The following is an 81,368-nucleotide window of genomic DNA, read 5'->3' on the forward strand; positions in this document are numbered from 1 at the left end:
CGTCACCATCGCCACCATTCAGTGTGTCGCGCCCGTCACCGCCATAGATCGTGTCGTTGCCAGCCAGACCGGCAAGGCGGTCATCATTATTATCACCTTGAAGAAGGTCATCGTCGTCGGTGCCGTTCTGGTCGATAGCGGGGTTTGAGGCGAGCTGACGCAACTCATCAAAGGAGTATTCCACGATCTGGCTGCCCCAGAGATCAAGTTCTTCAAACTGGATCGTCTCGACATTCTCAATCGTGACCGCGGTCCAGCGGCCGCGGGCTATCGTAATGGCTCCGCCGTCTTCCAGCGTAAGCGTATAGTCGCTCAGTTCGCGCATGTCTCTAAACAGCAGCGTGTCATGACCTTCACCGCCATCATATCGAACGATATCCCCGTAGTAGATCATCGTGTCATCGCCAATGCCGGTCTCATAGTCGCCGCCATTGTGTGATGCGACAAAGACATCATCTTCAGTTGAGGCGCTACGGTTGGGAATGCTGGACAGAAGGATATCTTCGCCGGGTCCGAACCCGCTGTTTTCACTGGCAGCGCCCCCCGCCGTTACAACCCGGTTGAAGAAATTGGCTTGCGTGATCGTGGTGAGTTGGGGAAGTGGATCGCCGCCCAGTTCAAAATACCAGATCTTGTCCACGTTATAGTTTGTGATCCGGAAGACATAGCTGGTGTTGCCCTGCCAGCGTATCCAGCCGATGTTGAAATCGTTGAACACGCCCGGTGAACGGCCAAGTCGTCCGAGGTCGGTGACTTCGAAAGAGGCGATATCAGAAAGGCCAAGATAGATCAGCGGCAGGTTCTGCGGGATCGCATCCCCGATCGAGTAGGTCAGCGCGCTTTCCGTTCCATCGAAGAAAACGACTGTGGCTTCGGCCTGTTCTACGGCCGTAATCCGGTCGTTGTCTCCGAAAGACACCATAGTGCCGGCAAAGGTATAAGTGGTCATAAAGGGATACTCGTTATTCTTAGAATTGAAGGCGCAATTCAGAGTTTGTTTAGCAGCTCGGTGGTTGGCCACGCATCCGCCGGTAGTCCAAGACGCTTTTGTTCGGCCTGAACGGCGGCACGGGTATTTTTGCCGAGAATACCGTCGATTTTACCGACATTGTGCCCACGGTTTTGCAGTTTACGTTGCAGGGATTTCATTTGGTTGCCGCTGAGGCCGGGGTCCGGATTGCCTGCGATATAGGGCTTTGCCCCTTCCAGCCGCGTTGCGAAATAGGCCGCCGTTGTTACGTAGACAAAGCTCTGGTTCCATTCGAAGTAGACGCGAAAATTGGGATAGGCCAAAAAGGCCGGACCCTTGCGCCCCTGCGGCAGAATCAGCGATGCGGGCAGGTTGGCAAGCGATCCTTGCCGCGGTTTGATCCCAAGTCGCGCCCAGTCACGTGTGGATTTGATCGTCTCGAGACCCGACAGAGACCAGTCCATGTTTTGCGGGACCACCACCTCTTGCAGCCACGGCTGCCCGGCTTTCCAGCCGAGGTGTTGCAGCATCTTGCCACCCGAGGTCAGGGCATCTTGCGCCGAGGTCTTGAGGCGGACCTTTCCGTCGCCATCCGCATCGACGCCATTTTCGATGATGTCGGCGGGCAGCATTTGCACCATTCCGATCTCACCCGCCCAAGCCCCGGTGGTCTTGGTCGGGCTGAAATCGCCGCGCGAATACAGTTCAAGGGCAGCGAACACCTGAGGGCGGAACAGATGCGGACGCCGGCAATCATGCGCCAGCGTCACGAGCGAGTTCAGCGTGTTATAATCCCCCTGAAAGGCCCCATAGTCGGTTTCAAACGCCCAGAACGCCAGAAGAACCCCGCGCGATACGCCGTATTTCCGCTCGATCGCGTCAAAGGTGCTGGCATATTGCTGGGCCTTGCGACGGCCCATATCGATGCGGTTTTGGCTTATCAAACGCCGGGAAAAGTCGACAAATGGCATTTGGAACACACCCTGCGCGCGGTCCGCTTTCAGGGTTCTGGGATCCTGGCGTACACTGGCAAAGAAATTGTCGACCGTTTTCTTGGTATAACCTTGGGATATGGCTTCTTTCTTGAGGTCAGTTACAAACCCCGAAAAAGATCCGCCGCACGGGGTTTGGGCCAAAGCGGGTCCTGCCGACAGGACAAGCGCGGCAAGAAGAAGAGAAAATCGCATGAAAACCTCTGAAAAATGCATTTACGGCCATCCATACCATTTGGATAAGTTCCGGAAAATTAGAAAATCGACACGATAAAGCAAGTCAGGAAAAAGGCACCCCAGACGCGCCAAAGGACCCCGCAGGCCGCGTCGATGTCGTCAGGACCCAATTCTTTGCGGCCCAGCGGGTTTACAAACGGGAACTCGCGCATCTGACCATGATAGGCACGGGGCCCGGCAATCGCGACGCTCAAGGCCCGAGCCATGGCTGCCTCGGGCCAGCCTGCATTGGGTGAAAGATGCTTTTGTGCGTCCGTCCGAATCTCGCGCCACGCCGCCAGACCGTGGTGTGTGAGCGCAATCAACAGGGCGGTCAATCGGGCAGGAATCCAGTTTAATATATCGTCCAACCGAGCCGCCGCCCAGCCGAAGTCTTTGTAGCGCGGGGTGCGGTAGCCGATCATGCTGTCTGCCGTGTTGACGATCTTGTAAACCAAGATCCCCGGCAACCCTGCGACGAGGAACCAGAAAGCAGGGGCGATCACGCCATCCGAGAGGTTCTCGGCGGCAGACTCAATCGCCGAGCGCGAGACAGCCGACCTGTCCATGAGGCCAGTGTCGCGACTCACGATCATGGCCACCGCGCGTCGTCCATCCCCAAGTGAAACCCTTAGGGCATCTGCGACCGCCTTCACATGGTCGACCAGCGACCGTTGTGCCAAAAGTACGGAACAGATCAACACTTGCGGCAGTCCCCCGAACAAGGACAGCAGCCAACCCAGCCACAGCATCAACAAAACAAGCCCGGCGATGGCAGCGATCCCGGCGAGTTTCTGGAATTGACCTTTGTTCAGGCGTAAATCCGCCGCCCCTACAAGCCGCCCCATCAGAACCGCAGGATGCGGCGCGCGTTTCCAGAGCCAATCAGGCTCTCCGAAAACTGCGTCTAGCAGTAGGGCAAGGCAGAGAATTTCAACCGTACTCATAGTGCCGCCTCAAGCTGTGCCCATCGCGCGGCAGGGGGCAGGCCAAGGCGCAGGTAGCTGTCGGAATAAGGGAAGATGCGTGTCCAGATGTGGTACTGCGCAAGGCGTTCTTGCCATGCTTGCGCGTTGTCCACGTCATAAAGGCGAAACAGCGGGGTGCCACCTACGAGATTTGCACCTTTAGCCTGAACCAGCGCGTCGAGCCTTTGAGCGTCGCGTTCAAGGCGCGCGCGCGTCGCTTGGGCCCACGCCATGTCTTTCAGTGCGGTGGCGCCAATCCGCAAAGCCGGCCCCGAGACGGCCCAAGGCCCCGTGAGGTCGCGCAAACGTGCGATCAGGCCCGGATCTCCGATTGCAAACCCGAGGCGAAGTCCGGCGAGTCCCCAGAACTTGCCAAAGCTTTTCAGAACGATGCGCCCTTGCCTATTGCTTTGGCAGATAAGACTTCTTGAAGGGGACACGTCACAAAAACTCTCGTCGATGATAGTCAGGGGTGCGGTTAGGTCGCTCTTGTCCCAGTAGTCGCCCGTCGGATTGTTCGGATGCACAAGAACACGCGCTGCTGGTTGTGCCTCGCCGCGGTGCCATCCTTGCGCCAGAAAGGCGGCGGCATGTTCGTTATAGGTGGGTTCCGGAATATCCACCGCGCCAACTGGTGCTAATGCGGGAATGCAGGCAATCAGGGCAGACGCCCCCGGTGCAGCCAGAATGTCGGCGTCTTCCGGAACGTTCCAGAATTGCCGTGCCGCGTCGGTCAAGGCATCCTGTGCAGCTTGGTCCGGCAACGCCGCCCAGTCCTGCATCGGCAGGTCTTGGATCGGATAGGGATCGGGATTGATGCCGGTCGACAGGTCGATCCAGTCCGTGCGCGTCCCGCCCCATCGGGCCATGGCCGCATCCAGCCCGCCACCGTGATCTCGGGGTGTCATTTTTCCGGCCGGGGTCATCGGGATCTCCGTTTGGTTGCGCGCGATAAGAAGCGGAAATCCGCCGGTTTGACAAGCCAGCTTGGCGCACCTCAAATCATTAACTGCGAATTAACCAATTCTTAGGACCTTACAAACAATAAGCGTGAATTGTGTGTAAAATTGTAACGAGTGCGGAGACCGAGAGGGGTGGTCATGCGTGTTTTGATTGTAGAGAGCGACCCGGACCTGGGTCGTATCTGGCAACGACATATGGAAAGACTGGGGGCCAGTGTGATCCTGGCCCTGGATCAACGCAGCGCAATACACGCGCTACGCATGAACGAGTTCGAGATCATCGTGCTGGATCTTGTGTTGGCGGAAGGTGCGGCGCTGGCGATTGCCGATTTTGCAAGCTATCGCCGCCCGAAGGCGCGGGTTATTTTCGTAACCAACACCTCTTTTTTTTCGGACGGATCCATCTTCAGCTATAGCGCAAACGCATGTGCCTTCGTTCAATCGAACACGCCGCCGCAGGATTTGGCGGCGATGGTCGAACACTATGCGGATGCACCCTGAGGGAAGGGCGCGCGCCGTCACCTTTGTTCACCGGTCATGCGGCTCCCAATAATCCAGAACCGGATTGATCGGGATGATGCGATGCGGATTAATGCTGTCGTGGCTGTAATGATAGTGCCGCACGATGTGGTCAAAATTGACAGTCTCGGCAATGCCCGGCATTTGGTACAACGCCCGCAGATAGGCCCAGATGTTGGGATAGTCCACGATCCGTTTGCGGTTGCATTTGAAATGCAGGTGATAGACCGGGTCGAACCGGATCAGCGTGGTGAACAAGCGCCAGTCCGCCTCGGTCAAACGCTCGCCAAGCAAAAACCGGTGCGTGCCCAACAGGTCTTCAAGCCAGTCCAGTGTGTCAAACAAGGGCTCCACGGCCGCGTCATATGCTGCCTGAGAGGTTGCAAACCCGCATTTATAGACTCCGTTGTTCAGAGTATCATAGATGCGGTCGTTGATGTCGGAGATCGGTTCTCGAAGGTCTTCGGGCCAGTAATCGTTTTCGTTTTTCGTAATCCCGTCAAAGGCCGAATTGAACATGCGGATGATCTCGGCGCTTTCATTGGAGACGATTGTGCCTTGGTGTTTGTCCCATAGGATAGGAACGGTCACGCGACCAGAATAGCTGGGGTCGGCGCGGGTATAGATTTGGTGGGCATACTCGCTCTGAAACAGATCGTCGCCGTTTGCACCATACGCATCCGTCTGGAAAGTCCAACCCTCAGACAGCATGTCCGGATGCACCGCCGACACAGAAACGTGGTCAGCAAGGCCCTTGAGTTGCCGAAAGATCAGCGTGCGGTGTGCCCACGGGCAGGCGTAAGAGACATACAGGTGATAGCGCCCGGTTTCGGCCTTGAAACCAGATTTCCCGGAAGGGCCCGCCGCGCCATCCACTGTAATCCAGTTGCGGAACTGAGACTCGGAGCGCACGAATTTTCCACCATTCGATCCCGTATCGTACCATTGATCTTTCCACTGACCTTCGACCAGCAAACCCATGCCTTGCTCCTTTTGTAAAACTCAATGGGCAACCTAGTGCGGTCGGTGTGAGGACAAAACGCAACAGGGCGCAAATCACTTGCGCGCAAATGCACAATGACGCGGCTGTCATGAAAACGTGGCTTGACCAGAATCGGGGGCCTTGGGCACGATAAAACCAACAAGGGAGACGACCGATGACAACTTTTCTGCCCAAAGATGTTCAGGCGGGGCTGGATGAGGCCCGTAAGAAGAGCCTCAAAAAGAGCAGCCGCCTGCGGGTCGAGGCGGACGGTCAGTCCTTCCGCGTTCTCAAGTTTCGGGGTGACGGTTTTTCGCTGGACATCGAAGATGCGCCGCATTTGCGCGGGCTGGTCGACCTTTATGATGGGGGGCGACATCTCTCACAATGCCTGATCGTGGCATCCGAAGCCGAGGGCGACCTGATGCATTACGAATTCAAGCGTGCGACTGCAGCTGCGGACAATGCTCCGGTTGATTTTTTCCGCGGTGAGAACGCGCCGGTTGCCCTGATCACGCGTGATGCGTGATCGCCGAATACAGAAATTCCCTGATCGCAAAACAGCTTAGAGACCGAATCGCTTTCCACACCGCTGGGTGAGCGCGACGGCAAAAATCGGGAAATCGGGCGTGGCAGGTGGTAGGACTCGCTCGCCTTTCTTGGCTTAGGGCTTATTGCAAATCCGAAAACGCTTCGCTCAGGCGCTCACAGGCCTGTTGTACAAGGCTGCGCGGGGTGGCGATGTTGAACCGCAGATAGGTTTCGCCGCCCTTGCCAAAGGTCACACCGTGGTTCGGCGCGACGCGCGCGGTCTTTTGGACGCGTTCGATAAATTCGTCCGGTGCCATGCCCGTATCGGCAAAATCGACCCAGCTGAGATAGGTTGCTTCCAATGGCATGGAACGCAGGCCCGGAATGGCGTTCACCGCGGAGTCGAAAAGTTTGCGGTTGCCATCCAGATACTGCACCAGATCATCCACCCAGGCCGCCCCTTCCGGGGAGTAGGCCGCTTCTGCCATGAACAAACCGAACGAGTTGGGCGACAATCCCAAAGCGGCCATTCGGGCAGCAAAGAGTGCGCGCAGCTTGTCGTCGGGAATGATGACATTGCCCGAATGAGACCCAGCAATGTTAAAGGTCTTGGTGGTCGCGGTCATCATCACAAGGCGGTCGGTGATGCTGTCGTCTACCAGTGTCATCGGGATATGCGTATTGCCGGGATAGACCAGATCATGGTGAATTTCATCTGACACCAAAACAAGGTCATGGCGCTTGGCAAAATCGGCCACACCTTGCAGTTCCTCACGGGTCCACACACGGCCGCCCGGGTTATGAGGCGAACACAGGATGACCATCTTTTCGGTGCCGGTCATCATCGCATCATAGGCGTCGAAATCCATTTCATAGAGCCCGTCATTGTTGACGAGTTCGAATTCCACCACCTTGCGACCTGCCGCCGATATCACACGGGCGAAGGCGTGATACACCGGCGTGAACAGGACCACGCCGTCGCCGGGGGCGGTATAGGCATCCACGCACATGGCCGTGCCATTCACGAGGCCATGGGTTGTGAAGATATGCGACGGGTCGACCTTCCAACCGTGGCGGGTTTCCATCCACCAGCATATGGCCGCCCGATACGCGGTTTCGTCGCCGTAATAGCCATAGATGCCGTGGTCGATCATGCGGGCCAGTGCATTGGTGATGCATTGCGGTGGGCGGAAATCCATATCCGCCACCCACATCGCAAGGCCATCCTTGGCAGGAACTCCATAGAGTTTTTCCATCATGTCCCACTTCACGGAATGGGTGCCATATCTGTTGATGACCTCGTCAAAGCTCATATCGGGTATCCTCTCGCCATAGGTTTGCCCGACGCTAGCGGATTGAACGGCGGGCGCAAGAGCCGTTGCAACCATGGGCGCCTTGGCCTAGATGAAACCCATGATCAAGCCAATCCTCATTCACCCCGACCCCCGCCTGAAAAAGGTATGCGCCCCTGTCGACGATCTGTCGGACGGTCTGCGCGATTTGGCCAAGGATATGCTGGCCACCATGTACGATGCCCCGGGGATCGGTCTTGCCGCGCCTCAGATCGGCGTTCTGGAGCGGTTGATCGTGATGGATTGTGTCAAAGATGGCGACCCCGAGCCCACAGTCATGTTCAACCCCGAGATACTGTCTTCGTCGGATGATCTAAACACCTATGAAGAGGGCTGCCTGTCGATCCCCGAACAATTCGCGGATGTCACACGCCCTGCCGAGGTGCGGGTCGGCTGGATCGACGAACAGGGCAATCCCCGCGAAAAGGATTTCGACGGGCTCTGGGCGACCTGCGTGCAGCATGAGATCGATCATCTGAACGGCAAGCTTTTCATTGACTACCTCGGGCCTATGAAGCGGCAGATGATGACGCGCAAATCGCAGAAACTGAAACGAGAACGCGCCCGCGTTTGACGCGATGGGAAAGGGCCCCTATGACCGTTCGTAAGTGCATTCCCTGGCCTGATAAGCGCTTGCGCGCATCGGCTGAACCTGTGTCCGAAATCACCGACGAGATCCATCAGATCTGGAACGACCTGATCGATACGATGGAGGCCATGCCAGGGGTGGGCATGGGGGCAAACCAGATCGGGGTGTTAAAGCGGCTTGCCGTCGTGGATGCCAGTGAAGAGCGTGGACAGGTCGTGCGCATGGCAAACCCCGAAATCCTGCACGCTTCGGTGCAGCTACGCGAACATGACGAGGCCAGCCCGAACTTGCCGGGGGTCTGGGCGACCATCAAACGTCCGCGTGCGGTGACCGTGCGCTATATGGATGAACACGGCTCAACCGTGGAGAAAGACTTTGTCGGGTTGTGGGCCACAAGCGTCCAGCACCAGATCGACCATCTGAACGGCAAGATGTATTTTGACCATCTCAGCAAAACCAAGCGCGACATGCTGATCAAGAAGGCGAGAAAGCAACGATGAAAATCGTATTCATGGGCACCCCTGAATTTTCCGTGCCGGTGCTGGATGCGCTGGTTGACGCGGGTCACGACATCGTTGCCGTCTATTGTCAGCCGCCACGTCCGGCAGGGCGCGGCAAGAAAGAACGCCCGACGCCGGTTCATGCGCGAGCCCTCGAACTGGGGCTTGAGGTTCGGCATCCGGTTTCGCTCAAATCGCAGCAAGAGCAGGACGCGATCCGTCAGCTGGAGGCCGATGTGGGTGTGGTCGTGGCCTATGGTTTGATCTTGCCGCAGGCGGTTCTTGATGCGCCAAAGCAGGGTTGTCTCAACATCCACGCGAGCCTTCTGCCGCGCTGGCGCGGGGCGGCGCCTATTCATCGCGCCATCATGGCAGGCGATCAGGAAACCGGCGTGTGCATCATGCAGATGGAGGCCGGACTCGACACGGGGCCTGTTCTTTTGCGCCGCGAGATCGCGATTGGCCCCGAAGAGACAACTGCACAGTTGCATGACCGCTTGTCTGAACTTGGCGCGGCGGCGATTGTCGAGGCCTTGTCGAAACTGGTTGATCTGACGCCAACCCCACAGCCCGAACGGGGCGTGACCTATGCCCACAAAATCGACAAATCCGAGAGCAAGGTCGATTGGTCCGTCCCTTCGCAAGAGGTGGACCGTTTGATCCGTGGCCTTTCGCCGTTTCCCGGGGCCTGGTGTGATATGAACGGACAACGGGTCAAACTGCTGGCTTCAAAGCTGGCCGAAGGGCATGGCCCTGCGGGCGCTGTGCTGGATGATTCACTGACCGTGGCCTGTGGGAAGGGGGCGGTAAAACTGCTGCGCTTGCAACGGGCGGGCAAGGGCGCACAGGATGCCGAGGTTTTTCAACGCGGTTTCCCGATCCCCGAGGGCACGCAACTCTGACCGGAGACTTCCATGTTTTTCACCTTCTTCGGAACTGTCATCATTGCGGGCATCATCGGGTATGCGTCTGAACGCAGTAAGTTCACCCATAACGGAATTATCCCCTCAATCATCATCTGTGTCGGTGGGGCCTTCCTGTTTTTCTTAGTGGGGCGCATGTTCGGGATCAGTTTCGGCAGTGCCGGGCTGGATGCCATCATCTCGTCCATCGGGGCCCTTTTAATCGTACCAACCCATTTCCGGCGTTAGGTGTTTGGGGCCAAAGCCCTAAAACTGTTTACGATTTGTCTAAAACACGATAGGCTATTCTCATAACAAGCGGCCGCGCTGAATGAGCCGCACCATATGAGGCAAAGAGAGAAAGTGGCTTATTCTGGCTTGAGGGGTGCGTCCGACGCACCCAAGGTTACCGTTGTTACCACGATGAAAGACGAAGGTGCTTATATCCCTGACTGGGTTGCGCATTACAAGACGCTGGGGGCAACCGACATTGTCGTTTTTACCAATGATGTGAACGACCAGACGGACCACATCCTGCGGCGGCTGACCGCGATGGGCGAAGTGCACCACCGCTTTAACCGCGTCATGCGGCGCGGCCCTCACAAAAGCGCCCTGATGTGGGCCGAATATGAACCGGCCGTGCGCGATGCCGACTGGTTGCTGGTGGTGGATGTGGACGAGTATCTCCAGATCAAAACCGGTGACGGCACATTTCAGGCGCTGATCGAGGCCAACGCCACGGCTGACGCGATTTCCTTTCCGTGGCGGATCTTCGGAAATGCCGGAATTCAGGGCATCGCGCGTGATCCAGTGCCAAAACTGTTCACACGGGCGCAGCCTGCAGTCGGCGCACCGGGCGAACACCGTTTCTTTAAGACGTTGCATCGCAATGACCGTACAAAATTTGCGCGCATGGGGGTCCACCGCCCGTTCCTTGCCGAAGATCATCCCCCGATCAACTGGGTTCTGCCCGACGGTACGCCGATCTTGCAAGACGACATGCCCGGCGCCTTGTTCGTACGTGACCATTACGGGTACGAGGCTGCGCAGTTGAACCATTATGCGCTGCGTTCGGTCGATGCCTTCCTCAACAAGAAAGCGCGCGGTCGTGCCAATCACCAGAACGGTACGATCGAGCTGGGCTATTGGCAGAAATTCAACAAGAACCACGAGGAAGATACTTCACTCGCCGAGAATTTCTTTGCAGCCGACGCCTATCGCGAGCGCATGTTCGCAGACGATCCGTTATTGCGGCGCGGGTTTGAAAAATCCGTGGTCTGGGCGCGCAGGTCTGCCCGCGCGGCAAGGCGGGATCCGGAAATCCAGAAATTCCTTGCGACCCTGACCGAGGATACAGGACAGGAACAAGCCAACACCAAAGTGGCCTGAACAGGCTAGGGTTTGAAGGGGGCCATGCCCGCGCGGGCCAGTTCGTCCGCGCGTTCGTTTTCCGGGTGTCCAGCGTGGCCCTTGACCCATTCCCATGTCACATCATGGCGGGCTTGGGCCGCGTCAAGCCGTTGCCATAGCTCGACATTCTTGACGGGCTTCTTGCTTGCGGTTTTCCAGCCGTTCCGCTTCCAGCCAAAAATCCAGCCGGTGACGCCATTTTTGACATAGGCGCTGTCTGTGACGACGGTGATCTTGCTGGGCTTTGCCAGGGTTTCCAACGCCATGATGGCCGCCATCAACTCCATCTTGTTATTGGTTGTCTCTGCCGCGCCACCTGAAAGCTCGCGTTCCTTGAGGATGTCGTCCCCGTTCATGGCGCGCATCAAAACCCCCCAGCCACCGGGACCGGGATTTCCAGAGCACGCACCGTCGGTATAAGCAAATAGATCAGGCATGGGACGCCACTGTTATCCAATCACTCACACTGCCTTCAAGCCCCTTTCCACGCCCCCGATTGATTTTAAGGATTGTGAAACCCGCACCTTGCAGCAAGCCCAGCAGTTCGTCTTCTTGATAATAGGTGTAGAAACGGCCTAGACGGTCGCGGGCGCATCCTGTGCCGCACTTCAAACCGATGTGAAAAGTACCGTTGTCCCTGAGCGCGCGGAAGATGGCGGCCAGATGGCGCGGCATGTCTGCACGCGGGGCGTGTAGCAAGCTGAAGTTAGCCCAAATGCCGTCATACAGATTTTCTTCGGTCAGGTCGTCAAAGCTGCCTTGTCGGGCGATAACGCCGGGTCGTGATGTCGCCCGCCGGACCATCTCGGGCGAGGGGTCCATCGCATGGGCGGTTAACCCATGACGGGCCATTTCCTCGGCGCTGTGTCCCGGACCACATCCCAGATCAAGAACGGCGCCTTTGGGCGGGACACGGGCGATGAAGGCGACCAATTGTTTGTCCCGCGCTTCGCTTTGGGTCATGGCCGCGTAATCTGCGGCGTGGGCGTTGTAGACTTCTATGGTTTCGCGATCGGTCATGCCCGCTCCAGCGCGAGTCGCCCGGCGAGGGCTACGAAGATCGCGGCAAAGCCACGGTTTAGCCAGCGCATGACGGCGGCACTTCCCAAAAGTAGATCCCGCGCCTTTGCGGCGAACACCCCGTAGAGCACGAACACCAAAAATGTGAGTAACATGAACACCGCACCGAGCAGCGCCATTTCCAGCGAAGCCGTGGCAGGGTTGCCCGATAGGAAGGGCGGCAACAGTGCCAGGAAAAACACCGAGAGTTTTGGGTTCAGGATGTTGATCAACGCTCCGCGTCGGGCAATGGCAATCCCATTCTGTTTCCTGTGGTCCGCGGTCACAGACAGCGCACCACCAGAGCGCAGAGCCTGCCACGCGAGGTAAAGAAGATAGGCGACACCTGCGAATTTTACGACGTTAAACAAAAGTGCAGAAGTATGCAGCACCGCAGCCAGCCCCAGTGTTGCAGCCGCCAGATGCGGGACGATGCCGAACGTGCCTCCGACCGCAGCCCAGATCGCCGCCTGTCGGCCTTGGCCCAACCCCATGGCAAGCGTGTAAATGACACCGGTGCCCGGCGCGATGACCACGACAAGGGCGGTCAAAAGAAACTGTGTGGAAATCATGAAAAATCCTTTGATGAACAGGTTAGAAAAATACTGTCACGGCGAGACAAATCTCGACCACGCAGGTCAGCAAAAGGCGCAGGCGCATCCACCATGATGGCGTCAGGCGCCATTGAGAAAAGGTATAGTCCAGCAACAGTAGGCCGGCAAAACCGAACATGAGGTTTGTTGCGGCGCCCACAGGTCCGCCACCAGTCATGAAAAACGCCCAGAGGGCAGGCAAGGTCGAAAGTGCATATCCGATTGCCGCGCGCGATCCTTCAATGCGTGTCGCAAAGCCCCACAAGACGCCAGACATGAAGGATAGGATCACCGACCCATAGAACAGTTGAACATAAGGGCCGACGAACCGGGGCCCCAAGGTGGCTGCGCCCCAATCCTGCAAACCGGGGGCCAGAACCGTAAACGCCCCCCAGATAAACGGGATCAGGCCAGCAAGGCCCAGAAGAAGCGGCGCGCGGGGAATCGAGGTCATGCGTGCATGTCCCGCAACACGCGCGGTACCTTGAAGTTGACCCGCTCGACGGCGGTTTCGACGATCTCGACCGTCACGTCATACTTTTTGCGGCAAGCATCAATGACCTCGTTGACCAGGACCTCGGGCGCCGAGGCGCCGGCAGTAATCCCAAGGTGTCGGATGCCTTCCAGAGCGCGCCAGTCAATTTCTTCTGCGCGTTGGACAAGCTGCGAATAGGCACAGCCGTTTTTGGCGCCGACCTCGACAAGGCGTCGCGAGTTCGAAGAGTTGGGCGCGCCGACGACAAGGATGGCGTCCACTTTTGGGGCAATGGCCTTCACGGCCTCTTGCCGGTTTGTGGTCGCATAACAGATGTCTTCCTTGTGCGGTCCCACGATTTGTGGAAACCGTGCCTGGAGGGCCGCGACAATCCCGATCGTGTCATCCACCGAGAGGGTTGTCTGTGTCACAAAGGCGAGCTTTTCCGGGTCGCGTACCTTAATTGTGGCCACGTCTTCTTCTGTCTCGACCAGCAGGACTTCTCCGTCGGGCAATTGGCCCATCGTGCCAATGGTTTCGGGGTGTCCCGCATGGCCGATCATGATAATTTGCAAGCCATGTTCGAAATGGCGTTCAGCCTCGATATGCACCTTGGACACAAGTGGGCAGGTGGCGTCGACATAGACCATCTCCCGGCGCTGCGCTTCGGCGGGCACTGATTTTGCCACCCCATGTGCCGAGAAAATCACTGGTCTGTCATCGGGGCAATCGTCAAGCTCTTCCACGAAGACGGCGCCTTTCTCGCGCAGCCCGTCAACCACGAACTTGTTATGCACGATCTCGTGGCGGACATAGACCGGTGCCCCCCATTTTTCGAGAGCCATTTCAACGATCTTGATGGCGCGGTCGACCCCCGCGCAGAATCCACGCGGTGCGGCAAGATGGATGGTCAGGGGCGGATTTGGCATGTGCGATCCCTTTTCGTACTTGATCCAGAGGTAAGGCCTTGGGCGCGGCGCGTCCACCCCGAGGCGCGCGCGAAAATGTGATTGGCGTTTCCGTGGCTGGAAGGTTTTAGGCCCATGCTGCAAAGCGAAAGGGAACCCATGACTGCACGATTGAAAACGATAACTGCCGCGATGGCGCTCGTCGCCTGTTGCGGCACCTTAGCAATGGCCGAGGAAGGAGGGGGCTTTTTTCCATATTCAGACCCTAGCGCCGTGGCGCGGGGGCAGGTGACCTATCAGGAAAACTGCGCTAGCTGCCACGGAGAAAACCTCGAAGGAGAGCCTGATTGGCGTACACCCGACGAGGACGGTTTAATGAAGGCGCCCCCGCATGATCAAACCGGGCACACCTGGCACCACCCCGACATGCAACTGTTTCTGATTACGAAATACGGAACGGCGGCTTTGGTCGGGAACGGCTATGAAAGCCGGATGCCCGGGTTCGAAGGCGTGTTGACGGATGCCGAGATTGTCGAGGTGCTCGCCTATATCAAAAGCACATGGCCAAACAGAATCAAAGACCTGCATAACGACCGGAACGGATAAACAAAAAAACCGGGGCGAATGACCCCGGTTTTTCCTCACTTAGCGCTGTATTCGACTTCGCGGTCCGTCGGGGCCGGGTCACGCGGCGGACGGCCGATCACATCGCGCAATCCGTCAAGTTCAATGAAGTTGTCGGCCTGACGGCGTAATTCATCGGAAATCATCGGCGGTTGGCTGCGGATGGTGGACACGACAGAGACACGCACGCCCTGACGCTGCAGACTCTCAACGAGCGGCCGGAAGTCCCCATCTCCCGAAAACAGCACGATGTGATCCACGTGCGGCGCAAGCTCCATGGCGTTGACCGCGAGTTCGATATCCATGTTCCCCTTGACCTTACGGCGGCCTTGAGAGTCCGTGTACTCTTTGGCCGGCTTGGTCACCATGGTAAAGCCGTTGTAGTGAAGCCAGTCCACCAGCGGTCTGATCGGAGAATATTCGTCATTCTCGAGCAGTGCGGTGTAGTAAAACGCGCGCAGCAGTTTGCCACGGCGCATAAACTCTTGGCGCAACAGTTTGTAATCGATATCAAACCCGAGCGACTTGGCCGCTGCGTATAGATTCGAACCGTCGATGAACAGCGCAAGCCGTTCGTCCTTGTAAAACATTTTATTCCTCTCTGATTTGATGCGCCCGATAAAGTCCCGTGAGTGTAAAATGGTGGGCACACCGCATCCCTAAAGTTAGTGAAAAACTCCACACCTGCAAGCAAATCTGCGCCAAATTGCCGCCACCGTGAACGAAAGGGCTTAAAAAGTGAATAATATCTGGTTGTTGGCCCTTGGGGGGAATCTGCCGTCCGCGATTGGCGGTCCAGAAGTGACGCTAAAGAGCGCCTGCGCGTCGTTACGTCAGTTCAATCTTAAGCTGTGCAAAGTGAGTCGTTTTTATGAAACACCTTGCTTCCCTCCGGGCGCCGGGCCGGACTATATCAATGCGGCGGCGATGGTCGAAACACCGCTGGATGCGCATGATATGCTGGCGGTTCTGCATGAAGTCGAAGCCGAGTTTGGGCGGGAACGGGATCAGCGCTGGGGCATGAGAACCCTCGACATTGACTTGATCGGGGGGCAGGACTTGGTGTTGCCTGATCCGGAAACGCACCGAAAGTGGACGTCGCTGCCGCCACAGGAACAGGTGCGCGCCACCCCGGACCAGTTGATTTTGCCGCATCCGCGATTGCAGGATCGGGCCTTTGTGTTGGTCCCGCTCAATGACATTGCGCCCGACTGGGTACATCCGGCGACCGGGCGCTCGGTTTCCGAGATGTTGGCAGCCTTGCCCGAAAGCGACAGAAAAGCCGTCATTCCCCTGTGATTCAGTGCTTGTATTCACCGGGAAATCCTCATAGATACACGGTTTCTGAATCGCTGCAGACAAATTGGAGTAGTCCATGGCCCGCGTGACCGTTGAAGATTGCGTCGACAAAGTACCGAACCGCTTTGAGCTGGTGATGCTCGCCGCGCACCGCGCACGTGAGATCTCTGCCGGCGCACCGATCACGGTTGACCGCGACAACGACAAGAACCCTGTTGTCAGCCTGCGCGAAATTGCCGACGAAACCCAGACTGCCGACGAACTGCGCGAGCGTCTGATCGAAAGCAACCAGACCCAGATCGAAGTCGACGAGCCAGAAGAAGATCGTATGGCTCTGTTGATGGGCGCAGAAAACGACGCCCCTGCCGAAGACGATATGTCCGAGGAAATGTTGCTTCGCCAGCTTATGGAAGCCCAGGGTCAAGGCTAAGCTGGGTGGGCTCGCGTTGATGATCTCTGCTGACGAACTCGTCGATCACGTTCGCGCCTACAACCCGAAAACAAATGAAAAACTCATTCGTGAGGCCTATGATTTCGGCCTTGCGATGCATGAAGGGCAGTATCGTCACTCGGGCGAGCCCTATTTCACCCACCCCATCGAAGTCGCCTATATCCTCGCGGAGCAGCAACTGGACGATGCCACCGTCGTCACGGCGCTTCTTCACGACACAATTGAAGACACCAAAGCATCGTACTCCGAGGTGTCAAAGCGATTCGGAGACGAGGTGGCGATGCTGGTCGATGGCGTGACCAAGCTGACCAACCTGCAACTGTCGTCTACAGAAACCAAGCAGGCTGAAAACTTCCGCAAACTGTTCATGGCCATGTCCAAGGACCTCAGAGTCATCCTGGTCAAGTTGGCCGACCGTTTGCACAATATGCGCACCATCAAGGCGATGCGGCCTGAAAAACAGGTGATCAAGGCGCGCGAGACTATGGATATCTATGCTCCGCTGGCCGGGCGTATGGGTATGCAATGGATGCGCGAAGAACTTGAGGATCTTGCCTTCAAGGTTTTGAATCCCGAAGGTCGCGCCAGCATCATGCGCCGCTTCATCACGTTGCAGAAGGAAACGGGCGACGTGATTGAGCGGATCACCAAGGATATGCGCACGGAACTAACCAAGGCGGGCATCAAGGCCAAGGTCGTGGGCCGCGCCAAGAAACCCTATTCAATCTGGCGCAAGATGCAGGCCAAGGATCAGGGCTTTAGTCGCTTGTCCGACATTTATGGGTTCCGCATCATCACCGAGAGCGAGACCGATTGCTATGCCGTGCTCGGCGCGATCCACCAACGCTGGCGCGCAGTTCCTGGTCGTTTCAAGGACTATATCAGCCAGCCGAAGTCAAACGGCTATCGATCGATTCACACCACGGTGTCTGGTCGCAACGGGCGCAGGGTCGAGGTGCAAATCCGCACCCAGCAGATGCATGATGTGGCGGAGTCCGGCGTGGCGGCGCATTGGTCCTACAAAGACGGGGTGCGCGGTGAAAACCCGTTTGCCGTCGATCCGGTCAGCTGGGTCAGTTCGCTGACCGAACAGTTTGACGACGAAGACCACGATTCGTTTCTCGAGGCTGTCAAACTCGAGATGTACGCCGACAAGGTGTTCTGCTTCACGCCCAAGGGCGAGGTGGTCAAGCTTCCGCGCGGGGCGACTCCGCTGGATTTTGCCTATGCCATTCACACGCGGATCGGCAACGCCTGCGTTGGGGCCAAGATCGACCATATGCGCGTGCCGCTCTGGACCCGGATCAAGAACGGCCAGTCGGTCGAGATCATCACCGCGGCAGGGCAAATCCCGCAGGCGACGTGGTTGGATATCGCCACGACGGGCAAAGCGAAAACCGCCATTCGGCGTGCCCTGCGCGAGGTCGATCGCGAAAGGTTCATGAAACTTGGTCGTGAACTTGCCCGTGCTGCGTTCGAGCATGTCGGCAAGACCGTCACTGATCGCATTCTGGATACGGCAGCCAAACAACTGCGCATTGATGATCGCGACGAACTTCTGGCGCGTCTTGGCAGCGCAGAGATCGTGGCGGATGCAGTGGTCAAGGCCGTGTATCCCGAACTGGTCAAGGACGAACGCGAAGCCGTCGCTTCGGATCGGGCTGTGATTGGTCTTTCGGACGGGCAGAGTTTCCATCGTGCTCAATGCTGTCAGCCTTTGCCCGGTGAGCGTATCGTCGGCATCACCTATCGCGGCGAAGGCGTGGTGGTACACGCCATCGACTGTGAATCACTCAGCAATTACGAAGAACAACCCGAGCGTTGGCTTGATCTGCATTGGCATTCCGGCCAGCATCAGGCGATTTATGACGTCACTTTGGAAATGACGATCGGAAATGACGCTGGGGTACTGGGACGTATTTGCACATTGATTGGCGAGCACAAGGCCAATATCTCGGATCTTGAGTTCATGGATAGGAAGCCCGATTTCTTCCGGTTGCACATCCACGTAGAGCTGCGGGACGCTGAACATCTGCATTCGTTGATGCTGGCGCTCGAAGCGGAAAGTGACGTGGCCGAGATTGCAAGACACCGGGATCCTGCCAAAGCACGCAAGCCGGCCTAGCGCCCCATCGAGGAACCGCCCTGTGGTATTCAAACGCCGGGACAGACGAAGCGTTTTGAAGGTCATCTCGGATGGAGTCTATCCAAAGGGCGGTTGGACGCGGGCTTTCCACTATGTCAAACACCGGCTGCGGCGCCTGCCCGGCACGCCCGAATTCATCGCGCGGGGTATTTGGGCTGGTGTGTTCACGACCTTCACCCCTTTTTACGGGTTGCATTTCGTGGTTGCGGCCCTGATCGCAAGGGTCATAAACGGCAATCTTCTGGCGGCCTTGCTGGCAACCTTTTTCGGCAACCCACTGACCTATCTGCCCATCGGGGTTGTTTCGTTGAAAACGGGCCACTTCCTGTTGGGGACAGAATTCCAGGAAGGCGAAAAACAGTCCTTGGCCAGCAAGTTTGCCAATGCCGGCGCTGATCTCTGGCACAACTTTGTCGCCATGTTCACCGATCACGAGATGGACTGGACGGGGCTGTCGATCTTTTTTGATGAAGTGTTTTTTCCCTATATGGTCGGCGGCATCATTCCCGGTATCATCACGGGCACAATTGCCTATTACCTGAGCGTGCCCGTGATCCGTGCCTACCAGAAACGGCGGGCCGCTAAGTTCCGCAGGAAAGTCGCCGCCGCGCAGGCCAAGGCACAGCAAGCCAGCGCCAAACACAAGGCCATGCCGCCAAAGAACTAAGATTCCGGTTTTCTCCACACGCGAGGCGCACTAGGTTCGCGGCAAGGACTTTCTAGGAGCGGAAAAGCAATGCTGCGACTTGGTGTGAATATCGATCATGTGGCTACGGTTCGGAACGCGCGGGGCGGGGCCTATCCCGATCCGGTGCGCGCCGCTAAGCTGGCGGAAGAGGCCGGAGCAGACGGGATCACGGCGCATTTGCGCGAAGACCGGCGTCATATTCAGGATGATGACATCGATGGCCTGATGAAGGCGCTGACGGTCCCGCTTAATTTCGAGATGGCCGCCACGGACGAGATGCAAGCGATTGCTCTGCGCCACAAGCCTCACGCCGTGTGCATCGTGCCAGAAAAGCGCGAAGAACGGACCACCGAAGGCGGTCTGGAGGTCTCACGCGAGGAAAACAGACTGGCCCATTTCATTGCGCCATTGCGCGAGGCCGGGTGCCGGGTGTCCATTTTTATCGCAGCAGATCAGGCCCAGATTGAGGCCGCCAACCGCATCGGGGCCGAGGTGATCGAATTACACACCGGTGCCTATTGCGACTTTCACGCCGAGGGCCGGTTTGATGAACGCGACGCGGAACTGGCGCGCCTGCGTGAGATGGCGACCTTCGCCCATTCGCTTGGCCTTGAGGTGCACGCGGGTCACGGCCTGTCCTATGACACGGTTCAACCGATTGCGGCGATGCCCGAAGTCATGGAATTGAACATCGGACACTTCCTGATCGGCGAAGCGATCTTTGCCGGTCTCGACCCCGCTATCCGCGAAATGCGCCGCCTGATGGATGCTGCCAGAGGCAGTCAGTGAAACGCGTGTTCGAGGCACTCCAATTCAAGGAACGGGGTTGCCAAAAAGGGGGCTTTTTATGATCCTCGGCATTGGCACCGACCTCGCGAATATCGACCGCGTTGCCCGCACGCTTGACCGATTCGGGGACCGGTTTCGCAACCGTGTCTTCACCGATATTGAACAGGCCAAAGCGGCACGGCGCCGGGATGAGGCGGGCACCTATGCCAAACGCTGGGCTGCGAAAGAGGCCTGTTCCAAGGCGTTGGGCACCGGATTGGCGATGGGCATCGCATGGAAAGACATGTCCGTTTCCAACATGCGTACCGGTCAGCCCGTGATGCATGTGACAGGCTGGGCCGCTGAACGTCTCAAGGAAATGACCCCCGTAGGCCATGAGGCGATCATCCATGTCACGCTGACGGATGACCACCCCTGGGCACAGGCCTTTGTCGTAATCGAGGCGCGTCCGATTGGTCGGGTTGACTCCTGACCTGCCGCGCCGCATGTAACGCTGAAATTCCTATCGGAGAGAACAAATGGCAGCCGAGGCAAAGAAATCGGGCGGGTTCATGGAAACGGTCAAGACCATCTTCTGGGCTCTTGTCATCGCCGGTGTGTTCCGGTCCCTGTTTTTCCAGCCCTTCTGGATCCCGTCCGGTTCGATGAAGGATACCCTGTTGATCGGGGATTTCGTCTTTGTAAACAAAATGTCTTATGGCTATTCCTATGCCTCTTGCCCCTCTATCCGCATTCCGGCCATTGGCGTGAATATCGACGCCAAGAACATCTGCGGTGTCTTTGACGGGGACAACACCCGGCTTTTCGGCTCGGAACCTGAACGGGGGGATGTCGTAGTCTTCCGCCATCCCTTGACTGGCTTTGACTACATCAAGCGTCTCGTGGGCCTGCCCGGTGAAACCATTCAGGTTAAGGCGGGCGTGCTGCATATCAATGGCGAACCGGTCAAGCTGGAAGATGGTGGCGTGTTCGAAGAAGTTGCGGGACCGCAGGGGCCGCAGGGCCTGCGCCCGCGCTGTGAAAACGGCCCGGTGGGCGACGGGGGCGTGTGCCTCAAATCGCGCCAGTATGAAACCTTGCCGGGTGGACGCACACATTCAATTCTGAATATCGCGAACCAGCCGACAGACAACACAGGCGTCTATACGGTGCCGGAAGGGCACTATTTCTTTATGGGCGACAACCGTGATAATTCGACCGACAGCCGCACCCCTCGCGTCGCGCGTGGGGTCGGGTTCGTGCCCTATGAGAATCTGATCGGCCGCGCAGACCGCGTGATGTTCTCGTCCGCAGGGCGATCCATGTTCTTTTTCTGGACTTGGCGCAGCGACAGGTTCTTCAAGGCGGTCGAATGAAGTTATCTGCCGATCTGAAAGCACTTCAGAAACGCATCGGGCACGAGTTTTCAAGGCCTGAACTCTTGGTGCGGGCTGTGACACATTCCTCCATGTCCTCGCCGACCCGTGACGACAACCAGAGACTGGAATTTCTGGGTGACCGCGTTCTGGGGCTGGTCATGGCCGAGGCGCTTTTGTCGCAAGATCGCGCTGCGACCGAGGGCCAGCTGGCCCCACGATTCAATGCTTTGGTGCGCAAAGAAGCCTGTGCCGATGTGGCCCGCGAAATTGCCTTAGGGGACGCAATGAAGCTTGGCAGGTCCGAAATGATGTCGGGTGGCCGCCGCAAACAGGCCCTGCTTGGCGACGCGATGGAGGCCCTCATCGCTGCCGTCTATCTGGATGCGGGGTTCGAGACCGCAAAACAGATGGTCGTCCGCCTATGGGGGGATCGCGTGACCAAGGTCGAGGCCGACGCCCGCGATCCCAAAACCTCGCTTCAGGAATGGGCGCAGGCCCGCGGGCTGAAGCCACCAACCTACGAAACGGTGGCACGGACGGGTCCCGATCATGCCCCCGTTTTCCGGATTTCCGTTACGCTTGAAACCGGGCAAAGCACCGAGGCGGCGGACAATTCCAAACGCAAAGCCGAGCAGGCCGCGGCCAAGGCACTGCTTGCCCAGCTTCAGAGCTGACTGGCATGTCCGACAATTTACGCGGCAGCCTTGCCATGGTGCTGTCCATGGCGGCCTTTGCGGTTGAGGACGCCTTACTCAAATTCGCGATGCAAACCGTCCCGACCAGCTTTGTCCTGCTGATCTTTGGCGCGGTTGGCCTAAATCTGTTCGCGGCCCTGTCCAGGCGCGCGCAAGAGCCGGTCTTTCATCCGGCCATCCTGTCACCTGCGATGATCATACGGTCCGGTTGTGAATTGGCAGGGCGGTTGTTTTTCTTCCTCGCACTGGCCTTTTCGCCGCTGTCCAGCACCACAGCGATCCTTCAATCCGCGCCACTTGTCGTGACTTTGGGCGCTGTTCTGTTCTTAGGTGCCCATGTAGGTCCGCGACGGTGGGTCGCGATGGCGGTCGGCTTTGTTGGGGTCCTTCTAATCGTCCGTCCGGCCCCCGCCAGTTTCGAAATCGCATCCATCTTTGCCGTGCTCGCAACACTGGGGTTTTCTGGCCGTGACCTTGCCACGAGCATCAGCCCCAAAACCATGTCCAGCAACCAGTTGGGGACGCTGGGATTTGCGGTTCTGATCCTTGCGGGGATCATCCTGTTTCCGTTCCAAGGCCTGCCCGAAAGCCCGATCAACCCTGTGCATGTTTTGGTTGTTGCGGGCACAACGCTGGTGGGTGTGTTGGCCTATACGACCCTGACCGTGGCCATGCGCACCGGTGATATCGCGGTGGTGACGCCATTTCGGTATTCACGCATGTTGTTCGCGCTGGTGTTCGCGATCTTCTGGTTTGGCGAACGCCCCGATCCCCTGATGATCGTTGGCACCACCCTGATCGTGGCAAGCGGGCTGTACACATTGATGCGCAGCGGGGGCAAAATCCCATCTGGCCCCAGGCCCTGAAACCCTGTAAACCCAAGGCTTGCAATGTCTGAGGAATGCCCATGACCACCCGCGCCGGATTCGTCGCCCTGATAGGAGAGCCCAATGCAGGGAAATCCACCCTGACCAACCGCATGGTAGGGGCCAAGGTGTCGATCGTCACTCACAAGGTTCAAACCACCCGTGCGCGCATTCGAGGTGTTGCGCTGGAAGGGGACAGCCAGATCGTGTTTGTGGACACGCCCGGCCTGTTCCGGCCGCGCCGTCGTCTGGACCGCGCCATGGTGGCCGCCGCTTGGGGCGGGGCCGCCGATGCTGATGTGATTGTGCTAATGGTCGAGGCGCATCGCGGCGTGACCGAAGGCGTCGAGCGCATTCTCGAAGGGCTTTCGGAACTGCCCAAGGGGCGCACCATCGCGCTGGCCATCAACAAGATCGACAAGGTCGAGTCCGAAAGGCTCTTGGGCCTAGCCAAAGACTTGAACGATCGTTTCGAATTTGCCGAAACCTTCATGATTTCCGCAGAAAAGGGGCATGGCGCGGATCACCTGAAAACATGGCTGGCTGAACAGCTTCCCGAAGGGCCGTGGCTTTATCCCGAGGACCAGATCGCAGACCTGCCGATGCGGATGATCGCGGCCGAGATCACGCGCGAAAAGCTGACCCTGCGTTTGCATCAGGAACTGCCCTACCAATTGACCGTCGAGACCGAAAACTGGGAAGAGCGCAAAGACGGGTCGGCCAAGATTGACCAGTTGATTTACGTTATGCGCGACGGTCACAAGGGCATCGTGCTTGGCAACCGCGGCGAAACGATCAAGGCTGTCTCGAAAGCCGCGCGAGAGGAACTGGAAGAGTTTCTGGGCCGTCGCGTCCACCTGTTCCTTCAGGTCAAGGTACGCCCGAACTGGCTTGAGGAAAAGGAACGCTATTCCGAGATGGGGCTCGATTTCCGTGACGGGAACAAATGACACGACTGACCGCGAAATTCTGGGTGCAGGCCTATATGGCGCGTTTGGAGTTTGCGGGCATTCCTGCATATGTCGTGGCCCATGGAGATGACACGGCGGGGGCCGTTCTCGTTAAACTGGCAACGCTGGACGGGCAGGCACAGGCGTTTCAGAGATCATTCGACCTTATGACAGGTGACCGCAAGTGGATGGTGCTGGCTGAAGGTGAAGAACCTACGGTGGATGCGGCGCTGCGCCGTCAGCGGGATTTTGATCCGGACCTCTGGGTCGTGGAAGTCGAGGACCGGCAGGGGCGTCACCTGTTAGACGAACCGGGACTGGTGGACTAGGCGATGGAATGGCGGGATCAGGGCATCGTTCTGGGAAGCCGAAAGCACGGAGAAACCTCTGTTATTGTTGAGGTTTTCACACCGGACCATGGCCGTCACGCCGGTGTGGTGCGTGGCGGGACCAGTCGTAAGATGACCCCGATTCTACAACCCGGGGCACAGGTCGATCTGACCTGGCGTGCGCGGCTTGAGGACCATATCGGTAGCTTTCTGGTCGAGCCGCTGCGCAGCCGTGCGGCGGTGCTTTCCGACCGGCTGGCACTGGCGGGCATGAACGCGGTGACGTCCCTGTTGTTGTTCTGCCTGCCCGAGCGGGAACCCCATTTCACCCTTTATGTGCGCACAGAGCAATTGCTTGATTTGCTTGGTCAAAATGACATCTGGGCCCTGGCTTACCTGCACTGGGAACTGCAATTGCTAGAGGATTTGGGGTTCGGTCTGGATCTCTTGCAATGCGCCGTGACCGGTGCGACCGAGGGGCTGGTTTACGTCTCGCCCAAGTCCGGACGCGCGGTGTCACGCGCGGGCGCGGGTGATTGGGCCGATCGCCTTTTGCCCCTGCCGCCCTGCCTTGTCGGCCAAGGAGAGGCTACGGATGCAGAGATCCTTCAAGCACTTGAAGTCACCGGGTATTTTCTTGAACAAAAGGTCGCAAACACGCTTGGGAACAGGACCTTGCCTACTGCCAGAGGGCGGTTCATGGACGCATTGGCGCGACAGGCGTTCAGGACGTAACGTGCGGTTTTTGGTCAGGCGTAGAGGGCCAGAACGAGATCGACCAAAGTGCCGAGCGCCTCTTCGTTGGTCTGCCCGTCACGTTCGGAAAGTTCGACCATGCCAAGGTTCGCAGCATATATGATGCGCGACAATTCCGGATTGGAAAGGCCAACGTCAGATAGGGCTTTGTCCAACGATTTCATACGCTTGGCGTCAACGCGGGCCACGGTTTCTGCTGCTTTTTCGCTACCATGGGCCCAGGCGCGGATGGCGGGTTCAACGTTGCTGTCGCTTTCCCCGTTCTGGGCTAAGCTACGCAGGCGCTGCACGGCGTTTACGGTCTCGGCGGGTGAATGGAACCCGTTGAGGCTTTGTTCTTCCCAGCGGGCAAGCAAAGCGTCGTGAAAGGCCGGTACGTCTTTGAAATGCCAGTAAAAACTGCCCTTGGTTGTCTTGAGGTTTCGCGCCAGAGCCTCGGCCTTGAGGGCAGAAGGGCCTTGCGCAAGAAGCGCTTCAAAGCCGGCCTGAATCCAGCTGTCGGGAGAAAGACGAGTCGCAGACATGACTCTGGCGTACGCCCGCGGCCGATTCTATGCAAGCGCCGCGATGCCGCAGCGCAGCATTTTTTGTGAAAAGAGATGGAGTGACCAATTTGTACAACATTTTTCGGGGAGCTGCCCGATTTGTACAAAAGTATGAAGGTATCGAGATACCGTAGGTGCGTCAGGTGGGGGTCATCGTTCCCAAGGCAAGCATCAGCATGGCAACCGCGCCAATCCATGCAGCGACGACTCGCACCACGATTCCGAGCCATGCTGCCTGCGCACGCTTGCGGATGTAATACAGTATGCCGAACAGGTAGAGCAGCCCGAGACTAGCGCCGACGATAGACCCCGACGTCGTAAACAGGCGGTCCCGGGTGGGGCCGTCATCGGGGATTGAGGCCGATCCAATCAACAACCCTGCACCCCCCACTAGGACGAGCGCCGCAGGCAGCAGGCGCCCCGGCAGAAGGGCTGTGAAAGAACAGATCAGAACGGTCGCACCAAACAGGGTTGGATCAAGAGTGCTGTCGGCGGATCCGAAGATAACCCCCAGCAGGGAACATGCGAGAAATCCCGCCAGAAGCCAGCGCACACTGTCCTCGGCATAGCCCGCAACCAGAAGCCCCGTGCCTAGCATCACGAGGGCCTGTGCGGGGGTCGAGAACGGGTGGAGTAACCCGACATAGAAACCCTTGATGCCCGGAATTGGAGCATGGGCATAGGCCGGCCCCGCCATCATGACCAGACCGATAACGGCGAGCAGGCGGGCTTGGGGCAGAGTCATGCCATGCCGGTCAGGAAAGCGATGCCTGCCAGCGAGATCAGCGCACCTGCGCCGCGTACGGCCATGCGCCCCGCGGGCCACCGCACGAGAAGGCCAAAGGCGATGCCGATGAGATGCAGAAGCCCCGTCGAAATGACAAACCCGACCGCATAGGCAAAGGCGTTTACCGTGGCGGGCAATTCGGTGCCGTGGGCGTAGCCGTGGAAAATCGCAAATGCCGCTACGATCACACCGGCGATCCAGAGCGGTGGCCGCAGCGCAAGCACGATCATGAACCCGAGCACGACCGCAGACAGCGCGATGCCGGTTTCAACCGCCGGCACGGGCAGACCGATGATCCCCGCAACGGCCCCCAAGGCCATCACAAGCGGGAACACCACGGGCAGGATCCAGATTGCAGGCGACCCGAGAAATGCCCCCCAAAGGCCGACCGCCACCATGGCCGCTACGTGATCCCAGCCGAGGATCGGGTGGGTGAACCCCGCCACAAAGCCGCCGCCATAACCGTCACCGCTGTGGGCCAATGCAGGAAAGGCGATCATCACAAGGCAGACGGCGCCTAGCAAAGCATGGGTTGGGGGGCGGGTCATCTTCAGTTCCTTTTTGGGCGAATGATTCTTGCGAACCTTCTGATTGGAACATGGATGCCCTTGTCATAAAAGAATGATTTCGTCAGGCGTTCAGCGCTTGCTGGTTCTAAAAGACAAAACCCCGGCCCGCATTGCGGACCGGGGTTTAGAGTTCGTGTATTGAAAGCGACTTAGCCGAGCAGACGGCGGGCAATCACCTGCGCCTGGATTTCCGCGGCACCCTCAAAGATATTCAGGATGCGGGCGTCGCACAGAACGCGGCTGATCTGGTATTCCAGCGCAAAGCCGTTGCCGCCGTGAATTTGCAGTGCGTTGTCGGCTGCTGCCCATGCCACACGGGCGCCCAGCAGCTTGGCCATGCCTGCCTCAAGGTCGCAGCGTTGGTCGTGGTCTTTTTCCCATGCCGAGAAATAGGTCAGCTGACGCGCGACCATGATCTCGACCGCCATCATTGCCAGCTTGCCGGCGACGCGGGGGAAGTTGATCAGCGATTTGCCGAACTGCTTGCGGTCCTCGGCGTATTGCATGCCGATTTCCAGCGCGTTTTGCGCCACGCCGACGGCGCGGGCGGCGGTCTGGATGCGGGCCGCTTCGAAGGTTTTCATCAGTTGCTTGAAGCCTTGGCCTTCGACGCCCCCCAGAAGGTTTTCGCCCTTGACCTTGAACCCGTCAAAGCCAAGCTCGAATTCCTTCATGCCGCGATAGCCCAGAACCTCGATTTCGCCGCCGGTCATGCCTTCGGTCGGGAACGGGTTTTCGTCGTCGCCGGGGGTTTTCTCGGCCAGGAACATCGACAGACCGCGGTGGTCGGTCGAATCCGGATCAGTGCGCGCCAGCAGGGTCATCACATGAGTGCGGGCCGCGTGGGTGATCCATGTCTTGTTGCCGGTGATCTCATAATCGCCATCGGCGTTTTTCACGGCACGTGTGCGCAAGCTGCCAAGGTCAGAGCCGGTGTTCGGTTCGGTGAATACGGCGGTCGGCAGGATTTCGGCCGAAGCCAGTTTCGGCAGCCAGTGTTGTTTCTGTTCCTCGGTGCCGCCGGCCTCGACCAGTTCAGCCGCGATTTCCGAGCGGGTGCCGAGCGAACCAACACCGATATAGCCGCGCGACAGTTCTTCGGAGACCACCACCATCGACGCCTTAGACAGGCCAAGCCCGCCATATTCCTCGGGGATTGTCAGGCCAAAGACGCCCATTTCGGCCAGTTCCTCGATGATTTCCATCGGGATATAGTCGTCCTTGAGGTGCCATTCATGGGCGTTGGGGACCACGCGTTCATCCGCGTAGCGGCGGAACTGTTCGCGGATCATCTCGAGCTCTTCATCCAGGCCCGACGCGCCAAAGGTGGCGTGGCCGTGGTTGTCCTGCATCAGTTCGACAAGGCGCATACGGGCCGCCTGCGTATTGCCCGATGTGCAGAGCATGTCGATTTCCGGCGCGTTCAGACCGGCTAGCGCATCGGCGCCAAGGCCAAGGTCGCCAATACGGACGATTTCGCCCTGGCTCATCGGGATGCCGCCCTTGATCTGGTTCAGGTATTCCCCGAAAGCGATCTGGTGGATGAGTTGTTCCATCTCGCCGAACTTGCCGTCGGCCTGCAGGCGTTCGGCCCAGGCCTGCATTTGGGTCAGGGATTGTTCGTAGGTAGCCAGCCAGGCAAGGCCATGTGCGGCGGCCTGGTTGTCTTCGAGCAGCGCGCCCGAGACGCGGCCTTCGGCAGACACGGTTTCACGCACGGTGCTGGTCGCGTTTTCAAGCAGGGCTTTGACCGGGGCAACAGCCGCGCCGGTCAGCGTCAGAAGGTCGGGAAGAAGAGTGGCGTTCGTCATCGTCAGGTCCTGTCCGTCATGGGCCATGAATCATATCCTTTGCTTTGCTGCAGTGTGACATAATTCGTTTGCAGGTGCAGCGCAACAATAATACTTGTTGCTTAACGTAATTGTTCGTTTGTTGCGCATGGACTTTTTGCAGGGGCGGACTAAAAGCCCTAAGAGTAGGCCATGAATAGCCTTTTCACTCTTGTGACCCCGGATTTGTTTGGCGCAGCCCTGTTGATCGCAGGTCTTGCCGGAATCATCAAGGGCATGGTGGGTTTCGCCATGCCGATGGTGATGATCTCGGGGCTGAGCACCTTCCTGCCGCCCGATCTGGCGCTGGCAGGTCTGATCGTGCCGACCCTCGTGACAAACGGGATGCAGGCGTTGCGACAGGGGGTGGGGGCGGCCCTGATTTCGGTGCGCAAGTTCCGCGTATTCCTGCTGGCCGGTGTGGTCAGCCTTTTGATCTCGGCCCAGTTCGTGCGGATCATCCCGCCCGAAACCATGCTCTTGTTGATCGGGGGGCCGGTGGCACTGTTTGCGGTGATCCAACTGATGGGCGTGCGGGTGTCCCTGCCGGAACGGTCGGCCCGGATCGAGGCAGGTGTGGGCGGCTTTGCCGGGTTGATTGGCGGTTTCTCGGGGGTCTGGGGGCCGCCGACGGTTTTGTACCTGACCGCGCTGAACACTGAAAAAACCGAGCAGATGCGTGTACAGGGCGTGATCTATGGGCTTGGGGCTGTGGCTCTGTTCTTTGCTCATATCGGGTCCGGGGTGGTGCGCGCCGAAACCCTGCCGTTTTCGCTGGCGATGGTGCCGCCTGCCGTGTTGGGTATGTGGCTGGGGGGTAAGGTGCAGGACCGGATCGACCAGACCATGTTCAAAAAGGCCACGCTGGTTGTTCTGACGCTGGCCGCGCTAAACCTTGTCCGCCGTGCCCTTGTGGGCTGAGGCTTTTCGTCAGAGGCCCCTGCACGCGCTTGACCCTATGCGCGCGGGCGGGCTTGATGGGGGCGAGGCAAACCGAGGATGACATGACACGCGACGGCTATGCAAAGATGACAGGCATCAGCACGGCCATTCTGGCCACGGTGGCGGTCGGGTGGGTGCTTAACACCGCGCACGCAATCCTTGTGCCGATTGTATGGGGGGCTTTGCTGGCCTTCCTTATGGACGGCATTTCGCGCGAGATGGAGCGGTTGCCCGTCTACACGCGTATCGTGCCGCCGTGGATGCGCATGACGATGACGGCGATTGTCCTGTTCCTGTTCCTGTTCCTTGGCGTGGGGTTCTTTGCCCGCAACATGGAGCCCGTTGTGCGCGCCATTCCGACCTATGTCGATTCCCTGTCGGTGATCGTGTCAGAACAGGCGGGGCGTTTCGACTATGAGGTGGAACTGACCTGGCAATCCATTGACAAGTTGCTGGATGACAACATCGACCTTCAGGTCGCGCTGCGCTATGCGCTGAATTCCCTGTCTTATTCGGCGGGTTATGTCGCGCTGGTTTGTCTGTACGCAATCCTGTTCCTGTTCGAACGCAACGCCATAAAGACGAAAATTTCGGCGATTGTACCCGATGACGAAGCGCGGGCGCAGGTCTGGCAAACCATCGACATGCTGATTTCGCAAATCGGCACCTATTTCACCATGAAAACCCTTATCAACGTGGTGTTGGGGGTTATCTGCTATTTGATCTTCCTTGTCTTCGGGGTTGAGTTTGCCGCGTTCTTTGCCGTGCTGACGGCGATCTTCAATTACATTCCCTATGTTGGGTCATGGATCGCCATGGCCTTGCCGATGCTGTTTGCAGTGGGGCAGTTCGGCCTGTCCTCGGAATTATTGTTGCTGTTTGCCAGCCTGAGCGCAGCCCAGTTCGGGATCGGCTATTTCTGGGAACCACGCCTGATGGGGCGCAGCATGAATATCAGTCCGGTTGTGGTCATGGTTTCGCTCGCGGCGTGGACCGCGATCTGGGGCGGGGCGGGGGCGATCCTGTCGGTGATCCTGACTTCGGCCGTCGTCACGATCATGGCCCTGTTTCCCGGATCACGGCCGCTGGCCATCCTGTTGACGAATGACGGCAACCTGCCCGAACCTTATCCGGCCTCAAAGGTGGAAGAGACCGGTTAATCCGGATCCGGGTCGTACCATGCCATGAGCGCGCCTGGCTCGGGTGGGACATAGGTTGCGATGCCGCCCGAGAAATCCTCGAAGTTCTGGCGGTTCATGCCGTTCACCCCGGCAATGACATGGGCGCCCTCGGCCAAAGCATGTGCGACGAGGTCGCGAAAGCCGCGTCCGTCTGATTCCTGTTTGCCGAATTTGTTCAGGATGAAGATATCAAAGGGATCCTGCATGGATTTGCCGACCTCGACCACGGCCTGTTCAAGGGCCTCGGGGTTGAGGCGGCAGCCCTTCGACTCCTTTCCGAGGAATTGGGAGATGCGAATTCGGTCCCCGTCCGGCAGGATTTGTACGTCCATGTCGCAGCGATGCGAGGGTTCGCAGTCGGAGTTGATCTGGACAATGCCGCGCGTGCGCACACCTTTTGCAGCAAGCTCGGCCGCGAAATCGGCCAGAAGGCGGTCAAGTTCGCCTTTGCCTTCGGTCATGGTGTAGGCGATTTTCATGGGTCAAATGCTCCGCACATCAACTTTTGGACGGGGGCAGCCCCCCGGGGTCGGTTTGTGGCAGAAGCCGCCCGAGCAGTGCAACCAGAAAGGCAGTGCTGACTCCGAGGGTCAGAACGCCGCTGACCCCGGCCATGGTGCCGAAAATCCGTGTGCCCGGCCCCAGAACATAGTCGCCGTAGCCCACGGTGGAATAGGTGACGAGCGCGAAGTAAAGCGCACTGTTGAGATCGTCAATGACCCCCATCAGTAGGAACGCATTCGACCAGATCCAGACCTGGATCGTGTGTGACAGCGTGATCCACAGGAAGGCGGCGCCGACAATCACGATCAGGCGCTTGAGCGGGCCGTGAAGCGACATGCGCCCGGCCATGCGTCCGGCAATCCCGGTCAGCACTGCAATCGCCACTACGTGGATCACGGCGCAGAGGGCAAGGAAAAGCGAGCCCCAGAGAATCTGCATGGTGAGTGTCACGGGAGTATCCTTTTGCGGCCGGATGCGGAGCCGAGTATTCTCTGTCTGGTCTGTATTGGCAACCAAGCAGGGGCATTTTTTGAAAAGGCGGGCAGGGGCGTTGCCCCTCTTGCGCCGGACGCGGTCCGGCGCAATTCACCCCAAGGTATTTGTCCCAAGAAAAAGCCGGGACGTGGTCAGGTCTTGATCGTGCCGTTTTCGACCCAGCGGTCAAACACCTCAAGCACTTTGGCACTGAAACCGGGGTCGTTGATGTGGCAGTCCAGCGCGATGTAGTCCACGTTTTCCGGCAGCGTCTTTTCAAGTTCGTCCGTGAAGGCGGCAAGCCCGGCGGCATCGTGCAGATCGGCGCCCGGGCGGTCCCATTCATTGCAGCCGCCTTTTGGCATGAGGAACGTGGTTGGGCCCTTGGCCGTGGCCAGTTTTTCGGCATGTACCCGGGCGACCTCGCGCCTTTCGTCGCTGTTTAGTACTACGGATTTCAAAAGCCGGTTGTGATCATGCGCAGGCTTGTCGGCCATGCGGCCCGGCAGTGGTTTCCAGCCGACAAAATCCACGAGGTCATAGCAGGCGGGGGCCACGATCTGTGGCGTTGCGCTCTGGCCGGCATTGGTCAGACGGTCTGCGCCAGCCGACAGCCCGCCCATCAGGTGATTGCCGACCTCTTGCGTGGCAAAGTCCATAACGCAGGCAAAGGCCCCTTCCGCGGCAAGGGATTCAAAGGCGCGCCCGCCCATACCGGTGGCGTGGAACACCGCGACCTCGAAACCGCGCTCCTCAAGCGCGGGTTTCAGCGTGACCATGTAGTGCAGGATGGTCTTGCCAAACGAGGTCATCCCGATCAGTGGCTTGTCTCGGGCAGGCGGCTCGACCGCGCGGGCGGCGCCGAGGACAGCGCCGGCGGCCTGCGACAGAGATGATTTGCAGACCGAATTCAGACCGTAAAGCCCACCGGCCCAGAGAATCATCTGGATGTCTGCCGCCAGACGCTCGGGTGGGAGAAGATGCGAGAATGAGACCGTGGAGACCACATATTTCGGCACGCCAAGGGGCAGCGCCTGACAGATGTCGAGCGCTACGTCTGTCCCCATGGTGCCGCCGAGGACGACCACGCCGTGGATCTTGCCTTCGCGGTAGAGGCGCAGGGCCAGGGCCGCTCCGCCGCGGGCCATCACCTGCATTGCGGTGTTTTCGTCACCGCTGTTGATGGCTTCGTCGATCGAGGATCCTCCTTCCCCTGCCACGTCGTGTTTGGAATAATCGGTGGGGTCGGAGGGGTCGCCAAGCACCGAGATGTCCATCGACAAGGCATGGCCGCCCTGACCCCGGATGCAGTCGCAGAGGTAGGTCAGTTCATCGTCTTTGGTGTCATAGGTACCGACAACGAGGATGGTCTTGTCCTGGCTCATGGGGGTGTTCCTTCCAGATAGGTCTTGGCCAGGCGTGTGGCCCTGGCGATCATACGTTTCGAGCGGATTTCGCCGCCGGGTTCGTGCAGGCGCGGAATGATCCAGCCGACGTAGGTCAGGGCGCGCAGGAGAAGCGCGAGATCAAGTTCCTGAGTGGGGATCGTGCGGCGGAGTCTGTAGCCGTCCATGACTGCGGCGCGCAGAGCGTTGAAATCCGGGCGTTCTAGATAGCGCAACAGGAACGTGGCCAATTCAAAAGCGCGATACCCGATGGCGCAGTCGTCAAAGTCAAGGATGCCAAGGCCGCCCTCGTGCAGAACGATGTTTTCGGTCAGGAGGTCGGCATGGATCAACCCGATGTCGGTGAGGGTTGTGCTGTCTTTATGAGCCTGCCTGCGGGCCTTTTGCAGCAGGTCTTTCTGGTCAGGCGTGAGGTCGGGATGGTCCCAGAAACGCCCCCAAAGAGGATTGGAACCAAGGATGGCATCGGCGGTCCAGTCAGGACGGGTGAAGGCTGAGGGGCGGTGCCAGCGGTCGGTGAGGTCATGCAACCTAGCCATTTCCGCGCCCACCAGATGAGCGATATCACAGGGATTGCCTTGGGTGATCTCGGTGCCCGCGCCGATGGGTGGGCCGTCGAGCCATGACAGAAGGCTGATATGGGCCTCATCTATTTGTAACAGTGTTGCACCATTGCGGGCGGGGATCGGAACGGGAACGTGCAGCCCTTGATCCGCCAGATAGGTCATCCAGTCGAGTTCGGAGGCCAGCTCTGCCGTTGTGCGATAGCCAGGACGATGCAGACGCAGGGCGTAGCGCGTGTTGTCCTGTTGCACCGCGTAGACATGATTTTCGCGCTGGGCGAGCAGGTGGGTCTGCGCGCCGTCCAGTCCCCAGAGGGGCAGGGCCTGTTGCACCGTGGGATCGGTCATGGTTCCAATGGTGTCTCGGTCAGGGCCTCGTCCAGCCGTTCCAGCATCAAGTCCGCATGTTCATGGCTGAAAGGCAGGGGCGGGCGGATTTTGAGGGCGTTATAGTGAATGCCGAGGAAGTTCAGGAGCACACCCTTTTGGCGCATGGCGTTGGCGATCTTCTTGGTGAAGGCTGTAGCGGGTGTTTTGGTTTCGCGGTTCAGAACCAGTTCGGCCCCGAAAAACAGACCCGATCCGCGCACGTCACCGATACAGCTGTGGGTTTCAGACAGCTTTTGCAGACCCTCGCGCGCATAGACGCCTACGGCACGGGCGTTTTCCATCAGGCCTTCATCCTGAACAACGCGCAAGGTGGCCAGTGCCGCAGCAGCCGAGACGGGGTTGCCGCCGAAGGTGTTGAAATAGCGAAAGCTCTTACGGAAGGCGGACATGATGTCCATGCTGGTTACGACGCCGCCCACGGGGTGACCATTGGCCATGGGTTTGCCCATGGTGACCACATCCGGCACGAAGCCCGCCTTTTGATGCCCCCAGAAGTCGGTGCCGAGGCGACCAAATCCGGGCTGGACCTCGTCTGCAATGATGATGCCGCCCGCCTTGCGAACGGCGTCAATGGCGGGTTGAAGAAACCCCTTCTCCAGCGTCGGGAAGCCTTCATTCGCGAAATAGGGGCAGATGATGAGGGCGGAAAGAGCGTGCCCGCGCTCTTTCAATTCGGCGATGGCGCGCTCGACCTCGGCGGCGAAGGCCAGCGCATGGGCCTGTCCGCTTTCTCCCCCCAAGGGGCGATAGCTGTCGGGGGCGGGGACAAAGGCCACATTATCCCAGCGATCGGGTGGCGGGTTGGTGCAGGACAGCTGCGACACCGCCATCGTGTTCCCGTGATAGGTGTGGTCAGTGGCGATGATGCCAGTGTTTCCGGTGATGCCCCGCGCCATGCGCAAGGCGATATCGTTCGCCTCGGAGCCCGTACAGGTCATGATCGCGGTATTAAGCGGGGCGGCAAAGGTCTCGGTCAGCGCCTCGACATAGTTCAGGATACCCTCGTGCAGATAGCGCGTGTGGGTGTTGAGCGTGCTGGCCTGCCTGCAAATCGCCTCGACCACCTTCGGGTGGCAATGGCCGACATGCGGGACGTTGTTGTAGCAATCAAGATACTGCCGCCCATCTGCATCCCAGACCCAGACACCTTCGCCCCGCACCATATGCACGGGCTCCTCATAGAAGGTGCTGACATTGGGGCCAAGCAGCTGGGCGCGGCGGTCGATCAGTGTCTGAGACAATGCAGTCATAGCTTGATCCATGCGGTTTTCAGATCGACGTATTTTTCGAGCGCGTGCAGGGATTTGTCGTGGCCGTTGCCGGATTGCTTGACGCCGCCAAGGGGAACAGTGTTGTCCGGTCCGCCATAGGTGTTCACATGAATGACGCCTGACCTGATGCCGCGCACCATCTTGTGGGCGCGGGACAGATTCGAGGTCCAGACACCCCCGGCGAGGCCGTAGACAGAGTTGTTCGCCAGCGCGATGGCTTCGTCGTCGGAGTTGAAGGTCAGAACACCAAGGACAGGACCAAAGACCTCTTCCTGCGCAAGACGGTCGTCGGGTTTCACATCGGTGACGATGGTGGGTTCCATGTAGAAGCCGCCGGTATCCTGAAGAATACGGTTGCCCCCAAGGTAGATGGTGTTGCCCTGTTCGCGGGCCGAGTCGACGAAGCCGAGGTTGCCCTGCAGCTGGGTGAGGGAGTTCACCGCGCCGACATCAGTTCCGAGGTCCAGCGGGTCGCCGACCTTGAGGGCGGCGGCGTATTTGGCGACCTGCGCGACGAAATCGTCATGGATGCTGTCTTCGACCAAGAGGCGCGACCCCGAGACACAGACCTGCCCCGAATTGCGGAAGATGCCCATGGCCGAAACCTTGGCGGCCTCGTCCAGATCAGGCGCGTCGGCAAAAACGAGGTTGGGGGATTTGCCGCCGAGTTCGAGATAGCAGCGTTTCATGTTTGAACGTGCCGAATACTCCAGCAGTCTCCGGCCCACGCCGCCAGACCCGGTAAAGACCAGAACGTCCACATCCATGGAGAGTGCAATGGCCTCTCCCACGACCGAGCCTTGGCCGGTGACCACGTTGAGCACGCCATCGGGTAAGCCCGCTTCGGAGGCAAGTTCGGCCAGTTTCAGCAGGGATAGCGAGGCGGTTTCGGCAGGTTTCAGCACCACGGAATTGCCCATCGCCAGCGCAGGCGCGAGTTTCCACGACCCGATCATCAGCGGAAAGTTCCACGGTACAATCGCGCCCACGACGCCGACCGGTTCCTTGTGGATCAGGCCCATGAACCCCGGATCGGTCGGGGCGATCTCGCCATAGACCTTGTCCAGGGCCTCGGCGTAATAGCGGAAGGTGCCCGCCGCCGAGCCGCTCTCGGCCTTTAGCGCCATGTTCAGTTCGGTGCCGTTGTCGCGCACACCAAGAACCGCGAGCTCCAGCGCGTGTTTCTCGATCAGGTCGGCCAGCTTGTGTAGCACCTTTTTACGGCCAGCGGGGGCCATGCGGCTCCAGCGGCCATCTTCGAACGCGACCCGGGCTGACGCGATGGCGCGATCCGCATCTGCAGGCGTCGCGCGTGCGATGGTGGTCAGCGTTTGTCCGTCGATCGGGGATTGTACTTCAAGTGTTTCTCCCGAACCTTGCGTCCACGCTCCCTCAATAAATAGTCCTTGCGGCGCGACAGGTGCATGCCGAAGTTCGTTGATGCGTGTTTGGTCGACCATTGGGCCTCCTTGAGTTTCTTGCGTTCCAGCCAGACGTGGCGGAAATGGATGAACAGAACGCCCAGGATCATCAGGAACAGGATCATGGCGATCGGGCGGTCGATAAAGTCAAACGGGGTTTTCACGCGGGCCATACCGGCGCGCAGTTTCACCTCCATGATGCCGCCGAGCACCATGCCGAGGATGATCGGCACCGCAGGCAGCGAGAGGCGTTTCAGGACAAAGCCGAAAATGCCGAAACAGGCGGCGATTATGCAGTCAGTGACCGAGTTGCGCAGCGAATAGACGCCCACGAAGCTAAGCACGAGGATACACACCCCGAGGAACCGGTTGGGGATTTTCACAACCTTGATCAGGTGCCCTGTGGCGAACAGAAGGAACACCAGCACCAGCACATTGAGAAGCAGCAGCGCCAGATAAAGCGCGACGACAAAATCCATCTGGTTCTGGAACAGCTGCGGACCGGGCACCACGTTATGCACGTAAAACACCGACAGCATCATCGCGGTCAGCGCCTCGCCCGGGATACCAAGTGCGAGGAGCGGCACCATAGCGGCGGCGGGCACGGCGTTGTTGGCGGTTTCGGCGGCGATAAGGCCCTCGGACGATCCATGTCCAAAATCCTGCGGGCGTTTCGAGGTGCGCTGGGCATAGGTGTAGCTGAGGAACTGGGCTGTGAATTCTCCGACGCCGGGGATCATGCCCATGAGCACGCCAAAGGTGCCGGAGACCCCCGCCACGCGCGGATGGCGGGCCAGTTCACGCAAGCCCTGAAACAGGCCGCCGCGCAGCTTGGTCATGCGGATTTTCTCGTCATCTCCCTGCAACAGGAAAAACGCTTGTGACAGGGCGAAGAGGCCGAGCACTACCACGATCAAGTCGACGCCACCTGACAGAAAGGACTGGTCAAAGGTATAGCGTTTGGAGAACTTCACCGGCTCAAGGCCGACAGTGTTCAGAAAAATGCCGAAGCAGGCCAGCGCCGCGGCAATCAGCGCCTGACCGCGATGGGCGACCACGACGAGGATCAAGCCGAGAAGGGCCGCGAGAAAGATCTCGCGGCTGCCGAACATAGGGGCGATCTTGGCCAGAACAGGGGCAAACAGGATCAGGCAGATCACCGAGAAGATGCCGCCGAAAAAGGACGAGGAATAGGCAAGCGACAGGGCGCGCCGCGCCTCGCCCCGCGAGGTCATTGGAAAGCCATCATAGGTGGTAAGAGCGTTCACCGCCGTGCCGGGCGTGTTGATCAGGATCGCCGGGATCGAGCCGCCATACATGGATGATCCGTAGATGCCCAGAAGGACGGTCAGGCCAACAATCGGGTCCATCGAAAAGGTTGCGGGCAGCAGGATGGCGATGGCGACGGCAGGGCCAACACCCGGAATGGCGCCGATCAGCACTCCGCCAATGGATCCGGCCAGCAGAGCGATGATGACATCCCAGCGGGCCAGAATGTCGATCGAGGAAAGGATCAGGTCCATGACGCGCCTTTAGAAGTTCAGAATAAAGAAGCTGCGTAGGAATCCGGGCAGGTATTCATAGACCATGGCCCCGGGGATTTTTACATCCAGCAGCGATTTGAAGAGGATCACGACGCAGGCTCCGAAACCGGCGGAAATCCACAGCATGTGTTTTTCGCGATAGCCCATCCGCCATGACATCAGCGGCATGAACACCAGCGTGACCGGCAGGTAGCCGAGGATCGGCACCAGAAGGACATAAGCGAGAAACCAGAGCACCCATTCGATTGCAAAGAACCAGGTTTTCCACTCGGTGAAATCCGCGGTCACGAATTTGCGCCGGGGCAGCTTCCACAGATGCAGACCGCCGAACAGAACCATGCCGCCCACGGCCACGGCGGGCCAGAAACGGGGTTGGGCAAAGAACTTGGTGCGTTTGGCCCATTTGGTTTCTTCCGGCAATTGCGACAGTAGCAGCAGCGCCGCCACCAGAAAGACTATGGCGAACAGCAACTGGCCGCGCAGGGGGCCTTTGAAGGCGCTGAGTTTGGGGTCACTCATGTGTCCGACCTCTGGATACAAAACGGGCCAGAGGTTCGTGTATCTCTGGCCCGGTCTTCATAGGTTTACTCAAGCAGTTTGCCGATATGAGCCACGGTCGCCTTGTCCTTGGCGATGATATCTGCCGAGGCGGCCGCATCGGCCCAATAGACCTGCGCGCCGGTTTCTTTTGCAATCGCCTGAGCGCGGTCGCTCATCACGGTTTTCGCGGCGACAGCTGCGATTTTCTCGCGGACGTCGGCGGGCGTGTCCTTGTGTACGAACAGGCCATTCCAAAGCGCGATGTCGAGCGAGCCATCCAGCTCGCCAATCGCCGGTGCATCGGGCACCAGCGGAATACGCTCGCCCGTGATCGAGGTGAGCACCTTCACCTGATCAAGGCAGGGCAGGATCAATTGCAGCGTGGTGTTGATAACGTCCGCATCACCCGAGGCCAGCGTGTTGCAATCCAGTGCGTCAAAGGCCGCATCCGAGCCCCACTCGAATCCGGCATTCACGGCATACGCCATGGTCACTTGGGTCGGGGTAAGAACCTGTCCGAAATGGCCAAGGGCCACTTCGTTCGATTTGGCATATTCGGCCAGTTCCGCCATCGTGGAATAGGGCGCGTCGCCCGAGGTGGCGATGACGAAGGGATAGGTCAGGAAGATGCCGACCGGTTCAAATACCTCGTCGGCCAGTTCGTCGATGCCGATTTCGTGGCCAATGACCGGAACGGCAGGCACGAACGATCCGATTGTATAGCCGTCAGCCGGGGCCGTTGCGACTTCGATGGCACCGGGGAAGGGGCCGCCACCGCCGCCGGGTTTGTTCACGACTGCTGCCGAGACGCCATAGGCCTCTTGAAAGTCTTCCGCGATCATGCGGGTCAGCACATCTTCGAGGTCACCCGGAGGCCAGGGCACGACAAAGCTGACAGGTTTTTCGGGATATTCCGCCAGAGCGGCGCCACCGATCGTGGCCATGGAAAGGGCAAGCGCAGTGCCCATGAGCGTTTTGGTGTTCATCGTAGTCTCCCTGATTGATCCGAAATTCGCAAACGGTTCATTATTTAAACCAAAGGTTCGAAAATAGATTGACAGGTTAAGGATATTTCTGTCAACAGTTTTAGTAACGCAGCGGAAATTCCTTTTCCGAAATGATGAATAATTCGACAGGGAGCTTTGTGTCCGATAATGGGAACCGTATCTAAGGCATTGTCATTGCTTGGATATTTTTCGCGCCAATCGCCTGAGATTGGATTAAGCGAAATGACTCGTCTGTCGGGTATGAACAAGGCCACGGTCTATCGATTGTTGAGCGAATTGGCGGATCAGGGATTCGTAGAACAGACAGGAAGCGGTCGGGAGTATCGGCTTGGTCCTGTGTTTCCGCGCCTTGCGGCCTTGCGCGAGGCGTCGGTGCCCACACGTGAAGTGGCGCAAAAGATTCTGACCGCGCTGAGCGAGCAGACCGGCGAAACCGCCCACATGTCGATCCGCCAGGGGGATCTGCTGACAGTTGTCAGCTATAGCTACAGCCCCCTGCACGGAACGCGCGTCACGATGGAAGACGCGGAACAGATCGCGTTTCATTCGACGAGTTCAGGGAACGCAGTCCTGGCCTACAGCCCGCCCGCATTTGTGGACGCGATCCTGCAAGGTCCGCTTGAGAAAAAGACCGACCAGACGGAAACCGACCCCGATATCATACGCCAACGCCTGCGCGAGGCACGGCGCGATGGGATCGCCGAGTCGGTCAGCGGCCACGAAAAAGACGTCCATTCCCACGCCTGCCCGATCTTTGACGCGCAGCAAGACTGTTATGGTGCCGTAGCCGTCGCCGCACCGGTCGCCAGAATGACACCGGACCTGCGCCGGACTATCCGCCGCGAGGTGTTGCGCTCGTCCCTGCAAATGACCCGCTTGTTGGGCGGTTTTGTCCCCGATGACTTCAAATCCAAGGCTTCCGAAATTCTTGGCGAGCCTGCCTGATCCTCTTGTCCGAAAGGTCTGAACGATGAAAGACAGTAATTTCCTTAAAGAAAAAAACGCAAAGTCGCTGTGGCACCCCATGGCGCATCCCGCCGATTGCCTGAACAACCCGCCGACCATTGTGACGGGTGCGCAAGGGGTCAAGATCACGGATGTAGATGGTCATGAGGTTGTCGATGGTGTCGGTGGTCTATGGAACGTGAACCTCGGGTTCTCGTGCAAGCCGATCAAAGAGGCGATTGCGCGCCAGCTAGACGTGCTGCCCTATTACTCGACCTTCCGGGGGACGACGAATGACGCGATCATCGAGCTTTCTGAAATTCTGCGCGACTTCTATGCGCCCGACGGTCTGAGCCGTGCATTCTATACCTCGGGCGGGTCGGATTCAGTGGAAACGGCGCTGCGTCTGGCGCGCCAGTATCACAAGGTGCGCGGAGAAGAGGGGCGGACCAAGTTCCTGAGCCTCAAGAAAGGGTACCACGGAACCCATATGGGCGGCGCATCGGTCAACGGGAATGCCAATTTCCGGACCCAGTACGAACCTCTGCTTCCGGGGTGCTATCACATTCCCGCGCCCTATACCTATCGTAACCCGTTCAACGAAACCGATCCGGCGAAGCTGTCGGCGCTGTGTCTACAGGCGCTGGAGGACGAGATCGCGTTTCAGGGGGCGGGAACCATTGCCGCGCTGATCATGGAGCCGATCCTCGGGGCCGGTGGGGTGATCGTACCGCATGAAAGTTTTATGCCGGGCGTGCGTGAGATCTGTACCAAACATGGCATCCTGCTAATCGCGGACGAGGTCATCACCGCCTTTGGCCGTACCGGCAGTTGGACCGGATCGCGCCATTGGGGGGTGCAACCTGATCTGATGTCGACCGCTAAGGCGATCACCAACGGGTACTTCCCCTTTGGCGCGGTAATGATTGCAGAACACGTCGCGCAAGTGTTTGAACAGGACACCACCGGCAAGGCCGCGATCGGGCATGGCTATACCTATTCCGGGCATCCCGTAGGTGCTGCGGCGGCCATCGCCTGTGTAGAAGAAACCCTGCGTCTGAACGTCAAAGACAACGCTGCTGCCCGAGGGACGGAACTGTTCGCCGGGTTGCAGGCGTTAGGCGCGAAATATGAACAGGTTGGTGACGTGCGGGGGGGGCATGGCCTGATGTGCGCCATGGAACTGGTTGCAGGTCAGGACAGCAAAGCCGCGATTGACAAAGCCACCATCGGCAAGCTGCAAGAGGTCGCCTATCAGGAAGGGGCAATGGTGCGGGTGTCGGGCAACAATGTTATCATGTCCCCGCCGCTTGTGCTGACCTCGGGGGATGTGCAAACCATCCTGTCCGCGCTTGAGGCCGGTTTCGATGCGATCAACGCATAAAGGAAAGGGGGCCGCTCGGCCCCCTTTTTTCTGCTGTCGCTGATCGAATCTGCGTCACGGTTGCGGAACGATCAGCACCAACCCGTCCAAACCATCGTTGGCTTCGATCTGGCAGCTAAGGCGGCTTTGGTCGGTGCGTTCGGCTTCTGCGACGTCCAGCATGGCATCCTCAAAGTCATCCGCACTGCCAGTTTTGTCGAGCCAAGCGGGATCGACATAGACGTGGCAGGTGGCGCAGCTCAGGCATCCGCCACATTCCCCGATCACGCCTGGGATATTGTTGTCCACTGCGGCCTGCATCATGTTGGTGCCATTGGCGATGTCAGCGGTGATTTCTGAGCCGTCAGGCAGTTTCCAGGTGGCTTGCATGTGTGCTTCCTTGTTTTGTGCAGGGTGTATCAGACGAAATAGACATAGAAGTCACGCAGGGCGTCGCCCTCAAGGTCGCGGGTTTTCTTGACTTCTTTCTCTTTCATGAAAGCATGGTTGTCGACGAGCATCCGGCCCACCGCGTCCGCCAGCACAGTATCTTTCTTGAGGTCGGCCACTGCGCCCTTGAGGTCCAGCGCGCAGCTTTCCTTGGCGTCGTTCTTTTCAAAACCGTCGCCGGTCTCGATCGGTTGCAGCGGATAATTGTTTTCCACTCCGAGTAAGGACGCCTGCAAGACCGCTGCGACCGCCGTATAGGGATTGGCGGTGCCATCTGCCATGCGGTGTTCCAGCCGGGATTTGGGCCCGCCCTCGGAACTGATCCGGGTGGTTACATTACGGTGATCGCCGCCCCAGTTTTTCCAGAATCCTGACAATGAGCCGGGTTGCAGTCGTTGGTAGCTGTTGGTGGTTGGCGCAATCAAACCGGCCAGCGCCTTGTGGTGGTGCAACAGGCCCGCGAGGCACTGTTTGGACAGGTCGTTCAGCGTTTCAGGCAGGTTGCGTTCGCCTGACGACAGGGCGTTGCCGCCCGAGACATCACTGAACGAGAAGTTGATGTGCATCCCTGACCCGCCGGCCTCGGCAATGGGTTTGGGCATGAACGACAGGACGATCCCGTGTTCCAGCGCGATTTCCTTGGCCATCAGGCGGAACAGGACGATGTCATCGACCGCCTGTACCGCATTGTCGAAGGTCAGGGTGTATTCGAACTGGGGTGCGTCGAATTCCGCCGTGATCATGTCGAGCCGGAACCCCAACTCATCGGCCTTTTCCCAGATTGCATCATTGAACCGCATGGGGTCGGTCATAGGGCCGGTGCCGTAGACCACTGCGCCCGGCGTGTCGTAAGGGCGCAGGTTTCCGTCCTGATCGGCCTGCAGGGCAAAGGCCTCGAGCTCGATCCCGACTTTGGGCGTCAGGCCCTTGGCCTCCCACGCGGCGACTGCGCGCTTCAGTGCCCCACGCGGGCAGAGGGGAAGCGGATTGCCTTCGTCGTCATAGAGATCCCCCAGCACGATCTTGGTGTGCGGATCCCAGCTATCGCGGATGTCGTCGTGCTTCCAGCGCAGCTCCATATCGGGCAGGCCGTCCATCATCATGGCGCCAGGGGCTGGGAGGAGATCTTTGTCGTAATGCACGCCGAAAGTCGATCGGCAAAAGCGGGTTTCGGAGTCGGCCAGTTTTGACGCGGGCAGGTATTTGCCCCGCATGATCGACAGATGGTCACAGAATACGGCGCGCAGACGGTCTCTCATTCTCGCCTCCCTTAGTTCAGTTTCACGCGGACGGGCAATTCCTTGATCCCGCCGACAAAGTTCGAGCGCAGGAATTTGTGCGCGCCATTAGCTTCTATGGATTTGAGCCGTTTGCATAGCTCCTGGAACAGGACACGCACCTCAAGCCGGGCGAGCCACATGCCGAGGCAGACATGCGGGCCGGATTGGCCAAAGGACATGTGCTTGTTCGGGGAGCGCAGAAGGTTGACGCGGAACGGGTCATCAAACACAGCGTCGTCGCGGTTGGCAGAAGACCACCAGAACAGCACCTTGTCACCCTCTTTCATCTTTTTGCCATGGGCTTCGAAGTCCTGCGTCAGGGTGCGTCGGAAATAGAGCGCGGGGGTGGCCCACCGGATGATCTCGTCCGGGGCCAGCTCCCATAGGTTGTCGCCGCCTTGCTGCATTTGTCCCAGAAGTTCGGGCTGGTGACACATCGCCTGAATGCCGGCTGCGATGGAATAGCGCGTGGTGTCGTTGCCCGCCGCCACGAGCAGGCAGAAGAAGTTGCGGAATTCTTCTTCTGAAATCACGTTGCCGTCCTTGTCGGGTTGCAGGATCAGGTGCAGAACGCCCTCGGTATCTCCTGTGGCATTTTTATGCGCCATCAGATCCTTGGCATATTGATAGAGTTCCGCTCCGGCCGGTGAGTTGAACGGCATCATGCGGAATTCGTCGGTGGTCATCTTGTCGAGAACGTGATCCGTGAAATCGGGGTCGGTGTTGGCGATCAGCGCGTCGCCCTTTTCTACCAGCCATGGCAGGTCTTTTTCCGGCGTGCCGATAATCCGGCCCAGCATGAGCATCGGCAATTGGCGCGCGATAGCCTTGGTCGCGTCGAACTCTTCTTGGGCAAGGGCCTCGTCCAGGATCTGGTTGGACAGGTCGCGCAGGTCTTGTTCGAAATTCGCCACCACCGGTTTTGAAAAGGCCTTGGCAACCTTGATCCGCGTTTTCATATGCTCGGGGGGATCGGTTTCCTGAAACGTGCGGCGCGCAAGGTATTCTTCGTAGGTCTGGTCCTCCATGCGGATGCCGCGCGCCGAGGAGAACACTGCGAAGTTTCGGTTCATCTCGGTGATGTCCTGATGCCGGGTGATCGACCAGAACCCTTCGCCATCGGCATAATCGGTCCAGCTGACCGGATCTTCGTCGCGCAGTCGCTTGAAGGTGTTATGTGGCGCGCCCTGAGAAAAGGTGTCGTGGCTGGTCAGATCGGCGTGGCCGTCATCGGTGGGTGTCCAGACAGTCATACAAGCTGCCTCCCTTGCTGCTTGTTTACTTGCTTTGTTATGTATATATATGGAAGTCATAAATATGCAAAATGAAAAATGCGCGGAGATCGAAATGCGACTGGCGATCCTGATGACCAACACGGATGTGAGCGATTTCGCGCAGGCGCGCCCGAAGGATGGTGAGAAATTCACAACCCTCGTACAAGAGCAGCGCCCGGATTGGGAATGCGAGGTGTTTTCGGTCAAGGATGGGAAATTTCCCAAGGATATTCAGATATTTGATGGGGTGATGATTACCGGCAGCCCGGCGTCGGTGCATGATACTGATCCTTGGGTTGGGCAACTGTTTGACCTGATCCGCGAGATGGATGCGAAAGAGGTGCCTGTTTTTGGGGCATGTTTCGGCCATCAGGCGATTGCCCTCGCTTTGGGTGGGAAGGTTGGGCGCAATCCCGAGGGTTGGGTGCATGGGTTTGCCATGACCGATTCGGTTGGGGAGTTGCCGTTTTCGGAGCGACCGGCGCAAGTGGGGCTTTATGCGAGCCATATTGAGCAGGTGGTGGATGTCCCCGAGGGTGCAGAGATCGTGGCCTCGGGGCCGGGGTGCAAGGTGGGTGGTTACCTGAAGGGGCGGCACATTTTTACGACGCAGTATCACCCCGAGATGACAGACGGTTTTATTGCCGATCTGGTCGAGTTCACGGCAGACTACGTCGGTGAAGCGGTGACAGAGGCGGCCCGGAAATCATTGGCGAACAAAGCTGATCGCGACGTCTTTGCGCGGCAGATCGTTGGTTTCTTTGAATGGGCGACCCGGCAGTAAATTCTTTAAAGAGTTTACCGGGACAAACCTATCTGGAAAGTTGCTCAGTTCAGCTCAGCACGGCCAGCAAATCCATCGCCGTGACCTGATCGAATTGCACGTGGCGGACCATGCGCTTTTCGGCAGCCTCGGCATCGCGGCTGGTAATCAGCGTGGCGATTTCGCGGTGCTCCTTTGCGGAATCTGCAATGGCCCCTACATACTGATATCGCGCGCGGTAATACGCCATCAGCTTGCGGGCATTTGTCTTGATCATTTCCAGCAAGAACGGGTTTCCGGCGGCAATCGCGATAATCTCGTGAAAGCGCATGTTGAGCTGATAATAGGCGTCTGGATCGCTGTCGCCCTTGTCCGACGCGTGTTTTTCGCAGGCCCGCACGATGTCTTCCAAACGTTTCGCGTGATCGGCGGACAGGCGGCGGGCGGCGAGGCCGGCGGCCTGGCCTTCCAGCTTGGCATGGACTTCTAGGATGGCAAGAAACTCTTCCAGCGTGGGCTTGAAGACCACGGCGCCTTTGCGCGGCTGACGGGTGATGAGGCCCGCGGTTTCGAGTTGGATCATGGCTTCGCGTAGGGGGGTGCGCGAGACCCTCAATCGGGTGGCCAGTGCGGTTTCGTCGATCCCATCGCCGGGGTTCAGAACGCCAGATTCGATATCGCCCAGAATGGCGTTGATGATAGTGTCGGTCTGTCCTGCCATGGCGCCTTTATCGGCCTTGTGGCGGGGTCTTGTCCAGCCTCACAGCAGCGCCTTTGTTTCGCGGCAAAGCTGGCGAGTTGCTTTGGCATAGATCACCATGTCGATGCCGACCGCGACGAAGGTAGCCCCAAGGGCGAGATAGGTCTTTGCACCTTCCAGCGTCTGGGTGAGGATGCCTGCCGCCTTGCCCGAGACAACGATCCTGCGGATGGCATCTTCAATGGCCTCTTGCACCTCGGGGGCGCCTGCGTTGCCGGGATAGCCCATGTCGGCGGACAGGTCGGCCGGACCGATAAAGACACCGTGCACGCCGTCAACGGCTAGGATTTCGTCAAGGTTTTCCAGAGCGGTTCGGCTTTCGGCCTGAACGAGCAGACAGACTTCGTCATTTGCCGTGGCGACATAGTCCGCGATCTCTCCAAACCGCGAAGCGCGCGCACCCGACGCCCCCATGCCGCGCACGCCAAGCGGCGGATACAGCATGGCAGCGGCCATCTCGCGGGCCTGTTCGGCCGTGTCGACCATCGGCACCAGGACCGTTTGGGCCCCCGCGTCCAGCACCTGTTTGACCATCCATGTCTCGCCAATCGGTATACGGACCACAGGATGGCTGCCCGACCCATTCAGCGCGGTCATGGCGTCCTTGAGGCTGCGGATGTCATTTGGGGCGTGTTCCCCATCCAGTACCAGCCAGTCAAATCCGGCCGTGCCGATCATCTCGGTCAGAGAGGGTTCAGCGGTGACGACCCAAAGGCCGATCTGTGGTGTGCCTTGGGCAAGGGCGGCTTTGAACGTATTTTTGGGGGCGGGCATTCTGGCTCCTTCATGCGAAATGGCAATCGACCGAGCCAAACGACCCGAAATCGGCGTGGATATGCGTGCCCGGCGGGCATTCGACAGGGCGAATGAAAGACCCCGAGAGGATAACTTGTCCAGCCTCGATCTGTTGTCCATAGGTCTGAATCCGGCGTGCCAGCCAGACCACGCTTTCCACCGGGTCGTTCAGAACCCCCGCGCCAAGGCCGGTTTCTTCGACCTCGCCATTCCGGCTGGTGATCGCGCCGACCCAGCGCAGGTCATGGGCGTCAATGCAATGTGTCTCCGACCCCAGAACAATCCCGGCATTGGCGGCGTTGTCGCTGATGGTGTCATAGACATTGCGCGTCTGTCCGGTTTCGGGATCGGCCCGCAGGATACGCGTGTCTAGGATTTCAAGGCTGGGGGCCACATAATCAGTGGCTGCGATGACCTCTTCGCGCGTGACAGTTTTGCCGGACAGGGGGGCCTTCATGACAAAGGCAATTTCGGCCTCAATCCTGGGCTGGATGAACCGGCCCGCTGGCACGTAGCCCCCGTTTTCAAACACCATGTCGTCAAACAGCACGCCGCTGTCGGGAATGTCGATGTTCAGCGCATATTGCATGGCCTTCGAGGTCAGGCCGATCTTCCAGCCAATAACCCTGCGCCCATCGGCCTGTTTCTGCGCGGCCAGCGCCGATTGGATGGCGTAGGCATCGTCCATGTCCATATCGGGGTGTTGCCGGGACAAGAGCCCGATTTGTTGACCGGATTTCTCGGCTCGCAACAAGGCGGCGGCGGCCTTGGCGTGTTGGTCGGGGGTCATTTTTCGTCCTCCACGCCGTTTCGCAATGTGCCAATGCCTTCGACCTTGATCTCGACCACGTCGCCGGGCTTAAGGTAGCGCGGGGGATCAAATCGCGCTCCTGCGCCGGTGGGGGTGCCTGTCACGATGATATCGCCGGGCTGCAGGGTCATGAAGGTCGAGATATAGGCGATTTCCTCGCGGATCGGGAACATCATACGGTTCAGCGTATCGTCCTGCCGCACCTCACCATTCACCCGCGTAATGATCCGTGCATCGTCCAGTTGTGCGGCGTCAGTGAACGGAACCAGCCATGGGCCAATGGCACCGGACTTGTCCCAGTTCTTGCCTTGGGTGACGTTGAACTTGGCATGGCGCACCCAGTCACGAATTGTACCTTCGTTACACAGGGTGAGCGCACAAATGTGGTTGTAGGCATTTTCCGCTTTGATCCGGCGTCCGGCTTTGCCGATCACAATCGCAACTTCGCCCTCGTAATCCAGCGTGTGATTTTCGGGCGGCCGCACCAGATTGCGGCCATGCCCCGTGAAGCCGCTGGCAAAGCGTGGAAACAGAGACATGTATTTTGGCTGGGCACTGCCGTCCTTGTATTCGGCATTACGGTCGGGGAAGTTTACCCCGACGCAGAGGATCCGGCACGCATCCGGCATGACCATTTCATAGTCAAACTCTGTGTGCGTCACGGCGCGCCCATCGGCGGCTGAAAGCAGCGCCTCCATACCCCCGGCGGCGATCGCCTCGTACAGGCTTTTCCACTTGGGAAACTCGGGCGACAGGGCCACAAAGCCACCGTCCACAATGGCGCCGTATAGCACCTTTCCATCGGCGTTCACGGTTGCAAGTTTCATGCGCCCCCCTAGTTCATCTTGCCAGAAATACTCACACCACCAACCTTACGGTGCAATGATCGGCTGCGCCTTGAGCGCCGCCTCTTTGGGTTCCGCCCCTTCAAACACGGACCCGTGTTCAAACCAGGACCGTGGCGCAGGGGCACCCCAGAGCGTCTGGCGCTGCGGGTCTTTCAGATCCCACTTGATCGGTTCCAGATCCGGATCAACCGTTTGGTAGTCCGAACAGTAGATCTCGATCCTGTGTCCGTCCGGGTCCAGAACATAGAGGAAGAAAGCGTTGGAAATGCCGTGGCGCCCCGGTCCACGTTCGATATTGCCGACCCAGCCCGTGGTGGACATCAGGTCGAGCAAATCTATGATGTTGAGCGGTGTTGGCACCCAGAATGCGGTGTGGTGCAGGCGTGGCCCGAGCCCATTGGTGAAAGCCACGTCATGCACACCGCCCTTTCGGTGCATCCAGGCTGCCCAGACTTTGCCGGTTTCTGCATCCTCGGTGTATTCGGTCGTGCGGAATCCCATTTCGTTGTAGAAGGCAACGCTGGCGTCCACATCGGCCGAGAACATGTTGAAATGGTCAATGCGCAGGGGTTTCACGCCGTTGTACAGCTTGTATTGCTGGTGGATCGGCGCGAGGCGGTCCATTTTGACATAGAATTCCAGCGGAATGCCCCATGGGTCGCGGGTCCGAAGGGTGCGGCCCATATGAGAACGTTCAACCCAATCTACGGGCAAACCTTTAGCGGCAAACCAGTCGGCGGCCTTTTCGAGGTCGGGTTCGTCGTAGAGTTTGAACCCCAGAACGCCCACGTCCGACGTGTCGGCCTGTACCAGAACGATGCAGTGGTGGCCGCGTTCTTCCATGGCGCGCAGGTAGATGCGTTCATTGTCTTCGTAGGTGACCTGCAATCCCAGCATGTCGACGTAAAACGCACGGGATTTGGCAAGGTCTTTGACGCGGTATTCCACGTGGCTCAGACGGACGATATTGAAGTCGGGATAAAGGTTCGGAGTGGGAACAGGCATGGGGGCCTCCTGAGAAGCTTATTGGACAGGGAAGATCACGTTGCTCTGGCCAGTGCCGGATGACGGGAAGTATTCTGTGACAACCTCGCATTTGGCGTCATAGGTGTCCCACCCCAGCGCACCATAGAGCATGGCCGTGTCATGCATCGACCCTTCGCCGCAGCAGAAGTTGGCATAGTCGCCCAGCATCTTCAGGAAGGTGGCATGATCGCCGTTCTTCCACATCTCGAGCACGTGCAGGTCTATCTGCCGGTTGAACTCCGAACTGATCGTGAAAGTGCCGTTGTTAGGTGCGTACTCCTTGTTCGACCAGATCTTGTGCGAGAGCGAGCCCGAGGCGACCAGCAGCACCTTGCTGTCACTGGCCTCGACCGCTTCACGGATGGCTTCGCCGATCACGCGGCTTTCATCGTGGTCGTGCACAGTGCACCACGCGGCAATCGAGATGACTTTCATCTCGTGTTCCCGGCTCATAAAGCGCATCGGCACAAGCGAGCCATATTCCAGCTCCAGACTGTCGAGGTGATGGGCCAGCGTGTACACGCCCTTGTCCGAGGAAATTTTGGCAATGGCGTCGCCGAGGGCGGGGTTGCCTTCATAGGCATAGGGCATGTCCCGAATGAACTGCGGAAACTCGTTCGAGGTGAACAACCCTTCAAAACGGTCATTTGCGTTGATGTGGAACCCCGCGTTGATCACCCAATGTGTGTCACAGATGATGACCGTGTCCGCCCCAAGCGCCTTGGCGCGGCGGGCAATTTCATAGTGACCGTCGATGGCGGCTTGCCGCTTGCCTTTCACCGGTCCGTCTTGTTCGGACATGAGCATGGTGGGCACGTGGGTGCATTTGGCCGCGAGTACGATTTCTCCCATGGGGTCTCCTCCCTCTGGATGAGTCAGGCGCCAAGGCGCATGATTTTGTGTTGGCCGGTGGCAAAGCCGATATGTTTTTGTTCCATGTAAAACTCGAAGGACCAGTCGCCGCCATCGCGTCCTATGCCCGAGGCCTTGACCCCACCAAAAGGCGTGGGCAGGTGGCGGACGTTTTCCGAGTTCACCCAGATCATGCCGGCCTCTAGCCGCTCGGTGAAACGCAGGGCGCGGGTCAGATCGTTTGTCCAGAGATATCCGGTCAGACCATAGTCGGTGTCGTTGGCCATCTGCAGGGCTTCATCTTCGTGCGAGAACGGGATGGAGGTCAGGACCGGTCCGAAGATTTCTTCCTGCGCGATACGCATGTCATTGGTCGCGTTCGTGAATAGGGTGGGGCGCACGAAATACCCCTCATCCCCGATTTTCTCGCCCCCAGCGGCAACGGTTGCGCCATCGGTCTTGGCAATTTCGAAGTATGAAGTGACCTTGTTGAAATGCTCTTCCGTGACAAGCGGGCCAATTTCGGTGGCCGGGTCAAGCGGGTGGCCCACTTTGATGTTGTTGACCCGTTCAATCAGCTTGGCCTCGAATTCTTCTTTGATCGTATCGTGAATCAGCAGTCGCGAAGACGAGGTGCAGCGTTCGCCATTGATAGAATAGATCATGAAGATCACGGCATCCAATGCCCGGTCCAGATCGGCATCGTCAAAGACGATCACGGGGTTTTTGCCGCCCAGTTCGAGGTGGTTCCGTTTGTGCGTGTCAGCCCCCTGTTTCACGATCAGGCTGCCGGTCCGGCTTTCTCCGACAAAGGCGATGGCTTTGAGTTTCGGATGTTCGCACAGCGCCTTGCCCGCGTCTTCGCCGAACCCGTTGACGGTATTGAGAACACCGGGGGGCAGGCCGGCCTCTTCCGCGATTTCGACCAACAACCGGGCGGTCAAAGGAGAAGCCTCGGCCGGTTTGTGCACCACGGTGCAGCCGGCTGCGAGGGCGGGTGCGATTTTCCACGTGGACAGCATGAACGGCGTATTCCAAGGGGTGATCACGCCCACCGGGCCGATCGGGACACGGGTCGTGACATTCATCAACGTTGGGGATTTCAGATGCTGGCCGTCGCGTGCCTGCACCACCTGATCCGCGAAATAGCGAAAGTTTTCGGCGCCGCGCAGGGCTGCCTTGGACATAAAGCGCAGGGTCTGGCCGGTGTCCCAACATTCGCAAAGGGCGATTTCTTCGGCGCGGGCTTCGATAGCTTCGGCCACGTTGATCAGGATTTTTTTGCGCTCGAGCGCGGGCATGTCGCGCCAGGCCGGAAAGGCATCAGAGGCGGCTTGTGCGGCGGCATCAACATCGGCAGCGGTGCCATGGGCGACGTTGCAAATCACGGATTTGTCGACAGGCGACGTTGTCTGGAACGCGCCACCCGATCCGGCAGCGTCTACGCCGTTGATCCGGTTCGGGATTCCTGAGTCCCTGAAGCGGTCGAGATAGCCGTTTAGTTTTTCGATATTCTGTGCAAGCGCGCTCATGTCAGCTCTCCAGGTGGTCTCGGATGGTGCCGATTTTCGGGGATAGGGCGGGGTCGATGTCGCGCATCTCAAGAGAAAGCGCGATGGAATGGGTTTGCATCGCCGCGGAAAGATAGGATTGCGCCGCTTCGAAGATAAGGCGGGTGGCGTCCCGTTTCACATCGTCAGGACGCCCGCCGCGAAGTCGGACCGAGATGTCTATGAACCCGTGTTTGGGGTTCCCGTCGGCAATCGCATAGTGATCGACACGCACCGCGCGCACGCGGATGCCGGCCATGGGGAAAGTGTCGATACCGGCGGCCACATTGCGGATGTGTTCGCACAGGCCGCCCATATCCACCACCTTTTCAAGGTTGCCGGAGTAGTCGATCTGAAAATGTGGCATGTGCCTCTCTCCCTTATAGTTGTCATGTTAAGTAAAGTTTGTGAGTCGAGTCAATACGCTTGTTTCAGGGTGCGGGAAAAGAAAAAGGCGGCCCGAAGACCGCCTTTTGTTTCAATATGTTACCGGAACTAGCCCAGCAACTCCGCCTCGTGACGCTTGAGCGTCAAGCGTGCGGCGCTGTAGTTTTCCAGGCCTTTCTGAGACCGCAGTTCGGGGAAGATTTCGTAAATTTCCTGTTGCTGCTCAAGGCCGATGCCACCCATCGAATACTCGCCCGGCTGGAAGCTCTCGCTCCATGCGCCGTTGGCCAACACGACCTCGTGATTGTCACAGAGGAAGTGGACATACTCGACACCACCGGTTTCGACCTGATGCACCCCGTTGAAGTGGGTCAGGTGTTTGGCCGCCGCAAGAACTTCGCGTTCCTCGAACATCAGCTGGGGCTGCGCGCCGACCAGCAACATGCGGTGGTTTGGTGACACCATCATATCCCGTTCAGGCAGGTCCGGCCCAAGCGCGCCGGCACGGATCATAACCGGACGCAGGTTCGGACGGTCAATCAGGCTGCGGCCCGACAAACGTTTTTTGCCGATCCAGCGAATGGTTTGCAGACCGTTGTCCCGGGTGACGACCTTGTCGCCCACTTTCAAATCCTGCACCGGAACTTCGCCCGCAGGGGTCAGGATCGCAGTGCCCGGCGTGAAGCAGATCACGTTTTCGATTTCCGAGAACGCCATGGTGCCGATCTCGGTGCCACCTGCATCGAAGTAGGTAACGATACCGCTTTCGCTGCGACCGGTGGCCGGATCAAAGGTCGGGTCTGCCGGGTTGTAGGTGATGGTAAAGCTGCCACCGGGCACACCGGTTCCGCGCAGATCAAGCGTATCGTTGTCAACGCCGCCTTCCCCACCGAAGACCAGCGAGCCGGGTCCACCTCCGAGGAAGGTGTCTTCGTCGTCGCCACCTGCCGCGAGGTTGCCGCCTACCGTATCAAAGCCGAGGTTGATGGTGTCGTTGCCGGCACCACCAGCCAACAGGTCATTTCCGGGGCCGCCGTCGAGCGAGTCGTCGCCTGCACCGCCGTAAAGGCCGTCGTTACCTTCGCCACCTTCTAGTGTGTCGTTTCCGTCGCCACCTTCGAGGATGTCATCACCCTCGCCGCCGATGATCGAGTCATCGCCAGCATCGCCCGACAACTGGTCAAAGCCCGCACCGCCAGAAACGGTGTCGTCTCCGTCATCGCCGCGCATGATGTCATCGCCATCATTGCCGAAGAGTTCGTCGGCGCCGTCGCCGCCCAGCACCTCGTCATCGCCGAGGCCGGCATCAACGGTATCGTCGCCGCCATAGGCAACAATAGTATCGTCGTTCGTCGTGGCTCCAGGCACGCCACTCGCCAGCGCATCGACGGTTTCACCACCGGCGTCGCTGTATCCAGGGACAATCAGATCTGGCCCATCGGTGCCATCCACTTGGCCCGGTGTGCTGGTGGTATAGTCGGGCGGGTATCCGGTATCGCCAGAGGTTGCCGTGACCGTCGTGCTCGTGCTGCTGGCTGCGGAAGGAGCGGCTGCGAGGAAGTCCTCCGGGTTTGGCAAATCCTCGACGTAAATGACATTTTCGATATTCTCGAAAGTGGCCGTCCCAATCGGCGCGAGTGTCGTCAGATCATAGTAAGTGATCGTGCCGGCCTCGGGATCGAGCGGGTCGTATTCGATCAGTGCGTTGCCGCTGATGACGAGCGTGTCGAAATCATCGCCAAGTTCACCGCCGTCGATGTGATCGCCTACACCGACCTCGACGAATACGTCGCGGTCTGCACCGCCAGACAGTTCGTCGGCGCCTTCGCCACCATCAATAACATCTGCGCCGGTGCCGCCATAGACGGTATCTGCGCCAGCCCCGCCAACGATGAGGTCCGCTGCGCCATCGGCGGTGTTGCCATCGTTTGCAACACCGTCCCCGTAGACAAGGTCGCCATCGGCGCCGCCGACAATCAGGTCGCTGTCGGAGCCACCGATCAGCGTGTCCTCGCCCGCACCACCAAAGACGAGGTCGACGCCTTCATCGCCGGTGACATAGTCGTCACCTTCTCCGCCCGCGACGATGTCGCTGCCTTCGCCGCCGGTGACAGAGTCGTCGCCTTCGCCGCCAAGAACAAGGTCAGTGTCTTCGTTGCCCTGCACCAAGTCGTCGCCCTGGCCGCCTGAGATTATGTCAATCCCAGCGCCCCCTGAAACAACGTCGTCATCAATGCCGGCATCAATCACGTCTTCGCCGTCGCCACCTTCAATGGTGTCGTCATCGTCTTGGCCGAAGATGGTGTCGTCGCCAGCGCCGCCGATCAGAAGGTCGCGGCCATTGTCGGTCACTGGGTCGGGATCGCCGACCGAACCATCGTCAGGGATGTTCAGCGTGTCGGGGAAGCCGTCGCCAAGGCCACCATAGATCAGATCGTTGCCTTCGCCCCCGTCGACCGTGTCAGACCCTTCACCGCCAATGATCGTGTCGTCACCTTCGCCACCGGCCACAATATCGGCATCCAGACCGGCGTTGATGTCATCGTTGCCGGTCCCGCCGTCGATCGTATCGCTGTCATCACCGGTGAAAATCACATCATTGCCGGCGCCGCCCTCGACATAATCGCGGTCGTTGTCCGGATCATCATCAACTTCGATCTCGGGCAGACCCATGTAAGAGGGGAAGCCAAGATCGGGGGCGCCAGCAAACTCACCAGAGGAGGAGTCGATCGTGTCGTCGCCATCGTTGCCATAGATCACATCCTGGCCATCGCCGCCGGTGATATCATCATCGCCGCCGATAATCGGGTCGCCTTCGGTCAGTGTGGCGTAGGTCAGATCATCAATCGCACCGGACCCGGGCAGATCAACGATCATCTTGGAAACACGATACACTTCGTCAAATTCATAAACCAGTTGACCGTTGTCATCGGTCGGATCAATCGCGACTTCGCCAATCAATTCGCCGGCATCATCGAAGAAGCGCACGGTTGCCCCTTCCTCTATATCGAGGAAGGTCAGGCTTTCGATGGAAACGGGTTCGTCGAAACGGAAGCCGATCGAGCCACCATCGGCGTTGTCGTCAGGATCCGAACTGTCGCCGTCCTCGGACATGATCAGCACGCCACCAAGGTTGTCGGTGGCCAGATCATCGTCATCGCCCGTCGGGTTTGACGTATCGAAGATCATTGTAGGGGTGTTGCCGTCGAACGAGAATATTTGAACACCAGGGTACTGGTCTTCGACCAGCGTACCTGCCGCAAGGTCGTTGAAGTCAATTACGTGTCTTTCCACAACGGTGTCGCAATTCCCGTCACCGATGATCGTGTCATTGCCTTCCAGCGCATCAATCGTGTCAGAGCCAGAGCCGCCGACGACAATATCGTCGCCGCTGGTGACGGAGTCGCCGTCAGCGTCCGTGTAGGTGGCGTCAATCAGATCGTCGTTTTCAGTACCGTCTACGACGCCGGGTCCTTTAGGATCAGACATGTCAACCTCTTCCCATTTCTCACTCTTTGCTCGACTACGATCCACCCGCTGCGTGGAAATCCAGCGGCTGAACATGCCTTCTGGGTTCCGGCACACGCAATACGCCGGTCGCATCTTGCAAGATGCTCATAAGTTATCGGTTGGCCGCCCCTAGCCACATAACGCCCCCCAGTCGGACGTGGTTTAAATATGGGGCAAGCGGGTCGTTAACGAAACCCAAACATTCGATTTTTGGTAAAAATATACCGAAAACGGTTCGGCATCTCCTGTGTTTTAGGCGGAATCCTTGTGTCGGGACTGTGGCGATTGTTTCATGAATATGGCCGAATTGTGGCAAGGATTGGGCATCGTTGGGCCGCGAATCGTGGGTAATTTGCTCGAATCGGCGGGATTTTTCGCCTTTTGGAAACCATGCTTTGGGTAGGTGTTTCCTGTTTGGAACCAATTTCACCACATTCACGCCATCGCGCAGCGTGTCCGTTTTGGCACAGGCACTCTAGCCTGTAAGCCCATGAGACGGGAACAATCGCGCAACACTTGGCGCATTGTTTCTTAATACGAAACGAATAGCGAATCGCCATGTGGATAAGAGCGCCCCTTGAGGCGAATCTGAGCACGTTATTTTCGAAGCACTTCTTTCGGGGGCGGTTGGTTCCTTAGGGCAGTTGCCGGAGGAGAAACAGCAACTCTTGCTGGCCGGGATTGGCCTCAAGCGCCCGAGACAGTGTATCCTTGGCGTTTTCCGTGCGGTTCATCGCGGCTTCGATACGCGCGATCATGACCCAAGCCTGAACCATCTGCGGGTCCATCTCGACGGCCTCTTTGAACGAAGCAAGCGCGCCTTCGAAGTTGCGTGTGCGCAATCCGATACCTGCCATCACCAACTGTGTTTCAGGGAAGTCGAATTTCGTGACTAGGCTGTTTTGCCATTCGCCATTCGCGGCTTGCAAGCTTTTGGACTGCCTGTCCGGAAGATGTGCGATCGGTGCCGCGAGAAGCTCTCGTGCGGCGGCAATGCGCACCGAGCGCACAGGATCTTCGGTCATGGGCAGCACCCGCGACACCATGTCGACAGGTCCGGCGCCCCGTTGCAGGGCGATGGCATTGGCCCGCACGAAGGCATCTGGGTCTTTCAACAACCCGGCCGTGCGATCGGCAACCTGTTTGGATTCAAACGGCAGCAGCAGGTCAAGCGCAGTAGCCCGCACAATGCCCGGAAGCGCATTATAAGTTGCGAGGTCGATCAGATCCCTCACCTGTGTGGCATCGCCCTGCCGCGCGGCGTGAAATGTCTGTGAAAAATGCGGCCCGCGATAGGTGGATTGCGGGAACCAAGCCTTCACTTGTCGCGCCGCCCAGTTCGGGCTGCGATCAGAATGGCAGTCATTACAGGCATTCGGTGACCCGGTTTCGATGCTCAGGTCAGGGCGCGGCACGCGGAACGAATGGTCGCGACGGCCATCGACCCCCATGTAGACCCGTTCGATCATATGACAGCTCTTGCACTGCGCGCCTTCGGTGTCGGGTTCGTGGAAGTGGTGTTCAACTGTGTCGTACTCTTCAAGGGGCAGGCTGGGAAAGCGGTCATTGCCGCCTTCGTTGTGGCATTGCGTGCAGACGGCATTGTCGTCGGCGATCCGGTTACCAGAGTGCACGTCATGGCAATCGGAACAGACCACGCCTTTCTGGTACATCTTGGATTGCAAGAAGGATCCGTAAACATACACCTCGTCCAGGATTTGTCCGTCAGGATGATACAACCCTTCTCGCAGAGGCAGCAGGCGATAGGCATCGTGAAAGGGCGTTCCCGGCACGGGTGTCCCGCCCAGAAGAGGTTCGCGTCGGGAATGACAACTGGCGCATTGCTGGATCTGGGTTTCACCGTCCCCGGAGGCATAATCCACCAACAACCCGTTAGTCCCTAGCCCGGCCTGGTTTCTGACCGGTTTGTTATCGGCCCAGTCAACATGGGCCGAGCCAGGGCCGTGACAGGCCTCACAGCCCACGCCGATTTCCGAAAAGGTGCTGTTGTAGCGTCGTGCCTCGGCGTCGAAATTTCGCTGATAGTCCGTAGCATGACATTCCGCACAGCGGCTGTTCCAGGTCTTGTAAGAGCCCGTCCAGTGCAGGCCATCCGCCGCCGTCAGGTTGAGGTTTGGGTAAAGATGAAACCATTCCTTTTCATGAACATCCCAAGTCACATCGAAGCTTTGCAACCGCCCCGGTTCCGTTTCAAGCGCATATTGCTGCAAAGGCGTGATCCCGATGACGGCTTCGACGGGAAACTTAGTAATTTTCCCGTCCGGTCCGTCAGTCTCGATAAAGTAGGTGTCCCCTTCCTGTGTGAAGCGCGACGTGATGCCATCCAGCGTAAACTCGGTGTTGGCAAAGTCGGCCACGATCGTCTCAGGCGAAGGGGGCGTCCAAGCCAGATCGTGGTGAGAGCCTTTCCAAGCCTCGGTCTCGCCTATATGGCAATCTGCACAGGCCTCGCTGCCGACATAGGTCGGGTCTGCCTCAACGGAAAATGCGACCACCGCTAACAAGAGTGCAAGTGAGGTACGAACAAGCGTTTGCGCAATCATGGGATATCCGGCTGCCAATGGTTGTGCTACGTTAGCTGTTCCTGAGTGTTTGCCAACCCAAACCGTTATGCCGCCAGATCAACTTTGCGCAGATTAGGCCGCGGTCGATCTGAAGTGTTGCGGCGTCAACCCGTTCCAGCGTTTGAAGGCACGTGAAAAATGTGCCGGATCACTATAGCCGGACTGCAACGCGATCTCGGTGATGGTCAGGTCTGTTTCCAGCAAAAGGCTGTTGGCCTTCTTCTGACGCACCCGATCGAGAAGCTGGCGGTAGGTCATGCCTTCGCGCTCGAGAGCGCGTTGTAACGTGCGCCTGCTACAGCCAATGGTTTCGGCCATCCCGTCGATATCGGTTAGCCCGTCCAGCAAGCGCATACTTGCCACGCCTTCAAAGCAGACGAGGCCAGCGTGTTTTTCTTTCGCGTCTGCCTCGGCAAAGACGTCGGATGAGGTCAACGGACGGACCGCCGTTTTCTCATGCCGTCTGTCTAGCAGGGCGTTGGGGATGGCCAGAGAGATACCCGGCCCCGATGGTAGGCAAAGGCATCCCAAGCTGCTTTGCAGTGCCTCGTTTCTCTGGGAATAGAACATTTGAACCCATTCGGGCATCCAGTCGTCGCCGAGGTAAATGCGCGCGATCTTGAGCATGACGGGCAGGATATGGTCTGCATGGGCGCGGCCATGAGTCCTTTGCATGATTGCGTGCGAGTAGACCCAAACGGACACCGGCCCCTGTGTTACAAGGTGCATTTCGCCCATGTTCTGGTGTACGCTGCGAGTTCGCCCAAGGCGCAGGATCGCCTCACGTAATGTCGGCGCCTGGGTCGCGTATTGCGTCCACATGCCAAAATCACCGGGATCCATCGCCTGACCCACGCGCAGACCGAACAGGGGGTCCCCCAATTCACGGCTTGCCACGGAAAACAGCTCCACCATTTGAGCCATAGGAATTTGCTGGTCGCGATGTTCGATCAGCGCCATCGGCAATCCGGCGTTCTGAAATACCCGACCCAGCGGATTGTTACCGCCCAGCTGTTCGACAAGCTTGGGCAGGGGGCCCATGCCCCGGGCATTCGTCATTGGTAAAACTGTTTTTGACACAGGACAATCTTCATCAATATGGCACAAAATGGCAAGCGCGAGACCAGTTACTCGCGCATATTGATGACACATGCGCGAGATTGGTGCAGATTGATTTTGTGAACAACCACACCACCACTTACGACTTAAATCCAAGCTACAACAGAGAGGAGAATACGATTTGACCTATTTCTACAATAGGGCAGGGCTCAGGCTTGGCGCGTTGACCAGTGCGCTGATCGCGGGCGTCATGATGTCGCTTCCGGCCTTTGCCGATACAGAGAAACCCAACATCCTCGTGATCTGGGGCGATGATGTGGGGCAGTCTAACATTTCCGCCTATACACGCGGTTTGATGGGATATCAGACACCAAATATCGACCGCATTGCCGAGGAAGGTATGATGTTCACCGATTACTACGGCGAACAATCCTGCACGGCGGGCCGCTCATCCTTTATCACGGGTCAGTCCGTGTTCCGCACCGGCCTGTCCAAAGTGGGTCTGCCCGGTGCCAAGGAAGGGATGCAGGTCGAAGATCCGACCATCGCGGGCCTGCTCAAGGCGCAAGGCTATGCCACTGGTCAGTTCGGCAAGAACCACCTTGGCGACCGGGATGAACACCTGCCGACGAACCACGGTTTTGACGAGTTCTTCGGCAACCTCTATCACCTCAACGCCGAGGAAGAGCCCGAGAACATCGACTATCCCAATGACGCGGTTCTGCCTGATGGCTCGACCTTCCGCGAACGGTTTGGACCGCGTGGTGTGATCAAGTCGTCGGCCGACGGTGCGATTGAAGATACCGGCCCACTGACCAAGAAGCGCATGGAAACCGTGGATGACGAAACCGTCGCTGCGGCCATCGACTTTATCCGCCGAAATGAGGAACAGGGCAAACCTTGGTTTGTCTGGTGGTCGGGCACACGGATGCATTTCCGCACCCATGTTGCCGAAGACAAATGGGCTAAGGCCAATGAAATCGTCGGCAAGCAGGTGGATGAATACACCGCGGGCATGATCGAACATGACATGCATATCGGTGAGTTCCTTGCCCTGCTCGACGAGCTCGGCATCGCCGATGACACCATCGTGTTTTACTCGACTGACAACGGCCCGCATATGAACACCTGGCCGGATGCGGGGATGACTCCGTTCTGGGGCGAAAAGAACACCCAGTGGGAAGGCGCATGGCGCGTTCCGGCGATGGTGCGCTGGCCCGGCAAGATTGCCGCGGACACCGTGTCCAACGAGATCGTGCACCACATGGACTGGCTGCCGACCTTCCTTGCCGCTGCTGGCAATGACACCGTCAAGACAGACCTTCTGGACGGGATCACCGTGGCCGAAGTGGGCGGCGGGCGTGACTACCGCGTGCATCTGGATGGCTACAACATCCTGCCGATGCTGACCGGGGAAACCGACAAGAGCGAACGCCGCGAAATCTTCTATTTCACGGATGATGGCGACCTTGCGGCGCTGCGGTTTGGCGATTGGAAGCTGACCTTCCTTGAGCAAAAGGAATGGGCAACGCTGCGCGCATGGATGGAGCCACTGACTCCGCTGCGCGTGCCGATCATCGCCAACCTGCGGCGTGATCCCTATGAGCGCGGATACCGGACATCCAACACCTATTACGACTGGATGATTGACCGGGTCTACATGCTGGTTCCGGCGCAGGCCTATGTTGCGCAGTTCCTTGAGACCTTCAAAGAATACCCGCCGCGCCAGAAAGCGGCGAGCTTCAGTCTCGATCAGGTCATGGAGAAGCTGACCGCACCTCCGGGCGCGCCGTAAGCTTCGCTTGAAGTTGAATTGACAGAACTAGGAAGGCGGGCGAGACTGATCTTGCCCGCCTTATCTCTCACCATAGTAATTTTTGGATTAGTTGTCATGAAACCGCTGTTCTTCGCTCTTGCCCTTGTCGGGGCGCCGGTATTTGCCGATCCGTTGCCGTCATGGAATGACACCGATGCGAAATCCCGTATTATCTCCTTTGTCGAAACGGTGACAAACCCCGAAAGCGCCGACTATGTGACACCTGCCGCGCGGGTCGCCACTTTTGATAATGATGGTACGCTCTGGGCCGAACAACCTGTCTATTTCCAACTGATTTATGCGGTGGATCAGGTTGCCAAGATGGGCGCGGCGGATCCGTCGATCCTGATATCCGATGCGTTGAAAGCGGCGGCAGCCAAAGACTACAAGGCATTGCTTGAAACCGGTGAGGCCGGGTTGATCGAGGTCTTGCGTGCCTCGCATGCCGACATGTCGCTGGACCAGTTTCAGGCAGAGGTCGCGGCGTGGCTTGACGACGCCCGTCATCCGACGACAGGCATGCGCTATGACGACATGATCTATCAACCCATGCTGGAATTGCTGCGCTATCTGCGGGATGAAGGGTTTGCCACCTATATCGTCTCGGGCGGCGGGATCGATTTTATCCGTGTCTTTGCAGAAGAGGCCTATGGCATTCCGCCCGAACAAGTGATCGGATCGTCGATCGTGTCCAGCTATGAGGTGGTGGATGGCGTGCCGCAGATCATCAAGGGTGCCGACCTGTTCTTTGTTGACGATAAGGCAGGCAAGCCGGTCGGGATCATGCACCATATTGGGCGACGTCCGATCCTTGCGGGCGGCAACTCGGATGGGGATTTCGAGATGCTTGAATTCACCACGGCAGGTGAGGGCGCGCGGCTTGGTCTGCTGGTCCACCATACGGATGCCGAGCGTGAATTCGCTTATGACCGCGAAGGACATATCGGTGTTCTCAATCGCGGACAAGACGAAGGCCCCGAGCGCGGTTGGATTATCGTGGACATGGCGCAGGACTGGCGGACGGTCTTTGCGTCAAACGCGCGCTAAATGGCAAACGAGCGGGAGAACGATATGAACGCTCATGAACAGATCACCACGTTGATGGCGCGAATGGGCGACTCCATCATCGGACAGAACCATGTGGTCGAGCGTCTGGTTATCGGGCTGTTGGCGAATGGCAACCTGTTGCTTGAAGGGTTGCCCGGTCTCGCCAAAACACGGGCGGTTAAAGCGATGTCGAAGAACCTTGAGGCCGATTTCAGCCGGATCCAGTTCACGCCCGATCTGCTGCCCTCGGATGTGACGGGCACCGAGGTGTATCATCAAGCCGGCGGAACGGCGGAATTCCGGTTCGAGCCGGGTCCGATCTTTGCCAACATCGTGTTGGCGGATGAAATCAACCGCGCGCCCGCCAAAGTGCAGGCCGCCCTACTTGAGGCGATGGAAGAACGTCAGGTGACGGTGGCGGGGACGACGCACAGGATGCCTCCGCTCTTCATCGTCATGGCGACGCAGAACCCAATTGAACAGGAAGGCACATATCCCTTGCCGGAGGCGCAGATGGACCGGTTCCTGATGAAGGTCGTCATTGAGTATCCGCCTGTCGAGGACGAAGTCGAAGTGATCCGCCTTGTTCGTGTTGAAGAGCGAGCCGCGAGTGCCGCAACAAACGGGGGTGCCGAGAAACCGCCCGTGATCCCGCAAAAAGCAGTGTTCGAGGCGCGTGCAGAAATCGGGCAGCTTCACGTGGCCGATGCGATAGACCGCTATATCGCGGACATCGTTCAGGCCACACGGACGCCCGAAGCCCTTGATGACGATCTGGCGCGCTGGATCGAGATTGGCGCGTCACCTCGCGCATCGCTCGGGCTCGATAAGGCAAGCCGTGCTCATGCGTGGCTGAATGCGCGCGATTATGTCGATCCGGAGGACGTGCGCGCCGTCGCAACGGATGTGCTGCGGCACCGGATTGCGCTCAGCTATGAAGCTCAGGGCGATGGCGTGTCGTCTGCACAGGTGGTCGACAAGATCCTTGCGCTTGTCGCCTTACCCTGAGTCGCGCCGTGGCGAAGCGGTCTCATAACCAGACGGCTGATCCCCGGATCAGGGTGGATTTGGTGCATTTGCGACAGTTTGAACGTCATGCCCGAGCGATCAGTTTTTTGCCGAAACAGCCCGCACGTTCGGCGCTGAACGGACGGCACGCGTCGCGTCTGCGCGGGCGGGGCTTGAATTTTGAAGAGCTGCGGAACTACCAGCACGGCGACGATATTCGCACGATTGACTGGAAGGTGACGGCGCGTACAGGCGAACCCTATGTGCGCGTCTATACCGAGGAACGCGACCGGCCAGCCCTATTGCTGGTAGACCAGCGGATGAGCATGTTTTTCGGCACCGTCCACAATATGAAATCCGTCACCGCCGCCGAGGCTGCCGCCCTTGCCGCGTGGCGTTTGCGGATGCAGGGGGATCGGGTCGGCGGGATCGTGTTTGGCGACACGCATGTCGCCGAATTGCCGCCTCGGTCCGGTGGTTTGGCCTTGAACAGATTTCTTTCGGTCCTTGCGGATGCAAATGCTTTGCTCGAACCGGGCCTTGAGGTGGCTAAACCTCATTCGCTTAACCAACAGCTTGAAACGACGGTTCGTATCGCCAAGACCGGCATGATGATCCTGATCTTCAGTGATTTTCATGGAGTTGATGACGCCAGCGAAAAGATGATCCGGCGCCTTGCCTTGCACAATGACGTTCTGGTGTTTCCCATCACGGATCCGACTGGGCGGGATCTGCCTGACCATTTCCGGCTGGTGGCGTCCGACGGGCGTTTGCAGGTCGATCTGGACACGGCACAAGACGAAGTGCGGATGCGGCTTGAAGATCTGTTTGACCGGCGGATCGGGCGCGTGCTGGATTGGAGCCGCAAATACGGCGTGCCGGTGCTACCACTGACATCGGCCGAGGAAACTCTGCCGCAAATGCTCAGCCTCTTTGGCGCAAGGGGGCGTGGATGACAGAAGAGGACTTTGCCGGAAAATCCCTTGTGGACCTGCTGGACATGCTTGAGCCGGTCCCCGAGCCAGCTGCGATTTCGATGTGGCCTCAGACCCAAGGATGGCTGTTTCTGCTGCTCGCGGTCCTTGCCATTGTGCTGTGGGGGTGGTTGCGCTTGCGGGAACGACATAGGGCCAATGCCTATCGGCGCGCGGCTCTGGCGGCGCTTGCAGACGCAGGCGACAACCCGGTCGAAGTGGCAGCCATCCTGCGGCGTACGGCCCTTGCAGCCTATTCCCGAACCGAGGTTGCAGGGCTTTCCGGAGAGGCGTGGTTGGTGTTCCTTGCGCAGACGTCCAAGGCAACGGGATTTGATGGCGAAGCCGGCCAGCGCATGTTGGCTGCCCCGTATCTAAAAGACTCCTCCCCCGATGCGCCGGGGATCAACGCGCTGGCCTGTCTCTGGGTCAAGACCCATCGGGTCGAGGGGGCACCTTGATGCTGTCTCTGGCGTTTCCATATGCCCTGCTGCTTTTGCCTCTGCCCTACCTGATCTGGCGGTTTGCGCCCCCGTACCGCACGACGAGTGCTGCAATCCGTATTCCGTTCTTTCGCGAAATCACCGAAGCCACGGGTCTGACCCCGCGTGAAGGCGCCGTTGTTCTGCGGCGGCGCAAGGTGCAATCATGGGTGGCCATCCTGTGTTGGGGGCTTGTGGTGCTGGGATTGGCGCGTCCTGAACTGCTGGGGCAGCAAATCACGCAGGAACGGGCGGCGCGGGATATGATGCTGGCAGTCGATATCTCCGGATCGATGGATGCGCGCGATATGCGCACCGAGGATGGCGCCCCGCTGCAACGCCTGCGGATGGTCAAGGATGTTGTAAGCGACTTCATCGAGAGGCGTGACGGAGATCGCATCGGTTTGATCGTATTCGGCACCAAGGCCTATGTGCAGACGCCGTTTACGGAAGACCTGCAGAGTGCCACCGAAATGCTTGAGGAGATGCAGGTCGGGATGGCCGGACCGGATACCGCCATAGGGGATGCGATAGGACTGGCAATCCGCACCTTCGAGAGAAGTGATGTGGAACAGCGGTTGCTGATACTTTTGTCCGACGGGGCCGATACCTCCAGCATGATGAGCCCGGTGAACGCAGCCGAGATCGCGGCACAGTCCGGCGTGTCCATCTACACGATTGGCGTGGGCGATCCTTCGGCCTCGGGGGATGATCGGGTCGATCTGAAAGCGCTTGAAGATGTGGCGCGGCGCGCGCGCGGGGCCTTTTACTATGCGGAAGACAGCGATGGTCTCGAACAGATTTATGCCGAGATTGAACGCCTGAATCCGCGTGTGACTGAAGTCGTCACGTTTCAGCCAAGACAACCGTTGGGATGGTTGATGTTTGGAGGTGCATTGCTGTTGGCGCTTTTGACCTCGGTTTGGATGCAGATCGGAATCCGAAAGGCGGCGGCATGATCGAGCGGACGTTCGAAATTCTTGCGGTCTTTCATTTCCTGCGTCCGATCTGGTTATTGGCGGTCCCCGTGATTGCCGTACTCTGGTGGCAGGTGCGCAAACCGCGTGGTGGGGCGGGCGACGCCACCAACAAAATCGCGCCACACCTCGCCGACGCGTTGACAGTGGGTCGGGTGTCGGCGGCGCGGCTGCAACCTTTTGACGGGGTGGCGCTGACGATGATCCTGTTGTCGCTTGCCGCTGCCGGTCCAAGCTGGAGCCGCGTAGAGAACCCGTTTCTTGCCCAGACGGCCGCCCTTGCCGTTGCGCTTGAAGTCAGCAGTTCGATGGCGTCCCCGGACGTGCCGCCCAACAGGTTGGATCGCGCGAAATTCAAAATTAGAGACCTTGTTGAACGCAGGTCCGGCGCGCGGACAGCATTGATCGCCTATGCAGGAACGGCGCATCGCGTTGCCCCGCTGACCGAAGATCCCAACATTCTGCGGGCAATGCTGGACGGGCTGTCGCCCGAGGTGATGCCGTCGGATGGCAACAATGCAACTGCGGCGGTGCAACTGGCGCAGTCCGAACTGGCGAAATCGGAAACGCCCGGAACCGTGCTGTTGGTTCTGGATGGACTAGATAACGCCGACCTTTCTGCGGTGCAGGTAAATGATGGACAGGCCCCTGTTCTGGTGCTGCTGGTTGCGCCCGAGAACACGCCGCTCGGCGCTCTTGAACAGATGGATGGCAAGCAAATTATCCGGGTGACCGGCGACGAAACCGATCTGGATCGCATTGAGCGGGCCGCCGAGTCGGCCTATCGCAACGCACTTCTTGGCGATGACCGTCTGGACTGGGAAGATCGGGGCTGGGTGTTTGCCTGGCCAGCGCTGTTAATCCTGTTGTTGTGGTTCCGCAAAGGCTGGACAATGCGCTGGGCGTTTCCAGCCTTGATTGCTATGCATTTGATGGCGCCGACCTCGGCCCGCGCGGATGTGGTGGATTGGTTCCTGACGCCCGACCAGCAGGGAATGGTGGCCTTCCGCAACAAGGACTATACCCGTGCGGCCGACCTCTTTCTTGATCCGATGTGGCGGGCATATGCCCTGTTCAAATCGGGCCAATACCCCGAGGCCGCCGATGTCTATTCCCGCATGGATACTGCCGAGGCCGCCTTTGGTGAGGCCATGGCCCGTACCCGCAACCGCGAATATCGTCCGGCCATTGCCGCCTATGAAAAAGCGCTTGAAATAAAGCCGGATTTTCCGGCGGCAGAATACAATCTGGAAGTTACCAGATACATTCTCGATTATATCGAATCCGCAAGAGAGGCTTCGGACACGGGTGAAGACCGCGGCATCGGTGCGGATGATGTTGTCTTCGACAATGAGGCCGAGCGCGGGGCGGATACGCAAACGGATTTCTCGCAAGAGGACCAACCTGCCTTCCAAAGCACCGAACAATGGATGCGCGCAGTCGATACCGATATGAGGGACTTCCTGCGGTCGCGGTTTCTGCTTGAAACCACAGGAGGGGCAGAATGATACGGCATTTAGTGCTCCTTTTATGCCTTTGGCCACTGTGTGTGTCGGCGCAGGACCAGACGCCACCAATCGTGACGGTCGAGGCATCACCCGAAACCGTGTCCGTGGGCCAGCCGGTGATCGTTCGGGTGACCGTGCTTGTCCCGACGTGGTTGTTGTCGCCGCCCGTGTTTCCGTCGTTCGAGGTGCCGAACGTGATTGCGCGCCTGCCAGCCCGTGCGTCAGGGCCGACCAGCCAGCGCGTGAATTCGGAAACCTGGTCCGGGGTTACACGCGCCTATCGCATGTACCCGATGGTCGCCGGAGATTTCAGCCTGCCTGCACAAGAGATCGAAGTGTCCTATGCCGATCCTGACGGATCTCAACCCGTGACGAAAACTGTCGCCTTGCCGCCTGTCAGGTTTACATCCGAAGTGCCTGCCGGGGCCGAAGGTCTGGACCCTCTGATCGTGGCGGAAAACCTGACGATGGAGCAGTCTTTCGAGGGCCCCGAGGATAAGCTTTCGCAAGGTGATGCCGTTGTGCGCACGATCACTGCAAAAATCACAGGCAGCTCTCCTCTTTTCATCCCGCCCTTGATGCCCGCGGTCGAGAGTGACGCCGTTCAGGTCTATCCCAAAGATGGCCGCGTGACAGAGTCCGAATCCCGTGGCAAACTGTCGGGAACGAGGACGGACAGCGCCACCTATGTGGCGCAATATGGCGGCCAACTCGTGTTGCCCGAGGTCAACCAGCAATGGTTTAACGTGGACACGGGCAAAGTTGAAATCGCCACCGCCAAGGGGCGCACCTATCAGGTCGACGCCCCCGCACGCCCGCGTGAGCCCCTCCTGTCGCGCCAGCAGTGGATCGCACTCATCGGTGTGGTGCTTTTGGCTTGCGTCGTGCTGTTCGTCATCCGGCGATATGTTTGGGGCAGCCTTGTGGCGTGGCGTCAGCGTCGCAGGCAACGTTTTTTGGAAAGTGAACGCTATGCCGCGCGGCTTGTCGGGCAGGCGATGGGAAGCCGCGATCTTTCGTCCACGCGAAACGCATTGGCGGTCTGGTCCATGCAGCTTGCGCCGACGGGCGGTGTGGAAGATCAGGAACTCGAAGCCAGCCTGTTGGCGCTGGGCGCAAGCCGGTATTCGCAAACAGGCGTGGCCAAGCCTGACTGGCGCCGTTTGGGTGAGGCTTTTGCCGCGGCACGCAAGACAAGGAAAAAGGCACAGGAGGCTTCCTTTGCAGACAGCGTGTTGCCTCCTATGAATCCTTTCTGAATACGCACACAAGGATACGTTATGGACAAGGCCCTGCGCCCCGGAGAGGCTGTACTCTCTTTTGACCCGGCAGACCAAGAGGATGCCGAACTGGCCTTTGTTGGCCGTATCAGATCCCCGTGGAGCCGTGGGGACTGTCCCAGCAATATCCGCAAGGCACGCGAGATGGGGTGCAAAGTATGGATCGAGCTTGATGTCCGGTATGTGCAGGGCTTGGAGGGGCTGGAGGTCGGCCAGAAGATCATCCTGATCTATTGGATGCACGACACGCGCCGTGATGTCATTTTGCAAAGCCCCCGTCATATCAATGGAACGCGCGGGGTATTTTCGTTGCGTTCGCCGTTGCGCCCCAATCCGCTTGCCATGTCGACTGTCGCGATCATGTCTTTGGACAGGCATAAGGGACATATCGGGATTGATGCGATTGATTGTTTCGATGGGACGCCATTGGTTGATATCAAACCTTGGGTGCCGACCATCGATCTGCCGCCAGAGTCGTGAATGGTTCCAAGTGCCATAGGACTCCGATACATCAGCGAACATTTCGCGAAAGGCCGTCTTGCTGATGTTTGAAGACGTTGGAGTTTAAGCTCGGCTGATACGTCGAAACGGAGCCCGGCATCTATGCGTATTTGGGGTGCGTTTTTGTCTTTCGGCGGAACCGAGCAGGCCTCATCTGCAAGAAAATATAAGAATTAAGTCATAGCTTGATTTTGCCTGTGGGAATCGTCACGGTTGATCCGTAGGCGCAAAAAATCGCGCGAATTTGTTATTTCAAGCTTTAAAAAAGGGCGGATTCCCATGCCGGTCACCCACAGTACCATTACTGACAACAGTCTTTTGGCCTTTGGCACAGCAAACGGAGAACGACTGCCAAATGGCAGCTACAGAGAAAATCACAACTTCGATATTTCCGCGGTCTTTGAAAACGGCCTCACCCTGAACGGGGAAACCTTCACCTGGATCGAAATTGGCAACGATGGGGTTATCAGGTTTGGTAACGCAGACGGGATAAGCAACTATCAGTTCGCAGCGGCTTATGGTTATAGCGAAACGCGCAACAATCCATCTGGAGAGGCAGACTACGGCATTTATATTGATTACGACACGCAGCGCGATTCTGTTGTGATCACCTACAATTCGGTCGGATCGCGATACAACTATTCGTCGAACCCTTGGGCCAACACCTATCAGATCGAAATCATCGACAGGGGCAATGATGATACCGAGATCGTTGTCCGCTACGAGGATATGCAATGGCACACGTCCAATAGCTGGCCCACGATCAGCAGCTACTGGGGACTAAATGTTCAGGGGTATTCCTGGTCGTATCGCTTTGGATTGCCCATCAATCGGGAGAGAGACGCCTCGATGTGGGACGATGTCGTGGGCAACACCGGGGTCAACGGTGTTTGGCAGTTCCGTTTTGAAGACGGGGTGCCCGTGGGCGCGGACGTGGCGGTAGGGGCCGTGAACCTGCGGGGGACTGCTGGCGATGATCTGCTGAACGGGTATCTGGCCAACGATGGTTTGCAGGGATACACCGGCAACGATACGCTCAACGGCTATAGTGGCAATGATGTCCTGATCGGTGGAGCGGGCCATGACGTGATTGATGGCGGCAACGGTCACGATACCATAAACGCTGGGGATGGCGACGATAGCGTCCTGGGCGGCAGCGGCAATGACCGGATTGGTGCGGGCGATGGTGACAACACGGTGGTCGGTGGCTTTGGCAACGATGTGATCCACAGCGGGACCGGCGCCGACCGGCTCATGGGTGGAGAAGCGGGTGACTACATCGGCGCCGGGGCTGGTGACGATGCGATCAATGCCGGCGGCGGAAACGATACTGTCAACGCAGGCGATGGCAACGATACTGTTGTTGCCGCAAACGGTCAGGACACGGTGTATGGTGGCGCCGGTGACGACCTACTGCTGGGGAACTATGGCAGGGATTTCCTGAGTGGCGACACAGGCAACGATCACCTGAATGGTGGCGAAGGTGGTGGCACCCTGCTTGGCGGTGTTGGAAATGACACCCTTGAGGCCCATGAAGGCAGCGACCTTCAGATGGCGGGCGGCATCGGAGATGACTACCTTCAAGTCAACCGATCCGCTGACAATTACTTGAACGACGTCCATTCCAATTGGCTGAACTACGAATCCTCTTATTACGGCAACCGCGCCGAGGGGTTCGGCGCTGTCATGAATGGTGATGCCGGGAACGACACGCTGATGGGCGGACGTTTCAGCGACACAATCGGTGGTCAGGACGGCGATGACAGCATTCATGGCGGCGGCGGAAACGACAGTATCGGCGCAGGCGACGGCAACGATACGGTGATTGCCGGCGATGATTCCCACACGCGCAGGGACAACGACTGGGTCTATGGTGGCGCCGGGGATGACTCCCTCTTTGGGGGCGGTGGCGATGACACGCTCTTTGGTGGCGCGGGAAGTGACACTCTGGTTGGCAGTCACGGGCGGGACGTTCTTCTTGGCGGAGACGGGGATGACTTTATCTTCGGCGGCAATGGTTATGACGTGGTCACGGGCGGCGATGGCGCGGACCGTTTCTTTGCCTCGACCGAAGGCGGCGATGTCACCGTCATCACGGATTATGACGCAACCGAAGGGGATTGGCTTGTCCTCGACGGGCGGTTCTTCGATTCAGAAGATCTGCGCCTGTTCGGAGAGCGCATGTATGATCTGAACGGCAACCTCTCGGAATACCGCGATCTGACACTCGTACGTGTTGATGACGATGGCGCCATTGCACAAACGCTGTTTACCTTTGGCAACGCGTCACAGATTGAACGACTGATCATTCGCCTGCCTGAAGACACGGCAGGGGAAACCCTCACGCTGGACCTGTTCTAGAGCTTTCTGCCAGACCTGACCCCACCTGCGAAACGGGTGGGGTCTGATGTCAAAACAACGACATTGTCATGCCCGGCATCTCATTGGCGGGGCGCCTCACATGTCTGAGGAAGAAGAAGGGCAGACATGCAATGTGAAATGCTCTTAGAGGGCGGCAGTGTGTAAAATTGTCGTGGATTTATGGTGCTGCTGGGGAGGATTGAACTCCCGACCTCACCCTTACCAAGGGTGCGCTCTACCACTGAGCTACAGCAGCGTTACCGTGGCGCGGGATTTAGACGTAAAGTTCACAGGGCGCAACCCCATCTGGACGGTTTTTTTTCACTCATGTAATGAGGGGGCATGGAACGTAACGCACCCCCGAAGAATTCGAAGACATCAGGTCAGACGCGCGAGGACCGGTTGAAGGCCGCGCTGAAGGCAAATATGGGCCGTCGCAAAGCCCAGGCGCGCGCGCGCGCCACCTCTGAGAGCAGCCGGGACAGCGAAAATAATAAAGGCTAGAGCAGATGGATTCGATTATCGTACGCGGAAATGGCACGTTGAACGGCCAAATTCCGATCGCAGGCGCCAAGAACGCCTGTTTGACCCTTATGCCCGCGACATTGTTGAGCGAAGAACCGCTGACGTTGACCAATGCGCCACGGTTGTCCGACATCCGCACGATGACCGAGCTTTTGTCGTCACTGGGCGCCGAAGTGAGCAGCTTGCAGGATGGCAAGGTTCTGGCGATGTCGAGCCATGATCTCGACAACCACGTGGCAGAATATGACATCGTTCGCAAAATGCGCGCCTCGAACCTTGTTCTTGGGCCGATGCTGGCGCGGCTGGGGCAGGCGGTTGTGTCTCTGCCTGGGGGATGTGCTATCGGGACACGTCCGATGGACCTTCACGAGAAAGGCCTGATGGCGCTGGGGGCCGAGATCGAACTCAAGGAAGGCTATCTTCACGCTAAGGTTCCGGGGGGTCTTAAGGGTGCAGTTATTGACCTGGATTTTCCGTCAGTGGGTGCCACCGAAAACATCATGATGGCGGCCACTCTGGCCAAAGGCACGACGGTGTTGAACAATGCCGCGCGCGAGCCGGAAATCGTGGATCTGGCAACCTGCTTGCGAAGCATGGGTGCGCAGATCGATGGTGACGGCACCAGTCGAATCGAGATTCAGGGTGTGGATCGCCTGCATGGTGCCACACATCCTGTTGTGACCGACCGGATCGAGCTTGGGACTTATATGCTGGCCCCCGCCATTTGCGGCGGTGAGGTCGAGTGCTTGGGCGGCAAGATAAACCTGCTGGGCGCCTTCTGCGAAAAACTGGATGCCGCGGGCATTCATGTCGAAGAAACCGAAAAGGGCATCAAGGTGGCCCGTCGTAACGGCCGGGTAAAGGCCGTGGATGTGGTTACCGAGCCTTTCCCGGGGTTCCCGACCGATCTGCAAGCGCAGATGATGGCGCTGATGTGCACGGCCGAAGGCACCTCTGTTCTGGAAGAGAAAATCTTTGAAAACCGCTTTATGCACGCTCCCGAGCTAATGCGCATGGGAGCCGAGATCGAAGTGCACGGCGGGACAGCAACGGTGCATGGCGTAGAGCGTCTGAAAGGTGCACCAGTGATGGCTACGGATCTGCGGGCCTCAGTATCTTTGATCTTGGCTGCCATGGCCGCCGAGGGGGAAACCATCGTGAACCGCGTGTACCATCTGGACCGTGGCTATGAACGGGTCGAGGAAAAGCTGGGCAACCTTGGGGCCCATATCGAACGAGTAAAAGCCTCATGAGCATGGATGCACGTTTCGAAGATGGCGGCGAAACACCGCTGAACCTTGGTGCGCTGGACAGCGACGACCTGCAGGTTCTGTCGGCGCTGGTTCAGGATGCGGTGTTTCCCGTAACCGAAATGAAATGGCTGGCGACGGAACGGCGTTTCGCGCTGTTGCTCAACCGGTTTCGTTGGGAGGACGTGCAAGCCGCCGAAAAACGCGGTCGCGCAGTCGAGCGTGTCCAGTCGCTTTTGGTTGTCGACAATGTGGAACGTGTCGCCTCGCAAGGGGTGGATCGCAGCGACAAGGACATGATTCTGTCAGTCCTTTCGGTGGATTTTGATGGCGAGACAGACAGCGCAGGGCAGGTCACGTTGACCCTGGCGGGTGATGGCGCGATCCGTCTGTCGGTCGAGGCTCTTGAAGTCACTCTGAAGGATGTCACTCGCCCTTATATCGCACCGTCGAAACACATCCCGACCCACGATTGATCTTCCCGCGCATGCGAAAGGCTTGAGACCCGTTCAGGCGGCGGGTATTGAGCGTCAAAAGGAGAATGCCATGCCCCAGTTTCTCGACGCGCGTGCCGCAGATTTCGAAGACCGGTTTGTCGCCCTGTTGGCGGCCAAACGCGAAGACAGCCCCGACGTGGACGCGGTTGTGGCTGAAATCATCGCGGACGTCCGCGCACGTGGGGATGCGGCAGTTCTGGATCTGACCTCGAAATTTGATCGGCTGGACCTGACGGCGGACAAGCTGGCCTTTTCCGAAAGTGAAATTGACGCGTTTTGTGCCGAAGTGTCCGAGGAGGATCGCGCTGCTCTGGAACTGGCGGCAGAACGGATCCGTGCCTACCACGCACGCCAGATGCCCGAAGATGCGAGCTGGACCGATGATACCGGCGCAACGCTGGGCTGGCGCTGGACGCCCGTATCGGCAGCGGGGCTTTATGTGCCCGGCGGTTTGGCCTCTTATCCGTCTTCGGTCCTGATGAATGCGATTCCGGCCAAGGTCGCGGGCGTGGAGCGTCTGGCCATCGTGGTGCCAACCCCGGACGGTGTGGCCAACCCGCTGGTCTTGCTGGCCGCGCGGCTGGCCGGTGTGGATGAGGTCTATCGCATCGGCGGGGCACAGGCCGTGGCCGCACTTGCCTATGGCACGGAAACGATCGCTCCGGTGGACAAGATCACTGGCCCCGGGAATGCCTTCGTGGCTGCCGCTAAGCGCCGGGTCTTTGGTAAGGTCGGCATCGACATGATCGCGGGGCCTTCGGAAATTCTGGTGATTGCGGACAAGGACAACAATCCGGACTGGATCGCGCTGGATCTTCTTTCGCAGGCTGAACATGACGAAAGTGCGCAATCGATCTTGATCACCGACGATGCAGCGTTTGGGAAGGCGGTCGCTGAGGCCGTTGATAAGCGACTGGAAACGCTGGAGCGCCGCGCCATCGCCGGTGCAAGCTGGCGTGATTTCGGGGCGGTCATATCCGTGCCCGATATGAAGGCTGCTACGGATTTGTCGAACCGGATTGCGCCCGAGCACCTTGAATTGTGTGTCGCAGATCCGGATGCCCTTGCCGAGGACATCACACACGCTGGCGCGATCTTCCTGGGGCAATATACACCCGAAGCCATTGGCGATTATGTCGGCGGTCCGAACCACGTTCTGCCGACGGCGCGCTCGGCCCGGTTCTCATCCGGGCTTAGTGTTATGGACTTTCTCAAGCGTACCACCCTGTCGAAAATGACGCTGGACTCCCTACGCGCCATTGGCCCGGCAGCCGAAACACTTGCCATCAGCGAGAGCCTTGAAGCCCATGGTTTGTCGGTGCGGGCGCGACTGAATGCCCTCAATGACTAAATTGCTGCGTTGCAGCATTGCCCAGAGCCCCGTTTTCGGGTAGGTCTTCTTGCCAATACAGAGCGAGTAAACCCATGTCACATATCAGCCGAATCGAGATTGACGATCGCAACCTGCCGCCCCCGACCCCGGAGATCGAGCAGGAACGCAAGGTGGCGATGTTCGATCTTCTGGAATCGAACAGTTTCGATATTCCCAAACGTGATGACCGCATCGTCCCGCCCGGCCCTTATTCGGTTGATCTCTCGATCCGTGACAAACGTCTGGTTTTTGACATCGCGACCGAGTCCGGTGACAAGGCTGCAGAGTTCCATCTTTCGCTGTCGCCGTTCCGACAGGTGGTCAAGGATTACTGGGCCATCTGCGAAAGCTACTACGACGCGGTCAAGAACATGCCGCCCAGCCAGATTGAAACCGTCGATATGGCCCGTCGTGGCATCCATGACGAAGGTGCGCGCATTCTGTCCGAACGTCTGGAAGGCAAGGCGCAAATTGATCACGACACGGCGCGTCGCCTGTTCACGTTGATCTGCGTGCTGCATTTCGGAGGTTAGGCACGACTTGGGGGAGGAGCTGCCACAGTCTGTTCTTTTCTGCTGCGATCACAACGCGGTGCGATCGCCTATGGCAGAAGGCATCATGAAGAAATTCTATGGTGTGGATGTCTATGTGCAATCTGCCGGCATCAAGAATGACCTCGAGATCGATGGTTTTGCCATTTCGGTCTGTCAGGAACTGGGCGTGGAGTTGTCGCGTCACAGATCCCGCAGTTTCGAAGAAATGGAAAAGTGGGGCGACCCGATTTCCTCGTTCGACCTTGTTGTAGCGCTGACGCCTGCGAGCCGCCGTGAGGTGCAGGATTTGACACGTTACAGCCACTGCGACCTTGAATACTGGCCGATTTCGGACCCTTGCGGATTGGGGGAAACCCGCTTGGCGCGTCTTGAGGCGTATCGCAATTCAAGAAATGAGATCGTAGACCGTTTGACCCAGCGGTGGGGCCCTGCCTGCGAAAGCTAATGCGTTTGCAGGCATGATGAGGTCGCAAATTGCCCTTTGTTCCGCCTGCCGCCTTGTTAGCGTGCAGGCATTCAGACCAAACGGGGAATGCCATGAGCACTGACACCATCCGCCGTTACTATGCGGCGTTCAACGCTGGCGATATCGACGGCATGATCGACTGCCTTTCCGACGACTTTGTGCATGATGTGAACGAAGGCAGTCGGCGTGATGGCAAGGAAGCCTTTGCCGAGTTTTGCGCCCATATGTCCGGATGTTACCAAGAAGAACTAACGGATATAGTGGTATTCGGGGACGAAAGCGGTACGCGCGGGGCTGCGGAATTCATCGTGAACGGAACCTACCTCAAGACCGATGGCGACCTGCCCCCGGCAACTGGTCAAACCTACCGCCTTCCCGGTGGCGGCTTCTTTTCGCTGAAAGACGGGAAAATCACGCGAGTCACGACCTATTACAACCTCAATGACTGGATCGCGCAGGTGTCATGATCGAAACACGGGTTCTGACAGGCGCGGCGCTTGATGGAGCGCTGGACGATGTGGCGCGGTTGCGGATCGAGGTTTTTCGCGCCTTTCCCTATCTTTACGACGGAGACTTTGCCTACGAACGTAACTATTTGAGCACCTACCGCGAAAGCCCGTGCGCTGTGCTCGTGGGAGCCTTTGATGGGCCACGATTGGTGGGCGCGGCGACCGGAACCCCCCTTGCCGATCATGCAGAGGACTTCGCTGCCGCGTTTGCGGGACGCGCGATCGACATGGAGAAGGTCTTCTACTGTGCAGAGTCCGTGTTGCTGCCGGAGTATCGCGGCAGAGGCATCGGTCATGCTTTTTTCGATCATCGCGAGGCCCATGCCCGATCACATGGATTCGCGCACGCGACGTTTTGCGCGGTGATCCGCCCCAACGATCATCCAAGGCGGCCCAAGGATTACACAGCTTTAGATGATTTCTGGAGCAGGCGTGGGTATCACCCCCTGGAAGGCGTTATTGCGGCGTTTTCCTGGAAAGACCTCGGGGACGATGCCGAAACCCGCAAACCGTTGCAGTTCTGGTGGCGTGATCTTTGAAATAGTTTCCGAATGACTTGAAAGCGACACCTCGGGGTGGCGGTTGCATGGGACACCGTCCACGCTGCACGCGTGACAGCGGCTATTTTGGGGCGTATTGATTCTGGAAAAGAAACAAGGACACTGCCATGAAGATCGCTACTGCCGCCTATTCTCTGGATTTTCTCGACAGTTGGGCTGGCTATGAAGACAAAGTTTTCAAATGGGTGGACGAGGCCGCAAGCCACGGCGCCGCGGTTTTGGTGTTTCCCGAATACGCAGCGATGGAGCTTGCGACACTTGAGGGCAGGGCGGCTGCCATGGATCTGCAGGCATCGTCTCGTGCGGTCTCGGATCGCATGGCGGATGCGAACGCCTTGCACGCCCATCTTGCGACCGAGTTCGGTGTCTATATTCTTGGCGGCTCGGCTCCGGTTTTCGACGATCGGTTTGGTCTGGTGAACCGCGCGCATTTCTTCGCGCCCTCTGGCGAAAGCGACCATCAGGACAAGCAAATCATGACCCGCTACGAACGCAACCCCTGGCAGGTTGGCGGCGGCGGTCCGCTCAAGGTTTTTGAAACGTCCTTCGGCAAAGTCGGGGTGTTGATCTGTTATGACAGCGAATTCCCTCTGTTGGGGCGGGCGCTGTCAGAATGCGAGTTGCTCCTTGTGCCGTCTTGTACCGAAGCCCTGAGTGGATATTGGCGTGTGCGTATCGGGGCTATGGCGCGGGCGCTTGAGGGGCAGTGTGTGACCGCGATGTCCTCGCTTGTTGGTGCGGCGGATTGGTCCGAGGCCGTCGACGTAAATACCGGTGCGGGGGGAGTGTTCGGGCCGCCAGACACAGGCTTTCCGCAAACCGGTGTGCTTGCCGAAGGAGTTTTGAACCAACCCGGCTGGACCTATGCGGATGTGGACCTCGATGCGGTCCGGCAAGTGCGTGCCGATGGTCAGGTCCTGAACCGAACACACTGGTCCGAGCAAACGCCGCGTGACAGCGAGGTCACATATATTTCTTTGGCGTAAGAATCGGCCTTGAAAATCAGGACGTATGCGCCCATTTAAGGGCAGCCCGCGAAAATGGCGGGTGCAATGCGAAGGAGAAAACATGGCCAAGGAAGAATTGCTCGAATTTCCCGGTGTCGTTAAGGAACTCCTGCCCAATGCGACATTCCTGGTCGAGCTTGAAAATGGCCATACGATCATCGCACATACGGCAGGCAAAATGCGCAAGAACCGCATCCGTGTTCTGGCAGGGGACCGTGTCCAAGTCGAGATGACCCCCTATGATCTGTCCAAAGGCCGGATCAATTATCGCTTCAAATAAGCGCGTTAAACGCTTGCGGCGTGGCACTTGATGGGACCGACGGTATGAAACTGATCCTCGGATCCGGCAGCCCGCGCCGCAAGGAACTGCTTGCCCAGATTGGTGTTGTTGCGGATGTAATCTCTCCGCCGGACATCAACGAAGACCCTCACGACAACGAATTGCCGCGCCCCTATTGCGCACGTATTGCGCGGGAAAAGGCCGCTGCGGTGGACGCCGCCGCTGAGGATATCGTGCTGTGCGCGGATACGACCGTTGCCTTAGGTCGTCGAATCATGGGCAAACCCGTCGACGCGCGCGAGGCAGCTGCCTTTCTCACCGCACTCGGGGGGCGACGTCATCAGGTGATCACCGCCGTGGCCGTCCGTAAGGGTGACCTCCTTTGGGAAAAAACCGTTGTCAGTGCGGTCAAGATGAAACGCCTGTCCGAAGACGAGCTGCGCATGTACCTTGCCTCGAATGACTGGCAGGGCAAAGCGGGCGGATATGCCATCCAGGGCCCTGCGGGTGCCTTCGTGCCGTGGATCAGCGGATCGTTCACGGGCATTGTGGGGCTGCCCCTCGCAGAGACGGCAAGCCTCCTGCTGGCTGCAGGCTACCCTCTTTACAAGGACACACCATGAAGGGCTCTCAAATCATACTCGACCACCTTGGCGGACGCGAAGCAGCTGCCCTGATGGTGGATGGAAAGCTGGAAGATTTCTTGATTGCCGGCGAAGCGCCGCGTCCCGGCACGATTTACAGGGCCATAGCTGATCGTCCCGTGAAGGGGCAGGGTGGCATGTTCCTGAAAACGCCGGACGGCCCGGTCTTCCTGCGGCAAGTCAAGGGGTTGGCACCTGGTCAGCCCCTGCTGGTTCAGGTGACTGGCTATGCCGAGGACGGCAAGGCAATCCCGGTCACGCAGAAAGTGCTGTTCAAAAGCCGCTATGCCATTGTTACTCCGGACGCGCCTGGACGGAATATCAGCCGATCGATCAAGGACGATGACATCCGCGATATGCTGCTTGGGCTTGTCCACGAGGTTCTGGATGACGATGAAGATATGGGCCTGATCCTGCGGTCGTCCTGCGCGACGGGTGAAGCGGGCGAGATCGCCGAAGACATCGACACCATGGTGTCGCTGGCGCGACAGGTGATCTCTGATGGGGAAGGGCCTGCGGAACTTCTGGTTGAGGGCGATGCCCCCCATGAAGAAGCCTGGCGGGAATGGACCGATCAAGCCGAGGTGGTGACGCAGGAGGGCTGCTTTGAAAGCCATGGCGTCTTGGATGCTCTGGAAGAGTTGAAGACTGTTCATGTCCCTCTGGATGGCGGGGGCTCCATGTTCATCGAACCGACCCGTGCATTGGTTGCGGTAGATGTGAACACGGGCGCGGATACTTCTCCTGCGGCGGGGCTGAAGGCCAATATGGCGACGGCACGCGCCTTACCCCGGCAGCTCCGCTTGCGCGGTCTGGGCGGTCAGATCACGCTGGATCTGGCTCCGATGCCCAAAAAAGACCGACGGGTCTTCGAAAGCGCTCTCCGCGCTGCGTTTCGCGCCGACCACATTGACACCACCCTGGTGGGTTGGACACCGTTAGGGCACTACGAGCTTCAGCGCAAACGCGCACGACTGCCTCTGAAGATTTTGCTGTCATGACTTGCCCGATTTGTAAGAAACCGACGGTCGAATCCTACCGTCCGTTCTGTTCAAAACGCTGCGCAGACGTGGATTTGGGGCGCTGGCTGGGGGGCGAATACGCTGTACCTTCGCAGGATCCCGAAGAGCAAATCGATGCGCTGGAAGAGATCGCCAAACAAAACGACACGCTGCACTGATTTTTTGAAGAATCCCTCTGGACACCCCCGCTGCCCTCGCTTAGAACGCCGCAACCCGAACGTTGAACGTTCACCCGTGCCCGGGTAGCTCAGGGGTAGAGCAGTGGATTGAAAATCCTCGTGTCGGTGGTTCGATTCCGCCCCCGGGCACCATTTAACACTCTGAAATAAATAAACTTTATTGAGGGGTTAAGTTAGCCGCTTTGTGTATGTTAGCGTCGCCGTACCACCTCTGTACCATTTAGTACCACTTTAACCCCTGTTTCAGGCGACTTAATTTTGAGGTTATCTGGACACCGCGCCCCGTTCTAGTGCGATGTGGCAAATCACGCTCGATTAAGAAACACGCCTTCGGACACGAGCCATCGTGATCCTCCCCCACTGAAGTGGTCCGCCCCTATAGTTGGGAAACGGAGGATCAAACATGGGAATCAAACGACACAAGCCGGAAGAGATTGTC

The 81,368-nt window shown here is 58.6% G+C and carries 87 protein-coding genes and 2 tRNA genes (1 of these 89 running past the window's edge); 49 read left to right on the forward strand and 40 right to left on the reverse strand.

From position 1 onward, the window contains the following. The 4 genes in view from WNE31_RS10090 to WNE31_RS10105 are tightly spaced (at most 59 nt apart) and all read right to left on the reverse strand, a layout consistent with a single transcriptional unit that may run on beyond the window. On the reverse strand, positions 1–949 hold the 5' portion of the coding sequence (locus WNE31_RS10090; protein ID WP_349979625.1) for a calcium-binding protein. It extends 566 nt beyond the left edge of the window; 949 of the gene's 1,515 nt are visible here — the first part of the coding sequence; its start codon is at positions 947–949; its stop codon lies off the left edge, out of view. Positions 950–987: 38 nt separating this feature from the next. Beyond that, entirely contained in the window at positions 988–2,157 is a 1,170-nt protein-coding gene (locus tag WNE31_RS10095; protein WP_349979626.1) for a lytic murein transglycosylase, read from the reverse strand. 59 nt (positions 2,158–2,216) lie between these two features. Beyond that, the gene (cbiB, locus tag WNE31_RS10100) at positions 2,217–3,125 is read right to left on the reverse strand and encodes an adenosylcobinamide-phosphate synthase CbiB (protein ID WP_349979627.1); all 909 of its coding nucleotides are present in this window, start codon (positions 3,123–3,125) and stop codon (positions 2,217–2,219) included. Further along, complete coding sequence (locus WNE31_RS10105) at positions 3,122–4,072, reverse strand: threonine-phosphate decarboxylase (protein WP_349979628.1); 951 nt, start codon at positions 4,070–4,072, stop codon at positions 3,122–3,124. Before WNE31_RS10105 ends, cbiB begins: the two co-directional genes overlap by 4 nt. A 174-nt stretch (positions 4,073–4,246) precedes the next feature. Between WNE31_RS10105 and WNE31_RS10110 the strand changes: the two genes are divergently transcribed. Continuing rightward, entirely contained in the window at positions 4,247–4,609 is a 363-nt protein-coding gene (locus tag WNE31_RS10110; RefSeq protein WP_349979629.1) for a hypothetical protein, read from the forward strand. Between the two features lie 27 nt (positions 4,610–4,636). On the opposite strand, the gene WNE31_RS10115 is transcribed toward WNE31_RS10110, so the two are convergent. Next, positions 4,637–5,608 carry a glutathione S-transferase family protein gene (locus WNE31_RS10115; RefSeq protein ID WP_349979630.1) on the reverse strand — a complete coding sequence of 324 codons (972 nt, stop codon included), beginning with the start codon at positions 5,606–5,608 and terminating at the stop codon, positions 4,637–4,639. A gap of 176 nt (positions 5,609–5,784) precedes the next feature. On the opposite strand from WNE31_RS10115, the gene WNE31_RS10120 reads away from it, so the two are divergent. Continuing rightward, positions 5,785–6,138 (forward strand): hypothetical protein, encoded by a 354-nt coding sequence (locus WNE31_RS10120; protein ID WP_349979631.1) that lies wholly within the window; start codon positions 5,785–5,787, stop codon positions 6,136–6,138. Between the two features lie 142 nt (positions 6,139–6,280). Here WNE31_RS10120 and WNE31_RS10125 read toward each other — a convergent pair whose 3' ends face one another. Beyond that, positions 6,281–7,453: a MalY/PatB family protein gene (locus WNE31_RS10125; protein ID WP_349979632.1), complete on the reverse strand. Its 1,173-nt coding sequence runs from the start codon at positions 7,451–7,453 to the stop codon at positions 6,281–6,283. 100 nt (positions 7,454–7,553) lie between these two features. On the opposite strand from WNE31_RS10125, the gene def (WNE31_RS10130) reads away from it, so the two are divergent. The 5 genes from def (WNE31_RS10130) to WNE31_RS10150 all read left to right on the forward strand — a co-directional run bounded on the left by def (WNE31_RS10130) (position 7,554) and on the right by WNE31_RS10150 (position 10,872). Beyond that, entirely contained in the window at positions 7,554–8,066 is a 513-nt protein-coding gene (def, locus tag WNE31_RS10130; protein ID WP_349979633.1) for a peptide deformylase, read from the forward strand. A 20-nt stretch (positions 8,067–8,086) separates the two neighbouring features. After that, positions 8,087–8,581: a peptide deformylase gene (gene def, locus WNE31_RS10135; RefSeq protein WP_349979634.1), complete on the forward strand. Its 495-nt coding sequence runs from the start codon at positions 8,087–8,089 to the stop codon at positions 8,579–8,581. Continuing rightward, positions 8,578–9,483 carry a methionyl-tRNA formyltransferase gene (fmt, locus tag WNE31_RS10140; RefSeq protein ID WP_349979635.1) on the forward strand — a complete coding sequence of 302 codons (906 nt, stop codon included), beginning with the start codon at positions 8,578–8,580 and terminating at the stop codon, positions 9,481–9,483. Before def (WNE31_RS10135) ends, fmt begins: the two co-directional genes overlap by 4 nt. A 12-nt stretch (positions 9,484–9,495) precedes the next feature. Next, complete coding sequence (locus WNE31_RS10145; RefSeq protein WP_349979636.1) at positions 9,496–9,732, forward strand: hypothetical protein; 237 nt, start codon at positions 9,496–9,498, stop codon at positions 9,730–9,732. A 114-nt stretch (positions 9,733–9,846) separates the two neighbouring features. Then, the gene (locus WNE31_RS10150; RefSeq protein ID WP_349979638.1) at positions 9,847–10,872 is read left to right on the forward strand and encodes a glycosyltransferase family 2 protein; all 1,026 of its coding nucleotides are present in this window, start codon (positions 9,847–9,849) and stop codon (positions 10,870–10,872) included. A 5-nt stretch (positions 10,873–10,877) separates the two neighbouring features. Here WNE31_RS10150 and rnhA read toward each other — a convergent pair whose 3' ends face one another. From rnhA to ispH, 5 genes are read right to left on the reverse strand one after another with little or no spacing between them, the layout of a single operon-like run. Further along, complete coding sequence (gene rnhA / locus WNE31_RS10155; protein ID WP_349979639.1) at positions 10,878–11,330, reverse strand: ribonuclease HI; 453 nt, start codon at positions 11,328–11,330, stop codon at positions 10,878–10,880. Then, positions 11,323–11,913, reverse strand: coding sequence for a class I SAM-dependent methyltransferase (locus WNE31_RS10160; RefSeq protein ID WP_349979641.1), 591 nt, complete (start codon positions 11,911–11,913; stop codon positions 11,323–11,325). The genes rnhA and WNE31_RS10160 overlap by 8 nt, the downstream gene beginning before the upstream one ends. After that, positions 11,910–12,524, reverse strand: a complete 615-nt coding sequence (locus WNE31_RS10165) for a LysE family translocator (protein ID WP_349979642.1) — start codon at positions 12,522–12,524, stop codon at positions 11,910–11,912. Before WNE31_RS10165 ends, WNE31_RS10160 begins: the two co-directional genes overlap by 4 nt. 22 nt (positions 12,525–12,546) lie before the next feature. Further along, a complete protein-coding gene (locus WNE31_RS10170) occupies positions 12,547–12,999 on the reverse strand; it encodes a DUF3429 domain-containing protein (RefSeq protein ID WP_349979643.1) in 453 nt (150 codons plus the stop codon). Beyond that, positions 12,996–13,949 carry a 4-hydroxy-3-methylbut-2-enyl diphosphate reductase gene (gene ispH / locus WNE31_RS10175; RefSeq protein WP_349979644.1) on the reverse strand — a complete coding sequence of 318 codons (954 nt, stop codon included), beginning with the start codon at positions 13,947–13,949 and terminating at the stop codon, positions 12,996–12,998. Before ispH ends, WNE31_RS10170 begins: the two co-directional genes overlap by 4 nt. A 138-nt stretch (positions 13,950–14,087) precedes the next feature. On the opposite strand from ispH, the gene WNE31_RS10180 reads away from it, so the two are divergent. Continuing rightward, on the forward strand, positions 14,088–14,534 hold the full coding sequence (locus WNE31_RS10180) for a c-type cytochrome (RefSeq protein ID WP_349979645.1): 447 nt from the start codon (positions 14,088–14,090) through the stop codon (positions 14,532–14,534). A gap of 35 nt (positions 14,535–14,569) precedes the next feature. Here WNE31_RS10180 and WNE31_RS10185 read toward each other — a convergent pair whose 3' ends face one another. Then, a complete protein-coding gene (locus tag WNE31_RS10185) occupies positions 14,570–15,142 on the reverse strand; it encodes a LabA-like NYN domain-containing protein (RefSeq protein WP_349979646.1) in 573 nt (190 codons plus the stop codon). Between the two features lie 148 nt (positions 15,143–15,290). On the opposite strand from WNE31_RS10185, the gene folK reads away from it, so the two are divergent. The 12 genes from folK to recO all read left to right on the forward strand — a co-directional run bounded on the left by folK (position 15,291) and on the right by recO (position 24,858). Then, complete coding sequence (gene folK, locus WNE31_RS10190) at positions 15,291–15,851, forward strand: 2-amino-4-hydroxy-6-hydroxymethyldihydropteridine diphosphokinase (RefSeq protein ID WP_349979647.1); 561 nt, start codon at positions 15,291–15,293, stop codon at positions 15,849–15,851. A gap of 76 nt (positions 15,852–15,927) precedes the next feature. Next, on the forward strand, positions 15,928–16,281 hold the full coding sequence (rpoZ, locus tag WNE31_RS10195) for a DNA-directed RNA polymerase subunit omega (RefSeq protein ID WP_349979648.1): 354 nt from the start codon (positions 15,928–15,930) through the stop codon (positions 16,279–16,281). A gap of 19 nt (positions 16,282–16,300) precedes the next feature. Continuing rightward, on the forward strand, positions 16,301–18,427 hold the full coding sequence (locus tag WNE31_RS10200) for a RelA/SpoT family protein (protein WP_349979649.1): 2,127 nt from the start codon (positions 16,301–16,303) through the stop codon (positions 18,425–18,427). A gap of 22 nt (positions 18,428–18,449) precedes the next feature. Beyond that, entirely contained in the window at positions 18,450–19,115 is a 666-nt protein-coding gene (locus tag WNE31_RS10205) for a DUF2062 domain-containing protein (RefSeq protein WP_349979650.1), read from the forward strand. 69 nt (positions 19,116–19,184) lie between these two features. Further along, the gene (locus WNE31_RS10210; protein WP_349979651.1) at positions 19,185–19,925 is read left to right on the forward strand and encodes a pyridoxine 5'-phosphate synthase; all 741 of its coding nucleotides are present in this window, start codon (positions 19,185–19,187) and stop codon (positions 19,923–19,925) included. A 58-nt stretch (positions 19,926–19,983) separates the two neighbouring features. Continuing rightward, positions 19,984–20,397 (forward strand): holo-ACP synthase, encoded by a 414-nt coding sequence (gene acpS, locus WNE31_RS10215; RefSeq protein ID WP_349979652.1) that lies wholly within the window; start codon positions 19,984–19,986, stop codon positions 20,395–20,397. 46 nt (positions 20,398–20,443) lie between these two features. Next, the gene (gene lepB / locus WNE31_RS10220) at positions 20,444–21,280 is read left to right on the forward strand and encodes a signal peptidase I (protein ID WP_349979653.1); all 837 of its coding nucleotides are present in this window, start codon (positions 20,444–20,446) and stop codon (positions 21,278–21,280) included. After that, complete coding sequence (gene rnc / locus WNE31_RS10225; RefSeq protein ID WP_349979654.1) at positions 21,277–21,957, forward strand: ribonuclease III; 681 nt, start codon at positions 21,277–21,279, stop codon at positions 21,955–21,957. Before lepB ends, rnc begins: the two co-directional genes overlap by 4 nt. A 5-nt stretch (positions 21,958–21,962) precedes the next feature. Further along, positions 21,963–22,844 carry a DMT family transporter gene (locus WNE31_RS10230; protein ID WP_349979655.1) on the forward strand — a complete coding sequence of 294 codons (882 nt, stop codon included), beginning with the start codon at positions 21,963–21,965 and terminating at the stop codon, positions 22,842–22,844. A gap of 41 nt (positions 22,845–22,885) precedes the next feature. After that, positions 22,886–23,794 (forward strand): GTPase Era, encoded by a 909-nt coding sequence (era, locus tag WNE31_RS10235; RefSeq protein ID WP_349979656.1) that lies wholly within the window; start codon positions 22,886–22,888, stop codon positions 23,792–23,794. Then, a complete protein-coding gene (locus WNE31_RS10240) occupies positions 23,791–24,123 on the forward strand; it encodes a DUF1491 family protein (protein WP_349979658.1) in 333 nt (110 codons plus the stop codon). Before era ends, WNE31_RS10240 begins: the two co-directional genes overlap by 4 nt. 3 nt (positions 24,124–24,126) lie before the next feature. Then, positions 24,127–24,858, forward strand: coding sequence for a DNA repair protein RecO (gene recO / locus WNE31_RS10245; RefSeq protein WP_349979659.1), 732 nt, complete (start codon positions 24,127–24,129; stop codon positions 24,856–24,858). A gap of 14 nt (positions 24,859–24,872) precedes the next feature. Here the strand turns inward: recO and WNE31_RS10250 are convergent, their stop codons facing one another. From WNE31_RS10250 to WNE31_RS10265, 4 genes are all read right to left on the reverse strand, one after another. Continuing rightward, positions 24,873–25,403, reverse strand: a complete 531-nt coding sequence (locus WNE31_RS10250) for a TetR/AcrR family transcriptional regulator (RefSeq protein ID WP_349979660.1) — start codon at positions 25,401–25,403, stop codon at positions 24,873–24,875. A 160-nt stretch (positions 25,404–25,563) separates the two neighbouring features. Continuing rightward, complete coding sequence (locus WNE31_RS10255; protein WP_349979661.1) at positions 25,564–26,169, reverse strand: HupE/UreJ family protein; 606 nt, start codon at positions 26,167–26,169, stop codon at positions 25,564–25,566. After that, entirely contained in the window at positions 26,166–26,759 is a 594-nt protein-coding gene (locus WNE31_RS10260; protein ID WP_349979663.1) for a HupE/UreJ family protein, read from the reverse strand. The genes WNE31_RS10255 and WNE31_RS10260 overlap by 4 nt, the downstream gene beginning before the upstream one ends. A gap of 170 nt (positions 26,760–26,929) precedes the next feature. Continuing rightward, complete coding sequence (locus tag WNE31_RS10265) at positions 26,930–28,618, reverse strand: acyl-CoA dehydrogenase family protein (protein ID WP_349979665.1); 1,689 nt, start codon at positions 28,616–28,618, stop codon at positions 26,930–26,932. A 144-nt stretch (positions 28,619–28,762) separates the two neighbouring features. Between WNE31_RS10265 and WNE31_RS10270 the strand changes: the two genes are divergently transcribed. Then, on the forward strand, positions 28,763–29,530 hold the full coding sequence (locus tag WNE31_RS10270) for a sulfite exporter TauE/SafE family protein (protein ID WP_349979666.1): 768 nt from the start codon (positions 28,763–28,765) through the stop codon (positions 29,528–29,530). A 56-nt stretch (positions 29,531–29,586) separates the two neighbouring features. Continuing rightward, positions 29,587–30,711 (forward strand): AI-2E family transporter, encoded by a 1,125-nt coding sequence (locus WNE31_RS10275; RefSeq protein ID WP_349979668.1) that lies wholly within the window; start codon positions 29,587–29,589, stop codon positions 30,709–30,711. Here the strand turns inward: WNE31_RS10275 and WNE31_RS10280 are convergent. The 9 genes from WNE31_RS10280 to WNE31_RS10320 form a co-directional block, all read right to left on the reverse strand. Beyond that, positions 30,708–31,211 carry a DUF2478 domain-containing protein gene (locus WNE31_RS10280; RefSeq protein WP_349979669.1) on the reverse strand — a complete coding sequence of 168 codons (504 nt, stop codon included), beginning with the start codon at positions 31,209–31,211 and terminating at the stop codon, positions 30,708–30,710. The two genes, WNE31_RS10275 and WNE31_RS10280, sit on opposite strands and share 4 nt — an antisense overlap. A gap of 19 nt (positions 31,212–31,230) precedes the next feature. Then, the gene (locus tag WNE31_RS10285; protein ID WP_349979670.1) at positions 31,231–31,686 is read right to left on the reverse strand and encodes a potassium channel family protein; all 456 of its coding nucleotides are present in this window, start codon (positions 31,684–31,686) and stop codon (positions 31,231–31,233) included. A 176-nt stretch (positions 31,687–31,862) separates the two neighbouring features. Next, positions 31,863–33,095: a Tm-1-like ATP-binding domain-containing protein gene (locus tag WNE31_RS10290; RefSeq protein ID WP_349979671.1), complete on the reverse strand. Its 1,233-nt coding sequence runs from the start codon at positions 33,093–33,095 to the stop codon at positions 31,863–31,865. Beyond that, positions 33,092–34,027 carry a phosphotransferase enzyme family protein gene (locus WNE31_RS10295; protein WP_349979672.1) on the reverse strand — a complete coding sequence of 312 codons (936 nt, stop codon included), beginning with the start codon at positions 34,025–34,027 and terminating at the stop codon, positions 33,092–33,094. Before WNE31_RS10295 ends, WNE31_RS10290 begins: the two co-directional genes overlap by 4 nt. After that, entirely contained in the window at positions 34,024–35,319 is a 1,296-nt protein-coding gene (locus tag WNE31_RS10300; protein WP_349979673.1) for an aspartate aminotransferase family protein, read from the reverse strand. Before WNE31_RS10300 ends, WNE31_RS10295 begins: the two co-directional genes overlap by 4 nt. Further along, complete coding sequence (locus WNE31_RS10305) at positions 35,316–36,782, reverse strand: aldehyde dehydrogenase (protein WP_349979723.1); 1,467 nt, start codon at positions 36,780–36,782, stop codon at positions 35,316–35,318. The genes WNE31_RS10300 and WNE31_RS10305 overlap by 4 nt, the downstream gene beginning before the upstream one ends. Continuing rightward, complete coding sequence (locus tag WNE31_RS10310) at positions 36,665–38,284, reverse strand: tripartite tricarboxylate transporter permease (protein ID WP_349979674.1); 1,620 nt, start codon at positions 38,282–38,284, stop codon at positions 36,665–36,667. The genes WNE31_RS10305 and WNE31_RS10310 overlap by 118 nt, the downstream gene beginning before the upstream one ends. Positions 38,285–38,293: 9 nt before the next feature. Beyond that, positions 38,294–38,824: a tripartite tricarboxylate transporter TctB family protein gene (locus WNE31_RS10315; RefSeq protein ID WP_349979675.1), complete on the reverse strand. Its 531-nt coding sequence runs from the start codon at positions 38,822–38,824 to the stop codon at positions 38,294–38,296. Between the two features lie 65 nt (positions 38,825–38,889). Then, positions 38,890–39,831, reverse strand: a complete 942-nt coding sequence (locus tag WNE31_RS10320) for a tripartite tricarboxylate transporter substrate-binding protein (protein ID WP_349979676.1) — start codon at positions 39,829–39,831, stop codon at positions 38,890–38,892. 168 nt (positions 39,832–39,999) lie between these two features. Here WNE31_RS10320 and WNE31_RS10325 point away from each other — a divergent pair, with 168 nt between their 5' ends. After that, positions 40,000–40,797, forward strand: a complete 798-nt coding sequence (locus tag WNE31_RS10325; RefSeq protein WP_349979677.1) for an IclR family transcriptional regulator — start codon at positions 40,000–40,002, stop codon at positions 40,795–40,797. Between the two features lie 25 nt (positions 40,798–40,822). Then, positions 40,823–42,181: an aspartate aminotransferase family protein gene (locus WNE31_RS10330; RefSeq protein ID WP_349979678.1), complete on the forward strand. Its 1,359-nt coding sequence runs from the start codon at positions 40,823–40,825 to the stop codon at positions 42,179–42,181. Between the two features lie 54 nt (positions 42,182–42,235). Here the strand turns inward: WNE31_RS10330 and WNE31_RS10335 are convergent, their stop codons facing one another. Genes WNE31_RS10335 through WNE31_RS10345 form a run of 3 tightly spaced genes read right to left on the reverse strand, consistent with a single transcriptional unit; the run spans position 42,236 to position 45,143 of the window. Continuing rightward, positions 42,236–42,550 carry a 2Fe-2S iron-sulfur cluster-binding protein gene (locus tag WNE31_RS10335; protein ID WP_349979679.1) on the reverse strand — a complete coding sequence of 105 codons (315 nt, stop codon included), beginning with the start codon at positions 42,548–42,550 and terminating at the stop codon, positions 42,236–42,238. A 29-nt stretch (positions 42,551–42,579) separates the two neighbouring features. Next, positions 42,580–43,869 carry a glutamine synthetase family protein gene (locus WNE31_RS10340; protein ID WP_349979680.1) on the reverse strand — a complete coding sequence of 430 codons (1,290 nt, stop codon included), beginning with the start codon at positions 43,867–43,869 and terminating at the stop codon, positions 42,580–42,582. An 11-nt stretch (positions 43,870–43,880) separates the two neighbouring features. Beyond that, entirely contained in the window at positions 43,881–45,143 is a 1,263-nt protein-coding gene (locus WNE31_RS10345; RefSeq protein WP_349979681.1) for a cytochrome P450, read from the reverse strand. A 94-nt stretch (positions 45,144–45,237) separates the two neighbouring features. On the opposite strand from WNE31_RS10345, the gene WNE31_RS10350 reads away from it, so the two are divergent. After that, on the forward strand, positions 45,238–45,948 hold the full coding sequence (locus WNE31_RS10350) for a type 1 glutamine amidotransferase (protein WP_349979682.1): 711 nt from the start codon (positions 45,238–45,240) through the stop codon (positions 45,946–45,948). A 49-nt stretch (positions 45,949–45,997) separates the two neighbouring features. On the opposite strand, the gene WNE31_RS10355 is transcribed toward WNE31_RS10350, so the two are convergent. The 11 genes from WNE31_RS10355 to WNE31_RS10405 form a co-directional block, all read right to left on the reverse strand. Then, entirely contained in the window at positions 45,998–46,648 is a 651-nt protein-coding gene (locus tag WNE31_RS10355) for a GntR family transcriptional regulator (RefSeq protein ID WP_349979683.1), read from the reverse strand. Positions 46,649–46,687: 39 nt separating this feature from the next. Beyond that, a complete protein-coding gene (locus tag WNE31_RS10360; RefSeq protein ID WP_349979684.1) occupies positions 46,688–47,461 on the reverse strand; it encodes an HpcH/HpaI aldolase family protein in 774 nt (257 codons plus the stop codon). Positions 47,462–47,471: 10 nt separating this feature from the next. Further along, a complete protein-coding gene (gene hpaH / locus WNE31_RS10365; RefSeq protein ID WP_349979685.1) occupies positions 47,472–48,272 on the reverse strand; it encodes a 2-oxo-hept-4-ene-1,7-dioate hydratase in 801 nt (266 codons plus the stop codon). Then, positions 48,269–49,120, reverse strand: a complete 852-nt coding sequence (locus WNE31_RS10370) for a fumarylacetoacetate hydrolase family protein (protein ID WP_349979686.1) — start codon at positions 49,118–49,120, stop codon at positions 48,269–48,271. Before WNE31_RS10370 ends, hpaH begins: the two co-directional genes overlap by 4 nt. Positions 49,121–49,165: 45 nt before the next feature. Next, a complete protein-coding gene (gene hpaD, locus WNE31_RS10375; RefSeq protein WP_349979687.1) occupies positions 49,166–50,146 on the reverse strand; it encodes a 3,4-dihydroxyphenylacetate 2,3-dioxygenase in 981 nt (326 codons plus the stop codon). A gap of 18 nt (positions 50,147–50,164) precedes the next feature. After that, entirely contained in the window at positions 50,165–51,019 is an 855-nt protein-coding gene (hpaD, locus tag WNE31_RS10380; RefSeq protein ID WP_349979688.1) for a 3,4-dihydroxyphenylacetate 2,3-dioxygenase, read from the reverse strand. Between the two features lie 23 nt (positions 51,020–51,042). Further along, positions 51,043–52,551 (reverse strand): 5-carboxymethyl-2-hydroxymuconate semialdehyde dehydrogenase, encoded by a 1,509-nt coding sequence (gene hpaE / locus WNE31_RS10385; protein WP_349979689.1) that lies wholly within the window; start codon positions 52,549–52,551, stop codon positions 51,043–51,045. A 1-nt stretch (position 52,552) separates the two neighbouring features. Next, the gene (locus WNE31_RS10390) at positions 52,553–52,936 is read right to left on the reverse strand and encodes a 5-carboxymethyl-2-hydroxymuconate isomerase (RefSeq protein WP_349979690.1); all 384 of its coding nucleotides are present in this window, start codon (positions 52,934–52,936) and stop codon (positions 52,553–52,555) included. A gap of 128 nt (positions 52,937–53,064) precedes the next feature. After that, positions 53,065–56,445, reverse strand: coding sequence for a Hint domain-containing protein (locus WNE31_RS10395; RefSeq protein ID WP_349979691.1), 3,381 nt, complete (start codon positions 56,443–56,445; stop codon positions 53,065–53,067). A gap of 656 nt (positions 56,446–57,101) precedes the next feature. Beyond that, the gene (locus WNE31_RS10400) at positions 57,102–59,030 is read right to left on the reverse strand and encodes a multiheme c-type cytochrome (RefSeq protein WP_349979692.1); all 1,929 of its coding nucleotides are present in this window, start codon (positions 59,028–59,030) and stop codon (positions 57,102–57,104) included. 93 nt (positions 59,031–59,123) lie between these two features. Beyond that, a complete protein-coding gene (locus tag WNE31_RS10405; RefSeq protein ID WP_349979693.1) occupies positions 59,124–60,110 on the reverse strand; it encodes a helix-turn-helix transcriptional regulator in 987 nt (328 codons plus the stop codon). 250 nt (positions 60,111–60,360) lie between these two features. Between WNE31_RS10405 and WNE31_RS10410 the strand changes: the two genes are divergently transcribed. The 10 genes from WNE31_RS10410 to WNE31_RS10455 all read left to right on the forward strand — a co-directional run bounded on the left by WNE31_RS10410 (position 60,361) and on the right by WNE31_RS10455 (position 72,064). After that, the gene (locus tag WNE31_RS10410) at positions 60,361–61,905 is read left to right on the forward strand and encodes an arylsulfatase (RefSeq protein ID WP_349979724.1); all 1,545 of its coding nucleotides are present in this window, start codon (positions 60,361–60,363) and stop codon (positions 61,903–61,905) included. Positions 61,906–62,001: 96 nt separating this feature from the next. After that, on the forward strand, positions 62,002–62,973 hold the full coding sequence (locus WNE31_RS10415) for an HAD family hydrolase (RefSeq protein ID WP_349979694.1): 972 nt from the start codon (positions 62,002–62,004) through the stop codon (positions 62,971–62,973). Positions 62,974–62,997: 24 nt separating this feature from the next. Further along, positions 62,998–63,981: an AAA family ATPase gene (locus tag WNE31_RS10420; protein WP_349979695.1), complete on the forward strand. Its 984-nt coding sequence runs from the start codon at positions 62,998–63,000 to the stop codon at positions 63,979–63,981. An 8-nt stretch (positions 63,982–63,989) separates the two neighbouring features. Continuing rightward, entirely contained in the window at positions 63,990–64,937 is a 948-nt protein-coding gene (locus WNE31_RS10425; protein WP_349979696.1) for a DUF58 domain-containing protein, read from the forward strand. Then, positions 64,934–65,416 carry a DUF4381 domain-containing protein gene (locus WNE31_RS10430; RefSeq protein WP_349979697.1) on the forward strand — a complete coding sequence of 161 codons (483 nt, stop codon included), beginning with the start codon at positions 64,934–64,936 and terminating at the stop codon, positions 65,414–65,416. Before WNE31_RS10425 ends, WNE31_RS10430 begins: the two co-directional genes overlap by 4 nt. Beyond that, positions 65,416–66,396 carry a VWA domain-containing protein gene (locus WNE31_RS10435; protein WP_349979725.1) on the forward strand — a complete coding sequence of 327 codons (981 nt, stop codon included), beginning with the start codon at positions 65,416–65,418 and terminating at the stop codon, positions 66,394–66,396. The genes WNE31_RS10430 and WNE31_RS10435 overlap by 1 nt, the downstream gene beginning before the upstream one ends. After that, the gene (locus WNE31_RS10440) at positions 66,393–67,922 is read left to right on the forward strand and encodes a VWA domain-containing protein (RefSeq protein ID WP_349979698.1); all 1,530 of its coding nucleotides are present in this window, start codon (positions 66,393–66,395) and stop codon (positions 67,920–67,922) included. The genes WNE31_RS10435 and WNE31_RS10440 overlap by 4 nt, the downstream gene beginning before the upstream one ends. Continuing rightward, the gene (locus tag WNE31_RS10445; RefSeq protein ID WP_349979699.1) at positions 67,919–69,181 is read left to right on the forward strand and encodes a hypothetical protein; all 1,263 of its coding nucleotides are present in this window, start codon (positions 67,919–67,921) and stop codon (positions 69,179–69,181) included. Before WNE31_RS10440 ends, WNE31_RS10445 begins: the two co-directional genes overlap by 4 nt. A gap of 21 nt (positions 69,182–69,202) precedes the next feature. Beyond that, the gene (gene tsaA / locus WNE31_RS10450) at positions 69,203–69,682 is read left to right on the forward strand and encodes a tRNA (N6-threonylcarbamoyladenosine(37)-N6)-methyltransferase TrmO (protein ID WP_349979700.1); all 480 of its coding nucleotides are present in this window, start codon (positions 69,203–69,205) and stop codon (positions 69,680–69,682) included. Positions 69,683–69,982: 300 nt separating this feature from the next. Beyond that, positions 69,983–72,064, forward strand: coding sequence for a calcium-binding protein (locus tag WNE31_RS10455; protein ID WP_349979701.1), 2,082 nt, complete (start codon positions 69,983–69,985; stop codon positions 72,062–72,064). A 181-nt stretch (positions 72,065–72,245) separates the two neighbouring features. Here the strand turns inward: WNE31_RS10455 and WNE31_RS10460 are convergent. Then, positions 72,246–72,320: transfer RNA gene (locus WNE31_RS10460), tRNA-Thr, on the reverse strand. 86 nt (positions 72,321–72,406) lie between these two features. Here WNE31_RS10460 and WNE31_RS10465 point away from each other — a divergent pair. From WNE31_RS10465 to WNE31_RS10530, 14 genes are all read left to right on the forward strand, one after another. After that, positions 72,407–72,568 (forward strand): hypothetical protein, encoded by a 162-nt coding sequence (locus tag WNE31_RS10465; protein WP_349979702.1) that lies wholly within the window; start codon positions 72,407–72,409, stop codon positions 72,566–72,568. 5 nt (positions 72,569–72,573) lie between these two features. After that, positions 72,574–73,842 (forward strand): UDP-N-acetylglucosamine 1-carboxyvinyltransferase, encoded by a 1,269-nt coding sequence (murA, locus tag WNE31_RS10470; protein WP_349979703.1) that lies wholly within the window; start codon positions 72,574–72,576, stop codon positions 73,840–73,842. Next, positions 73,839–74,315, forward strand: coding sequence for a DUF2948 family protein (locus tag WNE31_RS10475; RefSeq protein ID WP_349979704.1), 477 nt, complete (start codon positions 73,839–73,841; stop codon positions 74,313–74,315). The genes murA and WNE31_RS10475 overlap by 4 nt, the downstream gene beginning before the upstream one ends. A gap of 70 nt (positions 74,316–74,385) precedes the next feature. After that, positions 74,386–75,687 (forward strand): histidinol dehydrogenase, encoded by a 1,302-nt coding sequence (gene hisD / locus WNE31_RS10480; protein WP_349979705.1) that lies wholly within the window; start codon positions 74,386–74,388, stop codon positions 75,685–75,687. A gap of 74 nt (positions 75,688–75,761) precedes the next feature. Next, the gene (locus WNE31_RS10485) at positions 75,762–76,241 is read left to right on the forward strand and encodes a UPF0262 family protein (RefSeq protein ID WP_349979706.1); all 480 of its coding nucleotides are present in this window, start codon (positions 75,762–75,764) and stop codon (positions 76,239–76,241) included. Between the two features lie 7 nt (positions 76,242–76,248). Next, positions 76,249–76,707: an arsenate-mycothiol transferase ArsC gene (locus WNE31_RS10490; protein WP_349979707.1), complete on the forward strand. Its 459-nt coding sequence runs from the start codon at positions 76,249–76,251 to the stop codon at positions 76,705–76,707. A gap of 92 nt (positions 76,708–76,799) precedes the next feature. Continuing rightward, on the forward strand, positions 76,800–77,195 hold the full coding sequence (locus WNE31_RS10495) for a ketosteroid isomerase-related protein (protein WP_349979708.1): 396 nt from the start codon (positions 76,800–76,802) through the stop codon (positions 77,193–77,195). Continuing rightward, the gene (locus WNE31_RS10500) at positions 77,192–77,776 is read left to right on the forward strand and encodes a GNAT family N-acetyltransferase (protein ID WP_349979709.1); all 585 of its coding nucleotides are present in this window, start codon (positions 77,192–77,194) and stop codon (positions 77,774–77,776) included. The genes WNE31_RS10495 and WNE31_RS10500 overlap by 4 nt, the downstream gene beginning before the upstream one ends. Before the next feature lie 128 nt (positions 77,777–77,904). Continuing rightward, positions 77,905–78,783: a carbon-nitrogen hydrolase family protein gene (locus tag WNE31_RS10505; protein ID WP_349979710.1), complete on the forward strand. Its 879-nt coding sequence runs from the start codon at positions 77,905–77,907 to the stop codon at positions 78,781–78,783. An 82-nt stretch (positions 78,784–78,865) separates the two neighbouring features. Next, positions 78,866–79,084: a translation initiation factor IF-1 gene (gene infA / locus WNE31_RS10510; protein ID WP_058309536.1), complete on the forward strand. Its 219-nt coding sequence runs from the start codon at positions 78,866–78,868 to the stop codon at positions 79,082–79,084. A 44-nt stretch (positions 79,085–79,128) separates the two neighbouring features. Further along, positions 79,129–79,707, forward strand: a complete 579-nt coding sequence (locus WNE31_RS10515) for a Maf family protein (RefSeq protein ID WP_349979711.1) — start codon at positions 79,129–79,131, stop codon at positions 79,705–79,707. Next, positions 79,704–80,729 (forward strand): ribonuclease E/G, encoded by a 1,026-nt coding sequence (locus WNE31_RS10520; RefSeq protein ID WP_349979712.1) that lies wholly within the window; start codon positions 79,704–79,706, stop codon positions 80,727–80,729. The genes WNE31_RS10515 and WNE31_RS10520 overlap by 4 nt, the downstream gene beginning before the upstream one ends. Then, positions 80,726–80,908, forward strand: a complete 183-nt coding sequence (locus WNE31_RS10525) for a DNA gyrase inhibitor YacG (RefSeq protein WP_349979713.1) — start codon at positions 80,726–80,728, stop codon at positions 80,906–80,908. The genes WNE31_RS10520 and WNE31_RS10525 overlap by 4 nt, the downstream gene beginning before the upstream one ends. 78 nt (positions 80,909–80,986) lie before the next feature. Beyond that, positions 80,987–81,061, forward strand: a tRNA-Phe gene (locus tag WNE31_RS10530). Positions 81,062–81,368 lie beyond the last annotated feature (307 nt).

Origin of the sequence: Shimia fortis (assembly GCF_040225985.1) — a bacterium.
Taxonomy (GTDB): Bacteria; Pseudomonadota; Alphaproteobacteria; order Rhodobacterales; family Rhodobacteraceae; genus Shimia.

Excerpts from the sequence above, each read along its gene's own strand:
- WNE31_RS10095 (WP_349979626.1), bottom strand. The coding sequence starts at position 2,157 with ATGCGATTTTCTCTTCTTCTTGCCGCGCTTGTCCTGTCGGCAGGACCC.
- cbiB (WP_349979627.1), bottom strand. The coding sequence starts at position 3,125 with ATGAGTACGGTTGAAATTCTCTGCCTTGCCCTACTGCTAGACGCAGTT.
- WNE31_RS10105 (WP_349979628.1), bottom strand. The coding sequence starts at position 4,072 with ATGACCCCGGCCGGAAAAATGACACCCCGAGATCACGGTGGCGGGCTG.
- WNE31_RS10110 (WP_349979629.1), top strand. The coding sequence starts at position 4,247 with ATGCGTGTTTTGATTGTAGAGAGCGACCCGGACCTGGGTCGTATCTGG.
- WNE31_RS10115 (WP_349979630.1), bottom strand. The coding sequence starts at position 5,608 with ATGGGTTTGCTGGTCGAAGGTCAGTGGAAAGATCAATGGTACGATACG.
- WNE31_RS10120 (WP_349979631.1), top strand. The coding sequence starts at position 5,785 with ATGACAACTTTTCTGCCCAAAGATGTTCAGGCGGGGCTGGATGAGGCC.
- WNE31_RS10125 (WP_349979632.1), bottom strand. The coding sequence starts at position 7,453 with ATGAGCTTTGACGAGGTCATCAACAGATATGGCACCCATTCCGTGAAG.
- def (WP_349979633.1), top strand. The coding sequence starts at position 7,554 with ATGATCAAGCCAATCCTCATTCACCCCGACCCCCGCCTGAAAAAGGTA.
- def (WP_349979634.1), top strand. The coding sequence starts at position 8,087 with ATGACCGTTCGTAAGTGCATTCCCTGGCCTGATAAGCGCTTGCGCGCA.
- fmt (WP_349979635.1), top strand. The coding sequence starts at position 8,578 with ATGAAAATCGTATTCATGGGCACCCCTGAATTTTCCGTGCCGGTGCTG.
- WNE31_RS10145 (WP_349979636.1), top strand. The coding sequence starts at position 9,496 with ATGTTTTTCACCTTCTTCGGAACTGTCATCATTGCGGGCATCATCGGG.
- rnhA (WP_349979639.1), bottom strand. The coding sequence starts at position 11,330 with ATGCCTGATCTATTTGCTTATACCGACGGTGCGTGCTCTGGAAATCCC.
- WNE31_RS10160 (WP_349979641.1), bottom strand. The coding sequence starts at position 11,913 with ATGACCGATCGCGAAACCATAGAAGTCTACAACGCCCACGCCGCAGAT.
- WNE31_RS10165 (WP_349979642.1), bottom strand. The coding sequence starts at position 12,524 with ATGATTTCCACACAGTTTCTTTTGACCGCCCTTGTCGTGGTCATCGCG.
- WNE31_RS10170 (WP_349979643.1), bottom strand. The coding sequence starts at position 12,999 with ATGACCTCGATTCCCCGCGCGCCGCTTCTTCTGGGCCTTGCTGGCCTG.
- ispH (WP_349979644.1), bottom strand. The coding sequence starts at position 13,949 with ATGCCAAATCCGCCCCTGACCATCCATCTTGCCGCACCGCGTGGATTC.
- WNE31_RS10180 (WP_349979645.1), top strand. The coding sequence starts at position 14,088 with ATGACTGCACGATTGAAAACGATAACTGCCGCGATGGCGCTCGTCGCC.
- WNE31_RS10185 (WP_349979646.1), bottom strand. The coding sequence starts at position 15,142 with ATGTTTTACAAGGACGAACGGCTTGCGCTGTTCATCGACGGTTCGAAT.
- rpoZ (WP_349979648.1), top strand. The coding sequence starts at position 15,928 with ATGGCCCGCGTGACCGTTGAAGATTGCGTCGACAAAGTACCGAACCGC.
- WNE31_RS10200 (WP_349979649.1), top strand. The coding sequence starts at position 16,301 with ATGATCTCTGCTGACGAACTCGTCGATCACGTTCGCGCCTACAACCCG.
- WNE31_RS10210 (WP_349979651.1), top strand. The coding sequence starts at position 19,185 with ATGCTGCGACTTGGTGTGAATATCGATCATGTGGCTACGGTTCGGAAC.
- acpS (WP_349979652.1), top strand. The coding sequence starts at position 19,984 with ATGATCCTCGGCATTGGCACCGACCTCGCGAATATCGACCGCGTTGCC.
- lepB (WP_349979653.1), top strand. The coding sequence starts at position 20,444 with ATGGCAGCCGAGGCAAAGAAATCGGGCGGGTTCATGGAAACGGTCAAG.
- rnc (WP_349979654.1), top strand. The coding sequence starts at position 21,277 with ATGAAGTTATCTGCCGATCTGAAAGCACTTCAGAAACGCATCGGGCAC.
- WNE31_RS10230 (WP_349979655.1), top strand. The coding sequence starts at position 21,963 with ATGTCCGACAATTTACGCGGCAGCCTTGCCATGGTGCTGTCCATGGCG.
- era (WP_349979656.1), top strand. The coding sequence starts at position 22,886 with ATGACCACCCGCGCCGGATTCGTCGCCCTGATAGGAGAGCCCAATGCA.
- WNE31_RS10240 (WP_349979658.1), top strand. The coding sequence starts at position 23,791 with ATGACACGACTGACCGCGAAATTCTGGGTGCAGGCCTATATGGCGCGT.
- recO (WP_349979659.1), top strand. The coding sequence starts at position 24,127 with ATGGAATGGCGGGATCAGGGCATCGTTCTGGGAAGCCGAAAGCACGGA.
- WNE31_RS10250 (WP_349979660.1), bottom strand. The coding sequence starts at position 25,403 with ATGTCTGCGACTCGTCTTTCTCCCGACAGCTGGATTCAGGCCGGCTTT.
- WNE31_RS10255 (WP_349979661.1), bottom strand. The coding sequence starts at position 26,169 with ATGACTCTGCCCCAAGCCCGCCTGCTCGCCGTTATCGGTCTGGTCATG.
- WNE31_RS10260 (WP_349979663.1), bottom strand. The coding sequence starts at position 26,759 with ATGACCCGCCCCCCAACCCATGCTTTGCTAGGCGCCGTCTGCCTTGTG.
- WNE31_RS10265 (WP_349979665.1), bottom strand. The coding sequence starts at position 28,618 with ATGGCCCATGACGGACAGGACCTGACGATGACGAACGCCACTCTTCTT.
- WNE31_RS10270 (WP_349979666.1), top strand. The coding sequence starts at position 28,763 with ATGAATAGCCTTTTCACTCTTGTGACCCCGGATTTGTTTGGCGCAGCC.
- WNE31_RS10275 (WP_349979668.1), top strand. The coding sequence starts at position 29,587 with ATGGGGGCGAGGCAAACCGAGGATGACATGACACGCGACGGCTATGCA.
- WNE31_RS10280 (WP_349979669.1), bottom strand. The coding sequence starts at position 31,211 with ATGAAAATCGCCTACACCATGACCGAAGGCAAAGGCGAACTTGACCGC.
- WNE31_RS10290 (WP_349979671.1), bottom strand. The coding sequence starts at position 33,095 with ATGAGCCAGGACAAGACCATCCTCGTTGTCGGTACCTATGACACCAAA.
- WNE31_RS10295 (WP_349979672.1), bottom strand. The coding sequence starts at position 34,027 with ATGACCGATCCCACGGTGCAACAGGCCCTGCCCCTCTGGGGACTGGAC.
- WNE31_RS10300 (WP_349979673.1), bottom strand. The coding sequence starts at position 35,319 with ATGACTGCATTGTCTCAGACACTGATCGACCGCCGCGCCCAGCTGCTT.
- WNE31_RS10310 (WP_349979674.1), bottom strand. The coding sequence starts at position 38,284 with ATGGACCTGATCCTTTCCTCGATCGACATTCTGGCCCGCTGGGATGTC.
- WNE31_RS10315 (WP_349979675.1), bottom strand. The coding sequence starts at position 38,824 with ATGAGTGACCCCAAACTCAGCGCCTTCAAAGGCCCCCTGCGCGGCCAG.
- WNE31_RS10320 (WP_349979676.1), bottom strand. The coding sequence starts at position 39,831 with ATGAACACCAAAACGCTCATGGGCACTGCGCTTGCCCTTTCCATGGCC.
- WNE31_RS10325 (WP_349979677.1), top strand. The coding sequence starts at position 40,000 with ATGGGAACCGTATCTAAGGCATTGTCATTGCTTGGATATTTTTCGCGC.
- WNE31_RS10330 (WP_349979678.1), top strand. The coding sequence starts at position 40,823 with ATGAAAGACAGTAATTTCCTTAAAGAAAAAAACGCAAAGTCGCTGTGG.
- WNE31_RS10335 (WP_349979679.1), bottom strand. The coding sequence starts at position 42,550 with ATGCAAGCCACCTGGAAACTGCCTGACGGCTCAGAAATCACCGCTGAC.
- WNE31_RS10340 (WP_349979680.1), bottom strand. The coding sequence starts at position 43,869 with ATGAGAGACCGTCTGCGCGCCGTATTCTGTGACCATCTGTCGATCATG.
- WNE31_RS10345 (WP_349979681.1), bottom strand. The coding sequence starts at position 45,143 with ATGACTGTCTGGACACCCACCGATGACGGCCACGCCGATCTGACCAGC.
- WNE31_RS10350 (WP_349979682.1), top strand. The coding sequence starts at position 45,238 with ATGCGACTGGCGATCCTGATGACCAACACGGATGTGAGCGATTTCGCG.
- WNE31_RS10355 (WP_349979683.1), bottom strand. The coding sequence starts at position 46,648 with ATGGCAGGACAGACCGACACTATCATCAACGCCATTCTGGGCGATATC.
- WNE31_RS10360 (WP_349979684.1), bottom strand. The coding sequence starts at position 47,461 with ATGCCCGCCCCCAAAAATACGTTCAAAGCCGCCCTTGCCCAAGGCACA.
- hpaH (WP_349979685.1), bottom strand. The coding sequence starts at position 48,272 with ATGACCCCCGACCAACACGCCAAGGCCGCCGCCGCCTTGTTGCGAGCC.
- WNE31_RS10370 (WP_349979686.1), bottom strand. The coding sequence starts at position 49,120 with ATGAAACTTGCAACCGTGAACGCCGATGGAAAGGTGCTATACGGCGCC.
- hpaD (WP_349979687.1), bottom strand. The coding sequence starts at position 50,146 with ATGCCTGTTCCCACTCCGAACCTTTATCCCGACTTCAATATCGTCCGT.
- hpaD (WP_349979688.1), bottom strand. The coding sequence starts at position 51,019 with ATGGGAGAAATCGTACTCGCGGCCAAATGCACCCACGTGCCCACCATG.
- hpaE (WP_349979689.1), bottom strand. The coding sequence starts at position 52,551 with ATGAGCGCGCTTGCACAGAATATCGAAAAACTAAACGGCTATCTCGAC.
- WNE31_RS10390 (WP_349979690.1), bottom strand. The coding sequence starts at position 52,936 with ATGCCACATTTTCAGATCGACTACTCCGGCAACCTTGAAAAGGTGGTG.
- WNE31_RS10395 (WP_349979691.1), bottom strand. The coding sequence starts at position 56,445 with ATGTCTGATCCTAAAGGACCCGGCGTCGTAGACGGTACTGAAAACGAC.
- WNE31_RS10400 (WP_349979692.1), bottom strand. The coding sequence starts at position 59,030 with ATGATTGCGCAAACGCTTGTTCGTACCTCACTTGCACTCTTGTTAGCG.
- WNE31_RS10405 (WP_349979693.1), bottom strand. The coding sequence starts at position 60,110 with ATGACGAATGCCCGGGGCATGGGCCCCCTGCCCAAGCTTGTCGAACAG.
- WNE31_RS10410 (WP_349979724.1), top strand. The coding sequence starts at position 60,361 with ATGATGTCGCTTCCGGCCTTTGCCGATACAGAGAAACCCAACATCCTC.
- WNE31_RS10415 (WP_349979694.1), top strand. The coding sequence starts at position 62,002 with ATGAAACCGCTGTTCTTCGCTCTTGCCCTTGTCGGGGCGCCGGTATTT.
- WNE31_RS10420 (WP_349979695.1), top strand. The coding sequence starts at position 62,998 with ATGAACGCTCATGAACAGATCACCACGTTGATGGCGCGAATGGGCGAC.
- WNE31_RS10430 (WP_349979697.1), top strand. The coding sequence starts at position 64,934 with ATGACAGAAGAGGACTTTGCCGGAAAATCCCTTGTGGACCTGCTGGAC.
- WNE31_RS10435 (WP_349979725.1), top strand. The coding sequence starts at position 65,416 with ATGCTGTCTCTGGCGTTTCCATATGCCCTGCTGCTTTTGCCTCTGCCC.
- WNE31_RS10440 (WP_349979698.1), top strand. The coding sequence starts at position 66,393 with ATGATCGAGCGGACGTTCGAAATTCTTGCGGTCTTTCATTTCCTGCGT.
- WNE31_RS10445 (WP_349979699.1), top strand. The coding sequence starts at position 67,919 with ATGATACGGCATTTAGTGCTCCTTTTATGCCTTTGGCCACTGTGTGTG.
- tsaA (WP_349979700.1), top strand. The coding sequence starts at position 69,203 with ATGGACAAGGCCCTGCGCCCCGGAGAGGCTGTACTCTCTTTTGACCCG.
- WNE31_RS10455 (WP_349979701.1), top strand. The coding sequence starts at position 69,983 with ATGCCGGTCACCCACAGTACCATTACTGACAACAGTCTTTTGGCCTTT.
- WNE31_RS10465 (WP_349979702.1), top strand. The coding sequence starts at position 72,407 with ATGGAACGTAACGCACCCCCGAAGAATTCGAAGACATCAGGTCAGACG.
- murA (WP_349979703.1), top strand. The coding sequence starts at position 72,574 with ATGGATTCGATTATCGTACGCGGAAATGGCACGTTGAACGGCCAAATT.
- WNE31_RS10475 (WP_349979704.1), top strand. The coding sequence starts at position 73,839 with ATGAGCATGGATGCACGTTTCGAAGATGGCGGCGAAACACCGCTGAAC.
- hisD (WP_349979705.1), top strand. The coding sequence starts at position 74,386 with ATGCCCCAGTTTCTCGACGCGCGTGCCGCAGATTTCGAAGACCGGTTT.
- WNE31_RS10485 (WP_349979706.1), top strand. The coding sequence starts at position 75,762 with ATGTCACATATCAGCCGAATCGAGATTGACGATCGCAACCTGCCGCCC.
- WNE31_RS10495 (WP_349979708.1), top strand. The coding sequence starts at position 76,800 with ATGAGCACTGACACCATCCGCCGTTACTATGCGGCGTTCAACGCTGGC.
- WNE31_RS10500 (WP_349979709.1), top strand. The coding sequence starts at position 77,192 with ATGATCGAAACACGGGTTCTGACAGGCGCGGCGCTTGATGGAGCGCTG.
- WNE31_RS10505 (WP_349979710.1), top strand. The coding sequence starts at position 77,905 with ATGAAGATCGCTACTGCCGCCTATTCTCTGGATTTTCTCGACAGTTGG.
- infA (WP_058309536.1), top strand. The coding sequence starts at position 78,866 with ATGGCCAAGGAAGAATTGCTCGAATTTCCCGGTGTCGTTAAGGAACTC.
- WNE31_RS10515 (WP_349979711.1), top strand. The coding sequence starts at position 79,129 with ATGAAACTGATCCTCGGATCCGGCAGCCCGCGCCGCAAGGAACTGCTT.
- WNE31_RS10520 (WP_349979712.1), top strand. The coding sequence starts at position 79,704 with ATGAAGGGCTCTCAAATCATACTCGACCACCTTGGCGGACGCGAAGCA.
- WNE31_RS10525 (WP_349979713.1), top strand. The coding sequence starts at position 80,726 with ATGACTTGCCCGATTTGTAAGAAACCGACGGTCGAATCCTACCGTCCG.